Origin of the sequence: Martinezella paranaensis (assembly GCF_014200235.1) — a bacterium.
Lineage (GTDB): Bacteria > Pseudomonadota > Alphaproteobacteria > Rhizobiales > Rhizobiaceae > Rhizobium > Rhizobium paranaense.
The window spans coordinates 1-83,278 of the sequence record NZ_JACHBI010000021.1 but is presented as its reverse complement, the minus strand read 5'-3'; the positions used below and the strand labels follow the sequence as shown (position 1 = coordinate 83,278).

Here is an 83,278-nt window from a genome sequence, read left to right as displayed (position 1 = left end):
CCCCGCAACCAATCCAGCTTCCTTCCACACAACAAAGCCGCCAAAGATCACACACAAAGCCCCACACGGGGCTTTCTGCGTTTTTAGGATGCCGTTACGCTAGCAATCGCAGTCTCATCAGATCTCCAACATTGGCCGGATGTCCAAGATGCTTGCGGTCAACCATGGGCCTGAGGTCGCACTGGCTCCTGTCCAAACCTCGTGCCGGCGTGAAAATATTGTGCCTTCTCTCAATCGAAATGCTTTTCGGGTGGGCTACGTCCGGTATTTCCGCTCATATGCATCATTGTCAGCGAAGCAGCGGATTCGCCGCGATCGGACGAACAGAGGCGGCTACGACAGTCTCGTCGGTTAGATCCCAATGAAAGGATATCGACATGGCCAGGACAGCGCGGGGTGCGCAGAAGGATTATGTCTACAAGATCGTGAACTCACCTGTCGGCGAGTTGAAACTCGTTGCCAGTCATGAGGGCTTGGCGGCAATTCTCTGGGACAATGACCGGCCAAATCGCGTTCGGCTGAATATCGTTGCGGAGGATGTCAATCATCCTGTTCTCATAGAAACGGAACGGCAGTTGCGGGAATATTTTGCCGGCGAACGACAGGTTTTTGAGCTGCCGCTCGACTTCTCCGGCACGGAATTTCAAAAGAAGGTGTGGCAGGCACTGCTCACCATTCCCTTCGGCGAGACACGCTCCTATGCCGAAATTGCCGTGCAGATCGGTGCTCCCAAGGCCATACGCGCGGTCGGCGCCGCCAATGGCCGGAATCCGGTCTCCATCGTTACGCCGTGCCATCGCGTCGTCGGATCGGCCGGTGACTTGAGAGGATTTGCCGGTGGCCTCGAGCGGAAGACCTATCTTCTGGAATTTGAGGGCTCCGAAACCAAAACCTTCAATTTCGCGGCGTAATGGTTGCCCGCATCCGCTGCGACAAAGATTCATCCGGTAGCAATAAAAACAGCCCGCTTGTCGAACCAAGCGGGCTGTTTCGTTTTCGGCCTCAGTCATGTGAGAGTGGCCGGCCCGTATTCCTGAGCCGGCCATCGGCGTGCATCAGCCTTCAAGCCACTTCACCTGTTCCGGCGTCAGCTTGATGTCGAGTGCCGAGAGGCTGTCTTCCAGCTCGGCGATCGTGCGCGGGCCGATCAGCGGAATGACCGGGAAAGGCTGGGCGACGACATAGGCGAGCGCGATGTGGATCGGGTTGCGGCCGAGCTTCTGCGCCAGTTCGATCGCCCGGTCGCGGCGGCCGAAGTTGCGCTCGGAATACCAGACGCGAACCAACTCCTCGTCGCTGCGCTTGTCGCGGCCGGCGCGGTCAGTAAAGAAGCCGCGGCCCTGGCTGGACCACGCAAAGTTCGGGATCTGCTTGGCATTCAGCCAAGCCTTCCATTCCTCGTCGGAGGCAGCAATGCAGCCGGCCCAGATCGGATCGAGCATCTCCGCCAGCGAGAAATTGTTGGAGAGAGCTGCTGGCGCCGCCTTGCCGTTCTTTTCGGCATAGGCGATCGCTTCGTCGAAACGGGCGCGGGTCCAGTTCGAGCCGCCGAAGATGCCGCGAATGCGGCCGGCTTTGACCTCGGCATCCATGGCATCGACGAATTCACCGACCGGAACGGCCGTGTTGTCGCGATGCATGAAATAGATATCGACATAATCGGTCTTCAGCCGGTTCAGCGATTGGTCGAGCTGCTTGGCGATCATGTCCGGATAGCAAAGCGGCGAATGCACGCCCTTGCCGATCAGCACGACCTCCTCGCGCGGAACCTTGCGGCTGGTGTGCCAGTCGCCGAATATGCTCTCCGTCTTGCCGGCGCCATAGACGTAAGCCGTGTCGAAGGCATTGCCGCCGGCTTCATAGAAGGCGTCGAGCGTCAGCGATGCTGCCGCGAAATTCGGGAAGAATTCGAAGCCGAGCGTGACAAGAGAGGCCGGCTTGGCAATGCCGGGAATGGTGCGCTTCGGAATGCTGTTGCCCATGGTGACGGGTGCTCCGACGATATTCGTCGTCCGCCGCGTCGCCTTCTCGACCTCATATTCGAGGCCGACAGTGGCGCGCCACTGATCGAGAGCGCGCAGGTTTCCGATCGAATCGGCCCAATTGATGCCCGGATAGGCGAATTCCGCCTGGCCGGCGCGAATGGCATCGCCCGCGGCGTCGACCTCGAAGGAGTAGAGCCAACGGTCTTCCTTGACCTCGATAACCTGCGTTTCCGCGCCCTTGATGAGCTCGATCTTGCCGACGCCGCCCTTGTGGCCGGAGGCGAACCAGAAATCCTTGACTTCCAGACGCCCGTCCGAGCCGATGATGCGCAGCGTATTGTCCTGATTTGCCATGATCGAGCAGGATACTTCGGCGATGATATTGTTCGGGAATTTCAGCACTGCTGAGGCCCATTCGTCGACGCCGGTCTGGCCGAGATGGGCGACACCGGAGACTTTTTCCGGGTCGAGGAACGGCTTGCCTTCAACGGCACCGGCAATCAGCCGCGCCATGGATACCGGATAGCCGCCGACATCCAGGATGCCGCCGCCAGCCGTGTCGTTGGCGAACAATCGGTGTTCCGGCTTGACCGTGCCCATGTTGAAGCCGAATGAGGAGCGGATGATGCGGATCTCGCCGATCACGCTGCTTTTCACCAGTTCGATCAGCTTCGCCGTCTGTGGATGCACGCGGTACATGAAGGCTTCACCGGCGAAGACGCCAGCCTTCTTGGCTTCGTAGTAGATCGCCTCGGCATCATAGGCGGACAGCGCGATCGGCTTTTCGACGAGGACATGCTTGCCGGCACGGATCGCCTTGATGGCCCATTCGGCATGGCCGGTATGGGGCGTGGCGATATAGATGGCGTCGATTTCCTTGTCGGCCAGCAGCGCCTCATAGCCGTTCACGATGCGCGCGCCGGGGAAGTTATCGCCAAGACCCGGCTTGTCGGGATTGCGGCTGGCGATGGCCACCAGCTTGCCGCTGCGGGAGTGAGCGACGCCTTCGGCAAAAGTCTGTGCGATCCTGCCGGGGCCGATGATGCCCCAGCGGATGGATGTCTCGGTAGTCATGAACTGGTCCTTTCCTAAATCTGCATGCTGTCTTGGGAGTGACGGGACTTGGGAGCGATGGAACGGGGAGCGGTGGAAAAGAGCGCCTATCGCAATCGGTTGCCGGCGCCGTCGAACAGGAATGTCTTGGCTGCGGAGAGTGCTACGTTCAGCGTGTCGCGATTGTTGGTGTTGCGGGATTCCTCCCGCTCGATGACGATCTGCTCTCCGCCGGCGATGTTGGCGTAGATGTAGCTGGTATTGCCGAGATGCTCGGCGACGTCGACATCGACGGTTACATCGATATCGCCACGACCAGCCTCGAGAAAATGTTCCGGCCGCACGCCGAGCGTCACCGCCTGGCCGGTTTCGACCTGAGCCGTAGCGATCGGCAATGACAGACGGACGTCGCGCTGATTCTTCAGGGCCACCGTCACGCCGCCGTCTTGCTTGGCAACGATCTCGGCCGGCAGGAAATTCATCTTTGGCGATCCGACAAAGCCGGCGACGAACTGGTTGGCGGGATCGTCGTAAAGGTCGAGCGGCGCGCCGATCTGCTCGATATTGCCGCTGCGCAGCACGACGATCTTGTCGGCCAGCGTCATCGCCTCGGTCTGATCGTGCGTCACATAGATCATCGTCGTGCCGAGCTTCTTGTGGAGGCGCGAGATTTCGACGCGCATCTGTACGCGCAGCTCGGCATCGAGGTTGGACAGCGGCTCGTCGAACAGGAAGATCTGCGGTTCGCGCACGATGGCGCGGCCGATAGCGACGCGCTGGCGCTGGCCGCCGGAAAGCTGCTTCGGCCGGCGCTGCATCAGTTCAGTGATCTGCAGGATCTCGGCCGCCTGCTTGACGCGGCGGTCGGTATCGGCCTTCGGGTTGCCGTTCATGCGCAGGCCGAAATTGAGGTTCTGCTCGACCGTCAGATGCGGATAGAGCGCGTAGGACTGGAAGACCATGGCAATGCCGCGATCAGCCGGCTCCATATCGTTGACGACGCGGCCGCCGATCTTGAGTTCGCCGCCGGTGATGTCTTCGAGACCGGCGATCATGCGCAGCAGCGTGGACTTGCCACATCCGGACGGCCCGACGAAGACGACGAACTCGCCGTCCTTCACGTCGAGATTGGCGCCGTGGATGATTTCAAGGGTACCGTAGCGTTTGACGACATTGGTAAGGGACAGTTCAGCCATACGGGTCTCCCGGAATTATTTGATTGCGCCGGCGGCGATGCCGGCGATGAAGTGGCGCTGCAGGAGAACGAAGACGATGAGAATCGGCGCCGTCAGCATGACGGCACCCGCCATGATGCCGCCCCAGGATACCCTGGTAAGGCCGATCAACGTTCCGAGCGCCACCGGCGCGGTCATCATCCCCGGTCGGGAATTGATGAGCAGCGGCCAGAGGTAGTTGTTCCAGGAGGCCAGGAACAGGATGATGGCGAGCGCCGCCATGGTCGGTCTTGCCAGCGGCAAAGCGATGCGGAGGAAGATCTGCCATTCCTTGACGCCCTCGACTCGTGCGGCGTCAAAGAGCTCGCCCGGCATCATCGAGAAGGCCTGGCGCATGAACAGCACACCGAGCGAATTGAAGAGCGGTGGCACGATCAATGCGACCCATGTGTTGCCCAACCCGAAATCGCGCGCCACCATGATGAATTGCGGAATGACGACGACGGAGTAGGGCAGCGTGATCGTGCCGAGGATGATGGCGATAACGCCCGAACGGCCGGCGAACTGGTAGCGCGCCAGAGCCCATCCGGCCATCGAGGTCAGGAGCACCGACAGGAAGGTATAAATGACTGCGACGCCGATGGAGATCGTCATTGCACCGAGGAAGTTAGTGTCGGCCTGCAGATTCCGGACATTGTCGAAAAAGCTCGTCGATGGGACCATGACGATATCGGGGCTGAAGATGCCGTAGTCGGGCATGGTCGAGAAGATGAACATCATCCAGAGCGGAAACAGCCAGATAAGGGCAAGCGGTGCGAGCAGGCCGTGCAGCGCGATCGAGCGGATCAGATTGGATTTGGACTTCGATTTCATTTCGGTTCGCGCCCCACCCAGAGATTGAGAAGAGAGATGACCACGGCGAGCGCCGCCATCGTGTAGGCGATTGCGGAGGCATAGCCGAAGTTGGTCGACTGGAAGGCCTGGCGATAGAGCAACAGGCCGAGCGTCTCCGTCCCGCCGCCGGGACCACCCCTGTTGGTGATCAGATATGGTTCGGTGAAAAGCTGCATGGTGCCGATGACGGACAGGACCACGCAGAACAGAATGATCGGCTTCAACAGCGGCAGGGTGATATGGATGAACTGCTGGAAGCGGTTGACGCGGTCAAGCGTCGCGGCCTCGTAAACATCCTCGGGGATCGATTGCAGCCCGGAAAGGATGATGATGGCGTTGTAGCCCGCCCAGCGCCAGGTGACGGCGATGATGATGAGCACCATTGCGGCATGCGATTCGGCGAACCACGACACCGGTGCGAGGCCGATCATGCCGATTAGCTTGTTGATGATGCCGAAATCGACGTTGAACATCAGGCGGAAGACAGCGGCATAGGCCACCTCTCCAACGACGACCGGTGCGAAGAAAGCAAAGCGAAAAATGCCGCGCGCTCTCAGCAGCGGTGAATTCAATAGTACCGCCATGACCGTGGCGAGCGTGATCATCACGGGTACCTGGACGATCAGGATGATCAGCGTGTTTTGAAGCGCGTTGTAGAAGGCCGGGTCGCCGAACAGGCGCCCCCAATTGAGCGACAGGTTAAAGACCCACGGATTAACCCGGGTGTTCTGGAACGAGATCAGGAACGAATAGATGATCGGCCAGACCCAGAAGGCGGCGAACACCAGAAGATAGGGTGCAAGGAACGCATAGGCGCTCCGGTTTCGCAACCGCATGAAAGCCTTCTCCTTTATGCGCAGTGAAATGACGCGTGACGTCGCATCCCCGCCGCCCTCAGGGCGGCGGGGATGCCGAGCGCGGCTTGGGATGCGCGCCCGGCAGTGTCACTCACTTCGCGAGCGGCAGACCTGTCGCCGAGGCGATCTGCTGTGCCGCATCGTCGAGCGCGGCCTTGCCGTTCGGGTAACCACCAGCGAGGTATTTCGTCTGCACGGCCTTTATGACCTCATCGGCGTCGCTGAAATACTGGGTGCCGGGGCTCGGGCGGATCTTCGGCAGGGTGGCGAGGATATCGGCCCATACCTTCTGACCGCCCCAATAAGGCTGCGGCTGGTTGACGAAGGGATCTTGAACCGCCGTCAGCAGCGACGGTACCAGCCCGAAGGACTTCAGCATGGTAACCTGGCCCTCATTGGTGCCAAGCGTATATTCAAGGTATTTCCAGGCTGCCTCCTTGTTCTTGGAGCCGCTGGCGATCGCGAGCGAAGAGCCGCCGAGATTGGCCGCATGCGGGCCATCGGCCGTCATGCTCGGCATCGGATAGACGCCCCATTTGCCGGCGAGATCCGGCGAGGTGGAGCGAATGGTGCCTTCATACCAGCCGCCATAGAGCTGCGATGCCACCTTGCTGGCGGTGTTCGACTGAATTTTCTCGTTCCAGTTCGCCGCGCTCAGCAGGCCCGCGTCCTTGAACTCCTTCACCTTGTCCAGGGCCTTCACGCAGGCTGGCTGGTTTACGGTGATGCTCTGGCTGTCATACGAGAAATAGCCGCAGCCCTGTTCGTTGGCGAGCATGCGGAACCATTCAGTGTCGCCGTTTAGATCGGCCTGCGCCATGATCACGCCCGGATTGGCGGCGGAGATCTTCTTGCCGGCGGCAATGAAATCGTCCCAGGTCTTGATCGTTGCCGGATCGACGCCCGCCTTTTCATAGAGATCGCGGCGGTAGAACATGGCGACCGGGCCGGAATCCCAGGGCATTGCATAGGCGGCATCGCCGACCTCAAGCTCGGCACGCTTGAAGTCCGGGAACTGCTTCTTGAGCGCATCCGTGTAGCCGAGCTTCGTCAGATCGGTCAGGCAGTCCGGAAAGCGGTTCCAGAAGATCGATGCCTTGTGATTTTCGATCGACATGATGTCGGGCAGACCGTCACCGCCGGCGGCGCAAGCGGCCAGCATCTTATCGAAGACCTGCGGGTTGCCGATGTCCTGAACCTCGACCTTGATGTCGGGATATTTTTTATTGAATCCTTCGACCGTGGATTTCAGCGCCGACGCGGCGATGTTCCAGCTCCAGACTGTGATGGTGGTTTGTTCCGCATAAGCAGAACCGGAAGCCAGCAAGGCAGCAAGTGCCGCCGCTCCCGCGAGTTTTAAACGCATTGAAAATCCTCCCTTTTCAATTGCCGTCCTCTAGCGAACACGCTTAAACTAGCTACCGGTGCGCTTCTGTCTCCTAAAAAAGGAACATCGACTTGGCGGAAAGTAAGGTGGGTCATCGAGCAGTTTATCAGCCGGGCGCGAGCAGCATCGAAGGGCTGCCGACGACCCTGCAGATGTTTCATACCCATCCGCCCCTGATGGTGATGCCGCATTGGCATGCGCAGGTCGAGGTGAACTACCTTATACGCGGCACGGTTCACTACCGTATGAACGACCATGAAATTCAGCTTCGTGCCGGCGATATCTGCGTGTTCTGGGGAGGGCAGCCGCATCAGATGGATGATTCGTCGGAAGATTCGATCTATGCCGGCGCGCATCTGCCGCTGGTGCATTTCTTCCGCATGCGCCTGCCGCTCGATATTTCCGGCCGTCTGATACGAGGCGAGACCCTGGTCACCTCCGCGACGGATGCCGCCGACAACGAGAATTTCGCCCGCTGGTATCGTTATGTCCGCTCCGGGGATCCGGCCAAGGCCGAACATGCGGTTGCCGAACTCCTGCTGCGCCTGGAGCGCATTGCTTTCGAGCCCTATCGCATGCTGCCGGAAAAGCGGGAGCATCAGTCGAGCGAACAGGTCCACCCGCAATCGTCGCGCAGCCTGGCGCGCATGTGCGATTTCATTGCCAGCAATTTCCTGCACGACATCGATACGGTTGATATCGCCAAGGCAGCGGATCTGCATCCGAAATATGCGATGAACCTCTTCAAGAAATGCACCGGCATGACGCTCAGCAAATATGTCAACCTGCTGCGCTTGTCGCGCGCCCAGGCCATGCTGATGCGCGACGGCGCCAACGTGCTGCAGGTGGCGATGGACAGCGGCTTCGGCTCGATCAGCGCCTTCAACAAATCCTTCCGCCATATTGCCGGCATGTCGCCTTCGGATTTCCGCCGGGATATGCGCATGGTGACGGCAATGAGCGTCGAGGGCGCCCAGCCCGCGCTGCGCCGGTCCGCCTCGCAATTCTAGCGGCCGGCCTCTTGCCGTCGCCGGCGATAGGGCCCACGTCACTGGGCATATTCTTTGGAGGACGATTTTCATGCGGCAATTTTCGGCATGCATCGAATGGCTGTTTGCCCGCGAAGGTGACAATTTTACCGACCGTATCCGGCTGGCGCATCAGGCCGGACTAAGCGCGGTCGAGTTCTGGCGCTGGACGAACAAGGACCTGGATGCAATCGCATCCGCGGTCGCCGAGACCGGGATCGCCGTTTCGGGCATCGTCGCCGAGCCGATGATCGCGCTGACAAATCCGGCGAACAAGGAGGCTTGGCTGGAGGGCTTGCAGGTGTCCGTCAATGTGGCGCAGCGCCTGGGCGCTTCGGTTTTGGTTGCGCAGGCGGGTGACGATTTGCCGGAGTTTTCACGCGCCGAACAGCGGGAAGTCATGATCTCCGCCTTGAGCGCCGGCGCCGATATCTTGAGCGGCTCAGGCGTTCGGCTCGGTCTGGAGCCTTTGAACACGAAGATCGACCATGTCGGCTACTATTTGTCCTCGACGGTGGAAGGCCTGGATATCGTCGTCGAGGTGGGCCGGCCGGAAATTGGTATCGTCTACGATATCTACCATTCGGCTGTCATGGGCGAGCGGACGGAAGATGTGGTCGGCAAACGCGCCGATCGCATCGTGCATGTCCACGTCGCGGATCACCCTGGCCGTAACGATCCCGGCACCGGCGAGATCGATTTGCTCGGCCGTCTGAATTGGCTGTTTGCCCATGGCTATAGCGGCAGGGTCGGTCTCGAATACCGGCCGAAAACGGAGGATGCCGAGGCCGTTCGTGCGGTTGTGAGGTCGCTGTCGGCCTGACGGTCAGACGGGTTCGAGCATGCCGAAAACGGCGACTAGCGCAATGACTGCGATACCGAGGACGATCTCGGCAATACTGCCGCGACGGATGGCGCTCAAAGCCCGGGCCCGATCGCGTTGCATCCGCGGCACGAGGATGTAGCGATTGACGATCGCCAACAGGCTCATGCCGGCGACCAGCACGATCTTTATGGCAAGCAGCGCTTGATACGGAGATGACCAGTTCGTCGGCAGGCGCTGAAGGACCAGCATCGTATTGACGAGGCCGGAGGCGATGACCAGCGCCACGGCGCCATGCCCGACGGTGGAGAAGCGCCGAAGCGCCAACAGTGCTTCCGCCCGGTCTTCGGGCGCGTTCAAAAGCCGGAGGATCGGGACCAGCGGCACCAGGGCGCCCAGCCAGCCGCCGCCGGCCAGGACGTGAAGAATGTCATTGGCGCGATGGGCGAGCTTGAGCCAGCCTTCATGCATCGAGGCGTGACCGGTGAGCATGAGGGCGGCAAGGCCGAGACCGGAGCCGAGCGCCACGCCCGGGCGACGCCAACGCTCCGGCGGCAGGAAAGCAAGAACGAGGATGAGGGCAGCGGCGGCTTGGGCGAGCCACGCCTGCCCGACCGTCGTTTCGAACAGCACGTCGCGGATCGTGCCGGCATTGAAGGCATCACTCCAGCCATTGCCGATGATGGCGCTTGCAAGCGGCAGCGAGGCAAGCGTCGTCAGCCCGGCAATCAGCGCCGCAAGGAAGGGGGCGGTGCCGAACATGCGCCATACCTTCTCCGCCAGCACTTTCGGCACCAGAAAGCAGAGAAAGGCCGAGGCGCCCCACAGAAGCATCAGGGATGCGCCGTGAAGGAACCGGCACGCCTCAAGCGCTATGTTGGGATCGATCAAGGTTTTACTGTGAAGGTGTAGCTGCCATTGGTCTTATGGCCGTCAGCGGAAAGAGCATGCCATTCGACGGTATAGGTGCCGGCGCCAAGCGTTCCGGAGACGGGAACCATCAGCACGGTGTCGTTCTGCATCAGCATGGGATCGCCGAGCTTGACGACTGCCTTGTCGGGGCCGGTTACCTTGATGCCGGAGAACTTCAGGTTCAAGCCTTCGCTGAAAGTGAGGTCCAGTTCGCTGGGCGAGGCCTTGATGGTACTCTTGTCGGCCGGGGTTGCCGAATTCAGATGTGCGTGCGCAAAAGCCTGACCGGAAAGGCCGAGTGCGAGAATGGCGGCGAGGCTGAACCTGGTAATGGTCTTGGTCATGAAAAGTCGTCCTCCTGGGTTACCGAGCGCGATAGAATTGTGGACATCCTATGTCAAATTTTACAATGCGAAATGGCTATGTTCGGGACGCTTTGCCGCAAGGTAATCCTTTGTTGATGACTTCCGCCGACATAGACACCTGGCAGACGCGTTTATCCCTGTATTCGGCAAAGAATTGTCGCTTTTCGGTTATTTTTGCTTAGAGCACTTCCAGGAAAAGTGCGCAGCGGTTTTCCGTCCGGAATGCGTCAAAACAAAGGGATAGAGCGGGAAAGCGATTCCGTGAAACGCTGAACCGCTCTACGAGGGGTTAGAGCGCTCGGGATGGTGACATTTCGATGAGGGAAGTTTCATGGCGGCAAATACCATACGCGAGAAAGTCACTCGCGGCTTCAGCCCGCGCCGGCGTCGTGAGCACCTCGATAGCTTGGACGTGCCGACCTATGTGATCGGCGACGTGCATGGCCGCTACGACCTCCTGAGCGTGCTCGAACGCAAGATTTTCGCCGATGCCGCCGCACTGCCCGGCCGCAAGCTGATCATCATGCTTGGCGATTTCATCGATCGTGGCCCGGCCTCGGCACAGGTCGTCAGCCGGCTGATGGCGCCGCTGCCGAATGGTTTCGACCGGATCTGCCTCACCGGCAATCATGAGCTCGCCATGCTCGCCTATGCCGATGGTGAAATATCCCTGGACGAGTGGGTCGCGCTCGGCGGTGAGGCGACGCTGAAATCCTATGGCGTGGATATCCAGGCTCTACGGCAGCAATATCCCCGGCAGAAAAAACTCGACACCTTCATCCGCACCTGGCTACCCGACGATCATCTCAACTTTCTCCGCCGGCTGCCGATTCTGCTGGATACGCCGCAGGTCCTGTTCGTCCATGCCGGTATCGATCCGGAACGACCGATCGAAGCGCAGGACGATGACGACCTTGTTTACATCCGCTCGCGCTTTTACGACAGCGCGCAACCGCTGCCGAAGCTGATCATTCATGGCCATACGCCGGTCAGACAAGCCGAAGCGCATGGGCTTCGGCTCAATATCGACACCGGCGCCTTCCGTTCCGGAAAGTTGACAGCGGCGCGTCTGTGGCAAGGCCATATCCACATCACCTCGACTTGAGGCCGGACGAGGCCTCGCATTTTAAGCCCCGCGCAGTATCGTTATCTCCTTGTCTGTTCTATAGAACAGGACGAAAAACGAATTCAGACGATAGAGCCGGGAGAGCTTCATGGCCGCGACCATCCGTTATCACGAAGGCGATATTTCTGCTGCCGATGCCGCCCGCTACACCGGCTCCATAGCGATCGATACCGAAACGCTCGGCCTCATTCCACGCCGCGACCGGCTCTGCGTCGTGCAGCTTTCGCCGGGTGACGGCACTGCCGATGTGATCCGCATCGCCGCCGGCCAGAAAGAGGCGCCGAACCTCGTCGCCATGCTGGCCGATCCCTCGCGCGAGAAGATTTTTCACTACGGCCGCTTCGATATCGCCGTGCTGTTCCACACGTTCGGTGTCACCACGACGCCGGTTTTCTGCACCAAGATCGCTTCGCGCCTCTGCCGCACCTATACGGACCGTCATGGCCTCAAGGACAATCTCAAGGAGATGCTCGAGGTCGACATTTCCAAGGCGCAGCAGTCTTCCGACTGGGCGGCCGAGACGCTCTCGCCGGCACAGCTCGAATATGCCGCCTCCGATGTGCTTTACCTGCACGCGCTGCGCGGCAAGCTGAGGGAGCGCCTTGTGCGCGATGGCCGCATCGAGCATGCCGATGCCTGCTTCACCTTCCTGCCGACCCGGGCAAAGCTGGACCTCCTCGGCTGGGAAGAGACCGATATTTTCGCGCATAGCTGATCGCCCGTGTCAAAAGCGAATTGAAAAGAAAAACCGGTGCCGCGGAGGTGGCATCGGCTCGGTAGTTAGTAATCTGTTAAGAGACGGCCTGCTATTCTACCCCTGATTTCATGCATTCGACCGACGTTTTTCTGCGTCGACCGGTCGGTCAACCGGCTTGCGAATTGCTGATGGCCGCATGAGCGGACTCCGACTGAACCTGCCTTCTGCTTCCGTCTTTTCAGACAAAGGAGCATCCCATGTTGTCTTCCGTGAGTGCCGTGTCTGCTTTGGGTATAACCCTTGAAAAGCCGGCGGTTGCCACCGCCGAAACGTCCGGTGCCCAGACGACCGCGACGCCGCTTGCCGTGCTGCCGAATACGGTGAACGCCAGTGTCGAAGGCAAGTTGAACATGCTGCTGGTGGCGGCGCGCGAACGGATGTTCGACAGTTTGCTCTCCGTCATCGATGACGCCAGCACGGCGTTGAACATTTCGCGCGAGCCAGATGAGAGCAACGCCGCTTTGGCACAGCGGCTGGCCGATACGATCCTCAGCCTGCCGCCGCAACAGCTTGCGGTCGCCCAGCAACTCTTGGACGCGCAGGCGGAAACGCCGATCCCGTTGCCTCTCATTGCCGAGGTGCTGACCAATCCGGATGGGCCGGAAGCCGTGCAAATCGCCATCAGCCTGGATGCGGCGCTGACACCGGAGCCCGACGCGGTCATCAAGGCCGTTGTCAATTCCTATGGCCAGAATGCCGGCGAAACGGAGACGATCGAGTCGCAGGCCCAAGTCCCGGCCCAAGTCCCGGCACAAGCGATCCTGAAGACTACAGACGTCGTTCCGGCGGCTACCCCGGCAGTCCTGCCGGCTTCGCCGGAGAGCGTTGCGGCGCCAGCACCCGCGGCCGCTGTCCTCGCTGCAATTGCCGCGCAGGTGGCCGAGGAAACGCCGGTGGCGATTGCACCGGCTCAGGCAGTTCTCGTTGCTGCGGCGATTTTGGAACCGGAGCTCTTGCCAAGCCTCGAAACCGCCTCGACCCCGCAAGCCATCCCAAATCAGCAATCCGCCCCGCTTCCGCTGGCTGCAAGTGCGCTTCTCATTGATGCCGGCAACGGCGAGACCGTCCATCCGCAAAACGTCATCCCCGTAGCGGGCAACATGTCGTCAGCGACATCGGCCGAGGAGAAGCTCCCCACGGAAATCGCTCTGATCAGATCGCCGATCACGCCACCGCCTGTGCCGCGGGACATCCAGCAGATCCGGGCCGATATCAAGGAAGGACTGCAGGTCGTCATCGGCCGTGCCTTGGAAGTCACCGGCCCCGAGCTTCTGCAGATTATCCACGACGATGAGTCCGCGGCAGAAAAGATTATCGCGCAGGCGCTTGCCGCCAATGCCGACGACCAAAAGGACGTGCCGCTGCCGCCGCAGACGACCGCCAATGAGGACACCCGGAATCTGGCCGCCACCATGGCAAGCCAGAACGCGACTTCTACGGATGAGGTACCGAGCGCGCCGGCTGCGCTTCAGAGCAAATCCCTGGGCGATATGCCGGGTGCACCCGCTATGAATATGCCCGATGCTGCGTCGCAGATGGGAACGTCGGTCCCGCTGCCGCAAGGCATTCCGTTTGCCATCGCACAATATTTGCCAGTGGATGTCTCGATTGAAGAGAAGGAACTGGAAAGAGTCGATCGTGTCGACCCCGCCGATGACGAGGAGCACGAACAGGGGCAGGGCGGAGAAACGGCGCAGGACGAGAGTGAAGACGATTCTCAGCCTGAGGAAACGCATCAGCCGACGGCTTCAACATCCGAAGAGGCCGATGCAGAAGCCACTCTCTCGGAAACCAGCGTCATCGCGCCAGAACCGCTCGCACTGCCTGCACCCGCGCCGCAGGACTCCCTGCACGATCACGCCTTCGATTTCTATCAGCGCATGGTGGAATGGGAATAACCGGGCCGCGTCAGAGCGCCGTGTGTTCGTCTGAACGCACAAAGATAGTTCTAGTCTTTGAATCCTGTGTAGACTCAAACAAAAACCCGCCGGATCGCTCCGGCGGGTTTTTTATCTCTAAGGCTTCAGCCGAAGATTATTCGGCGTTGCGGTTCTTCAGAGCCGCACCCAGGATGTCGCCGAGCGAAGCACCCGAGTCGGACGAACCGAACTGAGCAACTGCTTCCTTCTCTTCTGCGATTTCCAGAGCCTTGATGGACAACATGATCTTGCGGTCCTTCTTGGAGAAGTTGGTGACGCGGGCGTCGACGGTCTGACCGACCGAGAAACGCTCCGGACGCTGCTCGTCGCGGTCACGCGACAGGTCGGCGCGGCGGATGAAGGAGGTGATGTCGTCGTGGTTGACGAGCTTCACTTCGATGCCGCCATCGTTGATGGCGATGACTTCAGCCGAAACGACGGCATTCTTGCGCAGTTCGCCGGAAGCAGCGGCTTCGCCGACTGCATCCTTGCCGAGCTGCTTGATGCCGAGCGAGATGCGTTCCTTGTCGACATCGACGTCGAGAACGACGGCCTTGACGACATCACCCTTGTTGTACTCTTCGATGACCTGCTCGCCCGGACGGTTCCAGTCGAGGTCGGAGAGGTGAACCATGCCGTCCACATCGCCGTCGAGGCCGATGAACAGGCCGAATTCGGTCTTGTTCTTGACTTCGCCTTCGACTTCAGTGCCAGCCGGATGGTTGCGGGCGAATGCTGCCCACGGATTTTCCAGCGTCTGCTTCAGGCCGAGAGAGATACGACGCTTGGTCGGATCGACTTCGAGAACGACGACTTCGACTTCCTGGCTCGTGGACAGGATCTTGCCGGGGTGAACGTTCTTCTTGGTCCAGGACATTTCCGAAATGTGGATGAGGCCTTCGATGCCCGGCTCCAGCTCGACGAACGCACCGTAGTCGGTGATGTTCGTAACGGTACCGGAGATCTTCTTGCCTTCCGGATACTTGGCCTGGATGCCATCCCACGGATCGCTCTCGAGCTGCTTCATGCCGAGCGAGATGCGGTGGGTTTCCTGGTTGATGCGGATGATCTGTACCTTGACCTGCTGGCCGATGGACAGGATTTCCGACGGATGGTTCACACGGCGCCATGCCATGTCGGTGACGTGCAGCAGGCCGTCGATGCCGCCGAGGTCAACGAACGCACCGTAATCGGTGATGTTCTTGACGACGCCGTCAACAACCTGGCCTTCTTCGAGGTTCTGAACGATTTCAGAACGCTGCTCGGCACGGGACTCTTCCAGAACCGTACGACGCGAAACGACGATGTTGCCGCGGCGCTTGTCCATCTTGAGGATTTCGAAGGGCTGCGGGTTGTGCATCAGCGGGGTAACGTCGCGGATCGGACGGATGTCGACCTGCGAACGCGGCAGGAAGGCGATAGCGCCATCCAGATCGACGGTGAAGCCACCCTTGACCTGATTGAAGATGACGCCTTCGACGCGCTCGCCAGCTTCGAACTTGGCTTCGAGCTTGATCCAGCTTTCTTCGCGGCGAGCCTTTTCGCGCGACAGAACAGCTTCGCCAAGCGCGTTTTCGATGCGCTCGACATAGACTTCGACTTCATCGCCAACCTTGAGCGTGCCGTCCTTGGCGCGTGCACCGAATTCCTTCAGCGCGATGCGGCCTTCGACCTTGAGGCCGACGTCCACAACGGCGACATCCTTTTCGATGCCGGTGATGATGCCCTTGGTGACATAGCCTTCAGCCAGATCGTTCTTGGCAAAGGATTCTTCGAGAAGGGCTGCGAAATCTTCGCGAGAGGGGGAAGTTACAGACATAAAATCTCCTGGCGTGTCTCAATCAGGATTGAGGACACTGATGCGCCGGTGGTTCGTGTTGAACAGGCCTGCATCCGTCCGCCTCCCCTTGGGGAAGGCTATCCGGCGCTTGGACGGAATGTCAGGCTTCTAAATCAGCGACTTCGTGCGCAAAGCACGCGAAGTCGCTCGCATTTTCAGGCATTTCGGCTCAGACCGGCATCGATAAACGATTTTGCCGTCTGAAACGCCGCTTCTATACTCATTTCTGAGGTATCAAGCAAGTACGCGTCTTCCGCTGGTCGCAAAGGGCTGTCGGAGCGGCCCATGTCCCGCTCGTCGCGCCGTTTCACGTCCTCGAAAATTGCTGCATAATCGGCGCTGCCGCCGGCATTGACGATTTCGTCGTAGCGTCGTTTCGCCCTGACTTCCGCCGATGCCGTGACATAGATTTTTACCGGAGCATCGGGGCAGACGACAGTGCCGATGTCGCGCCCATCCAGAACCGTGCCCGGCTCCCTCAGCGAAAAGGCCCGCTGCGCGTCGACCAGCGCCCGGCGTACCGCCGGCATGACGGCGATCTTCGATGCCGCCTCGCCGATCTCGTGCTTCGACAGGACCGCGCGGTCGAGCCCGGAAAGATCGACTTTTCGCGCTATCGTCTCGGCAACCGTTTCGTCGTCGAGCGGCAGGCCGGCGTCAAGGAGGGCTTTGGCGGTCGCCCGATAGGTCAGGCCGGTATCGAGATGGTGAAAACCATATTCCTCGGCGATCCGGCGCGACAAGGTTCCCTTGCCTGCCGCAGCGGGTCCGTCGATGGCGATGATCATTCTCTTTATATCCCTGCCTTCAGTCTTGCTTTTGTCTGTCGTATCGCCGCACCAGCTCGGCCATTTCGGCGGCTGAACCGCTGTCGATTCCGTCGAGGCCTTGGGCGACGCCCTGCCGATCGGCGGCGGGACGGTTCTGGCTGACCTTCCACTTGCCGTCAATCGTCTCGATGTCGATCTCGATGCCGATAATACCCTTCAACTGCGCAGCGATGAAATCCGGCGGCGCATCGTCGACCGTCCAGGGCTGCGGACGGCCGCTCTCGTTCTCGCCGGTCAGCATGCCAATCTGCGCCCGCAGCCAGGCGGGATCGTCGATGACGCGCGCATTGCCGCGAACCTGCACGACCGCATAGTTCCAGGTCGGCACGACCTTGCCGGTCTCCTGCTTGGTCGCATACCAAGATGGCGTGATGTAGCTTTCGGCGCCCTGAAAGACGACGAGGACCGGCGCTCCCGCCTGGATTTCCCGCCATTGGCCGTTCGCCCTGGCGATATGCGCCTGCAACGTGCCCTTGGGTGAAAGGCCGGTCTTGAGATGGAACGGCACAAGATTGGCGATCAGCCCGCCATTGCCGGCGGTGATCAGCAATCCCAGCGGATGCGCGCGGATCAGCGCGTGCTGCGTGCCGAGATCGTCTTCGCGATGATGAGGCGGCTGGTACATGGTCCGGAACCGTCTGTCGTTGTCGGGCGCGTCATAGGACCGGCGGCCCCGAATGGCCACCGACTGCTCCCGACTTGGGTTGCGTCACGCCTGCGGGCGCTTTCACCCGCAGGCCGGCCAAGATTTTATCAGCCCTCGACCTCGATCGTCGCACCCAATCTTGTCATGAGGTCAAAAAACTCCGGAAAGCTGGTGGCGATCATGGTGGAGTCGTCGATGCTGACCGGATGTTCCGAGGCAAGCCCCATCACCAGGAAGCTCATGGCAATGCGGTGGTCGAGATGGGTCTTGACCTGGCTGCCGCGAGCGTTGCCGAGACCTTTCCCGTTCGGCCGACCATGCACCGTCAGCGAATCCTTGCCTTCGGCGCAATCGACGCCGTTGAGCGTCAACCCTTCCGCAACCGCCGAAAGCCGGTCGGATTCCTTGACCCGCAGTTCCTCCAACCCAAGCATGACCGTCGCGCCCTCGGCGAAGGCGGCGGCGACGGCGAGGACCGGATATTCGTCGATCATCGACGGCGCCCGCTCGGCCGGCACTGTGACGCCTTTGAGCGCCGAGGAGCGGACGCGGAGATCAGCGACATCCTCGCCGCCGGCAAGACGCCTGTCGAGAACCTCAATATCGCCACCCATCTCCTGCAGCGTCAGGATCAGGCCGGTGCGGGTGGGGTTCATCAGCACGTTGCGGATGGTGATATCAGAGCCGGGAACGATCAGCGCCGCGACCAGCGGAAAGGCCGTCGAGGAGGGGTCGCCGGGAACGTCGATAATCTGGCCGGAAAGCCTGCCCTGGCCCTGAAGGCGGATGGTGCGCACGCCGTCCCGATCGATCTCGACCGAAAGATCGGCGCCAAAGCCGGCCAGCATCTTTTCGGTATGGTCGCGGGTCATGACCGGCTCGATGACGGTGGTGATTCCAGGCGCATTGAGGCCGGCGAGCAGCACGGCGGATTTGACCTGCGCCGAAGCCATCGGCACGCGATGGGTGATCGGACTGGCCGTCTCCGGCCCATGCAGCGTCACCGGTAGGCGGTCGCCTTCGCTGGATTTGACCTGCACGCCCATCTGCCGCAGCGGATCGAGGATGCGGCCCATCGGCCGCTTGGAAAGCGAGGCGTCGCCGATGAATGTGGATTCGAAATCATAGACGCCGACGAGGCCCATGGTCAGGCGGCTGCCGGTGCCGGCATTGCCGAAATCGAGCGGTGCTTCCGGGGCCAGCAGCGCGCCGTTGCCGACGCCCTTGATGATCCATTCGGCCCCGATCTTCTCGATCCTGGCGCCCATGGCCTGCATGGCCTTGCCGGTATTGAGCACATCCTCGCCTTCGAGCAGGCCGGTAATGTGGGTTTCGCCGGCAGCCAGGCCGCCGAACATGAGGGCGCGATGCGAAATGGATTTGTCGCCGGGAACGCGGATGGTGCCGGAAAGATTGGTCGAGTGGCGCGCCGTCGCGGGCCGCGGATGAATGTCGTGCGGCATGGGCAATTCCTTTGCGATGCCGTTATTTACGCCGCATTATCGCTGGCTTAGCTCCTGTTGCGCCAACTGACCTGCGGTTCACGCTGGCTCGTTACCATAGACCCGCTGCCCGGTCATCCTGGAATGCCGGGAAAACCAGTCCCGGCGTATATAAAGTTTGGCTTTGACAGAGAGAGCCGCAACGATTAAGGGGACCGGCTGATAATTTCCCTTAAAACGCCGGCTTCCCCGGCATTGCCGAATCTTTATTCGGCCATTCATGAGGCTTTGACAGTGGCGAAAGCGGAACTTGGAACAAAACGTACCGATCCAGATACCGGCAAGAAGTTCTATGACCTGAACCGGGACCCGATCGTCTCGCCCTACACCGGCAAGTCCTGGCCCTTGTCCTTCTTCGAGGAAACCTCCGCTTCCAAGGAAGTTCCGGAAGAAGACGAAGTGGCTGAAGTCGATACCGAAAACACGGAAGTCGAACTCGTATCGCTCGAAGATGCCGATGAGGCTGCTACCGGCGACGATATTCCGGACATGGGCGATGACGATGTCGAAATCGGCGACGATGACGACGACACCTTCCTCGAAGCCGACGAAGACGAAGATGACGACGACATGAGCGACATCATCGGCGTCACCGGCGACGACGACGACGTTTGATTTGCGAACAATCGGCCCGGTGAACAAGAAAAGTTTTCCGGGCCGAAAATTTCGGCTTGCTATCTGCAAAAACCAGAAGTAATAAGCCGCCACCCCGACGGGCGAAGCGCTCGGAAGGGACCCAGGGCCGGTCAAACGGCACCACCTTGATGGGGCTATAGCTCAGCTGGGAGAGCGCTTGCATGGCATGCAAGAGGTCAGCGGTTCGATCCCGCTTAGCTCCACCACGCTTCGCCCTTACGGGCTTCGCGTGGCGCAGCCGCAGGAAACCGTTAGGCCGAAGCAGTGCCCGGCAAAGCCCGCAGGGCGACGACGGGCTTAAATCTCAATTACAAGCTTTGCGTAAGACAGCCACGGGAAACCGTTAAGCCAGTATGCTCGACATGATTCGCGGAGCGTGACGGCAAGCCTGATGTGGTATGTTTACATTCTCCAGAGCGTCGATTTTCCCGAACAGCAATATACTGGATCTACGTCGGATCTTAAGCGGCGACTTGCGGATCACAATGCCGGCAAATCAAGTCATACAGCAAAATTCGCGCCCTGGATTTTGCTCTGGTATTCCGCTTTTCCAGACAAATACAGAGCACTGGAATTTGAAACATATTTGAAATCTCATTCTGGCAGGGCGTTTGCGAAGAAGAGACTTATTTGATCGGATTCGTTTGCCGATGAGGCGGAAGTCGGTCTCGCCTTTAACGAAACTACCCTTGCCAGTACCTGTATCGATTGGCGCTCAGATCGCTGCCAAAAACTAGGCGGATTCTGATGCGTCACGTCATCTCGATGTCTACTATCCGACGCCTCATATTCAAGTATCCTCATTATTCACAGGGGCGTGTTATTGACTGTCGAGGCATAATCGAGTAGGGGTGCGTGCCTTTTTTAAGGCATTGAAAATATACAATTTTTTGGAATCACATTGAATATTTTTCGAATTTGCGTCGCGAACGAAGGTGAGAAACACTTGTCAAGTGGCGTGATTCGACATACAAAATCAACATCCTGTTGATGACAGGAGCCTAAAAGGCCCCCACCGCAATGGGGGCCCCAATCCAGGCACAAGTCTAGGGGAAGTCTGGGTTAAACCGTAGTCGCGCGGCAACGCGGCCAGCGGCGGCAGTGCGAACAAACATGTTCCCACTGGCCCAGACGGAACCGCCAGTAGTCAGCAACTGACACTGGGCGGAATGCGGGACATGATATTCTCATATCCCTCTCCTTTCTCTTTAAGAGCAAGGAGGACCCGCTCTCACCAGTCCTTCGGCGCTTCATGCGACGAAGCTAAACCTCCCTGGTTGCTACCAAGAATGCCGCCTGAATGCTGCGGACAAGTGATGCCAATCTAATACTAGCATCGTGGCTTAGAGGCAAGGTGAGCCTGCGTGGGATGCCTCTAATTCCCCAGTAATTCCTCATAGAGGGGCATTTGACTATAGATTCACTATTTACCGAGTCTAGTAGAAAGGCTCTCAGCGGGGCTGTATGTCAATTTTATTGCCGTGCCGCACTTGTTCTGGCGGCGGCACTCAGCTAGCGATTCGACTTCTCGTGGCATCGAGGGAGCAATTTAACGGTTTCAACATAAGAACAGTTCTTCGTATCCCGATTAGACCCTAAGGCTGATTGATCCGCGGTTTCCCTGACAGCACTTACCCTGCATCCCGCACCCCTTCTCCCCGCCCACCCAACCAAAATCGCCACATTGCAGCGCACAAAAATCTGCTAGGAAAAAACGAATCGTTTTCTGCTGTTGCTCTTGAGAGCTCCAGCTCGACACGCCCGAGGATGCATCTTGTTCGTTTTTTCGAAACTGGTCTGGATTTTTGGTCAGCCGCTGTCGCTGGCTTTTTTCTTCGGTGTATTGGGCCTGATCGGCAGCCTTGTTCGCAGGCGCTTTCTTGCGATCGTCTCGTCGCTGCTGTCGGTCCTGATCCTGTTCGTCGCGCTTTATACGACCGCCGGCGCCTATATCGTGCAGGGGCTGGAGGAGCGGTTTCCGCATCCGGCGGCTGATCCTGCCGATCTCAAATGTATGATCGTTCTCGGCGGTGCCACGCAGAATGAGGTGACGACGGCGCGGGGTGGGTATGAGCTCGATTCGGCTGGCGATCGTCTCATCGAGACGTTGCGGCTGGCGCAGAAGTTTCCGCAGGCACGTATCGTCGTCTCCGGCGGCGATGGTTCGATCAGTGGCAATTACGAGGGGGATGCGGTCATTTCTGAGCGCTTCTTTGTTGCGCTCGGCCTCTCGAAGGATCGGCTTGTCGAGGACACGACCTCGCGCACCACCTTTGAGAATGCGGTCAACACCAAGCAGCTCCTGGCGCAGAACGGTCTTTCCGGTTGCCTGTTGATCACATCAGGCTTCCACATGCCGCGCTCCATGGGCATTTTCCGCAAGCAAGGCATCGATGTTGTCCCCTGGCCGGTCGATTACCGCAGCACGGGCAAGGAAACGCTGGGCTTCGATTTCACCCAGCCGTCGCTGAATGCGCAGTTGCTGGCGACGGGCGTCCGCGAATGGATCGGTCTCGTCGGCTATTACGCCGCCGGCCGTACCTCGGCGCTGTATCCCGGCCCCTAACTACGTGGCCCAGCCCGTAACTACATGGCTGGCCCTTTCGGCCATAACACCTATTTTTTCGCGACGGTGACGAATTTCACGCCGCGGACGCGGACGGTGATTTCACAAGGGTCACCCTCGGTGCGGTCGCAGAAGTGCGGGTGCATTTTCATGACCAGCACCATGTTGCCGAAGCGCTGGATGAAATCGTAGCCATAGATCCGTGCGGTGGCGACGAGAATATAGCCGCCCTCGGCGACATGGATGTAGAAGTTGTACGGGCAGCCCTCGTCGGTGCAGTCGGGGCCCTTTTCTCCCTTGCAGGTAAGCTCGCCCTCGTTGACGACGATGTCGGTCAGCGTGTCGTTGTTGATGTCCCGTTCGGTGGCGAAACCGTCGCCGAAGCTCGCCTGGCCCTCGCAACGCTTGGTGAAGTGTTCCTTCTCGAAGGCCACCGGATCTTGCACCAGCGATTGCTGCGCTTGCGCCACGACGGGCATGATCACGAGCGCGATGAGATTCAGGATCACGATCAGCAGGGATTTCACCGGCATTTCCTCTTGAAGGCGCAGGATCGGCCGCAGGGTTGTGGCGACCGCTGCGCCATCTTTGCACCTGCCTGCTTGCGCGGCCCTTGCCGCCGTGATTCACTTCGTCGAAAATCGCGCCGGCACTCTCCTGGAGCCTCGAATGTCGCTTCTTTCGTTTCTCGACTATGCCGGCGTCGCCCTCTTTGCCGCGACCGGCGCGCTGTCGGCCTCGCGCAAGCAGCTCGATCTGATTGGTTTCCTGTTTCTCGCGGCGGTCACCGGGATCGGCGGCGGTACGCTCAGGGATATCATCCTCGGCCGCGTGCCGGTCTTCTGGGTGCTGAACCCCACCTATATCATCATCTGCGCCATAGCCGGCGTGCTCGTCTTCTTCACCGCGCATCTGTTCGAATCGCGCTACCGGCTGCTGATCTGGCTGGATGCGATCGGTCTGTCGGCCTATTGCGTCATGGGCGCGGCCAAGGGCATGGCGGCGACGGGCTCTCCAACGGTTGCCATCGTCACCGGCGCGCTGACGGCAACCTTTGGCGGCATCCTGCGCGATCTCCTAGCAAACGAGCCCTCGGTGCTGCTGCGGCCGGAAATCTATGTGACCGCCGCGCTCGTCGGCGCTGGCGTCTTCACCGCTGCCAACGCCACCACCATGCCGCTCTATGCCTCAGCGGCACTTGGCGTCACCGCAGCCTTTATCGTACGCGGCGGCGCACTCTGGTTCGGCTGGACCTTCCCGACTTACCATCATAAGCCCGGCCGGCATCCCGACGATGTGATGTGAAATGGGAGGCAGTAGGAATTAGCCAGTAGGCAGTAGCAAACGGCTGGATGACAGCTCTACTGCCGACTGCCTATCACTGCTTGCGGCGCAGGCGAATGACCACGTCGACATGGGCGATTTCCATGCCCCTCGGCGGTTCCGGCAGATTGCCGATCGTCAGATTGCTGATCGGAATATCCAGCACTTCGTTCTGGCCTTCGATGAAGAAGTGGTGGTGGTCGGACACGTTGGTGTCGAAATAGGTCTTGGTGCTTTCGACGGCGAGCACGCGGATCAGGCCGGCCTCGGTGAACTGATGCAACGTGTTGTAGACGGTGGCGAGCGAAACCGGCACGCCGGCGGTGACCGCCTCTTCGTGCAGTTCCTCGACGGTTAAGTGGCGGTCGCCCTTGGCGAAGAGAAGGTCGCCTAGTGCGACACGTTGTCGGGTCGGTCTCAGGCCTGCGCTGCGCAGCCTGGTTTCGATCGCGATTTCGGCCTCTTCCGCCATTCAGGGAACTCCGGATTCCTGATCTCTATAAATCTTTACTAAGCCATATAACTTTTGCCTGGATTGCTTTCAATAGTTTCGATGGGGTGGGAAGGCGGCCAAAAGCCGTAAAAAGAAGGTTCTTGGCGCATTTGCCTCTGGTAGCAACCCTGGCCTTCCTGTATGCGACCACCACATAACAGTGAAGTGTGTCCGATAGGGCGATGGAATGCGAGCGTCATGCTTGCGCTTCATTTTCTGTCGATCTTACACTAAAGCTTCACATCAATCGGCATTTGCGCGGGGGAAACGGAACTTTATGACGACGAGACAATCCAGCTTCAACTATGAGGAAATCCTGTCCTGCGGCCGCGGCGAACTGTTCGGCCCGGGCAATGCGCAGCTTCCCTTGCCGCCGATGCTGATGGTCCATCGCATTACAGATATTTCCGAAACCGGTGGCGCCTTCGACAAGGGCTACATTCGCGCCGAATACGACGTGCGTCCCGACGACTGGTACTTCCCCTGCCATTTTGCCGGCAATCCGATCATGCCGGGCTGCCTCGGCCTTGATGGCATGTGGCAGTTGACCGGCTTCTTCCTCGGCTGGCTCGGCGAGCCCGGCCGTGGCATGGCGCTGTCCACGGGCGAAGTGAAGTTCAAGGGCATGGTTCGTCCGGATACCAAGCTTCTCGAATACGGCATCGACTTCAAGCGCGTCATGCGCGGCCGCCTCGTCCTCGGCACCGCCGACGGCTGGCTGAAGGCCGATGGCGAGGTCATCTATCAGGCGACAGACCTGCGCGTAGGCCTGTCCAAGGACAAGACTGCCTGAGCTGCGGCACCGCCGCCCCACAAAGACAGAGCTTTTAGAAAAGGTCATCGACATGAGACGGGTAGTAGTTACGGGTCTGGGTATTGTCTCTTCGATTGGAAACGATGCGCAGGAAGTCACCGCCTCGCTGCGCGAAGCCAAGTCGGGCATTTCTTTCTCCTCCGATTTCGCCGAACACGGTTTCAAGTGCCAGGTCTGGGGCTCGCCGAAGATCGACACGACGGATCTGGTCGACCGCCGCGCCATGCGCTTCCTGTCGCAGGGCGGCGCGTGGAACCACGTCGCCATGAAGCAGGCGATTGCCGATAGCGGCCTCGAAGAGAGCGACATCAGCAATGAGCGCACCGGCATCATCATGGGCTCGGGTGGTCCGTCGACCCGTACGCTGATCGAAGCCGCCGATATCACCCGCAAGAACAACAGCCCGAAGCGCATCGGCCCCTTCGCCGTGCCGAAGTCGATGTCGTCGACGGCATCGGCGACGCTTGCCACCTGGTTCAAGATTCACGGCGTCAACTATTCTATTTCCTCGGCCTGCTCGACCTCGGCGCACTGCATCGGCAATGCCGCCGAGATGATCCAGTGGGGCAAGCAGGACGTCATGTTCGCCGGCGGCCACGAAGATCTCGACTGGACGATGTCGAACCTCTTCGACGCCATGGGCGCCATGTCCTCCGACTTCAACGAAAATCACCCGGAAACCGCTTCGCGCGCCTATGACGCCAAGCGCGATGGCTTCGTCATCGCCGGCGGCGCCGGCGTGCTGGTGCTGGAAGAGCTGGAACATGCCAAGGCGCGCGGCGCCAAGATCTACGCCGAAATCGTCGGCTACGGCGCCACTTCGGACGGCTACGACATGGTCGCGCCGTCGGGCGAGGGCGCTATGCGCTGCATGCGTCAGGCACTCGCGACCGTGAAGGGCGATATCGACTACATCAACACCCACGGCACCTCGACGCCTGTCGGCGACAGCAAGGAAATCGGCGCCATTCGCGAGGTATTCGGAGCCAAGATCCCGCCGATCCAGTCGACCAAGTCGCTGACGGGCCATTCGCTCGGCGCAGCCGGCGTGCAGGAATCGATCTACTCGATCCTGATGATGCAGGAGCGCTTCATCGGCGAAAGCGCTCATATCACCGAACTCGACCCGGAATTCGAAGGTGTGCCGATCGTGCGCAAGCGCATCGACAATGCCAAGATCGACACGGCTCTTTCCAATTCCTTCGGCTTCGGCGGCACCAACGCGACGCTCGTATTCCAGCGCTATAACGGATAAGGCAATGACGGGAATCATGCAGGGTAAGCGCGGCCTCATCATGGGCGTCGCAAACAATCATTCGATTGCCTGGGGTATTTCAAAGGCGCTTGCTGCCGAAGGCGCGGAACTGGCTTTCACATTCCAGGGCGAGGCGCTCGGCAAGCGCGTCAAGCCGCTTGCTGCCGAAGTTGGCTCCGATTTCCTTCTGCCTTGCGATGTCGAAGATATCGCTTCAGTCGATTCCGTCTTCGACCAGATCAAGGAACGCTGGGGCAGGCTGGACTTCATCGTCCATGCCATCGGCTTTTCCGATAAGGCCGAGCTAAAGGGTCTCTACGCCAACACCACGCGCGATAATTTCACTCGCACCATGGTGATCTCCTGCTTCTCCTTCACCGAGATCGCCAAGCGCGCCGCCGAGCTGATGGTCGAAGGCGGCAGCATGCTGACGCTGACCTATAACGGCTCGACGCGCGTCATCCCGAACTACAACGTCATGGGCGTCGCCAAGGCGGCCCTGGAAGCCTCCGTGCGTTATCTCGCCGCCGATTACGGCCCGCGCGGCATCCGCGTCAACGCCATCTCCGCCGGCCCGATCCGAACGCTCGCCGGCGCCGGCATTTCCGACGCCCGCGCCATTCTCTCGTGGAACCAGCGCAACGCGCCGCTGCGCAAGTCGGTCACCATAGACAATGTCGGCTCGTCGTCGCTCTATCTCTTGTCCGATCTATCGGCTGGCGTCACCGGTGAAATTCATTTTGTCGATGCCGGCTACAACATCACCTCGATGCCGACGCTGGAAACGCTGTCGAGCGCGGACGCCGAGTAAATTTCCGACATCCGGATACCGAGGCCGTCGCCTCGACTGTGCAAATCTGCAATATATTGGGGCCGCTGCGAGCGGCCCTAGTTTTTTGGAGGCCCGCGTGTCGCATCAGATTTGTATCTTCTGCCGCACGTCGGAACTGACCATCCTCACCGAAAATTCGGCTAACTTCGCGATCAGAGACAAATTCCCGGTTAGGCCGCTGCACACACTGATCATTCCCAAGCGCCATGTGACCGATATTTTTGCGACCGATGCGCAAGAGCGTGAAGCCATCCACGAACTTGCCATGCAGTGCCGAGAGGCAATCGGCACAGAGGACGCATCCGTCAGCGGATTCAATTTCGGCTCGAATATTGGCCGTGCAGCCGGTCAGAAAATCTTTCACGCACATGTCCACCTGATCCCGCGCCGTCTGGGTGAGGTGGAGCTGCCGGCAGCGCGACTGGACTGAGCGGCTGTGCTGCCGCAAACATTGTGAATGCTGATGACACCCTCGGTTTCGACAGGTTCGCCTTTCACCGGATTTTCGCGCGGTTGGATGCGAAGAACATCGGATCCATCGGCGTCGTCGAACGGCTTGGTCTGCGGCGCGAGGCGCATCTGATCGAAAACGATCGCTTCAACGGCATCTGGGGCGACGAATATGTCTATGCCGTGCTGAGCCGCGAATGGGCCTCCAAGGCGCCGAATCGGGCGCGTTAATCTTCATTCGATAAGATTTTACGAAAATTTTAGGTTAATTCTATCTTGCCGGGGATGGCCCGTTACGACCGGCCGGAATTCCGATACAAGGCAGGCATTCAACAGTATTTCCTGCATGTCCATCGGCATTCATTGACCATTTACGGGAACCCCAGCCGTGAACACCATAACTGTTGCCAATCCCAAGCCGTTCGATCCATTGGATGAGACGGCGTCGCTCGACGCTGCTGCCACCACAAGGGCATTAGGCCCGGATGTATTGCGCGCGCTCGCCATCCTGCTCGTCATGCTCGTGCATCTTCCGGCGGAGGCGACTCCATTGCCGCTGGCCGGAATCAGGCCCTATGGCTGGATCGGTGTCGACATATTCTTTGTGCTGAGCGGCTATCTCATCGGAACCCAACTGATGGCGGAAGCCGCGCGCAGCAACGCCGTCGACTTCAAGGCCTTTTACCTGCGCCGGGCATTCCGCATATTGCCGGCCTTTCTGCTGGTGCTTGCCTTCTATACGTTCATTCCCTCCCTGCGTGACGCGCCGACGATGCAATCGGCCTGGCGGTTCCTGACCTTCACGGCCAATTTCGGGCTCGATCCGCGCTTCGGCGCCACATTCACCGAAGCTTGGTCGCTAAGCGTCGAGGAACATTTCTATCTCGTCCTGCCGGTTCTCGTCGTCTTGCTGAAGCGGCGCGCTACAGTGGTCTTCATCGCCTTTCTGGTTGCGACAATCGTCATGGCCGGCATGGGCCTGAGATTTGCCCTCTGGCAGAACCAAGTCAGCCCTGCTGCGGAAATGCACGCCTACAGGGCAGCGCTCGCAGTCTATCTGAGGGACGTTTATTATCCGACTTACAATCGACTGGACGGGTTGACCTTCGGCGTCGTTCTCGCCGCGATCCGGCTGTTCAAGCCATTGTTATGGGAAAGATACATGCCGCCATATCTCGCGCTCGGCATCGGCGGCATGTTCGTGACAGCGGCGCTCGTGGTCTTCTCGGTCCGCGGGCCTTTTGCGGAAACCAATTTGCCGCTTGTGTTTCAGCCTCTTCCAGGGGCGGTGGTCGGCTTTCCGCTTTTCTCGGCGGGCGTGGCGTTCATTCTCGGTGCGCTGCTGGACCTGCAGCCCAGGATCGGGCGCTGGCATCTTCCAGCGATATCAGGTATCGCGACGCTCTCCTACAGCCTCTATCTGACCCACAAGGGCGTCTACCATCTCGACCAGATGGTGTTCGGTAAGGACAATCTTCAGGGGCTTTCCGGCTTCGTCATCTATCTCGCCACCTGCTTCATCGTGGCGGCAACGCTGTGGTTTCTCGTCGAAAGAAACTTCCTGATCCTGCGGGATCACCTGATGCCTCGCTCGAACCGAACCAGCTAAATCCCACGCATTAAAAAGGCGGCCAATCGGCCGCCTTCAGCGCTTATTTCTTTGCCCACAGCGCCCTGAAGCGCGCGTTGCGGCAGGTCTCGCCATGCTCGCGGAAATTTTCCGCCAGCACCGGTTCATAGGGGAGGCCGCGATTGGCGACCAGCATCAGGCGGCCGCCGCCGCGCAGTGCCGAGGATGCCGCCTTGATCATTGCCTGGCCGAGCGAAGGCTCGGCGGCATGGCCCTCGTGAAATGGCGGGTTCATGATCACCAGATCGTATTTGTCCTTGACCGGCTCGCTTGCCAGATCGTGCCAGAAGAAGCGCTGGGCGACCTTCGGGCAATTTTCAAGGAGATTGGCGCGGGCGGCCTCCAATGCGTTGTAGTGGGCCTCGTAGAGGTCAAGGCGCGCGATCCGCGGCGATTTGGTCGCCAGTTCCACGGAAAGATAGCCCCAGCCGGCGCCGAAATCGGCGGCGTCGCCGGAAAAATCGGTCGGCAGGCGCGATGCCAGCAGTTCCGAGCCAGCGTCGATGCGATCATGCGAGAACATGCCGGCAGCAGTGGTGAACCGGCCGTCGATGCGCGTAGCAGGCTTCGCCAGTTGCGCTGCCGGAGCGCTTGTGTCGGCCGGACGCGTAAACCAGAAGGCCACGCCGTGGTATTTCGGCATGTGCTCGACATCCAGGCCAAAACCTTCGATGCGCTTGCGTAGCGGCTGAATGCCGTCTTCCTTGCCGCCGGCGACGACGATCAGCCCGCCCGCCTTCACGCGCTTCAGCGCCTCGGCAATATGGGCTTCGTTTTCGCCCTTGTGCTTGGTGCTGAGCACCAGCGCGCCGTCATAATCCCTATCTTCGATTTCCGGCGTCACATTGACACGCTGCGCCTGCAGTTGGCGATAGAAGGGACGGAAACCCTGGACGGCGGAAAGCTCGGCGGCAAAATCGCCTGGCAGCGCAAAGCCCGCCTCGGCGCCAAGAAACAGGATCTGCTTGCCCTCGCCAGGCGCGGCAACAGTGCCGGAAGCAAAAGGATGGAACAGGGTCTTCAGGGCATCGCGGCTCATGGGCGTGATCTCGTCATGGAAATGGGTTTCGTCTGTCGGATATGCGCGGCATTTTCTACTTCGCGCCTGCCTCTCACCCTAGCCCTTTCCCGGGTTGGAACGGGGAGAGGGTTAGGGTGAGGGGCCGGGCACTTAGTTTCTACAAAAATGGTCGGCACCGATAATATAAAAAGGGCGCGGAAAAGATCCCGCGCCCCGAAACGTGCGTGAAGGCGCAGCTTATTCGGCCGCGTCGTCCTTCTTCTTTTCGGCAGCGATTTCCTGGCCGGTTGCCTGATCGACAACCTTCATGGACAGGCGAACCTTGCCGCGCTCGTCGAAGCCGAGGAGCTTGACCCAGACCTTGTCGCCTTCCTTGACGACGTCGGTCGTCTTGGCAACGCGCTCGGAGGCGAGCTGCGAGATGTGGACGAGGCCGTCGCGGGCGCCGAAGAAGTTGACGAAAGCGCCGAAATCAGCGGTCTTAACGACCGTGCCTTCGTAGATCTGACCGACTTCCGGCTCGGCAACGATCGAGTGGATCCACTTGCGGGCCGCTTCGATTTCCTTGCCGGAGGACGAGGCGATCTTGACGGTGCCGTCGTCTTCGATGTTGATCTTGGCGCCGGTCTTTTCGACGATTTCGCGGATGACCTTGCCGCCGGAGCCGATGACTTCTCGGATCTTGTCGACCGGGATGTTCATGACTTCGATGCGCGGTGCGAATTCGCCGAGCTGGCCGCGGCTTTCGGTGATTGCCTTGGACATTTCGCCGAGGATGTGGGCACGACCGCCCTGTGCCTGGCCGAGCGCAACCTTCATGATCTCTTCGGTGATGCCGGCGATCTTGATGTCCATCTGCAGCGAGGTGATGCCGTCGGCGGTGCCGGCGACCTTGAAGTCCATGTCGCCGAGGTGGTCTTCGTCACCGAGAATGTCGGAGAGAACGGCGAAGCGATCGCCTTCCAGGATCAGACCCATGGCGATGCCGGCAACCGGCTTGGCCAGCGGAACGCCGGCGTCCATCAGAGCGAGCGAGGTGCCGCAAACCGTTGCCATTGAGGACGAGCCATTCGACTCGGTGATCTCGGAAACGACGCGCAGCGTGTAGGGGAACTGTTCCGCCGTCGGCAGCATCGGGCGGATAGCGCGCCATGCGAGCTTGCCGTGACCGATTTCGCGACGACCCGGGGAACCCATGCGGCCGGTTTCGCCAACGGAGTAGGGAGGGAAGTTGTAATGGAGCAGGAAGCGCTCCTTGTACATGCCCGTCAGGCTGTCGACATACTGTTCGTCTTCGCCGGTGCCGAGCGTGGCGACGACGATTGCCTGCGTTTCACCGCGGGTAAACAGCGCCGAACCATGCGTGCGCGGCAGAAGGCCGACTTCCGAAACGATCGGGCGAACGGTCGACAGGTCGCGGCCGTCGATGCGGCTCGAGGTGTCGAGGATGTTCCAGCGAACGATCTTCGCCTGCAGGTGCTTGAAGATGGCGCCGACTTCTTCGGCCGTGTACTTGGCTTCGCCTTCCTCGGGAAGGAAGTGGGCCTTGACCTTCGCCTTGACGGCGTCGACGGCAGCGTAGCGATCGGCCTTTTGGGTGATCTTGTACGCGGTACGCAGTTCGGCTTCAGCGAGGCCGAGCATCTCGGTTTCGAGTGCGGAATAATCTTCCGGCGAGAAATCGCGCGGTTCCTTGGCGGCAACTTCGGCGAGCTTGATGATCGCGTCGATTACCGGCTGGAAGCCGCGATGACCGAACATGACAGCGCCGAGCATGACGTCTTCCGGCAGTTCCTTGGCTTCGGACTCGACCATCAGAACGGCTTCTTGCGTGCCGGCGACGACGAGGTCGAGGCTCGATTCCTCCATCTCGTCGAGATGCGGGTTGAGCACGTATTCGCCGTTGATGTAGCCGACGCGGGCGCCACCGATCGGGCCCATGAACGGAACGCCGGAGAGCGTCAGCGCTGCCGAGGTGGCGACCATCGACAGGATATCCGGATTGTTTTCGAGGTCATGCTGGATGACGGTGACGACAACCTGCGTGTCGTTCTTGTAGCCTTCCGGGAAAAGCGGGCGGATCGGACGGTCGATCAGGCGGGAAACGAGGGTTTCGTTTTCGCTCGGGCGTCCTTCGCGCTTGAAATAGCCGCCGGGGATCTTGCCGGCTGCATAGGTCTTTTCCTGGTAGTTGACGGTGAGCGGGAAGAAATCCTGGCCCGGCTTCGGCGACTTGGCGGAAACGACGGTGGCGAGAACAACGGTTTCGCCGTAGGTCGCGATGACGGCGCCATCGGCCTGGCGGGCGATCTTGCCGGTCTCGAGCTTCAGCGGGCGGCCGGCCCACTCGATTTCGACGGTATGGATATCGAACATATCTTGTCCTTGCGTAGTGCGGGAAAAGGCGCCGTCGTCCGTATCGGCAAGGCGCATCTTCAACCGCACGAAATGTGACGCATCACGGGCAAGACAACGAGAGGCTTTCAAAGGTCGGCCGAAGCATGAAGCTTCGGCTGAAAGCATCCGGCAATCCTGCCCCATGACAGGTCAACGGTTGGTGTTGGCAGAACCGGCCCATCCGGCCTGCCGGCTGTCTCACATCGCGCAAACGGAAAACGCGACGGAAACAAGTCTGATGGGTTTCAAACCCTTCATAAGCATCCGGCGGACGTTCACGCGAACGCCCGCCGGAAAATTACTAGCGACGGATACCGAGGCTGGAGATCAGCTTGGTATAACGGCCTTCGTCCTTCTTCTTGAGGTAGTCAAGAAGCGAGCGCCGGCTGGAAACCATCGTCAGGAGGCCACGGCGGGAGTGATTGTCCTTCTTGTGGTCCTTGAAGTGGTCGGTGAGGTTGTTGATGCGCTCGGTCAGGATCGCAACCTGGACTTCCGGAGAACCGGTGTCGCCTTCGGCAGTAGCGTATTCCTTGATCAGCGCAGCCTTGCGCTCAGCAGTAATCGACATCGGATGGTCCTTTCTATGAGAGGAAATAATGTCGCCAAACGCCGGGATGTCGTCCAGCATTGGCCGCGAATGCAATCGGGCAGGCCCGATGCTGGCGCTGCCTATAAACCAAATGAGCGCCAATGGAAAGAGGGTTCTCCCCTGGGCGGTTTTCAGCGCCCCGCCATCGCATCGCGGATCATCGCATCGTAACCCTCGGGATCTTGCAGCATGGCGAAATGGCTAGCGTCCTTCAGGATAACGAGCTTTGCGCCGGGAATGTCCTTCGCCATCATCTGTGTGTGGTCGAGCTTGATCGCCTCGTCATGGTCGCCGATGGCAAGCGTGACAGGCACCGTTATCTTTCCAAGGTCGGCTGCCGTCCATGCCGGTTGCGTCTCCCACATCTGCGAGATCTGATCGACGAAAGCCTTGTATTCATTCGGTGTTGGCGACAGCTTCCTGTAATAGTCGCCGGCGACATTGATGTAGTCGTTGAAGGTTTTGTTGTTCAGGACGTCAGGTTTCAGGCCGTCGGTCGTCACATTTGCCGCCTGGGCGATCACACGCGTCAGTTTGTCGGGGTATTTCATCGCCATGTCGATGCCGATGATGCCGCCATCCGACCATCCGACCAGCGTCACCTTGCCAATCTTCAAATAGTCCAGCAGCGCGGCGTAGTCCGAGGTCATCAGATCGTAGCCGAAGGGCTGCTGGCTGCGCGTTGAGCGGCCATGCCCGCGGCTGTCGGCAACGACGACCAGATGATCTCTCGCGAAATCGGCAACCTGACGGCCCCAGACGTCGGCATTTCCGAGTCCGCCATGGATGAAGAGGATCGGGTCGCCTGCACCATATTCGGCATAATACATCTTGATGTCGTTGACATCGGCCATGCCGCTCGTCTTCGGCTGCGGCATCGGCGGAAAAGCCGGCAGCCCGGCCCAGCGCTCGCCGGAATGCGCGCTCACTACTGTGAGGAACAACGAAAGGACTGCCAGTATTCCGATGGTAATTCTGCGCATGTTCTCTCCCTTGAGGGCCGTCATGGCCCGTCGGGAGCATATCGCATCGCCATTACCCGCAATAGCTGTATTTTCCGGCTGGCCGAAACTCAGCCGAAGACGCGCTTCGGCCGAAATTCGCCCTGGCCGATTTCGCCGATGGCGATCAGCTTGCCGCGCGCCGTGGCATAGGCCTCGCTCTCGGCGACCGGCGCATCGCGCCCACGCACGAGAATGGGATTGCCCATCTTCAGGCGATGCGCCTGGTCGTCGTTGATGACGAGATGCGGCAGTGCTGACAGTGCTTCCGCCGTATCGATCAACAGAGCGTCGAGGGCGGCGAGCCGTTCGTCCGCATCCTCGATAGCCTCAAGTGCGACGAGATCGGCGAGCGGCACCATCGCCTCCTCGGCGAAGGGTGCCACGAAGCTGCGGCGCAGGCCGGAAATATGGCCGTAGCAACCGAGATCGCGGCCGAAATCGCGGGCAAGCGCCCGGACATAGGTGCCCTTGCCGCACTCCACTTCGAAATGCGCCGTATTGGCATCGGGGCAGGCGAGCAGCGTCAGGCGGAAAATTTCCACCTCGCGCGACGGAATTTCAACCGTTTCGCCATCGCGGGCCAGATCATAGGCGCGCTCGCCAGCGATCTTGATCGCGGAAAACTGCGGCGGGATCTGCTGGATGACGCCCGTATATTTCGGCAGCAGCGCGCGAATATCCTCTTCGCTCGGACGTTTGTCCGAAGTCTCGGTTGCTTCGCCTTCGAGGTCGTCCGTGGTGCGTTCTTCGCCCCAGGTGACGGTGAATTCATAGATCTTCCGGCCGTCCATGACATAGGGAACGGTCTTGGTGGCGTCGCCAAGGGCGATCGGCAGCATGCCGGAGGCAAGCGGATCGAGCGTGCCGGCATGGCCCGCCTTTTGCGCCTTGAACAGCCATTTGATCTTGGAAACGGCCTCTGTCGAGCCGAAGTCTACCGGCTTGTCGAGGATCAGCCAGCCCGAGATCGGACGGCCTTTGGGCTTGCGTGGTTTGGACATTCTCTGTCTCTGTTATCGATCTTCGTCGGTGTCGGTATTGCCGTCTTCGAGGTCGCGTTGGACCTCCGGCGAGCGCAGCAGCGCGTCGATCTTCTGGTAGTTGTCGAAGCTGGTATCGTCGCGGAAACGGACTTCAGGCATGTATTTCATCTGCCGAAGCTGCGGCCCGAGACGGCCACGGATGAATTTCGCATGGCGATTGAGCGTTTCGATGACGATCTGATGATCGGCGACGCCGAGCGGTGTCACATAGGCGGTGGCGATCTTCAGATCCGGCGACATGCGCACTTCGGAAATGGAGATCACGGTGCGCTCGATCAGGTCGTCGCGCACTTCGCCGCGCTGCAGAACCTGAGTGATCGCGGCGCGCACCTGCTCGCCGACGCGAAGCATGCGCTGCGAGGGCGCGGAAGAAGTTGGTCTTGTTGCCATTTGTCTTGGTCCCAAAAGGTTCGGGCGCCGGACTGGATGTTCCGGCGCCCGTCCCAATATTTCAATCTATCCTGCCTTACAGCGTACGGGTGATGTGCTCGACGCGGAAGCACTCGATCGTGTCGCCGGCGCGAATGTCTTCGTAGTTCTCGAAGGCCATACCGCATTCCTGGCCGACATTGACTTCGGAGACTTCGTCCTTGAAGCGCTTGAGCGTCTTGAGCTTGCCTTCGTGGATGACGACGTTGTCGCGTACCAGACGAACACCGACGCCGCGCTCGACCTTGCCTTCGGTGACGCGGCAACCCGCGACCTTGCCGACCTTCGTGATGTTGAACACCTCGAGGATTTCGGCGTTGCCGAGGAAGGTCTCGCGACGTTCCGGAGACAGCAGGCCCGACATCGCCGCCTTCACGTCATCGACGAGATCGTAGATGATGTTGTAGTAGCGGATTTCGATGCCTTCGCGCTCGGCGAACTGACGTGCCTGAGCGTTGGCGCGGACGTTGAAGCCGATGATGGCCGCATTGGAGGCTTCGGCCAGCGACACGTCGGACTCGGTGATGCCGCCTGCGCCCGAATGGACGATGCGGGCACGAACTTCGTCGGTGCCGAGCTTGTCGAGCGCGCCGGCAATGGCTTCGATCGAGCCCTGCACGTCGCCCTTGATCACCAGCGGGAATTCCTTCACGCCGACGCTCTGTAGCTGGGTCATCATCTGTTCAAGCGAACCGCGCTGGCCGGACTGACGGGCAGCGGCCTTGTCGCGGGCCAGACGCTGACGATATTCGGAAATCTCGCGAGCGCGGCTTTCGCTTTCGACGACAGCGAACTTGTCGCCCGCCGCCGGCGTGCCCGACAGACCGAGAACCTCGACCGGCGTCGCCGGCGTCGCTTCCTTCACATGCTCGCCCTTGTCGTTGATCAGTGCGCGCACACGGCCCCACTGGTCGCCGGCAACGACGATCTGACCCGGACGCAACGTGCCCTTCTGAACGAGGACGGTGGCAACGGAGCCACGGCCACGATCGAGCTGGGCTTCGATGACGGTGCCTTCTGCCGTGCGGTTCGGATTGGCCTTGAGATCAAGGATTTCCGACTGCAACAGGATGGCTTCGAGCAGCTTGTCGAGGTTGGTGCGGTTCTTCGCGGAAACTTCCACGTCGAGCACTTCACCGCCCATGGATTCGACGAAGACCTCGTACTGCAGCAGTTCCGTGCGGACCTTCTGCGGATTGGCTTCATGCTTGTCGATCTTGTTGATCGCAACGATGATCGGAACACCGGCCGCCTTGGCGTGGTTGATCGATTCGATCGTCTGCGGCATCACGCTGTCGTCAGCCGCAACCACCAGGATGGCGATGTCGGTCGCTTGAGCGCCGCGGGCACGCATTGCCGTGAAGGCGGCGTGACCGGGAGTGTCGATGAAGGTGATCTTCTGACCGTTCTGCTCGACCTGATAGGCGCCGATATGCTGGGTGATGCCACCGGCTTCGCCGGCCACCACGTTGGCGTGGCGGATGGCGTCGAGCAACGAGGTCTTGCCGTGGTCGACGTGACCCATGATGGTGACGACGGGCGGACGGGAAATCATTTCGCCGTCTTCGTCGACAACGTTGAAGATGCCTTGTTCGATATCCGATTCCGAAACGCGCTTGACGGTATGGCCGAATTCGCCGGCGATGAGCTCGGCCAGATCGGCGTCGATGACGTCGCCCGGCTTCATCATCTGGCCTTCCTTCATCAGGAACTTGATGACGTCGACGGCGCGTTCGGACATGCGCTGGGACAGTTCCTGAATGGTGATGGTTTCGGGCAGCACGACTTCGCGCGAAATCTTCTCGCGCGTTTCCTGCATCTGGCTGCGGCGGAACTTTTCCTGACGGCGGCGCATGGCCGAAAGCGAACGGCCGCGGGCGCTGCCGTCTTCGTCGACGTCGGCCGTCGTCACTGTCAGCTTGCCGCGGCGGCGTTCCTCGTCCGTCTTCGGACGCGTGGTGACCGGCTTTGCCGGTTCGGGGCGGACGACCTTGCCGCGAGCAGGGCCACCACGCGGCGGGCCGCGATCGTCGTCTTCTTGGTTGAGCCGGCGGCGGTTGGCGGGCGCTTCCGCGGCGGGAGCGCCGGGGCGTGCAGCCTGGGGAGCCGCATCCGGGCGACGGGCAACGACGGGCGCTGCGGCCGGCTGAACCGTGGGCTTCGGTGCTTCCACCTTGGCTTCGACCGGTGCGGGCGCCTCGACCTTGGCTTCTGCGGCGCGGGCAGCCTCTTCGGCGGCGCGGTGGGCAGCTTCGGCCTGTTCAGCGATGCGGCGTGCTTCTTCTTCCTGCTGGCGGCGAGCCTCTTCCTCGGCGCGGCGGACCGCATCGGCGGCATCGCGTGCCTGGGCTTCGGCAAGTGCGCGGCGTCGCGCATCCATTTCGCCGGCCGACAGATGGTTGAGAACCACCGGTCGCGACGAGCGGTCTTGCTGCAGACGCTGCTGGTTGTTCTGGTTGGATTGCTGCGGCCGCTGCTGCTGGCCACCCGGCTGATGAATGCGCGGAGCCGGCTGCGGCGGGCGCGGCGGCTGCGGTGTCGGTTCCGCGACGCGCGTTACGGATGCCGTCGCGGCAGCCGTCGTTGTCGTCGGGGTGATCATCGGCTTTTCGTCTTCGGGGCGTAGCGGGCGGCGCTTACGAGTTTCGACCACGACCGCCTTGGTGCGACCGCGGCCTATGTCCTGGCGCACAGTGCCCTGGTTCACGCCTGAGGGCTTCAGGGTGAGGGTCTTCTTACCCGAAACACTCAGCGTCTTGTCGTCTTTACTATCGGTCATTCCGTTCCCGTTCCTTCGGACAGGGTACGGAATCGTCCGTCAGACCCTGTCGTTCAATGCATGTACCTTAATGAGGCGTCCGGTATCGACCGGTGACCGCGTCATTGTTTTCGCCGGCCAGCGCCGCCCGTTGCCCGGGACTGACCGCCGTTGCGGTACCGTTCGAGCAGGTTTGCGCGCTTCACTACACCCTCTCCTGCCTGCCCTGCAAGCGCTGCGGCATGGATAAAAGCGTTCTGGCCCATCAGTTCTTCCATTTCCGCCTCCGTGAAGACACGGAATGACGGTATTTCCTTTTCAGTCTCCATACCAAGATGCCAGGCCTTGCGTGCCTGGTCGATCTTGCGAACGCCGTCGGCGGCAGCATCCATCGCATGGAACACGGCAAGTGCCGAGCCGTTGCGAACGGCGCCATCGACCTTCGACGAGCCGCTGACGAACTGGCCCGCCTTGCGCGCCATGTTCATCATCCCGGCGAGTTGCGCTGCAAGAAGGCGGTCGACGGTGGCGCCGAGATCGCTCGGTGCCGTCACCTCCGCCTTCAGGGCGCGAGAAAACAGTTTCTTCGCCACTGCCTTGTCCACCAGCGTCCGGTCGAGTTTGACCCAGCAGCCGCGTCCCGGCAGTTGCCGCTTCAGATCGGGAACCACGGTCCCGTCCGGAGCGGCTACGAAGCGGATCAGCTCATCCGGTGATCCGCTTTCGCGTGTTACGATGCACATACGGCCGTTCAGGTCGCCACCGCTGAGATCGTCGTCTTCAGGCGATGCGTCCGGTCCCCCGGTGCTCATCATGCTTCCTGCTCGGCCTCATCCTCCGTTGCCTCTTCCGCCTCGGAGGCGAGATCGGCTTCGGTGATCCAGCCGGCCAGCAGGCGGGCCTGCACGACCATCTGCTCGGCCTCGACGCGCGACACTTCGAGCTTCGAGAACAGGCCTTCGAACTTCTTCGTTTCGCCGTTCTTGCGTTCGGTCCAGCCGACGAGATCGTCGGCGGCGCAGCCCGCAAAGTCCTCGATCGTCTTGATGCCGTCCTCGCCGAGGGCGACCATCATCTGTGCGGTCATGCCGTTGATCTGGCGCAGCTCGTCGGAAACGCCGAGCGTCTTGCGCTTCTCGTCCATTTCGGCTTCCAGGCGCTCCAGATATTCGCGGGCGCGATCCTGGATTTCCTGGGCGGTCTCTTCGTCGAAACCGTCGATAGACGAAATTTCGTCAAGATCGACATAGGCCAGTTCTTCGACGGCGGCAAAGCCTTCGGAGGCCAGAACCTGGCCGACCATTTCGTCGACGTCGAGCGCATCCATGAACAGGTTGGTACGCTCGTTGAATTCCTTCTGACGGCGTTCCGATTCCTCGGCCTCCGTCATGATGTCGATGTCCCAGCCGGTCAACTGCGAGGCGAGACGGACGTTCTGGCCGCGGCGGCCGATGGCCAGCGAGAGCTGCTCGTCCGGAACCACGACTTCGATGCGCTCTGCATCCTCATCGAGAACGACCTTGGCGACTTCCGCCGGCTGCAGCGCGTTGACGACGAAGTTCGCCGGTTCGTTGGACCACGGAATGATGTCGATCTTTTCGCCCTGCAGCTCGCCGACGACGGCCTGAACGCGCGAACCGCGCATACCGACGCAGGCGCCGACCGGATCGATCGACGAGTCGTTCGAAATGACGGCGATCTTGGCGCGCGAGCCCGGATCGCGGGCAACCGACTTCACCTGGATGATGCCATCGTAGATTTCCGGCACTTCCATGGTGAAGAGCTTGACCATGAACTGCGGATGCGTGCGCGACAGGAAGATCTGCGGGCCGCGCTGTTCGCGGCGCACGTCGTAGACGTAAGCGCGAACGCGGTCGCCGTAGCGGAAGTTTTCACGCGGGATCATCTCGTCGCGGCGGATGATGCCTTCGCCGCGGCCGAGGTCGACGATGACATTGCCGTATTCGACGCGCTTGACCGTGCCGTTGACGATTTCGCCGACGCGATCCTTGAACTCGTCGAACTGGCGGTCACGCTCGGCTTCGCGCACCTTCTGCACGATGACCTGCTTGGCCGACTGGGCGGCAATACGGCCGAAATCCATCGGCGGCAGCGGATCGGCAATGAAATCGCCGAGGGCGGCGTCGGGGTTGCGGTCGCGAGCCAGTTCCAGCGGGATCTGCGTGGAATAGTCCTCGGCCTTTTCGACGACTTCGAGCAGGCGCTGCAGACGGATTTCGCCGGTCTTCGGATTGATGTCGGCGCGGATGTTCGACTCCGTGCCGTAACGCGAGCGCGCGGCCTTCTGGATCGCGTCCGCCATAGCGGCAAGCACGATCTCGCGGTCGATGACCTTTTCGCGCGCCACTGCATCTGCGATCTGCAGAAGTTCTAGCCGGTTCGCACTGACTGCCATTGTCTTTAGTCTCCGTCTTCCTGCCGTGGGGGTTCCCGTCCCGTACGGCGGTTCGTTGATCGGTTATTCTTCTTCGTCCGCTTCGTTCTGGTTCGCAGCCTCGGCTTTCGCCAGCTTGTCGGCGCGCAGTGCATCGCGGATGAGGTCGTCCGTCAGGATCAGCTTGGCATCGGCCAGCGTGCTGAACGGAATGGTCACCTTCGGCTCTTCGCCGTAGGCAACCTGGTCGCGCTCGATCGTAAAACCATCGGCGCTGACATCGGCGATCTTGCCACGGAACCGCTTGCGGTTATCCACCAGGATCGAGGTCTCGCACTTGATGAGATGACCGATCCAGCGGCTGAAATCCGACTTGCGCACCATCGGGCGATCAATGCCGGGCGAAGACACTTCCAGATGATACGCTTTATCGATCGGATCTTCCACATCCAGCACCGGCGAAATCGCCGTCGAGACCTCTTCGCAATCCTCGACGGTCATTGTGCCGTCGTTGCGCTCGGTCATGATCTGCAATGTCAGGCCGTTCTGATTGAGAAGGCGCGCGCGCACCAGACGGAAGCCCATGCCCACAAGCACAGGCTCGATGATGGCGGCAATCCGCTGGTCGAGGCCGGTTTCGACGATCAGCCGCGGTTCATTGGCATTGTCTGCGTTTGTCTCTTCCGACAAGCGTTCACTCCTGCATTGTGCATGCATTTGGAGATCGAGCTAATAAAAAAGAGCGGGTCCTTGCGGCCCACTCTTCATCACACGATCAAGAATTTGATGCCGATATAAGCCCGTTCCCGTCAAATTGCAAGGTCTTCGCACGCAAAGCCGGCTTTGCGGATTATTTCCGGAATTCTGTAGCAGGTGCCGTTAAGTTTTCCGGGCGTCATGGACGGCAACTTTGCGCCGATAGCGGTCATCGCTATTTTTTTGCCGACGACGGGCGCGAAGACGATGCTCACTTGAAATTACATTAGCGCTAATGTAATTTGCTTATCATGAATAACAAAGACAGGCCCGGTTTGGGCGAACTCCTCCGTTATGTCAGCGAACTTGTCGACCAAGGCGCGGCCGAGCGGTATCGGGCACTCGATATCGACTATCGCCCCCGCTACACACCCGTGTTGCGCGCCCTCAGCGCCGGAGCCGTTACCGTGACCGACATTACGAGCGCCAGCAGCCTCACCCAAGGGGCGATTAGCCAAACCGTTAGCCTGATGCTGAAGGACGGATTGGTCGTTCGGCATGCATTGGATGACGGGCGGAAGAGCGGCCTCAAGCTGACCAAGCGCGGCTCCGAACTTCTGAAGAGGCTGGAACCTCATTGGGAAACGACGTTCCGTGCCATCCGCGAGCTTGAGGCGGAGATCGGGTTTCCGGTCCTGAAAGTTCTGGGAAACCTCGCGACTGCCTTGGAAAGACAGGGCTTTGCGGATCGATTGGCGGACGCCGAAAAGTGCGGGAGAGATTCATGACTGGGAACGCCGAGATCACAACCGCCAAAAACTGGTTCGACAAGGGGGGCAGCGCCTACGCGTTGTTCAGACCCGAATATCCCGCGGGACTTTCGACGTTCCTGGCGCAGACCGTCGGCGGGCGGGGTTGCGCTGTCGATGTCGGATGCGGAAACGGGCAACTGACGCGACAGCTCGCGGACCAATTCAAGAGGGTGATCGGCATCGATCCCAGCGAAGACCAGATCGCCAACGCGCACCGGCACGCCAACGTGGCGTATCTCTGCGCACCTGCGGAACAACTTCCGCTGCCTAACGGAAGCGCGAGTTTGATAACCGCGGCACAGGCGGCCCATTGGTTCGACCGCCCGCGATTCTACGAGGAGGCACGGCGTGTAGCAGATGACGGCGCGGTCATCGCGTTGATCAGCTACGACGTCATGCGGCTCGCGCCTTCTGACCTTCAGGATCGGTTCAATAGCTTCTACCACGATGAAATCGGCCCCTACTGGCCGCCGGAGCGCAGGCTTGTGGACTCTGGATATTCCGACATCGAGTTTCCGTTCGAGGAGATATCGTATCCCGAAATGACCATAGATCGTGTCTGGGAACTCGGAGAATTGCTGGGTTATCTGTCGACTTGGTCCGCCGTCCGGCGCGTAAATGAGGCTGGGCGGGGCGACATCCTAGAAAACTTCTTCCGCGATATCTCGGCGATCTGGGGCAGCCCCACAAGCAAGCTGCCGATTTCCTGGCCGATCAACATGCGATTGGGGAAACTATGAGCCAGTCCAACACATTACCTCTGCTCTCTGTCGGACTGCGTCATACGGAACGCCTTTCCGTTGCTCCAATTCACACTGTGCCTGAGATCGACGAATCTTGGCCTGGCTTCCGTGACATGCCGCCAGTGCTGGCGACGGCAATGATGATCGCCTTCATCGAGCAAACATGCGTGCAGGCCCTGCGGCCTTTCCTCAGCTCGGGGCAACGCACAGTTGGCACTCATGTCGATGTCAGTCACGTCGCCGCAACACCTGTCGGGATGACCGTCACGGCCGAAATAGAGTTGATCGAGATCGAGGGAAGGTCGCTCCTGTTCAAGGTAACCTGCCGCGACGATGCCGGTGTCATCGGAGAGGGAACGCACCGACGCGCCATCATTGAGATGGATCGCTTCATGAAGAGACTTGGCGAGAAGTCTGCAGCGGCAACAACGCATCCTTGAAGGTGCTCACGCCAAGACGCTAGTCTGCTTCGGGCCGAAAGCCGCCAAATTCCGCTTATTTCAGCACGCCGAGCATCGAGCTGTCGGGATAGCAGGTGGGCTTGCGGCCGCTCTTTTCCTGCCATTGGCCGATCGATCGGCGGGTCTTGTAGCCCGGCAATCCGTCGGTGCCGCCGACATCGTATCCCTTGTGCTCCAAGGTCACCTGCATGCCGGCGACGTCGGAGCGCAGCATCTTGCCGACATCGCCCCATTGGCCCTGGAAGGCGCCGGAGCCATAGGCGATGCGGTCGGCGAGATTGCCGATGTAGAGGCCGTAGAGATCGGAATTATTGTATTCCTTGATGACGTAGAAATTCGGCGTGACGATGAATTCCGGCCCGTCGCGGCCGGCCGGCACGAGCATCATGCCATTCGCGCGTAGCTCATCGGACGGAAAAGTCTTGCCGGAAATCCTGGCGATACCGAGCGAGGTCCAATGCGAAATCGGCTTGGCGAGATCCGGCCCCTCCTGCGCGCAGGAAACATTTTCCGGGATCGTCACTTCGTAGCCCCAACCGCGGCCGCGCTGCCAGCCCTTCTGAACTAAATAGTTGGCTATGGAAGCGAGCGTATCCGGCACCGACGTCCAGATATTGCGATGGCCGTCGCCGTCGAAATCAACAGCATATTTCAGATAGCTGGTCGGCATGAACTGCGGCTGGCCGAGCGCGCCGGCCCAGGAGCCCATGAACTGATCGGGCGTGACGTCGCCATGCTCAAGAATGCTGAGCGCTGCGATGAGTTCGGTGCGGAACATCTCCTTGCGCGTCGACATGAAGGCCTTGGTCGCCAGCACCTGGATCGCCGAATTCGGCAGTTTCGCCGCTCCGAAGCCGGTCTCGCGACCCCAGATCGCCAGCACGATCGGCCCAGGCACGCCGTAGACCTTCTCGATCCTTTTCAGCGTCGGACCATATTGTGAAGCGAAGCTACGCCCGGTCGCCGCCAGCTTCTGCAGCCGCGCCTCGTTGAAATAGGGGGCGGGCGAGGAGAATTCCGCCTGCGTCTGCGGCTGTTCCTTCGGCTTTGGAAAACCCGGCGGCACGAGATCCGGCAGATCCCAATTCAGCGTTATGCCGGAAAAAGCGGCCTTGAAGGTCTTTTCAGAAATGCCGTCCTTCTGCGCTTCCGGCCAGAGGTTCTGTTGCACCCAGCTTTGGAACTGCGCTTCGACATCGGCTTTTGAGGCGGCGAGGGCGGGGAGAGGGAGGAGGATGCAAAGGAGCGAAAGGAAGCAAAGAATCTGCCGCACCACTGATACCCCCCTCTGTCCCTTTCGGGACATCTCCCCCACAAGGGGGGAGATCGTTGGGAGTTTGCCGCGCCTTTCGCGAACCCGATATGCTTTAGTCTCTTCGGAGACAATCGCGATTTGAGGTAGAGCGGTGCCACAGGCTATCGATCTCCCCCCTTGTGGGGGAGATGCCTGAAAGGGCAGAGGGGGGTTGCGAGGAGCACTGGCGACGAGCGCCTTGAGCGCGAGCGAAAGGCAATGTCCTTGCGCCAATCCGTTTTCCTCCTTCAAATCGCCGTTCGCGCCCGCAGCGCCGCCGTCAGGGTGCCTTCGTCGAGATAGTCGAGTTCGCCACCGACTGGTACGCCATGGGCGAGGCGAGTGATTTTTACCTCCAGGCCGGCGAGTTGGTCGGTTATATAGTGTGCTGTGGTTTGCCCTTCGACCGTCGCATTGACGGCGATGATGATCTCGCGGACACCGCCCTCGCCGACCCGTTCGATCAGGCCGCGGATGTTGAGATCATCAGGGCCGATGCCGTCGAGCGGCGACAGCACGCCGCCAAGTACGTGATAGGCGGCGTTCATCGCGCCGGCGCGTTCCAGCGCCCAGAGGTCGGCGACATCCTCGACAACGATGATGACGGACTGATCGCGCCGGTCGTCGGTGCAGACGGTGCAGGGATCGACGGTATCGACATTGCCGCAGTGCGAGCAGATCTTCACCTTGTCGTAGGCGTCGCCCATGGCATGGGAAAGAGGGCCAAGCAACTGATCCTTCTTCTTGATCAGGTGCAATGCCGCGCGTCGCGCCGAGCGTGGGCCGAGGCCCGGCACTTTTGCCAGGAGCTGGATGAGTTTTTCGATTTCGGGGCCGGTGACTCGCTTTGCCATGGGAGGCTTTTAGCTCATATGCTGACGGAACGGAATCGCGGAAGGGATGATCGCCCTATGAAAATTCTGGCCGTCTGCATCGGCGCCGCCGAAAAACTTCCCGGCAAGAGCTACAGGACCGGCATCTATAAGCATGCGGTCGGCGGTGCGGTCATGATCGACGCCGAGGGTATCATCGGCGACGCTATCTGCAATGGCGAACATCACGGCGGACCCGATCAGGCCGTCTATGTCGAGGGTTCGCTGACGCTGGATTGGTGGTCGAACGAATTGGGGCGCCGGCTGGAATACGGTACGTTCGGCGAAAATATCGTCATCGAGGGGCTCGATAACCGCGAGGTCGCGGTGGGTGACAGATTCATAGCAGACGATCTAGTTCTGGAGGTGACCTCCGCCCGCATCCCCTGTGCGACCTTCGCGGCGAAGATGGGCGATCCGAAATTCGCCAAGCGCTATATGCAAGCCGGCCGTCCCGGCATCTATTGCCGCGTCATCAAAAACGGCACGGCTGCCGCCGGAATGCCGGTGACCTATAGTCCCTATGCCGGCGCCAAGGTCACCATGCCGGAATTGATGGCGACCTTCGGCAGACGTTTGTCCCCGGAGGATCGGGTGCGTTATCTCTCCGCGCCTATTCATTACAAGCTCAGAGCGCTTCTCGATGACAATCCCTAAGCAAGCCCGGTGTAAAACCGTTCGAATAGCGCCTGCCCTTCCGGCCAATCGCCGATACCGGAATTCGCATTGATGTGGCCGAGCGCGCCGGCATCGATCAATTCGCTGCCCCAGACAGCAGCACTTTCCGTCGCATAGTCGAACGAGCCGAAGGGATCGTTGGTGCTTGCGATGAGAAGCGAGGGAAACGGCAATCGTTGGCGCGGCGGATTGGCGAAGCTCGGGGCCTCCGTCAGATAGACGTCGCCCGTGGGATCTGGCGCGGAGACGAGGAAAGCACCGAGGATTTTTGCCGATGCGGAGGCCGCCCAGTGCGCGACCAACTGGCAGGCGAGGCTGTGGACGACAAGGATAGGCAGCGTCCTGGAACGGCTGATCTCCCGGTCGAGCGCGGCGAGCCAATCCGTCAATTCCGGCCTGTCCCAACTCGCCGGCTGAAAGCGGCGCATCTCGGGATTCTGCCGCTCCCACAGGGTTTGCCAGTGACCTTCCCCCGAACCGCCAAGGCCGGGCAGGACGATGATATCCCTCATGTCTTTCCTCTCGCACTGTGTTGACGGAGGGAAATTGACACGCTGCATCGCCGGTTGACATCACAAACCATCGGATAAAACTTGCGCCAGCCGATGAATTCAAGGTGCGAGATGGAAAGCTTCGAGAAGGACCTGGACCCGACCGATCTGTCGATGATCGAGATTTTGCAAGGTGATGGGCGGATTTCCGTATCGGAACTCGGCCGCCGGGTCGGGCTTTCGCAGCCCGCCGCGTCCGAACGTCTCAAGCGCCTTGAGGAGCGCGGCATCATTGCCGGCTACCGCGCCGTCGTCGATCCCGCTGCCGTCGGCCTCGGCATGATGGCGATCGTCCGGCTGCGGACGACCCATGAGCATATACGCCCCTGCCTGAAACAATTTTCGGAGATGCCGCAGATTATCGAGGTCCTGCGGCTGACCGGCGAGGATTGTTTCCTACTCAAGGTGCTGGTGCCGACACCATCAGACCTTGAAACCATCGTCGATTCCATCGCTCGCTACGGCGCGGTGACCACGTCGCTGGTGCTGCGGAACGAGCCGGCGAAACCGATCGGCCGCGAGCTCATCCGCAAGACGATGGTGCGTTGAACGGAGCGCTTCTCAGAAAGGCAGCTTGAAACCGGGCGGGATCGGCAGGCCGGCGGTCAGTTCGCGGGTCTTTTCGGCGGCCAGTGCTTCGGCCTTTTCCTGGGCGTCCTTATTGGCAGCGACGATCAGGTCCTCGAGGATTTCGACATCGTCTTCCTTGAAGAGCGACGGATCGATCTTGAGGGACAGCATCTGGCTCTTGCCGTTCACAGTGACGGTAACGAGGCCGCCGCCGGCTTTGCCTTCGGCCCGGATGTCGGCGATTTCCGCCTGCATCTTTTCCATCTTGGCCTGCATTTCCTTCACTTTGCCCATCATGCCCATGATGTCGCGCATCGTTGCTGGTCCTTTTTTCTCGTCTTTGTCTTGTTATTTTGGGTTACAATCCAGGTCGAAAACCGCTTTCCGTTTTATAGTACGGCTCTTCGATTTGATATCATACCCTTAGAATTCGATATCATCGCCCGGCAGGATATCGCCGTCGACGGATTCGGCAGTCGCCGGAGCGGCCACTTGTTCCTCTTCTTCCGGATCGGGCGCCCGCACGCGAACGTCGATGATCTTTGCGCCCGGAAATTGCGATAGGATTGCGGCGACATCAGGGTCCTGGCGGGCATCGGCGACCCGCTGCTGCTGCGCGTTCGCCTCGGCCTCCACAAGCGTCGGCTCGCCTTCCTCGCGGCTGAGGCTGACGATCCAATGGATGCCGGTCCATTCCTTCAGCTTGACGGCAAGCTCGTTCAGCAGCGTTGTCGGCGCACCCGGCGCCAAGCTGACGTCGAGCCGGCCTGGCTCCAGCCGCACCGGGCGAACGAAGCTGCGCACCAGCGCCTTCACTTTCGGATCGCGCTTCTGGCCGGCAAGTTCCGCGATATCGGCCATCGAATTGACGGGGACGAGCGGCTTCGGCGCTTCGGCGGGTTTCGGCTCGATTCGGCCGATAACAGGGCTCGCTTGCGGCTGCGTATTCGGAACCGAGCGCAGCATGGCGACCGGTGCTGCCGGCGACGGGGCGGGCCGCGATGGTGCGGTTTCGACCGCACGCGCCATGACATTGCCCTGATAGGAGACCGGTGTTCCCATGCCGTTGCCAGCCGACGAAATGGGCGAAGGACGCGTTCCGCCGCTATTGCCATCCGAAAATTCGGCAAGTCGCCGCGCTGCGTCTTCCGGCGCCGGCAGATGGGCGGCATGGGCCAGGCGGATCAGCACCATTTCAGCGGCGCCGGCCGTGCGGGCAGCAGTTTCAGTCTCCGGAATGCCCTTCAGCAGCATCTGCCAGAAACGCGACAGCGTCGTAACCGCGACACCTTGCGCGAATTCGACTGCCTTCGTGCGCTCGACCTCGCTCAGCGACGGATCGTCGGCAGCATCGGGCACATATTTCAGGCGGGTGACGAGATGGGTGAAATCGGCAAGGTCGGTCAGCACGACGACAGGATTGGCGCCGGCTTCATACTGGCTGTTGAATTCCGCCAGTGCGGCGGCGACATCGCCCTTGATGATATGGTGGAAGAGATCGACGATGCGCGCACGATCGGCAAGCCCCAGCATCGAGCGGACGGCATCCGCCGCAACCACACCGCTGCCATGGGCGATGGCCTGATCGAGCAGTGACAACCCATCGCGGGCCGAGCCTTCGGCGGCCCGGGCGATCATGGCGAGCGCTTCCGGCTCAGCCTCGATGCCTTCCTTGGCGGCGATGGTGGTGAACAAGCCGACGAGATCGGAAGCGCTGATGCGGCGCAGGTCGAAGCGCTGGCAGCGCGAGAGCACCGTGATCGGCACCTTGCGGATTTCGGTGGTGGCGAAGATGAATTTCACATGCTCGGGCGGCTCTTCCAGCGTCTTCAGCAACCCGTTGAAGGCGGCCGTCGACAGCATGTGCACTTCGTCGATGATATAGACCTTGTAGCGCGCCGAAACCGGGCGATAGCGCACCTGCTCGATGATCTCTCTGATGTCGTCGATGCCGGTATGCGAGGCAGCGTCCATCTCGATGACATCGACATGCCGGCCTTCCATGATCGCCTGGCAATGCAGGCCGGGCTCACGCAGGTCGATGGTCGGACGGTCGATTTCGGCGGTCTTGTAGTTGAGGGCGCGCGCAAGGATGCGGGCCGTCGTTGTCTTGCCGACACCGCGCACGCCGGTCAGCATATAGGCCTGGGCAATACGGCCGGTCTCGAACGCATTGGTCAGCGTCCGAACCATCGGCTCTTGCCCGACCATCAGGTCGGTAAAATCCTTGGGCCGGTATTTGCGGGCCAACACCCGGTAACCGGTGCCGGTCGAAGCGGCATCTTTTGCTTGTCGCTCGGTGTCGCTCATTGCCCTGCTTATTGCCCGCTGAAAGCCGGGCCTTGCTTTCGGAAAGGGTGGGAGGCTGGCACGATGACCCGTGCCGGGCTCGTTAGGGCTGCTTCCTTCCGGACCTGACCCGGTTGGCGAGTGGCTCGTCCACCACCAACCTCCCGGATGCACATATCGGCAATATCGGCATCAAAAGCAAGCCAAGCTCAAAAAAAACTGCTAAACATTTGATAAAACATCGGAGGAAGACCCATTGCAGGATTTTGCGCTCGACGATCGTCTGGCGAATGACAGCGTTTCCGTCGCTGTTACCGGCCTTTGCGACGTGCGGCTGATGAAGGATCGCCGCTGGCCATGGCTTGTGTTAATCCCCCGGCGGCCCGGCATATCGGAAATATTCGAGCTGACGCCGCTCGATCAGGTTCTGCTAACCTTCGAGACCAACAAGGTCGGTGCTGCCTTGAAGACGGTAACGGGAGCGACAAAAATCAACATCGGGGCCCTTGGAAATATCGTCCGTCAGCTTCATGTTCATGTCATTGCGCGGTTCGAAGGGGATGCGAACTGGCCCGGCCCGATCTGGGGCTATGGCAAGGCGGAACCCTATGCGGACGCAGACATGAACAGCTTCATAGCCAAGTTGCGGGACACGCTTTCACAATGAACCATTCCATATTCTCTACGGATGCCCCCCACCCGGAAGCCAGCAGCCTTACCGCCTTTGCGGAAAATCAGCTTAATCGGGATGCCGAGCACCGCGACGAGGAATCGATCAAGCACGCGCTCGCCAAGGAAGGCACGCATATCCTGGCATTTGCCCAGGATCGGCTTGTTTTGAAGCATGATGGGCAGGTGCTCGATCCGCTGTTTGCCCGCTACGAGCTGCAGGAGCTTGATCCGGACTGGGAAGCGGCGGTGTTGCTTGGCTACCGCAGGACCGGCGAGCCGCGGCTGGCCGTTCCGGTGCGCATCAATGCCGACGAACTCGCCAGCCATTACAAGCCCGCCGACATGCGCGCGCTCTGGCGCGATCACCTGCTCGAAGGCGAAATCCTTGGCGAAGCGGCGCAAGGCATGAGCCTTATCCGCTGGAACGGCGACAACCGCTTCTGCGGCCGGTGCGGCTCGGTCATGGAGCTCCGCATCGGCGGCTATAAGCGCGTCTGCACGGCCTGCGAACACATGATCTTCCCGCGCACCGATCCGGTCGTCATCATGCTGACGATCGACGAGGAGAAAAATCTCTGCTTGCTCGGCCGCAGCCATCATTTCGCGCCCGGCATGTATTCCTGTCTGGCCGGTTTCGTCGAACCGGGCGAAACCATCGAAAATGCCGTGCGCCGCGAGACGCACGAGGAGTCCGGCATCCACATCGGCCGCGTTCGCTACCATGCCTCGCAGCCCTGGCCGATGCCACATTCCCTGATGATCGGCTGCTATGCCGAGGCAAAGTCGAGGGAGATCCATATCGATGCGAACGAGCTTGACGATTGCCGCTGGTTCACGCCGGAAGAGACGCTCGCCATGCTCGATCGTGTCTCGGCCTCCGGCAACACCTCTCCACCCAAGGGCGCCATCGCCCATCGCCTGATGCGCGACTGGGTGGAGTGGAAGCGATAGGCGCTTGTCATGGCGCGCTCGGAACGGCTGCTAACCCTGCTGCAGACGCTCAGGCGCTACCGACGGCCTGTCAGCGGCGCGACGCTTGCCGAGGAGACCGGCGTCAGCCTGCGCACGCTCTATCGTGATATCGCCAGCCTCCAGACGCAAGGCGCCATGATCGAAGGCGAACCGGGCATCGGCTATGTCCTGAAGCCAGGCTTCATGCTGCCGCCGATGATGTTTTCGCAGGATGAGATTGAAGCGCTGGTGCTGGGATCGAGATGGGTCGCCCGCGCAACCGATTCGCGATTGGCAGCAGCCGGAGCTGACGCTCTTGCCAAGATCGCCGCCGTGCTGCCGGCCGAAATGCGCGAGGCGGTCGACCAGGCGGCAGTGGTCGTGGCGACGCGGCGTATCACCGAGGACAAGGCCGATCTTTCCCTCATGCGCAAGGCGATCCGCACGGAGCGCATGGTGCAATTGACCTATGGCGACGTGAACGGCGCCATTTCGACCCGCCGTATCTGGCCCTTCGCGCTCGGTTATTTCGACAATGCGCGCATCATCATGGCCTGGTGCGAGCTGCGCCAGGATTTTCGCCATTTCCGCGCCGACCGCATCGTCGATTTCGCGGTGCTGGAAGCGCGCTATCCACGACGTCGTATTACCCTTGCCAGGGAATGGCATGCCCGGGAGGGCATGGTTCACGATTGATTTTCACCGATAACACTACTGCCAGAAACTGTCAGTAGGCAGGACTATGATGGGCACCATCCCAAGCAGGAAGGAGGACCGATCATGGCAAGCAACGCTTTCATCGTCACGAAACAAACGCATCGCGGCATCATCGAGGCGCGCAAAGGCAAAGATCTTTCTATGCCGGCATGGCCGGTCCGCCTTCTGCGGGTTGCGCTTGGCTATTTCGCCCATGGCCGAGATCGACTCGATATCGAGGGCGTGCCGGATTCAATGAAGCGCGATCTGGGCTTTCTGGACGGTCATGCCCCGTACCGTGAGGAAAACCGGATGCGTTAAAGACGCATCTTCATCCGACCATCCGCTGACAAAGCCATCCCCGGCAGGCTCTGCCCTGTCTGCCGGACCGCATCCTTCATGCCCTTATATCCCCTAAACCAAGAGGAATATCCAAATGACCAGCCCGAATCTCATCATTTTCTACGTCAAGGATCCGGCCGAAAGCGTGCCTTTCTATCGCGACCTGCTCGGCCGCGAGCCGGCCGTTGCCGCGCCGAATTTCGCTGCCTTCCCGCTCGACAATGGCTTCACCCTCGGCCTCTGGCGCCGCAGCAATGTCGAACCGCAACCGTCAGCTATCGGCAACCGCGGCGAACTCGCCTTCATGGTCGAGGGCGATGGTGCGGTCGCGGAGCATTATAAGGACTGGAAATCCCGTGGCCTGCCAATCGCGCAGGAATTGACGACAATGGATTTCGGCCCAACCTTCGTCGTGCTCGATCCGGATGGCCATCGTCTCAGGGTTTGTGAGCCGGATAAGTAAGGCCCCAATTGCGGCTCTGCCCCTCACCCTCACCCTCTCCCCGCAAGCGGGGCGAGGGGACGACCTCGGGCTGTCGCTGAGCTCGATGATGGAAGGGAGGCTGCAGGTGTCTCTATCCCCTTCTCCCCGCAAGCGGGGAGAAGGTGGCCGCCCTTCGACAAGCTCAGGAGGCCGGATGAGGGGCTAATACGGCGACTAGGATCGTTCCAACTGAAGCAGCGGTTGTTGCCTAGTGTATCCCTGTAAAACGCCTAAGCATGCAGCTCGAGTTGACTTGCGGCATTTGGAGAAGAGACTGATCGATAAATTCAGAGTCATGCGAGGAACAATTGCTGCATCATATTTCATTCGGCGTCTCGGATATCGAGAAGGCCGCCGCGTTCTACGACGCCGCCTTCGCGCCGCTCGGCTATGTCAGGGTTTGGGAAGACTTGAACCCCGGCGATCCCGACCAGGCGATCGGATATGGGCCGCCCGGCGATGGCGATAAGTTCGCCATCAAATTGCGGGGCAAGGAGGCTTGCGCTCCTGGCTCGGGCTTTCACCTCGCCTTTGGCGCGCCAAGCCGTGATGCCGTCGTCTCATTTCACAAAGCGGCGCTCGCTCATGGCGGCAAGGACAACGGGCCGCCTGGTCTTCGGCTTCATTACGGGCCGAACTATTTCGCAGCCTTTGTTATCGATCCGGATGGACACCGTATCGAGGTCGTCACCAAGGCTGCGGATTAGCTAACGATGGAAATGTAGCGATCCAGCCACCCGCCCTAGTGGTTCGAGGCTCCAGCCCTTATGGGCTTCCGCACCTCACCATGAGGGCTAACCCTTTGCGCCAACAACGATACTTGCTCCACCTCATCCTGAGGAGCGTAGCCCGTCGGGCGGAGCCTCGAAGGATCGAGGTGGCCTCCGAAACGATCCGGGCTTACAGATCACCCCGCATCGGATGGCCCTTGTAGACGCCGAGGATGCGGACCTTTTCGGAGAAGAACCGCAATTCCTCCAGCGCGCGGCGCACATGCGCGTCGGAGGGATGGCCCTCGATGTCGGCGTAGAACTGCGTCGCTACAAAACGGCCGCCGAGCTGATAGCTTTCGAGCTTGGTCATATTGATGCCGTTGGTCGCAAAGCCACCCAGGGCCTTGTAGAGCGCAGCCGGAATGTTGCGGACGTTGAAGACAAACGTAGTGACGATCTTTTCCTCGGCCGAGCTGCGCTGAGCCCAATTCTCGTCTCGCGACAGGATGACGAAGCGCGTGACGTTGCTTTCGGTGTCCTCGACATTTTCCGCAACGATTTCCAGCCCATAGAGATCGGCCGCCAGTCGCGGCGCCAGCGCCGCCATGGTGCGGTCGCCGGTTTCCTGCACGAGCTTGGCAGCACCCGCCGTGTCGCCGGCGATGATTGGTTTCCAGCCGTTGGCGCGCACCACCTTGCGGCATTGGCCAAGCGCATGGATGTGGCTGTGCACCGTGCGGATCTCTTCCTTCTTCACACCCGGCAGAACCATGAGCTGGAAGTGGATCGGCATGAAATATTCGCCGACGATATGCAGCCGCGATTCCGGCAGCAGATGATGGATATCGGCAACGCGGCCGGCGATCGTGTTCTCGATCGGGATCATGCCGAGATCGGCATCGCCATTATCGACGGCGGTGAAGGCGTCCTCGAAGGTCTGGCAAGGCAGCGGTTCCATCGTCGGGAACATGTCACGGCAGGCCATGTCGGAATTGGCGCCGTAGTCGCCCTGGAAAGAGATCTTGTTGGTCTTGCTGATCATTGGACTGCCTTTAGGGAAATTCCGTCAGAGAGAGGCGCCGGAAAGGATGCGGCGGGCCTTTTCGAGGTCGGCGGGAGTATCGACACCGAGCGGTATCGTGTCAACGATCTCGACATCGATGCGCATGCCGGCCTCCAGCGCCCGCAATTGCTCCAGTGATTCGCGCTTTTCCAGCGTCGAAGGGCCGAGGCTGACGAATTTCTCCAGCGCGGCGCGGCGATAGGTGTAGAGGCCGATGTGATGATAAAGCGGCCCGTTGCCATAAGGGGCCGTGGCGCGGGTGAAATAGAGCGCGCGCAGGCGGCTGTCCGAAATGGGCGAGCCGACAACCTTGACGACGCTCGGCAGCGTCTTTTCTTCTTCGTCCTTGATCTCGACGGTCAGTGTGGCGATATCGACGGCCGGATCTTCCAGCGGGCGCAGCGAAGCGCGGATGGTCTCGGGATCGATGGTCGGCAGATCGCCCTGAACGTTGACGACGATCTCCGCGCGGCCCTCGGGATCCACGGCCTGCAGGGCTTCATAGATTCGGTCCGAGCCGGATTGATGATCCGTGCGCGTCATGACGACTTCGAAACCCGCATTCGCAACGGCGGCAAAGGTGTCCTCATGGTCAACAGCGACGACGATGCGACCGATCGCCGCCTCGCGTGCGCGTTTGGCAACCTGTACGATCATGGGCAGGCCGCAAATATCGGCGAGCGGTTTACCGGGCAGGCGTGTGGAGGCCATCCGGGCCGGAATGAGTACCAGCGTCTTGTCCAAGTTGGGATCTGTCATTGTTGGGCCTTCTATTCCCGCCGGAAAAGTGTCAAAAAGTCTCACGGTGGAGACCGTTTACAGAGTTGCAAGAAACAGTCAAAAGACATAGGTTTCGCGCGAATTCAAGATGGGCCGGCAGCCGCTGCCGGAGGCGAGGGGAGCATAGCAGATGAATTCATCCTACGTGAACATGGGTGTCGGGGCACTTCTGGCCACACTTTTTGTGCTGAAGTCCGTGTCGCTCGCGTCGGGATTTATTTTCCATTCAGAGACACCGGAAAAGCCGGGCTTCGCAATTATCGCCGCTGAAGAATCGTCTGCAGGAGCAGGCGGCAAGGCAGCCGCCGCAAAGCAGGAAACGCCGATCGCGCAATTGCTGCAAAAGGCCGACGCCAAGGCTGGCGAATCGATCTTCAAGAAGTGTCAGGCCTGTCATGACGGCACCAAGGGCGGGCCGAACAAGGTCGGTCCTGACCTCTGGGGCGTCGTCGATCGTCCGATCGCCTCGCATGAAGGTTTCGCATATTCTGCCGGCATGAAGGATTTTTCTAAGGGCAGCAGCGAAAAGTGGACCTATGATCATCTCTACCACTTCCTCGAAGCGCCGAAGAAATTCGTCTCCGGAACGGCGATGGGCTTTGCCGGCCTGCCGAAGGAAGAAGATCGTGCCAATGTCATCGCCTATCTGCGCACGCTGGCCGACACGCCCGAGCCGCTGCCCGATGCGAACGCGCCGGCAGCGACGAACTAAGTTGCTTCAAGCGAATCTATGCAAAAGCCCGGTCGTCTCGGCCGGGCTTTTGCATGTCGGTCTGCCGTTCAAACGGCGGCGGGCTTACGCAAAGCAGCCAAGCACCTTTTGAGATCGCGCGCAGCCGGCCTTGTCACTAGCCGAGCATATAGGCCCAAAGCGACACCGAAACTACGCCGAGGGCCGTTGTCAGCGTGATTGTCGAAGCAGCAAGGCTGTGGCCGACGCCGAAGCGATTGGCAATGAGCCAGGCGTTCACACCTGTTGGAACCGAAGACGTGAGCACCAGCGCCTTTCGCCATTCCGGGCTCAGGCCGAGAAGGTAGCCGGCCGCAAGCACGCAGGCTGGCAACAACAAAAGCTTGAAGGCCGAAGTGACGCTGGCAACGCCGAGATTACCGGAAAGCCCGTAGTGCCGCAGGGCCATGCCGAGTGAAATCAACGCGGCCGGGCCTGCTGTATTGGCGATGCTGTCGACGACGGTGCCGAGCGTTGCCGGCAAGGGAATGCCGATAAGGTGCACGACGAGCCCGGCGACAAGTCCGATGACCAGCGGATTGCGGGCGAGATTTCTGCCGACCTGATTCAGGAGTTCGCCCGTGCTTCGCCCCGTGCCGCCACTCGCCTTGCGCTCCGCCTGTTCCATCAGCATCGTGCCGGCGATCATCATGACCGGGAGATGCACGGCAATCAGGATCGACAGCGCCACGATGCCGTCGGGACCGACCACGCGGCTCACCAGCGGCAGGCCGATGAAAACATTGTTGGCGAAAGCGGACGACACTCCGGCGAGCACCCCGATCCGCGCATCCCGCCCGAACAGCCGCGTCGCCGCCAGATGACCGGCCGTCCAGGCGACCGCGACTCCGGCGAAATAGGCGATCCACAATCGAAACGGCGAAGCTCCATGAAACTGCGCGCCTGCAATGGTCTGGAAAAGCAGCAGCGGCACGGCAATCTTGAAGACGAATTCGCTCATCGCCTCGCCGACGCTGGCCGTCAATATTCCGGCACGCACGATCAGCCAGCCGACGAGGATCAGCAGGAAAATCGGCAGGACATCGGAGAAGATTTCGGACATGCCGGGCGAGGAAGCTGTGACGGGATCTTGCGGATTGATCCCAAAGTTGTAGCAGCTTGCCGCATCGTGAGAAGCCGAAAAGCGGTCGGAAACAAAAAAAGCGGGTTGCGCCCGCTTTTCCGCATCTGGTCCCGCCGGAGTCCTCCCGGTGCACAAGCCGCCAGTTCATCCGTGGTCGGCACGCGTACCGGTGAGGCGGAAGGTATCATACCTTCCAAGAGCTGGCCGCGAATGCCTTGTCCGCATCCCATGCCAGTTCACTTGATAAGCGTTTACAGATGGAAAGTGACAAGCAAATGACTGGTTGAGATTTAGTTACCGCGCGAGCAACCGATTTTCCTTCCAAACTTCGGAAAAACCGCTAATACCGGATACCGGCTATCACCAATACCGGGGACCCCCTTTTTGATGACTCGTTTCGATGTACTGACCGTTGGCAACGCTATCGTCGACATTATCTCCCGCTGCAACGATCAATTCCTGATCGACAACAAGATCACCAAGGCCGCGATGAATCTCATCGATGCCGATCGTGCCGAACTGCTCTATTCGCGCATGGGTCCGGCGCTCGAAGCCTCCGGCGGCAGTGCCGGCAATACGGCGGCAGGTGTTGCGAATTTTGGCGGCAGGGCAGCCTATTTCGGCAAGGTTGCGGAAGATCAGTTGGGCGAAATCTTCGCCCACGACATCCGCGCCCAGGGCGTGCACTACGAAACCAAGCCGAAGGGCACGTTCCCGCCGACCGCCCGTTCCATGATCTTCGTCACCGAGGATGGCGAGCGTTCGATGAACACCTATCTCGGCGCCTGTGTCGAGCTTGGCCCGGAAGATGTCGAGGAAGATGTCGTCGCCGCCGCCAAAGTCACCTATTTCGAAGGCTATCTCTGGGATCCGCCGCGCGCAAAGGAAGCGATTCGCGAGTGCGCCCGCATCGCCCATGCCAATGGCCGCGAAATGTCGATGACCCTGTCCGACAGCTTCTGCGTCGGCCGTTATCGCGAGGAATTCCTCGATCTCATGCGCTCGGGCACCGTCGATATCGTTTTCGCCAATCGCGATGAAGCCCTTTCGCTGTACGAGACGGACGATTTCGAGAAAGCGTTGAAGCTGATTGCGGGCGATTGCAAGATCGCAGCCGTCACCATAGGCAAGGATGGCGCCGTGATCGTACGCGGCGACGAACGCTATGTCGTCGATGCCCATCCGATCGAAGAGCGCGTCGATACGACCGGCGCCGGCGATCTTTTCGCCGCTGGCTTCCTCTTCGGCTATACGCAGAATCGCAGCCTCGAAGATTGCGGCAAGCTCGGCAACCTCGCGGCAGCCATCGTCATCGAGCAGATCGGCCCACGGCCGATGCGGTCGCTGTCGGAAGCGGCCAAGGAGACGGGGCTTCTCTAAATAGCCGCACTCATTGCTGGTGCTGACTTCGAAAGCCGCTTGCAGCAGATCATTGCGGGCGGCTTTTTTGGTTTGGCATTAAAGGCGGCCAAGGAACTCTATGGTTCCGGCCTCATGGAGAATGAGTATTCCAAGGCCCATGAGGACGAACGGCACTATCAGATGTCCATAACGTCTGATCGGGGCGCCGATCGTCGGGTGATTGACGAGGAAGTGCGCGGCGGCCAGCCACAAGGCCGTCATCAGCGCAAAAACAATGGCGATGATGGCGATCTCATCGATCGTGCGCGTGGCGAAGAGCGGAGTGTAGATGCTGATATTATCGCCGCCATTCGCAATCGTCACCGCCGCGACGGCAATGATATTGCCATGCCCGATTGACGCCTTCTCATGGTCTTCCGGATCATCCTCTTCTTCACGGCCTTGCCGCAACGCCCATAGCTTCTTCAAACCGAGGAAGATCGGCACCAAGCCGAGAAGGCCGATATAGGCGGCGGGAACAACGAGAGAGATCAGGGAGGCAACGGCGCTTACGCCACAAAGAGTGGCAATGCCCAGATATTGGCCGAGGACAATTTGCCGGGCGCGGAATTTACGGTCGGCAAAAAATCCGAGCAGGATAAAAATATCGTCCACATTCGTCGATGCAAACAGGACGATGGCAATGCCGAGATTCCCGAACAAATAGTCCACGAGCACCGTTCCCTGCCCTGGATACCGATGCATCACCGCATCGAAAAAATCACGCGGTCGCGGCTGCCATGGAGCCTTGCGGGGCTTTCTTTTACTTGAAGGCTTCACCGGGGTAGGCGCCCCAGATTTCGGATTGCGCCACCCAGCCTTCGGTGCCGTCGGCGGTCGCCAGGCACCAGTCGCCAGTGCATTCGCGGATATTCATCATCACGCCCGGCTGGAGCTTGGCAATGACGGTGCTCGACGGCTGCGCGTCGCGGCGCATGTTGACGAAGACCGCCTTGCCCTTGCCCTTCATCCACGGCGCGGCGATGGCCGAGCGCTGGCCGGAGAGCAAGGACTGGTTGACCCAGCCTTCGGTGCCGTCGGCGTCACGCACGCGGCGCCAATTGTCATATTCCTGAATGATCTCGACCGGCAATCCCTGCTTGAGATAGAGCCACGACACGGCGTAGTCCCCGCTGGGGCCGACGCGCAGGTTGACGCGCTTCGACTTCAAGGTGACGAACCTCGGCAGCGGTAATCCGCTCGGTCCCTTGGCGGCCTGGGCCGCGGCAAGATCGGCGGTGGCGCCGGCCATCATCAGGCCGATCGCAAAAGCAGCGCAGGACTTCAGGATTTTGCCACGCATTGGATTTCCGTTCGCTCATCATGACCAAGACGCCGTCAGGCGACTTTTTTGTTCCGGTCATCGGCAAATCCCTGCGCCTCGCGCGCGAGTTTTGTTTGTCTTCGCCTGCGGGTCTGGTAGAAATGCCCGGAACGGGAAAATTATCCTGCTTCTTGGTTAAGAACATCTGAACAAGGCATCGCCGGTCGCCATGACGACGAAGAAAAAACCGAAGGTCTATATCACGCGCAAACTGCCGGATGCGGTGGAGACGCGGATGCGCGAACTCTTCGATGCCGAGCTCAACATTGACGATACGCCGCGTACCCAGGCTGAGCTTGTCGAGGCCGTCCGGTCCGCCGATGTGCTGGTGCCGACCGTCACCGACCGCATCGATGCTGCGCTGATCGAGGAAGCCGGGCCACAGATGAAGCTGATCGCCAGCTTTTCCAATGGTACCGACCATATCGACATCGAAGCCGCCGCTCGTCGGGGCATCACGGTCACCAACACGCCGAACGTTCTGACCGAAGACACGGCCGACATGACCATGGCATTGATCCTCGCCGTGCCGCGACGTCTCGCCGAAGGTGCGCGCGTGCTGACGGACAAGCCCGGCGAATGGGCCGGCTGGTCGCCCACCTGGATGCTCGGCCGCCGGATTCACGGCAAGCGTATCGGCATCGTCGGCATGGGCCGTATCGGCACCGCCGTCGCCCGCCGTGCCAAGGCTTTCGGCCTGTCGATCCACTATCACAACCGCAAGCGTGTCAGCATAACGACCGAAGACGAGCTGGAGGCGACCTATTGGGACAGCCTCGATCAGATGCTTGCCCGCGTCGATATCGTTTCCGTCAACTGCCCATCTACGCCCGCGACCTTCCATCTGATTTCGGCGCGCCGGCTCGCGCTGCTGCAGCCGACCAGCTATATCGTCAACACGGCGCGCGGCGATGTCATCGACGAAACGGCGCTGATCAAGATCCTGCGCGAAGGCAAGATCGCCGGCGCCGGTCTCGACGTCTTCGAGAACGAACCGGCCGTCAATCCGAAGCTGGTAAAGCTCGCCAACGAGGGCAAGGTGGTGCTGCTGCCGCATATGAGTTCGGCCACGCTCGAAAGCCGCATCGACATGGGCGACAAGGTCATCATCAACATCCGCGCCTTCATCGACGGCCATCGCCCACCGAACCGCGTTTTGCCATTTCGCTGAGCTAAATCAGGATCTTCCGCATCTCGATCGACGTGGTGCGATCGAAGCCGGCATGGCGGGCCTCGGCGGTTTTCTGGAATCCCCAGTTGGCAAAGGTAGTGTGATTGCCGGTCAGTTCGACTCGCGTTTCCAGCCGCAGCGCACCGAGTCCACGCTCCCGCGCAGTCCTCTCCGCGAGCCTCAGCAAGCGCCTGCCGATCCCCTTGCCCTGCGCGGCCGGTAGGACCGCGAGCTTGCCGATATAGAGGCTATCCGGTTCCGGACGGCAGAATGTGCAGCCGGCTAATCGATTGTCTTCGAAGGCCACATAGGCGATTTCGTTCTTTGCCTTTTCCCTGAGCGATTGCGAGGTCAGCGACAGCGCTGACGAGGGCGGATCGATCCGCCCGTTCATATAGGCGAAGGAGGCGAGAATGAGCGCAAGCAACTCGTCCCAGCGGTCGAAGCTGTCGTCGAGACGCTGAAGAATGATATCGGTCATTATTCCGCCGCGGCCCTGGAGCGCTTGCGGCGATAACGGACAGTCTCGAAGCGGGCGGCAAGCCCGTCATAGAGCAGCAGCCGGCCGATGAGCGGTTCGCCGATGCCGGTGATGAGCTTGATCGCCTCCATTGCCATCAGCGTGCCGATGACGCCGGTCAAGGCGCCGATGACGCCAGCCTCGGCGCAGGCGGGGATAAGGCCCTCCGGCGGCGGTGCCGGGAAGAGATCGCGATAGCGCGGATTGGGCAGGCCGTCGGCGTCATTCTCATAGGGTTTCAGCGTCGTCACGGACCCGTCGAAGCGTCCGACTGCGCCGGTCACGAGCGGCAGGCGCGCCGCCTCGGTCGCATCGGCAGCGGCATAGCGCGTGTCGAAATTGTCGGAGCCATCGATGACAAGGTCGAAACCGGCAAGATGTCGCGTCGCGGTATCGGGGCTGAACCGTTCCTCGAAACGGATAGTATGCACATGCGGATTGAGGCGGGCGATCGCATCCGCCGCGCTCTGCGTCTTCAACTCGCCGATCGTCCCCGTATCGTGAATCACCTGCCGCTGCAGGTTGGAAAGCGAAACACGATCGTCATCGGCAATACCGAGCGTGCCGACACCGGCGGCGGCGAGATATTGCAGCACCGGCGTACCAAGGCCGCCGGCGCCGATGACCAGCACGCGTGCCGCCTTCAATCTTTGCTGACCGGCGCCGCCGACCTCGGGCAAGAGGATATGGCGGTGATAGCGGGCGATTTCGTCTGAGCTCAAAGGATCCATGCGAGCGAGCCTATCACAATTGCGGCGGAGGAGGCGCTAGGATTTCGTAATGCCGCCATGCGCGACGGTAAAGAATTGCGCGCGCTCGCCAAGCGCGGAAAACATCGCCTTGTCGGTGCCAGTCATGAAGGCCTGGCCGCCGAGCCCGTCGATCAGGTCGAAGAGGGCGGCGCGCCGGCCTTCGTCCAGATGCGCAGCGATTTCATCGAGCAGCAGGATCGGTGCATGGCCAGTCAGGTTGCCGACGAGGCGGGCATGGGCGAGGACAAGGCCGACGAGTAGCGCTTTCTGTTCGCCCGTCGAGCAACGCTCCGCCTCCATACCTTTCTCACGATGACGTACCAGAAGATCGGCGCGGTGCGGGCCGTCAAGCGTGCGCCCGGCGGCCGCGTCGCGATAACGTCCCTCGCGCAGCATTTCGGCATAACTGTCCTCGAGATCGACGGCGGGGCGATCGAATTGCCCATCAAGAAAGCCGGAGAGTTCAAGCGCGGCTGATGGAAAGGGCGTTGCTTCACGCGATTCGGCGATCAGCCGCGAGAGAAGGCCGAGCATTTCCTGCCGGGCAAGCGCCATGGCGATGCCGAGGCTCGCCATTTGCTCCTCGATGCCGGCAAGCCAGGACGGATCGAATCGGCCTTCGCCAAGCAGTTTGTTGCGGCTGCGCATGGCGCGCTCGAAATCGCTGGCGCGGCGGCCATGTGCCGGATCGAGCGACAGCACCAGCCGGTCGAGGAAACGGCGCCGTTCGGAGGAGCCGCCAGTGAACAGCCCGTCCATGGACGGCGTCAGCCAGAGCACGCGCAAATGGTCGGTCAACTCATCCGCGGTCTTGGCCGGTGTGCCGTTGATCCGGAGCTTGCGTGCCGTCGTCTCGTCGGTCGCGTCGACACCGGTGCCGATCTCGACTTCGCCGTCCATGCCATCAAGCTCGGCGAAGATCGAAAAGCCGCCCGATGCGTCGACGCGGGTGACATCCGCATAAGCCGCGCGCCGCAGCCCGCGCCCGGGTGAAAGGAAGGAGATTGCCTCCATCAGATTGGTCTTGCCGGCGCCGTTATCGCCGGTCAGCACCACATGCCGCTCGTCAAGCGCAAGCGACGCCGCCGCATAATTGCGGAAGTCGGTCAGCTTCAGGCGCGAGATGAAAACCTTGTGCGGCATCGGGCATCCGGATTCGTTCTGGCCAGAGAGCTATGCCGAACGATGCATAAGCGCAAGAGCCGCCCGCCATCGCCATTCCCGCCCTCCGAAAGAGCGCGCCTATCGATCGCACGCATAGGTCGGCCGATTTTATCGCGGCGCATCGGGATTTCGCGACAACGCGGCCAGCAAATCGGCCAATTGGTCGGCTCGGGCATCATCCAGCTTGTCACCCACATGGCGTTGGAGCGCCGAGGCATAGACGGTCCACATGCGGGCCTGTATGGCACGACCGGCATCTGTAACAATGACCCAGCGGCCCCGACCATCGTCAATAAATACTTCGCGCTGAACAAGGTTGGCCCTCTCCATTCTGTCGAGAAGGCGGGAAAGGTTGTGTTGCGCCAGGAGTGTACGCTGCTCGATCTCATAAGGGCGCAACTTGCCATCTTCGGCTCGCGACAGCTCGAGCAGAACGTCATACCAGCCGAGCGGCGGCAAGTCGGCTGTCTTCAAGTCCCGTTCGATTGCTGCAAAAACAAGTTGTTGCGCACGCATGAGGCGTACCCATGCCCGCGTGATCGCGGTTGATGGCCGTGGGGCTGTGGTATCTGAACAATCGGACATAGATGCAATTACATCTACATTGACCGATAAGGCAAGCTCTTATATAGATGCAATTACATCTATCTCGAGCGGAGACCTTTTCATGACCCAGCATCGCCTGACAGACCCCGGCGTCGTGCTGCTGTCCATTGCGCAATTCCTGTTCGGCGACGGGCCTTGCGCGCTCCGATCCTCACTTCCAATTCGCTGATTCACAGAAGGAGCTATACGATGTCCGACGCCAAGCTGACCCTCATCAGCCATCACCTTTGCCCCTACGTCCAACGCGCCGCCATCGCGCTTGCCGAAAAAGGCGTGCCGTTCGAGCGTCGCTATGTCGATCTGGCGGCAAAACCCGACTGGTTTCTTGCAATTTCCCCTCTTGGCAAGGTGCCCCTGCTGATCATACGTCAGGATGATGGTACTGACGCGGTCCTCTTCGAGAGTGCCGTCATCTGCGAATACCTGGAGGAGACCCAACCTGGCGGTCCGCTACATCCCGCCGATCCGCTCACGCGTGCCCGGCATCGCGGGTGGATCGAATTTGGTTCCTCCATCCTCTCGGACCTATGGGGATTCGAGACTGCCAAGGATGCCCAAACCTATGAGGTCAAGCGTACGGCGCTGGTCGACAAATTCGCGCGTGTGGAAGCACAATTGGGTGAGGGGCCGTTCTTCGCCGGCACTGCATTCAGCCTCGTCGATGCTGTGTTTGCGCCGATTTTCCGCTATTTCGATGTGTTCGATATCATCGCTGCGACTGGCATATTCGCTGAGCTGCCGCGCGTCAGGTTCTGGCGTGCGTCTCTTGCTGCCCGGCAAAGCGTCAAGGACGCCGTAATGGACAACTACGGAGATCGCCTCAAGATGTTCCTTCAGAACCACGATGCGTGGCTGCTGAAACTCGCAAACTGAAAGATCGAGCGCGTCATCATCTGACGCGCAGCCCGCCTGGATTCCACAATATGTGAGTTAGTGGCCGGCCGAATCATCGGCCGGTTTCACGTGAAGCAATGTGATTCGCCGCTTAGTCGCTGAACGTGTCGAAGAAATCCTTCATGCGGGCAAAAAAGCCCGTTGATTCGGGATTGTTGTCCTTCGAGGAGATCTGCTCGAATTCCTGCAGCAGCTCGCGCTGGCGCTTGGTGAGCTTTTGCGGCGTTTCGATCTGGATCTGAATGTAGAGATCGCCGACCTGGCTGGAGCGCAGCACCGGCATGCCCTTGGCCTTCAGGCGGAATTGCTTGCCGACCTGCGTGCCTTCGGGAACGGTGACGCGCGATTTCGTGCCGTCGAGTGTTGCGACGTCGAAAGTGCCCCCAAGGGCAGCCGTCGTCATCGAGATCGGCACAGCACAATAGAGATCGGCCCCATCGCGCTGGAAGAATTCATGCGGCTTGACGGAGAGGAAGATATAGAGATCGCCCGAAGGCCCGCCACGCAGGCCGGCTTCGCCTTCGCCCTGCAGGCGGATGCGCGTGCCATCCTCGATGCCGGCCGGGATGTTGACCGAAAGCGAACGCTCTTCGGTCACGCGGCCCTGACCGTGGCATTTGGTGCAGGGATCGGGAATGATCTGGCCGCGGCCATGGCAGGTCGGACAGGTGCGCTCGACCGAGAAGAAACCCTGTGCGGCCCGTACGCGGCCGGCACCCTGGCAAGTACCGCAGGTCTTCGGCTGCGTGCCCGGCTTGGCGCCGGAACCGGAGCAGACGTCGCATGTGATGGAGGTCGGCACGCGAATCTGCGCCGTCTTGCCGGTGAAGGCCTCTTCGAGCGAGATTTCCATGTTGTAGCGAAGATCGGCGCCGCGTTCGCGACCGCCGGAAGAACGCCCGCGCGAGCGTCCGCCACCCATCATCTCGCCGAAAATATCTTCGAAAATATCGGAGAAGCCACCGCCGCCGAAGCCGCCGCCACCAAAACCGCCGCCGCCGCCCATGCCGCCATGTTCGAAGGCAGCATGGCCATAGCGATCATAGGCCGCGCGCTTCTGCGGATCCTTGAGCGTCTCGTAGGCTTCGTTGATTTCCTTGAACTTTCGCTCGGCGTCCTTATCCTCCGGGTTCTTGTCCGGATGAAATTTCATCGCCAGCTTGCGAAAAGCGCTTTTCAGCTCTTTCTCGTCTGCCGTTCTGGCGACACCCAACGTGTCGTAAAAGTCCGCTTTTGCCATTAAGGAATAGACCCCGGAAATGGATTTCCGGCTGCCCTAAGGCAGCCGGATCTGAGTTTCCGCAAAACCAGTTAAGGTTTGCGATTATGCCGACCGCTTGCGGTCGTCCTCGTCCTTGATTTCCTCGTAGTCGGCGTCGACGACATCGTCCTTGCCACCTGCCGAGGCATCAGCGGTAGAGCCTTCCGCCTGCTGGGACTCATAGATCGCTTGGCCGAGTTTCATGGAAACTTCCATGAGGGTCTGGGTCTTGGCCTTGATGTCTTCGGCATCGGGCTCGGAAGCTTCGGTTGCCGCCTTCAGTGCTGCAATCGCATCGGAGATCGCGTTGCGGTCCGCTTCGGTTACCTTGTCGCCATAATCCTTCAGCGACTTCTCGCTGGAGTGGATCAGGCTTTCGGCCTGGTTCTTGGCTTCCACGCCTTCGCGGCGCTTCTTGTCTTCGGCAGCGTGCGCTTCGGCATCCTTGACCATCTTTTCGATGTCGGCGTCAGAGAGGCCGCCCGAAGCCTGGATGCGGATCTGCTGTTCCTTGCCCGTGCCCTTGTCCTTGGCCGAAACCTGGACGATGCCGTTGGCGTCGATATCGAAGGTGACTTCGATCTGCGGAACACCACGCGGAGCCGGCGGCAGGCCAACGAGGTCGAATTGGCCGAGCAACTTGTTGTCGGCAGCCATTTCGCGCTCGCCCTGCGAAACGCGGATGGTCACGGCCGACTGGTTGTCGTCGGCGGTCGAGAAGGTCTGCGACTTCTTCGTCGGGATCGTCGTGTTACGCTCGATCAGACGGGTGAAGACGCCGCCCAGCGTTTCGATGCCGAGAGACAGCGGGGTCACGTCGAGCAGCAGAACGTCCTTGACGTCGCCCTGCAGAACGCCGGCCTGGATGGCGGCGCCGAGTGCGACGACTTCATCCGGGTTGACGCCCTTGTGCGGCTCCTTGCCGAACAGTTGCTTGACGATTTCCTGCACCTTCGGCATGCGGCTCATGCCGCCGACGAGAACGACTTCGTCGATTTCAGCGGCGGTAACGCCGGCATCCTTGAGCGCTGCCTTGCAGGGAGCGATCGTGCGCTGCACGAGATCGTCGACCAGGCTTTCCAGCTTGGCGCGGGTCAGCTTCAGCGTCAGGTGCTTCGGACCGGTGGCGTCTGCCGTGATGAAGGGCAGGTTGATTTCGGTCTGCTGCGAAGAGGATAGTTCGATCTTGGCCTTTTCAGCAGCTTCCTTCAGGCGCTGCAGAGCGAGCTTGTCGCCCTTGAGGTCGATGCCGTTGTCCTTCTTGAATTCGGCAACGAGATATTCGACGAGACGCATGTCGAAGTCTTCACCGCCGAGGAAGGTATCGCCGTTGGTCGACTTCACTTCGAAGACGCCGTCGCCGATTTCCAGGATCGAGATATCGAAGGTGCCGCCGCCAAGGTCGTAGACAGCGATCGTCTTGCCGTCCTTCTTGTCGAGGCCGTAAGCGAGTGCAGCAGCCGTCGGCTCGTTGATGATGCGCAGAACTTCAAGACCGGCGATCCTGCCGGCATCCTTGGTTGCCTGGCGCTGCGCGTCGTTGAAGTAAGCGGGAACGGTGATGACGGCCTTTTCGACCTTTTCGCCGAGATAGGATTCGGCGGTTTCCTTCATCTTCTGAAGGATCATTGCGGAAACTTGTGCGGGCGAATAGCCCTTACCCTGCGCTTCGACCCAGGCATCGCCATTGTCGCCGCGAACGATGTTGAAAGGAACGAGATGCTTGTCCTTCTCGACGGTCGGATCTTCGTAGCGGCGGCCGATCAGGCGCTTGACAGCGAAGAGGGTATTGGTGGGGTTGGTGACCGCCTGGCGCTTCGCCGGCTGGCCGACGAGGCGTTCACTGTCGTCCGTGAAGGCTACCATTGAGGGGGTGGTGCGGGCGCCTTCGGCATTCTCGATCACTTTCGCGTCCTTACCGTCCATGACGGCGACGCAGGAATTCGTGGTTCCAAGGTCGATACCAATTACTTTTGCCATGTCATTCTCTCCTTGAAGCAAGCTATCGGAACCCCTGTCAGGCATTCCATTGACAGCCCCTTACGGGATGGTCTTGAGGATTGCGCAGCCATGACTGCGGTGATGCCGCGTATATAAGTAGCGGTTTTACTGACTGCAAGGCAGGAAATCACCCGGAATCCAGCAAAACGAATGGTTTGTCGTCCAAATTCCACAGTGTCCCATCGAGGCGGGGAGCCTGCGGAATTTGCGCGACCATCTATCAGATCAGCCTTGACCCGGCCATGCAAGCGGCAATGCTGAGAATCGCTTCTTATTGCCCCAGGATGATGTCGAGAAGCGAGGAGCGGTGCCGCCGGACCGTCGCCGTCGTCGGGCCGGGATCGCCGATATCGGCAGGCGGGATATCGTCGTCGTACCGGTCCGAGCTGTAAGGATTGTTGTCGGCAAGGCCCACGGGCGGCAGATCCTCGGGATCGTCGTTCATCGCGGCCTGGTTGACGGGTTGCTGCTGCTGGATCGGTTGCTGCGCCGGGCGCTGCCGGATCATGGGCTGGCTCTGCTGCTGCGCGCCCTGGCCGTCATCGCTGCCGGAGATGATGGCGCCGATCGTCGTCTGCTGGTCGGTGTTCGGCTGGGCTTCCGCCACCGGCAGGCCGTTGTCGATGATCTGGCCGCCGCCGAAGATCGGGGTCGGCGTCAGGCCCTTATGGGCGGCGACCATGAATTCTTTCCAGGCCTTGGCCGGCAGTCCGCCGCCCGTTACCTTCTTCATCGATTTGCCGTCGTCATTGCCGAACCAGACGCCTGTCGTCAGATGGCTGGTGAAGCCGACGAACAGCGCATCGCGGAAGGATTGCGTCGTGCCGCTCTTGCCCGCCGCCTGCCAGCCGGGAATGCGGGCGGCCTTGCCGGTTCCGAAGTTGATGACGCCGGCCATCATCGCATTCATGTTGGTGACGACATCAGGATTCAGGACCTGCGGTGGATTGTCGAAATTTGCCTGATAGAGCACCTTGCCGGAGGCGGTCGTCACCTTGGCGATAACGTGTGGTGTCGCCTTGTAGCCGCCGTTCATGAAGGAGGCATAGGCCGAGGTCAGCTCCAGCAGCGAGACTTCCGACGTGCCGAGTGCGATCGAGGCATTGGCCTGCAGGTCGGATTCGATGCCCAGCCGATGCGCGACCTTGACCACCTGCTCCGGTCCTACTTCGGTCGCAAGCTGGGCGGCCACCGTGTTCAGCGAATGGGCTACGGCCGTGGCGAGCGTTACCGGCCCGCTATATTTCTGCTCGTAATTCTCCGGCGCCCAATTGCCGATTTTCACCGGCACGTCGTTGCGGATGGAGTTCGGCGTCAGGCCCATCTCCAGTGCCGCGGTATAGACGAAAGGCTTGAAGGCTGAGCCCGGCTGGCGCTTGGCGGTGACGGCGCGGTTGAACTGGCTCTGCGCATAGTCCCGGCCACCCACCAATGCGCGGATCGCGCCCGTTGCGTCGACGGAGACGAGGGAGGCTTGCGAAGCGTTGAGTTTCTTACCGTCCTTGGCAAGCACATCGTTGAGCGCCTGTTCGGCCTTCTGCTCCAGCGACATGTCGATCGTGGTGTCGACGGTCAGATCCTCTTTGACGGCGCCGCCGATCAGGCCGGGAAGCTGGTCCATGACCATATCAGCGACATAGTTCTGCGCGCCGCTCCAATAGCTCGTCGCGTGCGTCGGCGGCTGCGACATCGCCGTCTTGATATCGGCTTCGCTGATGAAGCCCTGATCGCGCATCGCCTGCAGCACGAGCTGGGCGCGAGCCTCGGCTGCGGCGGGATCGCGGGCGGGCGACAGCTTCGACGGCGCCTTGACGAGGCCGGCGAGCATGGCTGCTTCGCCGAGATTGACGTCGCGGGCCGACTTGTTGAAGTAACGTTGTGCCGCCGCCTCAACGCCATAGGCATTCGCGCCGAAGTAGACGCGGTTCAGGTACATCGTAAGGATCTGGTCCTTGGTGTACTTGTGCTCCAGCCAGATGGCGAGCAGCACTTCCTGCACCTTGCGCTCCAGCGTGCGCTCCGGCGACAGGAAGAGGTTCTTGGCGAGCTGCTGTGTCAGCGTCGAGCCGCCCTGCACGGCATGGCCGGTCAGCACGTTCGTCACCACTGCACGGCCAAGGCCGATCGGATCGAAGCCGAAATGCGAATAGAAGCGGCGATCCTCGATGGCGACGATCGCCTTGGGAATATAGGGCGACATATCGCTCAGCGTCAGAGCTTCGCCGCCGGTCGCGCCGCGATTGGCGATGATGCTGCCGCCGAGATCGGCGATCTTGACGTTCGGCGGCCGGTCGGGAATGGCCCAGGTGCTGGCGTTCGGCATGCGCGATCCGTAATAGACCACGAGACCCGCGGCGCCGATGCCGGCCCAGATGCAGAGTACGATACCCCAATAGATCACCGAGCGGACGAAGCCGAAAAAGCCACCGCCACGCTCGCGACGCGGCTGCTTACGCCGTTTTTTGGAGCGGCGCGGTCTGTCCGGCAGAGGGTCCTCGCCGCGACCGGAAGAACGCCCGCCGCCGGCAATCCGCTCGCCCGCGCTGAAACCATCATCGCTGCGTTCGTTGCCGCTTGAAAACGAGGGTTCTATCCTCTGGCCTGATCTGCTTTTGCCTGCCATTGCGGACCGGTCGTACCCCCGATGGTTCCATATGCCGATGTCTGATGTTGGGCTGTCACGCGCCCGCTCGTCCCCCGCGCTCGCATCGCCTGGGCATTAAAGCCCGGGTGAACTGTAAATGCGGCGATTTAAGGAGGGATTAAAAACATCTTTAACCGATCGCAGCGGCAGCATTCGTCCATCCACAACGGGTTTGTTCAAGGAACTTTTGTTTTTCTCGTGCATTCTCTCTTCATAAAATAAGAGGGCGAGCAAATGAGTTCACATATCAACTTCGAGAAAGTCGGCGAAAATAAGCTGCGGGAAGTCTGGAGTGTCGAGGATTTCGTGCGGCGCCATCGGATTTGCAAGGAAGAGGAACTGCGGCTGAAGAAGCTGTTCGGCGACTTCGCCACCAAGCAGGAGCTGCTGTCGAACGCGCAGAGGCCCCCACTGTTTCGCTAGAGGCTGTTTCGTTAGAGCGGGTGGACAGGCCGAACCGACGTTCATCGTGGACCGCTGCGACCGGTTGGTCCATTGCGGGGGAGGCCTTATCGTGTGGAAACGCTTTGAATTATGGCTGATCGATCAGCTTGACCGGATTTTTGGATTGGAGCGGCTCGCTCGCCGGGCCGGCTTCTCGGCCGATGATGCGAAGCGGATTGCACGCGAGAAGTGAAAGCATCTGACAGGCAGCATGAAGAAATCATCAAACGGCTCACCCGATCTATGGTGCTACCGGCCGAGGCTCATCCCTTAATTCCAGATTGTAGAAATACGCATATCGCCCCGTTTGCGAGAAAACGACCTTTGGTCTCGCTGGAACTTTATGCCTATTAAAAACTTTATCCTTACGTGAAACTCCCTGAGTCGCCGGCTACTCCATGTGGCCGGCGAATTTACCTCTTTTGAATCGTTTTGATTCTATGAAATGTGCTTGAATGTTCCATATTTTCGAATGCTCTGATTGAGGTTATAGTGGAGTTATGTGACCGTCTTGGAGGGCGGTCCCAGGCACTTGGTAGCGCGTGAGGAGGAGTATTCATGCGACACATCAAATGGAGCAACCCGATCGAGATCGGTTTCGCCCATGGCAGCTTCCAGATAGTGACCGGCCCTTCCGAGGCCCTGAATTGCATGGCCAACCTCTGGCCAGATCGGCGTGGTCCGCTTTATGTGGCTGCGAGAAGCGTCTGCCGAGCTGCGATCGACGGACGGAAATCCGCCGAAGAGGCGCGTGAAATGTTCATTTCCGCGACGCGCGAGGCGCATTTGAAAACCCATTGAGGCAGCGCGGCGCATCGACGCCGCCTGATTACTCAATCTTCCGAGCCGGCGAAGGCCGGCCGCTGTCGCGCAACTCCGAATGCGCGTTCTTCCTGACATCATTGATCCCGGTTTCGCCGCCATACCGATGGTTCGGCGATTTCCAGGCATAAGTGCGCAACGCGAAAGGCCAGCGACGCGGGGTCGCTGGCCTAATCATATTGCTGTCACGTCAGCGATTACCGGTTGGAGCCTCTTGGCGTCATGCGGCAATCAGGTTGCGTAACCGGGCAGGGGTCGACATGGTCGGGGCTGTATGGCCCTGGCGAACCGGCATTCGGCCGTGGATTGTTCTGCCCCTGTTGTGGTTGTGGCTGCGGTCGCGGCTGTTGCTGCTGCGGTTGTTGCTGCGGTGGCGGCCGGCGTTGCTGATCGCCCTGGCGGTTGTCGTCGCGCCGACGGTCCTGACCGCCGCCCCAGTCCTGGTTATTGTCCTGTTGTCCGCCCCAGTCGCGATTGCGGTCTCGCTGGCGGCGCCAGTCCTCATTATCCTGCTGGTCGCCCCAATCGCGGTTTCGGTACGGACGGCGATCCCAGTTGCTGTCTGAGCCGTCATCCCAACCGGGGTTACGATAAGGACGCTGGTCCCAATTCGCATCCGGACGGCGGTAGCCCCAGCCCGGCCCGCGCCGCCAGCGATCGCGGTCGCGGTAAAAGTCGCGGCCACGGTAATAGCGATCCCAATAGTCGTCGAAGTTGAAGGTGATGGTCGGAATGCCGAGCGGCCGGTAATATTGCGGTCCGACATAGATCCGGCGCGATTGATAGGTTGCCTGAATGTACTGACCGGCGACCCAGCCACGGCCGCCGAAGAAGGAGACGTCGCACCACGGTGTTTCGTTGAGGCAGCCGTTGATCTCCAGCGGTGTGCCGACGGGGATTCTGGTCACTGCCGGATACTGCGTGCTCGGGCCGGACCGCATATTGACGTTGGCGGTGGCAAAACCCTCTGCGGCTTCCGCGATCGCCGGTGTCGCAACGAATGCGGTCAGCGCAATTGCGGCAAGAAGCTTATGTCTCATCAATGCTCTCCTTCGCGCGTCGCCGGCAGGATGGGATCGGGCGGCGACTGCGCTGATTGCTGTTGTCCGCTTGCCCGACATCTCCGGCAAGGGACATGTGGTGCGGTTACAGGACCCGGCATGCCGTTTCCAGTTTCGATAAGATGAAAGTTAGCGCAATCACGGGATTTGGTTAGGTCCGGCGCTATTCTTCCAATCTTTTCAGCAGTTTTAGGAGAGTTTGCATGAATGCAGGTTGAACGAATACGGGTAAAACTCTCAAAATTTGTATTAATTTTTATAAAGGCCTACTTATTATCTTGAGGGTTACCATGGCTTTAGTGAGCGAATTGCCGCGTTCTCCAGTAATATGGCGAAGAGAATAATTTTCACCGGCCTTGAAATCGCCACCTTGTCACCCGATATGGTGTGCAGTCAGGCAGCCGGAGAATGGCGGGCGCGCTTCAAAGCGAGCCGTTTTCATTCCATGGAGATTGCGGAAGTGACGTTGACCTTGTGTTAACCTTTCGCGATCAATCTGGCTGCAGTTCCACCTTCCCTTTGACCACGGATGTACTGGCACTGATGTGAGGGTGGATGACGAAAGGCCGGTTCGCTCCGGCCTTTTTGTTTATTGGCTGTCTGGTGGCGTGCTTTGCGGAAGCGGAGCGCGCCATTTTTAATTTGATCCCATTTTTCCGACCAAAGAAAAACCGCCGCGGTTGCCCGCGGCGGTTCTTATGAAAAGCGCCCGACGAAGCCGGGCGGTCTGTTTAGTTGACGGTCTTCTTGGCAGCGACCTTGACGACCTTGGCAGGTGCTGCGGCAACGATTGCCTTTTTGGCCGGAACATAACCGGCGCCGATATTGACGTTCAGAGAGATGTAATCGATGGCACTCTGTGAGACAGCCTGGGCAAGGCTGTTCTGCGCATCCGAAACGTTGCGCTGTGCGTCGAGAACGTCGAGCAGCGAAGAGGCGCCGTCCTTATAGCTTGCCGTCGAGAGTTCGAGGGCTTCCTGATAGGACTTCACCTGCGCCCGCAGTGCGGAAACCGTCTGCGCATCGCGGCTAACGGCCGACAGGGCGTTTTCGACCTGTTCGACACCAGACAGCACCGTTTGCTTCCAGACGATATACTGTTCGCGGCTGCTAGATTCGGCGCTCTTGACGTTGGCGCGCAAGGTGCCGCCATCGAAGATCGGCAGCGACAGGCTTGGGCCGAACGACCAGGTCGTCAGGCTGCCGCTGATGGACTTCGTGTGAATGTAGGACGGCGAAATCGAACCACCGAGCGTGATCGTCGGGAAGAGCTGGGCTTCCGCTACGCCGATCTGTGCGGTTGCAGCAGCAAGGTTACGCTCGGCGACACGGATGTCGGGCCGGTTGCGGATGAGATCCGCCGGGACACCCGAATCGACACGGCCGCGGAATACCGGCTGGTTACCGCCGCTCTGCAACTGGGCGATAATGGTCTGCGACGGTACGTTGAGCAGCGTTGCGATATGATGCACCGCCTGCCGGTAGCTAATTTCGAGGCTCGGAATTGTCGAAAGCGTCTGGTTGACGAGACCTTCAGCCTGGACGACGTCGAGGCGGGAAGCAGCACCGGCATCAAGCTGGAACTTGGTCAATGCGAGCGTCTCGCGGCGAGACCTCAGGTTATCCTGCGCGATAGAAATGCGGGCCTGATAGAGGCGGACATTGACGTAGCTGTTTGCCAGATCCTGCAGATAGGTCAGGCGAGCGACGTCGACGTTGGAATAGGCCGCATCCAGCGATGCATTGGCGCTTTCCTTGGCGCGGCGGTATTGGCCCCAGAGGTCGAGCAGCCACGAAGCCGTGAGATCGCCGCTGGTGGTGTTTCGCGTTTCGGTTTGCGTGCGCAATCCGCCCTTCTCGCCGCTGGTCGTATTACCGCCTTGCACGAGGAGGCTCGGCAGCCCGCCGGCGGCGGCGGAAACAACATTGGCCTGGGCCTGATTGATGCGTTCCAGCGACTGCTGGATGTTGAGGTTTTCTGCAAGTCCCTGCTCAACCAAGGTGTTCAGCTTCCTATCGCCGAAGGCTGTCCACCATTGCGAACTCGAGACGTCGCTATTGATCTTCGTACCGCCCTCCGAGAACTTGCCCGCGAGGGGCATTTCCGGTGGCTTATGATCGGGGCCGCTGACGCAACCTGCCAGAAGAAGCAGCAGGGCGGGGGCGGCAGTACGAATGGATACCATCACATTATCCCACAATTCATTTTACATGGTCACTATCTTACGGAGTCAACGTGACCCCATGTGTGTCGGCGCTTCTGTCTACGCAATACCAATCAAACGAGCCGAAGCATTCGGCGTCAATCTATCAACAAGTTTGCAATAGCACAGTGCCTTTTGCGATTTTTCGCGGCGGAACACGTGTGGGAACATGACAAATAGGGGGGTTCCGGTAAAAAAATTATGAAGTGTTGCAAAAAACATACCCTACCCATTGCTACTTAAAGCAGTGAATGGTTAAGGATTCGAGATCCGACGCAACTCTGGGGCGGTCATTCCGTGCAGGTGCACGGCTAAATGACCATTCGGACGGTTCGTTATGGGAAGTAATGGGAGAGGCTTGCGCGAACCCGGTCGCGCGGTGTTGCACCGCGGTCGTCGGGAACGAAGGGCGTAGCCGTAATCGCTTCGTAAGCGCGGATGTACACCTTCGAGGTCTGTTCGATCAGATCGAGCGGAATTTCGGGTATCTCGTCCTTATAAGGATCGCACCGCTCGCTCACCCAGGCGCGGACGAAATCCTTGTCGAAACTTGCAGGGCGCGCGCCCTTTTCGAAGCTCTCTTGGTAACTGTCGGCCAACCAGTAGCGGCTGCTGTCCGGCGTATGGATTTCGTCGGCGAGAAGGATGTTGCCGTTTTCGTCGGTGCCGAACTCATATTTGGTGTCGACGAGGATCAGCCCCCGCTTGAGGGCAAGCTCCTGGCCGCGGGCGAACAAGGCCAGCGCGTAATCAGACAATGTCTGCCATTGCTCCCTCGTCAAAAGCCCTCGCTCGACGATCTGCGCCGGCGTCAGCGGTTCGTCATGGCCGCCGTCGAATTCCTTGCTGGTCGGCGTGATGATCGGCTCCGGCAGGATCTGATTGTCGCGCATGCCGTCCGGCAGGGTGATGCCGTACATCTCGCGCTGACCCTTCTTATAGAGCGTCAGGATAGAGGTGCCGGTGGTGCCGGCGAGATAGCCGCGCACGACAACCTCCACCGGCAGGATGTTTAGCCGCTTGCCGACGACCACATTGGGATCGGGATAGGCGATGACGTGGTTCGGGCAGATGTCCTTCGTCGCCTCGAACCAGTAGCGCGCCGTCTGCGTCAGTACCTGTCCTTTATATGGGATGCAGGTGAGGATGCGGTCGAAGGCGCTCAGCCGATCGGTGCTGATGATGATGCGGCTCCCGTCCGGCAGGTCATAATTCTCGCGCACCTTGCCGCGGTAATAATTGGGCAGTTCCGGAAAATGGGCTTCGGAGAGAATTCGCAACTTGGTCACCAGCAGGCTCGTGCATCCGCCCTGCGGATGCTTCATGGTTGGACCCTTAACGCATAATACCAGAAATCGGAATCGATTTTCGGACGGGATTATCGTCATCGGTTAAGCGCGGCTGCGCTCAAATCCAGAACCAACCGATCAAGGCCAGTGCCAGGCCATAGCTGACAATGGTCAACAGCCAGCCGGCGCGCAGGAAGTCGGTGAAACGATAGCTGCCGATGCTCATGGTCAGCGTATTGTTATGATGACCGAACGGCGTGATGAAATCGAGCGAGGCACCGGCCGCAACCGCAATTAGATAGGCATTGGCGGAATGCCCCGCCTTGGCCGCCAGTTCGAAGGCGATCGGCGTCAGCACGATGGCGACGGTGGCGTTGTTGACGAAAGGCGTGATCACCATCGCCAGAAACAGGATGAGCGCGACGCCGAAACCCGGCCGTTCGATCGGCACGATGGCGCCGAGCCCGCCCGCCAGCATCTCCGCCGTCCCCGATGTCGCCACTGCCGTACCGAGCGGGATCATCGCCGCCAGCATAATGATGATCGGCCAGTTGAGATCGGCGATCGCAGCGCGCAGATTGATGAAGTTCAACAGGGCCATCGCCAGGATGACGCCTGCAAAGGCGATCTCCGGGCGAAGCAGGCCGGTAGCAGCGGCAAGCACGCCGCAGGCAAAAAGCAGAAGCGGCCAGAAGGAGCGCAACGGCGGCGTGTGGTCGTAGCTTGCGGCCAGCGGCAGGCATTCGCATTCTTCCAGCGCCTCAGCGATAGCATGCTTCGGCCCTTCCAGCTTGAGGATATCGCCGATCGAAAGCGTAAGATCGTCGAAACGGCCTTCGATGCGCGGCGAGCGCATGGAAAGCCCGGTGATCGCGACCCCCCGCGACCGGAAAACGTCCAGCGATTGGACGCGCGAGCCGATCAAAGTGCTTTGCGGCATGACCACCGCTTCGCTGCGAATGAAATCGGACCCGTAGGGATCGGGATGGGATTCGAGCATCAGTACGCCCTTGGCCGAAAGCCTGTCGAACAGCACGTCCGGCCCTTCGGCAAGCAGAATGTCGCCGGCCTCGATCACGGTGCTTTCGGCAGGAGAGGCAAAGCGGCTGCCGCGGATCAGCGCATACGGCTGGATACCGAAAGCCCGACGGCAGTCCACCAGGCGCTGCCCGACCAAGGGGGAGCCATGCGGTATCCGGCGTTCCGCGATCATCTGCCGGTCCACGGTCCGGCCGGGGACTGCATCTTCCTCACTCGATCTGGGAAACAACCGCGGAACGGTCGCGGCAATCACAATCACGCCGACCACGGCAACCGGCAGGCCGACATAGGCGAAGTCGAAAAAATGGAAGCCGCGTCCCGTCGCCCTGAGCAGCGCGTCGCTGACCAGAAGGTTAGCCGGCGTGCCGATCAGCGACACCAATCCGCCGAGTAGTGCTGAAAACGAAATGGGGATCAGCAATTGTCGCCGTGGAATGGCGGTGACGTCGGCGATGCGCAGCGCCACCGGCAGCGCGATGGCATAGGCGCCGATATTGTTCATGAAGATCGAGATGAAAGCCGTCAGTCCGGAGAGAGCTCCGATGATCACAAAGGACGGCGGATCTGCGGCAAGCAAGCGGTCCGCCAGCGCGCCGAAAAGCTGCGCCCGTGCCAGCACCTGCACGATCAGCAGGATTTCGATCACGGTGATCACGACCGGGCTCGCGAGGCCGGAAAACACCCCCTCTGACGAATAGAGGCCCAGCGCGTATCCCGCAAGCAGCCCGGCGATCGAGATGACCTCGATCCGGAAACGGTCAAGACAAAACAGCGCCAGCATCAGGCCCAGAAGGATCAGCAGGGATGCTTGTTCGAACGTCATGGGCGGGCCCCGGAGATTCGCTAAGACCCAGAATGAACCAGCCGGCCGGTTCTGTACAGCCCCGGCGAGACCGCCGTCAGGCAGGCCTGCGCCAACCGCCGTTTCCGCTCCTTTCGAGGATCGGCGTCGAAAAAACGCCGACGATCCGCCCGTTCCACGGCATGCCGGTGGCATCGACCCGCTCCCGCCAGCGCTCGGATTGCAGCATGGCCACCCCGATCACGACAGGCTCGATGCCGCATGCCGCCAAAAGCTCCAGGCCGGAGACGATGGAGGCGCCGCTCGAGATCACGTCGTCGATCAGCCCAACCCGCTTTCCTTGCAGAAGCGGCAGCATGCGCGGATCGATATAAAGCCGCTTCTCCTGGTTCGGCGTGGTGATGGAGGACAGCGAAACCGACAGATCCTCGCGATACCAGAATTTGCGCGAGGTGCCGAGCGGAACATAACGCTGATGGCCGAGAGCACGGGCAACCGCGCTTGCTAGCGTCAGCCCGAGCGTTGGCAGCCCGGCGACAACATCGACATCATGTATCGCGATGCGTGCGGCTAGCGCTTCGGCCAGCGCCTCCTGCACGGAAAAACTGGCCTGATTGATGATCAGCGAGGCCAGCGCGTGGTCGCCATCGGCCAGCACACGGATCGGCAGACGCATTTGCCGCCTGTCGGGCAGCTCCGCCACATAGAAATCGCGGAACTCGCCGCTTGCATCAAAGCTTTGCGGCGGATGGATTTCCTGCCAGAAATCATGAGGCTGCATTGCGTCCCGCCTTCAGCCCATTTCGCCCCTTCTTTTCCAAGCCCGCACGGCGGCGAAGCCCGAGAATTTCCGCCTCCGTCAGCGCCCGGACCGCGCCTTTCGGAAGATCGCCGAGCGCGATATCGCCAAAAGCGACGCGCACCAGTCGCAGGCATTCGATGTCGAGCACCTCCAGCATCCGCCGGATCTGCCGGTTGCGCCCCTCCTTGAGCTCGACCTCGATCCAGGCATTGCGGTCACCGCTGCGCAGCAGGCGGGCGGAGATGGCGGTCAGAAGCTCCCCATCGTCAATGATTCCACGTTCCATGCGGCTCAGGAGTTCTTGGTCCATGATGCGGTTGACCTGGACATGATAGATCTTGCTCACATGGGTGACGGGATCGAGCAACACCTGCGCCAACACGGTGTCATTGGTGAAGAGAAGCAGCCCTTCGCTTGCCTTGTCCAGCCGTCCGACCGGTGCCAAATGTCGGGCGTCGATATCCTTCAGACAGTCATAGACCGTCGGCCGGCCCTCGGGATCGTCGCGTGTCGTCACCAGCCCGCGCGGCTTGTTCAGCATGAAATAAAGCTGCTTTTCTGCTGCGATCTCGACGCCGCCGACGGCAATCCGCGCCCGGTCGAGATCGATCCAGGCGGCCGGATCGGTGATCTTGCGGCCGTCGACTGTAACGCGGCCGGCAGCGATCAATGCTTCGGCCTGGGTGCGCGAGCAATAGCCGAGCTTCGACAGCGCCCGCGGCAGCGTTACGCGCTTGCCTTCAGCCTCCGGCCGGCCTTTCGCCCCCTTGCCTGATCTCTGCGGTGCATGCCTTTGGCTCACCCCGTTGCCTCGTCCTTGTTGTGTCGATGGTTAGGCGTATCGGCCCGATAAAGCACGAGGCCAATCCTTCGCACGGGGAACGTCGCGACGCAAATCGCAGCAAAGGGAAACACACAGGAGAGACAGGGCTCGCGCCTTGTCAACGCGAGCCCTGCCGGCGGGCCGGAGCGGCGATGGGTCGGGTGCGGCGGCGCCGGGGTAGCTGTCGCCGCCCGCTCCGGAGGGGGCCGTCGCGGCGAAACCTGCATGGCCTCTGTTGCCGGAATTTTTCAGAACGGCGGAAATTTGTTACAGTTTGTATCACCGGCCGTTTCCTTGTTGTCAAAACCGCCCTTCGCCTCGCATGGATGCGTCATGGTTTGTGCATCGCTTCTTCTGGTCGAGGACGACCGCGAAATTCGGGCGCTTCTGGAGGAGTTCCTGAGCCGCGAAGGGTTTGCTGTCGAGGCGGTCGAAAGCGCCGCCGCCATGGATCGCGCACTCGCGAGAGGTTTTCCCGATCTCATCATTCTCGACCTGATGCTGCCGGGCGAAGATGGGTTGTCGGCCTGCCGCCGCATACGGGCGCGCAGCCAGGTGCCGATCCTGATGCTGACTGCGAAGTCCGATGATATCGACCGCATTCTCGGCCTTGAAATGGGCGCCGACGATTATCTCGGCAAACCCTTCAATCCGCGCGAGCTCTTGGCGCGCATCCGCGCCATCCTGCGCCGCTCCGGTCCCGAACGACCCGAGGAGGGCAGCGGCCCGCGCCGGCGCAAGAGTTTTGCGGGCCTCATCGTCGATCTCGACGGCAGGGCGATCGAGATCGAAGGCGAGGGTCCGGTGCGCCTGACGACCGCGGAGTTCGATCTGCTCGTCTGCTTCCTGGAACGGCCGCGCCGGGTGCTGTCGCGCGACCAACTGCTCGACTGGACGCGCGGCCGTGGCGCCGATCCCTTCGATCGCACCATCGACGTGACTGTCTCGCGCCTGCGCACCAAGCTTGCGCATTATTTGCCCGATGGCGCGCAGGTCATCACCACTGTCCGCAATGCCGGCTACCTGCTGACCGTCGATGTGAGGGATGTCTGAACCATGCTGAAACTCGGCCTCGTTTCCCGCATCATCATGATCGTTGCCGTGGCGCTGTTCATCATCCAGCTCGCCGCCTTCGTCGCCGCCAGTTTGAAACCGGACTTGCCGCTCAACCACCAGCTATCGCCGGCGATGCAGGTCAAGTCGGCGATGCGCCTCCTCGATGCCATTCAGCCCGAGGCGCAGGAGCAGGCCGCGCGGGCGCTGAACGCCACTGGTCTCGATCTGCGCCTGGTCGATGCCGCAGCGCCCGCGCAAAATGATGCAGCCGATCTCACTCTCGGCCGCACACTGGCCCGTGAGTTTGCCAACATGGCGTTTGGCGATCGTTATTTCAGCTTACGCTCTCTCCCGGAACGACCGCAGGGTTGGTTTTCAGTCGGTGCTCCCGACCGAACGATAGAAGTGTCGATCGGCGTTGCCGGCGGCAAGGTTGCCGTCTTCAGCCTGGCCGATACGCCGACGGTGCGGCTGCGCGGCGTGCCGGTGGGCTTCATGGCCGGACTTCTCGGCGTGCTGGTGGCGGTGATCGCCGTCTGCGCCGTGGCGCGCGAGACGCGGCCGCTGACCAGGCTGTCACGCACCGTCAATTCCATCGGAAAGGGCCTGCAGCCGATCGATATTCCGGAGCGGGGCGCCTGCGAGCTGCGCATGCTGATCCGCGCCATCAACGGCATGCAATTGCGCATCGCTGCCTTGATCAACAACCGCACCCTGATCCTCGGGGCGATCTCTCATGATCTCAGAACCTATCTCACCCGCTTTCGTCTGCGTATGGAGATGATGCCGGACACGCCGCATCGCGAGCGGGCGATCGCCGATATCGAGGCCATGCAGCGCCTTGTGGAAGAGGCGCTGGGCCTTGCCCGTAGCACCGTCGTTTCCGGAGGAAGGGATATCGCCGATCTTAATGTGGCCGTTTGCGCGCTTGTCGCCGAGCGCCAGGATGGACCGGACCTCGTCTCGTTTTCGCCGCTGGGGAGAGAATTGGCGGTGACGGTGCCGCAGACCGCGCTGGCCCGGGTGCTGGACAATCTGATTGACAATGCGCTGCGCTATGGCGGCAGGGCCGATATTTGCATCGAGCGCCGCGACGATCACGCTGCCATCATTATCGGCGACCGCGGCCCAGGCATTCCGATGGAGCGGCGCAAGGATGTGCTCGAACCCTTCGTTCGTCTGGAGGAATCGCGCAATCGCGATCTCGGCGGGAGTGGTTTGGGGCTGACGATCGTCCGACAGATCCTGGATGCGCACAATGGCGGGCTTTGCCTGGAGGATCGTGATGGCGGCGGGCTCAATGCCATCGTGCTTTTGCCGCTTGCAACAAGCGGTCGGGTGGCTGCCTGAATTAAGGTACAGCAAAGAGTTCGCGCGTGAGTGCGCGATCCGTGCCATCTGTCGCGTTACCGCTCAATGACGGGTGAGGAAGCGCTTCAGTTCCTCCCGGCTAACGACGATGCCTGCGGCGGCCTTTTTCGGGTCCGGATGGGTATAGGTGAAGCTCGGCAGGTCAGGCAGATCCAGTGCCTGGCGCATATTCATGATGCCGAGCGCCCTCCGTCCGGTGGCGCTGTCGACGCTGACTTCGACGATGCTCTCTGGTCTTGTTGTTTCCATGGTGTCCTCCCACCTTCTTATATAGCAGAAATCTCATGTAAAATATTGGTTTTTATGAGACCTGGCCTAGATAATAAGGCTTAAGCCCCGTCCCAGGCCGCAAGGATTGATTAACCATGAATTGGCTTCCGGACGGCGAAATGCGATTATCTATGCCGGGTCCGAACGGCAGATCTCTGCCAAAAACCGAAAATTTTGACCGGTTGGACAATATTTTTCGCCGGTTTCACCGGTGATCGAAGCCTTCCTCTCCATCTCCCTACAAATCCCCCAACAAAATCAGTCACTTACAAAAATGTCAGAATTTTTACAGAGAGGGTGTTGACTATGTTCGGGTGGGGGGTCTATAAGCCCGATC

Annotated in this window: 83 protein-coding genes, 1 tRNA gene, 1 other RNA gene and 1 pseudogene; 38 read left to right on the top strand and 48 right to left on the bottom strand. The window is 60.4% G+C overall.

Annotation, left to right across the window (positions count from 1 at the left end):
• Nucleotides 1–377: 377 nt before the first annotated feature.
• Nucleotides 378–911, top strand: coding sequence for a methylated-DNA--[protein]-cysteine S-methyltransferase (locus tag GGD50_RS30175; RefSeq protein WP_107106427.1), 534 nt, complete (start codon nucleotides 378–380; stop codon nucleotides 909–911).
• A gap of 144 nt (nucleotides 912–1,055) precedes the next feature.
• Here GGD50_RS30175 and GGD50_RS30170 read toward each other — a convergent pair whose 3' ends face one another.
• From GGD50_RS30170 to GGD50_RS30150, 5 genes are all read right to left on the bottom strand, one after another.
• Nucleotides 1,056–3,059, bottom strand: coding sequence for an aldo/keto reductase (locus GGD50_RS30170; RefSeq protein ID WP_107106428.1), 2,004 nt, complete (start codon nucleotides 3,057–3,059; stop codon nucleotides 1,056–1,058).
• Nucleotides 3,060–3,145: 86 nt separating this feature from the next.
• Entirely contained in the window at nucleotides 3,146–4,234 is a 1,089-nt protein-coding gene (locus GGD50_RS30165) for an ABC transporter ATP-binding protein (protein ID WP_107106429.1), read from the bottom strand.
• 15 nt (nucleotides 4,235–4,249) lie between these two features.
• Complete coding sequence (locus GGD50_RS30160; RefSeq protein ID WP_107106430.1) at nucleotides 4,250–5,086, bottom strand: carbohydrate ABC transporter permease; 837 nt, start codon at nucleotides 5,084–5,086, stop codon at nucleotides 4,250–4,252.
• Nucleotides 5,083–5,943 (bottom strand): carbohydrate ABC transporter permease, encoded by an 861-nt coding sequence (locus GGD50_RS30155; RefSeq protein ID WP_107106431.1) that lies wholly within the window; start codon nucleotides 5,941–5,943, stop codon nucleotides 5,083–5,085. The genes GGD50_RS30160 and GGD50_RS30155 overlap by 4 nt, the downstream gene beginning before the upstream one ends.
• Before the next feature lie 112 nt (nucleotides 5,944–6,055).
• On the bottom strand, nucleotides 6,056–7,330 hold the full coding sequence (locus GGD50_RS30150; protein ID WP_107106432.1) for an ABC transporter substrate-binding protein: 1,275 nt from the start codon (nucleotides 7,328–7,330) through the stop codon (nucleotides 6,056–6,058).
• A gap of 86 nt (nucleotides 7,331–7,416) precedes the next feature.
• On the opposite strand from GGD50_RS30150, the gene GGD50_RS30145 reads away from it, so the two are divergent.
• Together GGD50_RS30145 and GGD50_RS30140 are read left to right on the top strand one after the other, a co-directional pair.
• Entirely contained in the window at nucleotides 7,417–8,361 is a 945-nt protein-coding gene (locus GGD50_RS30145) for a helix-turn-helix domain-containing protein (protein ID WP_107106433.1), read from the top strand.
• 70 nt (nucleotides 8,362–8,431) lie between these two features.
• Nucleotides 8,432–9,202, top strand: a complete 771-nt coding sequence (locus GGD50_RS30140; protein ID WP_107106434.1) for a TIM barrel protein — start codon at nucleotides 8,432–8,434, stop codon at nucleotides 9,200–9,202.
• A 3-nt stretch (nucleotides 9,203–9,205) separates the two neighbouring features.
• On the opposite strand, the gene copD is transcribed toward GGD50_RS30140, so the two are convergent.
• Complete coding sequence (gene copD / locus GGD50_RS30135) at nucleotides 9,206–10,093, bottom strand: copper homeostasis membrane protein CopD (RefSeq protein WP_107106435.1); 888 nt, start codon at nucleotides 10,091–10,093, stop codon at nucleotides 9,206–9,208.
• Nucleotides 10,090–10,458, bottom strand: coding sequence for a copper homeostasis periplasmic binding protein CopC (gene copC / locus GGD50_RS30130; RefSeq protein WP_107106436.1), 369 nt, complete (start codon nucleotides 10,456–10,458; stop codon nucleotides 10,090–10,092). Before copC ends, copD begins: the two co-directional genes overlap by 4 nt.
• 352 nt (nucleotides 10,459–10,810) lie before the next feature.
• On the opposite strand from copC, the gene GGD50_RS30125 reads away from it, so the two are divergent.
• From GGD50_RS30125 to GGD50_RS30115, 3 genes are all read left to right on the top strand, one after another.
• A complete protein-coding gene (locus GGD50_RS30125; protein ID WP_107106437.1) occupies nucleotides 10,811–11,584 on the top strand; it encodes a metallophosphoesterase in 774 nt (257 codons plus the stop codon).
• Between the two features lie 109 nt (nucleotides 11,585–11,693).
• Nucleotides 11,694–12,320: a ribonuclease D gene (locus tag GGD50_RS30120; protein WP_107106438.1), complete on the top strand. Its 627-nt coding sequence runs from the start codon at nucleotides 11,694–11,696 to the stop codon at nucleotides 12,318–12,320.
• Nucleotides 12,321–12,559: 239 nt separating this feature from the next.
• A complete protein-coding gene (locus tag GGD50_RS30115; RefSeq protein WP_107106439.1) occupies nucleotides 12,560–14,260 on the top strand; it encodes a hypothetical protein in 1,701 nt (566 codons plus the stop codon).
• Nucleotides 14,261–14,396: 136 nt separating this feature from the next.
• On the opposite strand, the gene rpsA is transcribed toward GGD50_RS30115, so the two are convergent.
• The 4 genes from rpsA to aroA all read right to left on the bottom strand — a co-directional run bounded on the left by rpsA (nucleotide 14,397) and on the right by aroA (nucleotide 19,060).
• A complete protein-coding gene (gene rpsA, locus GGD50_RS30110; protein WP_028754676.1) occupies nucleotides 14,397–16,100 on the bottom strand; it encodes a 30S ribosomal protein S1 in 1,704 nt (567 codons plus the stop codon).
• Nucleotides 16,101–16,276: 176 nt separating this feature from the next.
• The gene (gene cmk / locus GGD50_RS30105; protein WP_107106440.1) at nucleotides 16,277–16,909 is read right to left on the bottom strand and encodes a (d)CMP kinase; all 633 of its coding nucleotides are present in this window, start codon (nucleotides 16,907–16,909) and stop codon (nucleotides 16,277–16,279) included.
• A gap of 19 nt (nucleotides 16,910–16,928) precedes the next feature.
• Complete coding sequence (locus tag GGD50_RS30100) at nucleotides 16,929–17,576, bottom strand: FMN-binding negative transcriptional regulator (protein ID WP_107106612.1); 648 nt, start codon at nucleotides 17,574–17,576, stop codon at nucleotides 16,929–16,931.
• A 128-nt stretch (nucleotides 17,577–17,704) separates the two neighbouring features.
• The gene (gene aroA / locus GGD50_RS30095; RefSeq protein WP_107106441.1) at nucleotides 17,705–19,060 is read right to left on the bottom strand and encodes a 3-phosphoshikimate 1-carboxyvinyltransferase; all 1,356 of its coding nucleotides are present in this window, start codon (nucleotides 19,058–19,060) and stop codon (nucleotides 17,705–17,707) included.
• A 273-nt stretch (nucleotides 19,061–19,333) separates the two neighbouring features.
• Here aroA and GGD50_RS30090 point away from each other — a divergent pair, with 273 nt between their 5' ends.
• The 4 genes from GGD50_RS30090 (at nucleotide 19,334) to GGD50_RS30075 (ending at nucleotide 22,301) form a co-directional block, all read left to right on the top strand.
• Entirely contained in the window at nucleotides 19,334–19,714 is a 381-nt protein-coding gene (locus GGD50_RS30090) for a TIGR02300 family protein (RefSeq protein ID WP_107106613.1), read from the top strand.
• 151 nt (nucleotides 19,715–19,865) lie between these two features.
• A tRNA-Ala gene (locus GGD50_RS30085) sits at nucleotides 19,866–19,941 on the top strand.
• Nucleotides 19,942–20,126: 185 nt separating this feature from the next.
• Nucleotides 20,127–20,369: a GIY-YIG nuclease family protein gene (locus tag GGD50_RS30080; RefSeq protein WP_107106442.1), complete on the top strand. Its 243-nt coding sequence runs from the start codon at nucleotides 20,127–20,129 to the stop codon at nucleotides 20,367–20,369.
• Between the two features lie 1,140 nt (nucleotides 20,370–21,509).
• Complete coding sequence (locus tag GGD50_RS30075) at nucleotides 21,510–22,301, top strand: YdcF family protein (protein WP_107106443.1); 792 nt, start codon at nucleotides 21,510–21,512, stop codon at nucleotides 22,299–22,301.
• 50 nt (nucleotides 22,302–22,351) lie between these two features.
• On the opposite strand, the gene GGD50_RS30070 is transcribed toward GGD50_RS30075, so the two are convergent.
• A complete protein-coding gene (locus GGD50_RS30070; RefSeq protein WP_107106444.1) occupies nucleotides 22,352–22,828 on the bottom strand; it encodes a hypothetical protein in 477 nt (158 codons plus the stop codon).
• Nucleotides 22,829–22,970: 142 nt separating this feature from the next.
• Here GGD50_RS30070 and GGD50_RS30065 point away from each other — a divergent pair, with 142 nt between their 5' ends.
• Nucleotides 22,971–23,606: a trimeric intracellular cation channel family protein gene (locus GGD50_RS30065; RefSeq protein ID WP_107106445.1), complete on the top strand. Its 636-nt coding sequence runs from the start codon at nucleotides 22,971–22,973 to the stop codon at nucleotides 23,604–23,606.
• Between the two features lie 73 nt (nucleotides 23,607–23,679).
• On the opposite strand, the gene irrA is transcribed toward GGD50_RS30065, so the two are convergent.
• Nucleotides 23,680–24,096, bottom strand: a complete 417-nt coding sequence (gene irrA / locus GGD50_RS30060; RefSeq protein ID WP_107106446.1) for an iron response transcriptional regulator IrrA — start codon at nucleotides 24,094–24,096, stop codon at nucleotides 23,680–23,682.
• 298 nt (nucleotides 24,097–24,394) lie between these two features.
• On the opposite strand from irrA, the gene fabA reads away from it, so the two are divergent.
• The 6 genes and pseudogenes from fabA to GGD50_RS30030 all read left to right on the top strand — a co-directional run bounded on the left by fabA (nucleotide 24,395) and on the right by GGD50_RS30030 (nucleotide 29,077).
• A complete protein-coding gene (gene fabA, locus GGD50_RS30055; protein WP_107106447.1) occupies nucleotides 24,395–24,910 on the top strand; it encodes a 3-hydroxyacyl-[acyl-carrier-protein] dehydratase FabA in 516 nt (171 codons plus the stop codon).
• A gap of 52 nt (nucleotides 24,911–24,962) precedes the next feature.
• A complete protein-coding gene (gene fabB, locus GGD50_RS30050; RefSeq protein ID WP_107106448.1) occupies nucleotides 24,963–26,186 on the top strand; it encodes a beta-ketoacyl-ACP synthase I in 1,224 nt (407 codons plus the stop codon).
• A gap of 4 nt (nucleotides 26,187–26,190) precedes the next feature.
• Complete coding sequence (gene fabI / locus GGD50_RS30045) at nucleotides 26,191–26,997, top strand: enoyl-ACP reductase FabI (RefSeq protein WP_107106449.1); 807 nt, start codon at nucleotides 26,191–26,193, stop codon at nucleotides 26,995–26,997.
• 97 nt (nucleotides 26,998–27,094) lie between these two features.
• Nucleotides 27,095–27,448, top strand: a complete 354-nt coding sequence (locus GGD50_RS33030) for an HIT family protein (RefSeq protein WP_107106450.1) — start codon at nucleotides 27,095–27,097, stop codon at nucleotides 27,446–27,448.
• A 29-nt stretch (nucleotides 27,449–27,477) separates the two neighbouring features.
• A pseudogene (locus GGD50_RS30035) lies at nucleotides 27,478–27,699 on the top strand (GNAT family N-acetyltransferase); the annotation flags it as partial.
• Nucleotides 27,700–27,856: 157 nt separating this feature from the next.
• A complete protein-coding gene (locus GGD50_RS30030) occupies nucleotides 27,857–29,077 on the top strand; it encodes an acyltransferase family protein (protein ID WP_107106451.1) in 1,221 nt (406 codons plus the stop codon).
• Nucleotides 29,078–29,120: 43 nt separating this feature from the next.
• On the opposite strand, the gene GGD50_RS30025 is transcribed toward GGD50_RS30030, so the two are convergent.
• The 10 genes from GGD50_RS30025 to rimP form a co-directional block, all read right to left on the bottom strand.
• Complete coding sequence (locus GGD50_RS30025) at nucleotides 29,121–30,137, bottom strand: class I SAM-dependent methyltransferase (RefSeq protein ID WP_107106452.1); 1,017 nt, start codon at nucleotides 30,135–30,137, stop codon at nucleotides 29,121–29,123.
• 219 nt (nucleotides 30,138–30,356) lie between these two features.
• Nucleotides 30,357–32,495, bottom strand: coding sequence for a polyribonucleotide nucleotidyltransferase (gene pnp / locus GGD50_RS30020; protein ID WP_107106614.1), 2,139 nt, complete (start codon nucleotides 32,493–32,495; stop codon nucleotides 30,357–30,359).
• Between the two features lie 322 nt (nucleotides 32,496–32,817).
• Entirely contained in the window at nucleotides 32,818–33,087 is a 270-nt protein-coding gene (rpsO, locus tag GGD50_RS30015; RefSeq protein WP_028754662.1) for a 30S ribosomal protein S15, read from the bottom strand.
• A gap of 152 nt (nucleotides 33,088–33,239) precedes the next feature.
• Entirely contained in the window at nucleotides 33,240–34,091 is an 852-nt protein-coding gene (locus tag GGD50_RS30010; RefSeq protein WP_107106453.1) for an alpha/beta fold hydrolase, read from the bottom strand.
• 89 nt (nucleotides 34,092–34,180) lie between these two features.
• Entirely contained in the window at nucleotides 34,181–35,113 is a 933-nt protein-coding gene (gene truB / locus GGD50_RS30005) for a tRNA pseudouridine(55) synthase TruB (RefSeq protein ID WP_107106454.1), read from the bottom strand.
• A gap of 12 nt (nucleotides 35,114–35,125) precedes the next feature.
• Nucleotides 35,126–35,545 carry a 30S ribosome-binding factor RbfA gene (gene rbfA / locus GGD50_RS30000; RefSeq protein WP_107106455.1) on the bottom strand — a complete coding sequence of 140 codons (420 nt, stop codon included), beginning with the start codon at nucleotides 35,543–35,545 and terminating at the stop codon, nucleotides 35,126–35,128.
• Between the two features lie 76 nt (nucleotides 35,546–35,621).
• Nucleotides 35,622–38,363 (bottom strand): translation initiation factor IF-2, encoded by a 2,742-nt coding sequence (gene infB, locus GGD50_RS29995; protein WP_107106456.1) that lies wholly within the window; start codon nucleotides 38,361–38,363, stop codon nucleotides 35,622–35,624.
• Between the two features lie 101 nt (nucleotides 38,364–38,464).
• Nucleotides 38,465–39,157, bottom strand: coding sequence for an RNA-binding protein (locus tag GGD50_RS29990; protein ID WP_107106457.1), 693 nt, complete (start codon nucleotides 39,155–39,157; stop codon nucleotides 38,465–38,467).
• The gene (nusA, locus tag GGD50_RS29985) at nucleotides 39,154–40,758 is read right to left on the bottom strand and encodes a transcription termination factor NusA (protein WP_107106458.1); all 1,605 of its coding nucleotides are present in this window, start codon (nucleotides 40,756–40,758) and stop codon (nucleotides 39,154–39,156) included. The genes GGD50_RS29990 and nusA overlap by 4 nt, the downstream gene beginning before the upstream one ends.
• A gap of 63 nt (nucleotides 40,759–40,821) precedes the next feature.
• The gene (rimP, locus tag GGD50_RS29980; RefSeq protein ID WP_107106459.1) at nucleotides 40,822–41,427 is read right to left on the bottom strand and encodes a ribosome maturation factor RimP; all 606 of its coding nucleotides are present in this window, start codon (nucleotides 41,425–41,427) and stop codon (nucleotides 40,822–40,824) included.
• Between the two features lie 341 nt (nucleotides 41,428–41,768).
• Here rimP and GGD50_RS29975 point away from each other — a divergent pair, with 341 nt between their 5' ends.
• From GGD50_RS29975 to GGD50_RS29965, 3 genes are read left to right on the top strand one after another with little or no spacing between them, the layout of a single operon-like run.
• Complete coding sequence (locus GGD50_RS29975; RefSeq protein ID WP_245407393.1) at nucleotides 41,769–42,221, top strand: MarR family winged helix-turn-helix transcriptional regulator; 453 nt, start codon at nucleotides 41,769–41,771, stop codon at nucleotides 42,219–42,221.
• The gene (locus GGD50_RS29970) at nucleotides 42,218–42,985 is read left to right on the top strand and encodes a class I SAM-dependent methyltransferase (RefSeq protein WP_107106461.1); all 768 of its coding nucleotides are present in this window, start codon (nucleotides 42,218–42,220) and stop codon (nucleotides 42,983–42,985) included. The genes GGD50_RS29975 and GGD50_RS29970 overlap by 4 nt, the downstream gene beginning before the upstream one ends.
• Nucleotides 42,982–43,428 carry a thioesterase family protein gene (locus GGD50_RS29965; RefSeq protein WP_107106462.1) on the top strand — a complete coding sequence of 149 codons (447 nt, stop codon included), beginning with the start codon at nucleotides 42,982–42,984 and terminating at the stop codon, nucleotides 43,426–43,428. The genes GGD50_RS29970 and GGD50_RS29965 overlap by 4 nt, the downstream gene beginning before the upstream one ends.
• Before the next feature lie 55 nt (nucleotides 43,429–43,483).
• Here the strand turns inward: GGD50_RS29965 and GGD50_RS29960 are convergent, their stop codons facing one another.
• Both GGD50_RS29960 and recR read right to left on the bottom strand, forming a co-directional pair.
• Nucleotides 43,484–44,755 carry a lytic murein transglycosylase gene (locus tag GGD50_RS29960; RefSeq protein ID WP_107106463.1) on the bottom strand — a complete coding sequence of 424 codons (1,272 nt, stop codon included), beginning with the start codon at nucleotides 44,753–44,755 and terminating at the stop codon, nucleotides 43,484–43,486.
• A 236-nt stretch (nucleotides 44,756–44,991) separates the two neighbouring features.
• Nucleotides 44,992–45,597, bottom strand: a complete 606-nt coding sequence (gene recR / locus GGD50_RS29955; RefSeq protein WP_107106464.1) for a recombination mediator RecR — start codon at nucleotides 45,595–45,597, stop codon at nucleotides 44,992–44,994.
• A 57-nt stretch (nucleotides 45,598–45,654) separates the two neighbouring features.
• Between recR and GGD50_RS29950 the strand changes: the two genes are divergently transcribed.
• Complete coding sequence (locus tag GGD50_RS29950) at nucleotides 45,655–46,272, top strand: MOSC domain-containing protein (RefSeq protein WP_245407394.1); 618 nt, start codon at nucleotides 45,655–45,657, stop codon at nucleotides 46,270–46,272.
• Here the strand turns inward: GGD50_RS29950 and GGD50_RS29945 are convergent.
• Nucleotides 46,269–46,805, bottom strand: coding sequence for an RBBP9/YdeN family alpha/beta hydrolase (locus GGD50_RS29945; RefSeq protein ID WP_107106466.1), 537 nt, complete (start codon nucleotides 46,803–46,805; stop codon nucleotides 46,269–46,271). The two genes, GGD50_RS29950 and GGD50_RS29945, sit on opposite strands and share 4 nt — an antisense overlap.
• 111 nt (nucleotides 46,806–46,916) lie before the next feature.
• Here GGD50_RS29945 and GGD50_RS29940 point away from each other — a divergent pair, with 111 nt between their 5' ends.
• The gene (locus GGD50_RS29940; RefSeq protein WP_107106467.1) at nucleotides 46,917–47,393 is read left to right on the top strand and encodes an Lrp/AsnC family transcriptional regulator; all 477 of its coding nucleotides are present in this window, start codon (nucleotides 46,917–46,919) and stop codon (nucleotides 47,391–47,393) included.
• 12 nt (nucleotides 47,394–47,405) lie between these two features.
• Here GGD50_RS29940 and GGD50_RS29935 read toward each other — a convergent pair whose 3' ends face one another.
• The 3 genes from GGD50_RS29935 to ffs form a co-directional block, all read right to left on the bottom strand.
• On the bottom strand, nucleotides 47,406–47,729 hold the full coding sequence (locus GGD50_RS29935) for a YbaB/EbfC family nucleoid-associated protein (protein WP_028754649.1): 324 nt from the start codon (nucleotides 47,727–47,729) through the stop codon (nucleotides 47,406–47,408).
• A 108-nt stretch (nucleotides 47,730–47,837) separates the two neighbouring features.
• Complete coding sequence (locus GGD50_RS29930; protein WP_107106468.1) at nucleotides 47,838–49,724, bottom strand: DNA polymerase III subunit gamma/tau; 1,887 nt, start codon at nucleotides 49,722–49,724, stop codon at nucleotides 47,838–47,840.
• A gap of 47 nt (nucleotides 49,725–49,771) precedes the next feature.
• An RNA gene (gene ffs, locus GGD50_RS29925) (signal recognition particle sRNA small type) lies at nucleotides 49,772–49,868 on the bottom strand.
• A 91-nt stretch (nucleotides 49,869–49,959) separates the two neighbouring features.
• On the opposite strand from ffs, the gene GGD50_RS29920 reads away from it, so the two are divergent.
• The 6 genes from GGD50_RS29920 to GGD50_RS29895 all read left to right on the top strand — a co-directional run bounded on the left by GGD50_RS29920 (nucleotide 49,960) and on the right by GGD50_RS29895 (nucleotide 53,555).
• Nucleotides 49,960–50,370, top strand: coding sequence for an HIT family protein (locus tag GGD50_RS29920; RefSeq protein WP_107106469.1), 411 nt, complete (start codon nucleotides 49,960–49,962; stop codon nucleotides 50,368–50,370).
• Nucleotides 50,367–51,326: an NAD(+) diphosphatase gene (nudC, locus tag GGD50_RS29915; protein WP_107106470.1), complete on the top strand. Its 960-nt coding sequence runs from the start codon at nucleotides 50,367–50,369 to the stop codon at nucleotides 51,324–51,326. The genes GGD50_RS29920 and nudC overlap by 4 nt, the downstream gene beginning before the upstream one ends.
• Before the next feature lie 9 nt (nucleotides 51,327–51,335).
• On the top strand, nucleotides 51,336–52,022 hold the full coding sequence (locus tag GGD50_RS29910) for a helix-turn-helix transcriptional regulator (protein WP_107106471.1): 687 nt from the start codon (nucleotides 51,336–51,338) through the stop codon (nucleotides 52,020–52,022).
• Nucleotides 52,023–52,106: 84 nt separating this feature from the next.
• Complete coding sequence (locus GGD50_RS29905; RefSeq protein ID WP_107106472.1) at nucleotides 52,107–52,343, top strand: hypothetical protein; 237 nt, start codon at nucleotides 52,107–52,109, stop codon at nucleotides 52,341–52,343.
• A 115-nt stretch (nucleotides 52,344–52,458) separates the two neighbouring features.
• Nucleotides 52,459–52,827 (top strand): VOC family protein, encoded by a 369-nt coding sequence (locus GGD50_RS29900; protein ID WP_107106473.1) that lies wholly within the window; start codon nucleotides 52,459–52,461, stop codon nucleotides 52,825–52,827.
• Between the two features lie 329 nt (nucleotides 52,828–53,156).
• Entirely contained in the window at nucleotides 53,157–53,555 is a 399-nt protein-coding gene (locus GGD50_RS29895; RefSeq protein WP_107106474.1) for a VOC family protein, read from the top strand.
• 193 nt (nucleotides 53,556–53,748) lie between these two features.
• Here GGD50_RS29895 and GGD50_RS29890 read toward each other — a convergent pair whose 3' ends face one another.
• Together GGD50_RS29890 and GGD50_RS29885 are read right to left on the bottom strand one after the other, a co-directional pair.
• Entirely contained in the window at nucleotides 53,749–54,603 is an 855-nt protein-coding gene (locus GGD50_RS29890; protein ID WP_107106475.1) for a prephenate dehydratase, read from the bottom strand.
• 24 nt (nucleotides 54,604–54,627) lie between these two features.
• Nucleotides 54,628–55,383 carry a 3-deoxy-manno-octulosonate cytidylyltransferase gene (locus tag GGD50_RS29885; protein WP_107106476.1) on the bottom strand — a complete coding sequence of 252 codons (756 nt, stop codon included), beginning with the start codon at nucleotides 55,381–55,383 and terminating at the stop codon, nucleotides 54,628–54,630.
• Nucleotides 55,384–55,534: 151 nt separating this feature from the next.
• Here GGD50_RS29885 and GGD50_RS29880 point away from each other — a divergent pair, with 151 nt between their 5' ends.
• A complete protein-coding gene (locus tag GGD50_RS29880) occupies nucleotides 55,535–56,116 on the top strand; it encodes a c-type cytochrome (RefSeq protein WP_107106477.1) in 582 nt (193 codons plus the stop codon).
• A gap of 136 nt (nucleotides 56,117–56,252) precedes the next feature.
• Here the strand turns inward: GGD50_RS29880 and GGD50_RS29875 are convergent, their stop codons facing one another.
• Nucleotides 56,253–57,197: an AEC family transporter gene (locus GGD50_RS29875; RefSeq protein ID WP_107106478.1), complete on the bottom strand. Its 945-nt coding sequence runs from the start codon at nucleotides 57,195–57,197 to the stop codon at nucleotides 56,253–56,255.
• A 408-nt stretch (nucleotides 57,198–57,605) separates the two neighbouring features.
• On the opposite strand from GGD50_RS29875, the gene GGD50_RS29870 reads away from it, so the two are divergent.
• Nucleotides 57,606–58,598, top strand: coding sequence for an adenosine kinase (locus GGD50_RS29870; protein WP_107106479.1), 993 nt, complete (start codon nucleotides 57,606–57,608; stop codon nucleotides 58,596–58,598).
• A 78-nt stretch (nucleotides 58,599–58,676) separates the two neighbouring features.
• Here GGD50_RS29870 and GGD50_RS29865 read toward each other — a convergent pair whose 3' ends face one another.
• Together GGD50_RS29865 and GGD50_RS29860 are read right to left on the bottom strand one after the other, a co-directional pair.
• On the bottom strand, nucleotides 58,677–59,291 hold the full coding sequence (locus GGD50_RS29865) for a cadmium resistance transporter (protein WP_245407395.1): 615 nt from the start codon (nucleotides 59,289–59,291) through the stop codon (nucleotides 58,677–58,679).
• A gap of 91 nt (nucleotides 59,292–59,382) precedes the next feature.
• The gene (locus GGD50_RS29860; protein ID WP_107106481.1) at nucleotides 59,383–59,922 is read right to left on the bottom strand and encodes an SH3 domain-containing protein; all 540 of its coding nucleotides are present in this window, start codon (nucleotides 59,920–59,922) and stop codon (nucleotides 59,383–59,385) included.
• Between GGD50_RS29860 and GGD50_RS29855 the strand changes: the two genes are divergently transcribed.
• Nucleotides 59,922–60,092 carry a hypothetical protein gene (locus GGD50_RS29855; protein ID WP_210203673.1) on the top strand — a complete coding sequence of 57 codons (171 nt, stop codon included), beginning with the start codon at nucleotides 59,922–59,924 and terminating at the stop codon, nucleotides 60,090–60,092. The genes GGD50_RS29860 and GGD50_RS29855 overlap by 1 nt on opposite strands.
• Nucleotides 60,093–60,112: 20 nt before the next feature.
• Nucleotides 60,113–61,114, top strand: coding sequence for a 2-hydroxyacid dehydrogenase (locus tag GGD50_RS29850; protein WP_107106482.1), 1,002 nt, complete (start codon nucleotides 60,113–60,115; stop codon nucleotides 61,112–61,114).
• A gap of 1 nt (nucleotide 61,115) precedes the next feature.
• Here GGD50_RS29850 and GGD50_RS29845 read toward each other — a convergent pair whose 3' ends face one another.
• From GGD50_RS29845 to GGD50_RS29830, 4 genes are all read right to left on the bottom strand, one after another.
• The gene (locus GGD50_RS29845; protein ID WP_181315983.1) at nucleotides 61,116–61,586 is read right to left on the bottom strand and encodes a GNAT family N-acetyltransferase; all 471 of its coding nucleotides are present in this window, start codon (nucleotides 61,584–61,586) and stop codon (nucleotides 61,116–61,118) included.
• 8 nt (nucleotides 61,587–61,594) lie between these two features.
• Complete coding sequence (locus GGD50_RS29840) at nucleotides 61,595–62,365, bottom strand: molybdopterin-synthase adenylyltransferase MoeB (protein WP_107106484.1); 771 nt, start codon at nucleotides 62,363–62,365, stop codon at nucleotides 61,595–61,597.
• Nucleotides 62,366–62,401: 36 nt separating this feature from the next.
• Nucleotides 62,402–63,529, bottom strand: a complete 1,128-nt coding sequence (gene recF, locus GGD50_RS29835; RefSeq protein ID WP_107106485.1) for a DNA replication/repair protein RecF — start codon at nucleotides 63,527–63,529, stop codon at nucleotides 62,402–62,404.
• Between the two features lie 129 nt (nucleotides 63,530–63,658).
• Complete coding sequence (locus tag GGD50_RS29830) at nucleotides 63,659–64,135, bottom strand: MarR family winged helix-turn-helix transcriptional regulator (protein WP_107106486.1); 477 nt, start codon at nucleotides 64,133–64,135, stop codon at nucleotides 63,659–63,661.
• A 210-nt stretch (nucleotides 64,136–64,345) separates the two neighbouring features.
• Between GGD50_RS29830 and GGD50_RS29825 the strand changes: the two genes are divergently transcribed.
• Nucleotides 64,346–65,029, top strand: coding sequence for a glutathione S-transferase family protein (locus GGD50_RS29825; RefSeq protein ID WP_107106487.1), 684 nt, complete (start codon nucleotides 64,346–64,348; stop codon nucleotides 65,027–65,029).
• A gap of 112 nt (nucleotides 65,030–65,141) precedes the next feature.
• On the opposite strand, the gene dnaJ is transcribed toward GGD50_RS29825, so the two are convergent.
• From dnaJ to GGD50_RS29810, 3 genes are all read right to left on the bottom strand, one after another.
• Nucleotides 65,142–66,290 carry a molecular chaperone DnaJ gene (gene dnaJ / locus GGD50_RS29820; RefSeq protein WP_107106488.1) on the bottom strand — a complete coding sequence of 383 codons (1,149 nt, stop codon included), beginning with the start codon at nucleotides 66,288–66,290 and terminating at the stop codon, nucleotides 65,142–65,144.
• 84 nt (nucleotides 66,291–66,374) lie between these two features.
• The gene (gene dnaK, locus GGD50_RS29815; RefSeq protein ID WP_107106489.1) at nucleotides 66,375–68,291 is read right to left on the bottom strand and encodes a molecular chaperone DnaK; all 1,917 of its coding nucleotides are present in this window, start codon (nucleotides 68,289–68,291) and stop codon (nucleotides 66,375–66,377) included.
• A 292-nt stretch (nucleotides 68,292–68,583) separates the two neighbouring features.
• Complete coding sequence (locus tag GGD50_RS29810; RefSeq protein ID WP_107106490.1) at nucleotides 68,584–70,935, bottom strand: transglycosylase domain-containing protein; 2,352 nt, start codon at nucleotides 70,933–70,935, stop codon at nucleotides 68,584–68,586.
• 255 nt (nucleotides 70,936–71,190) lie between these two features.
• Here GGD50_RS29810 and GGD50_RS29805 point away from each other — a divergent pair, with 255 nt between their 5' ends.
• The 3 genes from GGD50_RS29805 to GGD50_RS29800 all read left to right on the top strand — a co-directional run bounded on the left by GGD50_RS29805 (nucleotide 71,191) and on the right by GGD50_RS29800 (nucleotide 72,201).
• Nucleotides 71,191–71,379: a hypothetical protein gene (locus GGD50_RS29805; RefSeq protein WP_107106491.1), complete on the top strand. Its 189-nt coding sequence runs from the start codon at nucleotides 71,191–71,193 to the stop codon at nucleotides 71,377–71,379.
• A gap of 91 nt (nucleotides 71,380–71,470) precedes the next feature.
• Nucleotides 71,471–71,593 (top strand): hypothetical protein, encoded by a 123-nt coding sequence (locus tag GGD50_RS33300; RefSeq protein ID WP_260303263.1) that lies wholly within the window; start codon nucleotides 71,471–71,473, stop codon nucleotides 71,591–71,593.
• A 365-nt stretch (nucleotides 71,594–71,958) separates the two neighbouring features.
• On the top strand, nucleotides 71,959–72,201 hold the full coding sequence (locus tag GGD50_RS29800; protein ID WP_107106492.1) for a DUF982 domain-containing protein: 243 nt from the start codon (nucleotides 71,959–71,961) through the stop codon (nucleotides 72,199–72,201).
• A 218-nt stretch (nucleotides 72,202–72,419) separates the two neighbouring features.
• On the opposite strand, the gene GGD50_RS29795 is transcribed toward GGD50_RS29800, so the two are convergent.
• From GGD50_RS29795 to GGD50_RS29770, 6 genes are all read right to left on the bottom strand, one after another.
• On the bottom strand, nucleotides 72,420–73,262 hold the full coding sequence (locus GGD50_RS29795; protein WP_107106493.1) for an SH3 domain-containing protein: 843 nt from the start codon (nucleotides 73,260–73,262) through the stop codon (nucleotides 72,420–72,422).
• Nucleotides 73,263–74,014: 752 nt separating this feature from the next.
• Nucleotides 74,015–75,469 (bottom strand): efflux transporter outer membrane subunit, encoded by a 1,455-nt coding sequence (locus tag GGD50_RS29790; RefSeq protein ID WP_107106494.1) that lies wholly within the window; start codon nucleotides 75,467–75,469, stop codon nucleotides 74,015–74,017.
• Between the two features lie 353 nt (nucleotides 75,470–75,822).
• Nucleotides 75,823–76,767 carry a phosphoribosylaminoimidazolesuccinocarboxamide synthase gene (locus GGD50_RS29785; protein ID WP_107106615.1) on the bottom strand — a complete coding sequence of 315 codons (945 nt, stop codon included), beginning with the start codon at nucleotides 76,765–76,767 and terminating at the stop codon, nucleotides 75,823–75,825.
• 127 nt (nucleotides 76,768–76,894) lie between these two features.
• The gene (locus tag GGD50_RS29780; RefSeq protein WP_107106495.1) at nucleotides 76,895–78,640 is read right to left on the bottom strand and encodes an SLC13 family permease; all 1,746 of its coding nucleotides are present in this window, start codon (nucleotides 78,638–78,640) and stop codon (nucleotides 76,895–76,897) included.
• A gap of 76 nt (nucleotides 78,641–78,716) precedes the next feature.
• Complete coding sequence (locus tag GGD50_RS29775; RefSeq protein ID WP_107106496.1) at nucleotides 78,717–79,400, bottom strand: phosphoribosyltransferase; 684 nt, start codon at nucleotides 79,398–79,400, stop codon at nucleotides 78,717–78,719.
• Entirely contained in the window at nucleotides 79,387–80,223 is an 837-nt protein-coding gene (locus GGD50_RS29770; RefSeq protein ID WP_107106497.1) for a pseudouridine synthase, read from the bottom strand. Before GGD50_RS29770 ends, GGD50_RS29775 begins: the two co-directional genes overlap by 14 nt.
• Before the next feature lie 354 nt (nucleotides 80,224–80,577).
• Here GGD50_RS29770 and GGD50_RS29765 point away from each other — a divergent pair, with 354 nt between their 5' ends.
• Together GGD50_RS29765 and GGD50_RS29760 are read left to right on the top strand one after the other, a co-directional pair.
• Nucleotides 80,578–81,297 carry a response regulator gene (locus GGD50_RS29765; RefSeq protein ID WP_107106498.1) on the top strand — a complete coding sequence of 240 codons (720 nt, stop codon included), beginning with the start codon at nucleotides 80,578–80,580 and terminating at the stop codon, nucleotides 81,295–81,297.
• A gap of 3 nt (nucleotides 81,298–81,300) precedes the next feature.
• Nucleotides 81,301–82,650 (top strand): ATP-binding protein, encoded by a 1,350-nt coding sequence (locus tag GGD50_RS29760; RefSeq protein ID WP_107106499.1) that lies wholly within the window; start codon nucleotides 81,301–81,303, stop codon nucleotides 82,648–82,650.
• 63 nt (nucleotides 82,651–82,713) lie between these two features.
• Here the strand turns inward: GGD50_RS29760 and GGD50_RS29755 are convergent, their stop codons facing one another.
• Complete coding sequence (locus GGD50_RS29755) at nucleotides 82,714–82,920, bottom strand: hypothetical protein (protein WP_104821562.1); 207 nt, start codon at nucleotides 82,918–82,920, stop codon at nucleotides 82,714–82,716.
• Nucleotides 82,921–83,278: the final 358 nt, after the last annotated feature.

Coding starts and splice junctions, on each gene's coding strand:
- GGD50_RS30140 (WP_107106434.1), top strand. CDS start 8,432: ATGCGGCAATTTTCGGCATGCATCGAATGGCTGTTTGCCCGCGAAGGT.
- GGD50_RS30150 (WP_107106432.1), bottom strand. CDS start 7,330: ATGCGTTTAAAACTCGCGGGAGCGGCGGCACTTGCTGCCTTGCTGGCT.
- GGD50_RS30080 (WP_107106442.1), top strand. CDS start 20,127: ATGTGGTATGTTTACATTCTCCAGAGCGTCGATTTTCCCGAACAGCAA.
- GGD50_RS29960 (WP_107106463.1), bottom strand. CDS start 44,755: ATGTCCCGAAAGGGACAGAGGGGGGTATCAGTGGTGCGGCAGATTCTT.
- GGD50_RS29760 (WP_107106499.1), top strand. CDS start 81,301: ATGCTGAAACTCGGCCTCGTTTCCCGCATCATCATGATCGTTGCCGTG.
- fabI (WP_107106449.1), top strand. CDS start 26,191: ATGACGGGAATCATGCAGGGTAAGCGCGGCCTCATCATGGGCGTCGCA.
- dnaK (WP_107106489.1), bottom strand. CDS start 68,291: ATGGCAAAAGTAATTGGTATCGACCTTGGAACCACGAATTCCTGCGTC.
- GGD50_RS29800 (WP_107106492.1), top strand. CDS start 71,959: ATGCGACACATCAAATGGAGCAACCCGATCGAGATCGGTTTCGCCCAT.
- GGD50_RS29940 (WP_107106467.1), top strand. CDS start 46,917: ATGGAAAGCTTCGAGAAGGACCTGGACCCGACCGATCTGTCGATGATC.
- dnaJ (WP_107106488.1), bottom strand. CDS start 66,290: ATGGCAAAAGCGGACTTTTACGACACGTTGGGTGTCGCCAGAACGGCA.
- GGD50_RS29765 (WP_107106498.1), top strand. CDS start 80,578: ATGGTTTGTGCATCGCTTCTTCTGGTCGAGGACGACCGCGAAATTCGG.
- GGD50_RS30160 (WP_107106430.1), bottom strand. CDS start 5,086: ATGAAATCGAAGTCCAAATCCAATCTGATCCGCTCGATCGCGCTGCAC.
- GGD50_RS29780 (WP_107106495.1), bottom strand. CDS start 78,640: ATGACGTTCGAACAAGCATCCCTGCTGATCCTTCTGGGCCTGATGCTG.
- GGD50_RS29790 (WP_107106494.1), bottom strand. CDS start 75,469: ATGGTATCCATTCGTACTGCCGCCCCCGCCCTGCTGCTTCTTCTGGCA.
- GGD50_RS29755 (WP_104821562.1), bottom strand. CDS start 82,920: ATGGAAACAACAAGACCAGAGAGCATCGTCGAAGTCAGCGTCGACAGC.
- GGD50_RS29830 (WP_107106486.1), bottom strand. CDS start 64,135: ATGTCCGATTGTTCAGATACCACAGCCCCACGGCCATCAACCGCGATC.
- fabA (WP_107106447.1), top strand. CDS start 24,395: ATGACGACGAGACAATCCAGCTTCAACTATGAGGAAATCCTGTCCTGC.
- GGD50_RS29930 (WP_107106468.1), bottom strand. CDS start 49,724: ATGAGCGACACCGAGCGACAAGCAAAAGATGCCGCTTCGACCGGCACC.
- pnp (WP_107106614.1), bottom strand. CDS start 32,495: ATGTTCGATATCCATACCGTCGAAATCGAGTGGGCCGGCCGCCCGCTG.
- nusA (WP_107106458.1), bottom strand. CDS start 40,758: ATGGCAGTCAGTGCGAACCGGCTAGAACTTCTGCAGATCGCAGATGCA.
- GGD50_RS29775 (WP_107106496.1), bottom strand. CDS start 79,400: ATGCAGCCTCATGATTTCTGGCAGGAAATCCATCCGCCGCAAAGCTTT.
- GGD50_RS30115 (WP_107106439.1), top strand. CDS start 12,560: ATGTTGTCTTCCGTGAGTGCCGTGTCTGCTTTGGGTATAACCCTTGAA.
- irrA (WP_107106446.1), bottom strand. CDS start 24,096: ATGGCGGAAGAGGCCGAAATCGCGATCGAAACCAGGCTGCGCAGCGCA.
- recF (WP_107106485.1), bottom strand. CDS start 63,529: ATGCCGCACAAGGTTTTCATCTCGCGCCTGAAGCTGACCGACTTCCGC.
- aroA (WP_107106441.1), bottom strand. CDS start 19,060: ATGCCGCACGACATTCATCCGCGGCCCGCGACGGCGCGCCACTCGACC.
- rbfA (WP_107106455.1), bottom strand. CDS start 35,545: ATGGCAACAAGACCAACTTCTTCCGCGCCCTCGCAGCGCATGCTTCGC.
- fabB (WP_107106448.1), top strand. CDS start 24,963: ATGAGACGGGTAGTAGTTACGGGTCTGGGTATTGTCTCTTCGATTGGA.
- recR (WP_107106464.1), bottom strand. CDS start 45,597: ATGGCAAAGCGAGTCACCGGCCCCGAAATCGAAAAACTCATCCAGCTC.
- GGD50_RS29805 (WP_107106491.1), top strand. CDS start 71,191: ATGAGTTCACATATCAACTTCGAGAAAGTCGGCGAAAATAAGCTGCGG.
- GGD50_RS29905 (WP_107106472.1), top strand. CDS start 52,107: ATGGCAAGCAACGCTTTCATCGTCACGAAACAAACGCATCGCGGCATC.
- infB (WP_107106456.1), bottom strand. CDS start 38,363: ATGACCGATAGTAAAGACGACAAGACGCTGAGTGTTTCGGGTAAGAAG.
- cmk (WP_107106440.1), bottom strand. CDS start 16,909: ATGATCATCGCCATCGACGGACCCGCTGCGGCAGGCAAGGGAACCTTG.
- GGD50_RS29825 (WP_107106487.1), top strand. CDS start 64,346: ATGTCCGACGCCAAGCTGACCCTCATCAGCCATCACCTTTGCCCCTAC.
- rpsO (WP_028754662.1), bottom strand. CDS start 33,087: ATGTCGATTACTGCTGAGCGCAAGGCTGCGCTGATCAAGGAATACGCT.
- GGD50_RS30025 (WP_107106452.1), bottom strand. CDS start 30,137: ATGAGCCGCGATGCCCTGAAGACCCTGTTCCATCCTTTTGCTTCCGGC.
- GGD50_RS29810 (WP_107106490.1), bottom strand. CDS start 70,935: ATGGCAGGCAAAAGCAGATCAGGCCAGAGGATAGAACCCTCGTTTTCA.
- GGD50_RS30065 (WP_107106445.1), top strand. CDS start 22,971: ATGTCGCTTCTTTCGTTTCTCGACTATGCCGGCGTCGCCCTCTTTGCC.
- GGD50_RS30170 (WP_107106428.1), bottom strand. CDS start 3,059: ATGACTACCGAGACATCCATCCGCTGGGGCATCATCGGCCCCGGCAGG.
- GGD50_RS29860 (WP_107106481.1), bottom strand. CDS start 59,922: ATGCGTGGCAAAATCCTGAAGTCCTGCGCTGCTTTTGCGATCGGCCTG.
- GGD50_RS30120 (WP_107106438.1), top strand. CDS start 11,694: ATGGCCGCGACCATCCGTTATCACGAAGGCGATATTTCTGCTGCCGAT.
- GGD50_RS29840 (WP_107106484.1), bottom strand. CDS start 62,365: ATGGATCCTTTGAGCTCAGACGAAATCGCCCGCTATCACCGCCATATC.
- nudC (WP_107106470.1), top strand. CDS start 50,367: ATGAACCATTCCATATTCTCTACGGATGCCCCCCACCCGGAAGCCAGC.
- GGD50_RS29990 (WP_107106457.1), bottom strand. CDS start 39,157: ATGATGAGCACCGGGGGACCGGACGCATCGCCTGAAGACGACGATCTC.
- GGD50_RS29850 (WP_107106482.1), top strand. CDS start 60,113: ATGACGACGAAGAAAAAACCGAAGGTCTATATCACGCGCAAACTGCCG.
- GGD50_RS29870 (WP_107106479.1), top strand. CDS start 57,606: ATGACTCGTTTCGATGTACTGACCGTTGGCAACGCTATCGTCGACATT.
- GGD50_RS29875 (WP_107106478.1), bottom strand. CDS start 57,197: ATGTCCGAAATCTTCTCCGATGTCCTGCCGATTTTCCTGCTGATCCTC.
- GGD50_RS30125 (WP_107106437.1), top strand. CDS start 10,811: ATGGCGGCAAATACCATACGCGAGAAAGTCACTCGCGGCTTCAGCCCG.
- GGD50_RS30100 (WP_107106612.1), bottom strand. CDS start 17,576: ATGTACCAGCCGCCTCATCATCGCGAAGACGATCTCGGCACGCAGCAC.
- GGD50_RS29950 (WP_245407394.1), top strand. CDS start 45,655: ATGAAAATTCTGGCCGTCTGCATCGGCGCCGCCGAAAAACTTCCCGGC.
- GGD50_RS29880 (WP_107106477.1), top strand. CDS start 55,535: ATGAATTCATCCTACGTGAACATGGGTGTCGGGGCACTTCTGGCCACA.
- GGD50_RS29795 (WP_107106493.1), bottom strand. CDS start 73,262: ATGAGACATAAGCTTCTTGCCGCAATTGCGCTGACCGCATTCGTTGCG.
- GGD50_RS29935 (WP_028754649.1), bottom strand. CDS start 47,729: ATGCGCGACATCATGGGCATGATGGGCAAAGTGAAGGAAATGCAGGCC.
- rpsA (WP_028754676.1), bottom strand. CDS start 16,100: ATGTCTGTAACTTCCCCCTCTCGCGAAGATTTCGCAGCCCTTCTCGAA.
- GGD50_RS29900 (WP_107106473.1), top strand. CDS start 52,459: ATGACCAGCCCGAATCTCATCATTTTCTACGTCAAGGATCCGGCCGAA.
- GGD50_RS29945 (WP_107106466.1), bottom strand. CDS start 46,805: ATGAGGGATATCATCGTCCTGCCCGGCCTTGGCGGTTCGGGGGAAGGT.
- copC (WP_107106436.1), bottom strand. CDS start 10,458: ATGACCAAGACCATTACCAGGTTCAGCCTCGCCGCCATTCTCGCACTC.
- GGD50_RS29910 (WP_107106471.1), top strand. CDS start 51,336: ATGGCGCGCTCGGAACGGCTGCTAACCCTGCTGCAGACGCTCAGGCGC.
- GGD50_RS30010 (WP_107106453.1), bottom strand. CDS start 34,091: ATGCGCAGAATTACCATCGGAATACTGGCAGTCCTTTCGTTGTTCCTC.
- truB (WP_107106454.1), bottom strand. CDS start 35,113: ATGTCCAAACCACGCAAGCCCAAAGGCCGTCCGATCTCGGGCTGGCTG.
- GGD50_RS29965 (WP_107106462.1), top strand. CDS start 42,982: ATGAGCCAGTCCAACACATTACCTCTGCTCTCTGTCGGACTGCGTCAT.
- GGD50_RS29885 (WP_107106476.1), bottom strand. CDS start 55,383: ATGACAGATCCCAACTTGGACAAGACGCTGGTACTCATTCCGGCCCGG.
- GGD50_RS30155 (WP_107106431.1), bottom strand. CDS start 5,943: ATGCGGTTGCGAAACCGGAGCGCCTATGCGTTCCTTGCACCCTATCTT.
- GGD50_RS30175 (WP_107106427.1), top strand. CDS start 378: ATGGCCAGGACAGCGCGGGGTGCGCAGAAGGATTATGTCTACAAGATC.
- GGD50_RS30165 (WP_107106429.1), bottom strand. CDS start 4,234: ATGGCTGAACTGTCCCTTACCAATGTCGTCAAACGCTACGGTACCCTT.
- GGD50_RS29890 (WP_107106475.1), bottom strand. CDS start 54,603: ATGATCAGCAAGACCAACAAGATCTCTTTCCAGGGCGACTACGGCGCC.
- GGD50_RS29970 (WP_107106461.1), top strand. CDS start 42,218: ATGACTGGGAACGCCGAGATCACAACCGCCAAAAACTGGTTCGACAAG.